Source organism: Pseudoxanthomonas helianthi (assembly GCF_017939625.1).
Taxonomy (GTDB): domain Bacteria; phylum Pseudomonadota; class Gammaproteobacteria; order Xanthomonadales; family Xanthomonadaceae; genus Pseudoxanthomonas_A; species Pseudoxanthomonas_A helianthi.
Genome location: NZ_JAGKTC010000001.1, coordinates 705,862 through 821,204, shown reverse-complemented (window position 1 = coordinate 821,204; position 115,343 = coordinate 705,862). Strand labels below are relative to the sequence as shown.

Genomic DNA, 115,343 nt, shown 5'->3' with positions numbered 1-115,343 from the left:
CGGTGTCGGCGATCTCGTCGTCGCGGGTCATGCGCTTGCCCAGCGGGATGTGGCGGACGATGTCGTCCAGCTTGGCCTGCGGATCGGGGAAGGTGGACAGCCACGACTGGTACAGCGGCGTCATCACTTCGGCGGGGATCACCGCGTTGACCCGCACGCCGTCGTCGGCCAACGCCGCAGCCCATTCGCGGGTCAGCGACAGCTGTGCGCCCTTCGATGCGCAATAGCCGCTGGTATTGCCCTGTCCGGTCAGCGCGGTCTTCGACGACACGTTGACGATGGCGCCCTTCGAGGCCTTCAGCGCGTCGACGCACAGGTGCGCCATCACGTAGTAGTGGACCAGGTTCTTTTCCAGCGAACCGACGAAGGCATCGCGGCCAGCGTCGAGGCCGACGCCGTCGTTGACGCCGGCGTTGTTGACCAGGCCATGCAGCGCGCCGAATTCGTCCAGCGTCGCCTGCACCGCCGCGCGGCAGGCGGCCTCGTCCTCCATGTGCAGCTGGCGGAAGCGCGCGCGCGGCTGCAGCGTGCGCAGCGCCTGCTCGAAGTCGGGGTGCAGCGCGCTGCGCCCGAATATCACCGGGACCGCCCCTTCGCGCGCCAGCGCCAGGGTGATGGCGCCACCGATGCCGGCGCCGCCGCCGGTCACGATCACCGTCTTGTCGCGCAGTTCCAGGTCCATCAGTCGTTCCTCGTGGTTTCTTCGCGCGGCAGACCATAGCAGCGCGCCGCGTTGCCGCCCCACAGGGCGGCGCGTTCGTCGGTGGACAGCGCCTGCGACCAGCCGGCGACGATGGCGGCGACTTCGGCGTAGTCCGCGCGCAGCAGGCATACCGGCCAGTCCGAGCCGAACAGCAGGCGTTGCGGGCCGAACAGTTCCAGTGCCGTGTCGAGATAACGGCGGATTGCATCGGCATCGACGCGATCGCCGGCCACTTCGGTCACCAGTCCCGACAGCTTGCAGGCGACGTGCGGCAGCGCCGCGACCTCAGCCAGCGCCTTGCGCCATGCAGCGTCGCCATCGCCGCCGATGGCGGGCTTGCCGAGATGATCCAGTACCAGCCAGTGGCGGTCGTGGCGAGCGCAGAAAACGGGTGCCAGCGCCAGCTGGTCCGCGCCACGCACCAGCACTTCGTAAACCTGGCCGCGCGCCTGCAACGCAGCCACGCCGCGGTTGAACGCCGGGTCGGCCAGCGTCGCGGCGACATCCGGATCGTCCTGCAGCAGGTGACGGAAGCCGGCGAGCTTCGCGCGACCGCTCCATTGCGCGAGCCGCGCATCGAGATCGTCGGCACGCAGGTCGACCCAGCCGATCACGGCCGCGATCCAGTCGTACTCGTCGGCGAGTTGCAGCAGGAAATCGGTTTCCGCTTCCTCCGCGCGCGCCTGTACGGCAATGCAGGTGTCGATGCCTTGCGCATCGAGCAGCGGGCGCAGGTCGGCGGGCAGCCAGTTGCGTTGCAGCACGCCCATGCCGGCGTCCATCCACGGATAAGCGTCCGCGTCGTAGCGCCAGAAATGCTGGTGCGCGTCGATGCGCATCATGGAGATGCCGCGCCCGCCGGCCGCAGTTCGGCGGCATCGAAGTCCAGGCCGAGGTCTTCGGCCGGATAGGCGGGGTCGGCGAGGCGGATTTCCAGCCTCGTCGCTGGCGACGCCGGCAGCTCGAACGGACCGATGGTTCCCGTCGCCAGCTCGGCGCCGGGCACTTCGACGGCATGGCCGCCGATGGCGACGCGATAGCGGCGATCGGCGCGCGCGCGGGCGCCGACCAGTTTCAGGACGACGCGTTGCGCCTGCGTCGAAGCGACATCGGCATCCAGTGACACCGTGGTCGTGGCCTGGGTCAGGTAGCCGCTGCCGAAGGCGAAGCTGTTGCCGGCGCGCCATTGCTCGAAAGCGATCTTCCAGCTTCCATCGTCTGCGGCCACGACCGGTTGCACTGGCACTGCCTGCAGCGGCCCGGACAGGGCGACGCGCAGCACCGGCAGTACCGTATCCGGCGCGTTCGCCGGCAGGTCGATCAGCAGATCGTTGCCGTCGCGATGCCACTTGAGGACATCGCCGCCGTCGATACGCACTTCCGACGGATCGCTGGCGAGCCCGGCGACACGCAACGGCCCCGCCTTCCAGTCGTGCACGTACAGGTACAGCGCGTCGCCGTCGCGCATCGTCGCGCCCCAGGGCTGCGGCGGCAAACCGCTGGGCTTCGCCTGCATCGTTTGCGGATGGCGTTGCAGCCAGGCGCCGATGCCATGCAGCACGTCGGCTTCGAACGGCACCACGCTGCCGTCGCCCATCGGGCCGATGTTGAGCAGGTAGTTGCCGCCGGCCGCACGCGCCTGGACCAGGCCGCGGGTCAGTTCGCGCACCTTGCCGGGCAGGTCGTCGCGCGCTTGCCAGCTGCGATAGCCCCAGGTGGCGTGGTAGATCGACGCCGGCACTTCGAACGGCGGCTGCATCGATGGCGGCGGCGCTTCGTTGTCGCCGAGGGTGACGAAGTCGCCGGCGTTGTTCCAGATGCGGCCGTTGATCGCGGCCTGCGGCTGCAGTTCGCGCATGATGGTGGCGAACTTGCGGCTCTGTTCGGGGGTAGGCGCCGACATGTCGAACCACACTTCGGTGATGGGGCCGTAATTCGTCATCAGTTCGCGCAGCTGCTGTTCGATCAGCGGCTCCATCGACGCCGGGATCGGATTGCTGTTGTGATCGGTTTCCGGCGTATGGCCGGCGTGCCAGTCGACCAGCGAGAAATACACGCCGAAGCCGAGGCCGGCCTTGCGGCACGCGGCCGACAGCAGTTTCAGCGGATCCTTGCCGAACGGCGTGCGCTTGACGATGTTGTAGTCGGTCGACTTCGTGTCGAACATGACGAAGCCGTCGTGGTGCTTGCTGGTGACCACGATGTAGCGCGCGCCGGCCTGCTTGGCCAGGCCGCAGATCGCGTCCGCGTCGAACTTCGGCGCGGCGAAGCGTTCGGCGACCTTGGCGTAGTCGGCTTCCGGGATCTTCGCCCAGCCCTGGATCTGTTCCGAGTAGCCGGTGGTCACCGGCTTGCCCTGCCAGACGCCGCCGAGTTCGGAATACAGGCCCCAGTGCACGAACATGCCGTAGCCGAGCCGCTGCCAGCGGGCGAGGCGTTCGGCTTCGTCGATCTTCGCGGCAGGCGCTGCCTGCATCGGAGCCGGTTGCGCGGGCGCTGGCGTTTGCGGCGCGGGCTTGCACGCGGCGGCCAGCAGGCACAGGGCCATCGCGGCGAGGCGGCGCGTCGGCGGGAAGGGGCGTTGCATGATCGTCACCGTCGTCATCGGGAGCCCCGCGCGATTATCCGCCGTGGCGATAGTCGCGCAGCGTATCCGGCTTCATCTCGATGGAGAAACCCGGCTGGGTCGGCGGCATGTACGCGGCGTCGCGGATCGTGCACGGGTCGAGGAAATGTTCGTGCAGGTGGTCGACGTATTCGATCACCCGGCCCTCGCGGGTTCCGGCGACGCACACGTAGTCGATCATCGACAGGTGCTGCACGTATTCGCACAGGCCCACGCCGCCGGCGTGCGGGCACACCGGCAGGCCGTGCTTGGCCGCAACCAGCAGCACGCCGAGGATCTCGTTGACCCCGCCGACGCGGCAGGAATCGATCTGCACCACGTCGACCGCGCCGCCGGTGATGAACTGCTTCCACATCACCCGGTTCTGGCACATCTCGCCGGTGGCGACCTTGACCCCGTCGGCGGCGATGGCCTCGCGGATCGTGCGGTGACCGGCGATGTCGTCGGGGCTGGTCGGTTCCTCGATGAACCACGGCTTGGCGAAGGCGAGCTGGCGCACCCATTCGATGGCTTGGCCGACTTCCCAGATCTGGTTGGCGTCGATCATCAGCTTGCGCTCCGGCCCGATCACTTCGCGGGCGATGCGCAGGCGGCGGATGTCGTCCTCGAGGTCGCGGCCGACCTTCAACTTGATGTGGTCGAAGCCGGCGTCGACGGCTTCCTGGCACAGGCGGCGCAGCTTTTCGTCGCTGTAGCCCAGCCAGCCGGCCGACGTGGTGTAGCAGCGATAGCCTTCGCGCTCGAGCGTGGCGATGCGCTCGGCCTTGCCGGCGGCCTGCTTGCGCAGCAGTTGCAGCGCTTCGTCCGGGGTGATCGCGTCGGTCAGGTAGCGGAAGTCGATGCAGCGCACCAGTTCTTCCGGCGTCATGTCGGCGACCAGCCGCCACACCGGCTTGCTAGCAGCCTTGGCCCACAGGTCCCATACCGCGTTGACCACCGCGCCGGTGGCCAGGTGCATCGCGCCCTTGTCGGGGCCGATCCAGCGCAGCTGGCTGTCGGAGGTGACGTGGCGCCAGAAGCGGCCCATGTCGGCGGCGACCCAGTCCAGTTCCAGCCCGACCACGAGGTGGCGCATCGCCTCGATCGCCGCGCAGCAGATCTCGTTGCCACGGCCGATGGTGAAGGTCAGGCCGTGGCCGCGCAGGGTGGGATGGTCGGTTTCGAGGATGACGTAGGCGGCCGAATAATCCGGATCCGGATTCATCGCGTCCGAACCGTCGAGCGACTTCGACGTGGGGAAGCGCAGGTCGTGGACCTGCATGCCGGTGATGCGGATGTCGTAAGGAGTCGTGCTCATGCGTCCACCGTGCGCTGGTTCTGTTCGCCGAGTCCGTCGATGCCCAGGCGCATCTTCTGCCCTGCGCGCAGGTAGACCGGCGGCTTCAGGCCCAGGCCGACGCCGGGCGGGGTGCCGGTGGAAATCACGTCGCCGGCCTGTAGGCTCATGAAGCGGCTCAGGTAACTGACCAGGTGCGGGATGCGGTACACCATCTGGTTGGTGTTGCTGTCTTGGTAGCGATGGCCGTCGACTTCCAGCCAGATGCGCAGCGCGTGCGGGTCGGCGATTTCGTCGGCGGTCACCAGCCATGGGCCGATCGGCCCGAAGGTGTCGCAGCCCTTGCCCTTGTCCCAGGTGCCGGTGCCTTCCAGCTGGAAGGCGCGTTCGGACACGTCGTTGACCACGAAGTAGCCGGCGACATGGTCCATCGCATCCGCTTCGTCGATGTAGCGGCCGGGCTTGCCGATCACCACGCCCAGCTCCACTTCCCAGTCGGTCTTCAGCGAGCCGCGCGGGATCTCGACGTCGTCGTCGGGCCCGCACACCGCGCTGGTCCACTTGTTGAAGATCACCGGCTCGGCCGGGATGGCCACGCCGGTTTCCGCGGCATGGTCGGCGTAGTTCAGGCCGATGCAGATGAACTTGCCGACATCGCCGACGCAGGCGCCGATCCGCGGCGTGCCCTCGACCAAGGGCAACGCGGCCGGATCGAGCTTGCGCAGCCGCGCCAGAGATTCGGGCGACAGCGCATCGCCGGCGAGGTCGGCGATCGCGCCCGACAGGTCGCGGATGCGGCCTTCGGCGTCGAGCATTCCGGGTTTTTCCTGGCCCTTGGGGCCATAGCGCAACAGCTTCATTTCGGTTCCTGCAAAGTCAGTTGATCCAGCCGCCGTCGATGATCTGGGTGGTGCCGGTGGTGAAGGTCGATTCGTCGCTGGCCAGGTACACCGCCATCGCGGCGATTTCCTCCGGCGTGCCCAGGCGTCCGCTCGGCTGGCGGGCGAGGAAGCTGGCGTAGGCGTCTTCGAAGGAAGTGCCGCGGCTCGCGGCCATGGTCGCCATGCGCTGGCGCAGCGACGGCGAATCCACGGTGCCCGGGCAGATCGCGTTGCAGCGGATGCCGCGGGCGACGAAGTCGGCGGCGACCGCCTTGGTCATGCCGATCACCGCGGCCTTGCTGGCGCCGTAGGCGAAGCGGTTGGGCACGCCCTTGATGCTGGAGGCGACCGAAGCGATGTTGACGATCGAGCCGCCGCCGCGTTCGAGCATGCCCGGCAGGAACGCGCGGATCAGCCGGTACATCGCGGTGACGTTGAGGTCGAAGGAGAAGCGCCAGGCGTCCTCGTCGCAATCGAGGATGCTGCCGTCGTGCACGAAACCGGCGCCGTTGACCAGCACGTCGATCGGACCGAGCTGCGTGGGCAGGGCGCGCACGGCCTCGGCGTCGGTCACGTCCAGGCGCAGCGGGCGCAGGCGTTCGCCGGCGTCTTCCTGCAGCTGGGCAAGCGCCGCCTCGTTGATGTCGGCGGCCACGACCTGGGCGCCTTCGCGGACGAAAGCCAGCGCGGTGGCGCGGCCGATGCCCTGCGCGGCCGCGGTGATCAGGGCTCGTTTTCCTTGCAGACGCACGATCTTGGCTCCTTCCGGCCACGATGCGGGGCCGGTACTTTCTCGCGAAACAATTGGTCCAGCGGTTGGACCAATGTTAGTGGGGTCGGGGGTAAATTGGAACGGCGCGCAGGCCTTCAGCGGCGGCGGGCGGCGCGATAGGCATGTCCCGCGAGGGCCTCGAACTCGATGCGCTGGCCTTCGCGGCGCAATTTCACCGGTCCGCCGCCGGAGGCATCGCGAAGCTCGAACGCGCCGTCCTCGAACAGGTCGCTGCGTACCGCCAGCGTGCCCGCACGGTTCGCCCGCAGCCTGATTTCTGCGGCACGGCCCGCTTGCCAGCGAATGTCCACGGTCACGTCGCCGCGCCCGCGCAGGCCGCGCACCTCGCCGTCGGGCCAGGCCGAGGGCAGGGCGGGCAGTACGTCGATCTCGCCGGCCTGGCTTTGCAGCAGCATTTCCGCCACGCCCGCGGTGGCGCCGAAGTTGCCGTCGATCTGGAACGGCGGGTGGCTGTCGAACAGGTTGGGCAGGGTGCTGTGCACCAGTTGCTCGCCCAGCATCTTGAACGCATGGTCGCCATCGCGCAGGCGCGCCCAGAAGTTGACCTTCCAGGCCTTGCTCCAGCCGGTGCCGGCATCGCCGCGGCCGCGCAGGCTGGTGCGCGCGGCGTCGGCCAGCGCGGCATTGCGCAGCGGGCGGATCGCCGCGCCCGGATGCAATGCGTACAGGTGCGAGACGTGGCGGTGGTCGTCCTTCGGGTCGTCGATGTCTTCCTTCCATTCCTGCAACTGGCCCCAGCGGCCGACGCGCAGGCCGGGGTCCAGCTTCGCCAGCGCCGCCTGCAGCCGGTGGCGGAACGCGTCGTCGACGTGCAGCGCGCCTGCCGCTTCCAGCGTGTTCGCGAACAGTTCGGCGACGATCTGCTGCGACATCGCCGCGCCGGCGGTGTACTCGCCGTGCTCGGGCGAATAGCTGGGCGAGGCGACCAGCTTGCCGTCGCGCGGATCGACGTGCAGCGTGGCCAGCCAGAATTCGCTGGCGCCTTTCAGTCGTGGATACAGGTTGTCGCGCAGCGATTTCGTATCCGGTGAAAAACGGTATTGGTCGTAGGCCTGGTTCATCAGCCATGCGCCGGCTTCCGGCAACCAGAACGACCACGCGTAGTCGATCACCCCGCTGTAGCCCCAGGGATTGGTGATGGTCTGCTGCACCCAGCCCGGCGCGCCGAACATCTCGCGCGCGGTGATTTCGCCCGGCGCGCGCATCGCTTCGACATAGCGGAGGAAAGGCTCGGCGGTTTCGGCCAGGTTCGTGGTCGGCGCCGGCCAGTAGTTCATCTGCAGGTTGATGTTGACGTGGTAGTCCGAATCCCACGGAGGCGTGGTGCTGTGGTTCCACACGCCCTGCAGGTTGGCCGGCAGCGATCCCGCGCGCGACGAGGCGATCAGCAGGTAGCGGCCATACTGGAAATACAGCGCTTCCAGCGCGCGGTCGGCGCCGGCATCGCCGCTGGGATACGCCCTCAGCAGCGCGTCGGTCGGCTTGTCCGGCATGCGCTGGCCGACCTGCAATGCGACGCGGTCGAACAACTTGCGGTAATCCGCTACATGCGCGGCGCGCAGGGCGTCGAAGCCCTTGCCCGCGGCACGGTCGATGTCCGCCGCGAGGCGTGCATGCGGGTCCTTGCCGCGATACTTCGGATAGGCGAGGGCGTAATCGGTGCCGGCGGCCAGCAGCACGACGACACTGTCCGCATTGCGCACGCGCAAGATCCCGTCTTCGCCGGCAACGACTTCACCGCCCTGCGCCAGCACGCGGACCTGCGCTTCGAACACCAGGCCGTTGTCGGCCAGCTTGCCGCGCACGGTCAGCCGGTCGCCGGTCGCATCGGCGCGATAGTCCTGGCGCGGCGAGGCATAGCGCAGTGCGAACGACACCTGCCGCGGCTGGTCCGCGGCGAAGCGCGCGACGATGACGTGGTCCGGATAACTGGCGAAGTACTCGCGGGCATGGTTCGCGCCACCGCTGCGGAACGCGACGCCGGCGATGGCATCCCCGATGTCCAGCGTGCGTCGATAGCTTTCGGGTTTGGCATCGACACCTTCGAAATCGAAATGCAGGTCGCCGAAGGTCTGGTAGGCGCCGAACGATACTGGCTTGTTGCCCAGCCGCTTGGCGACCCATTCGGGGTCGGCCTTGCCGTGGCTTTCGATTTCGCGGCGTACGTCGTCGATCGCACCCGGTCGCGCCGCCGTCCAGTTGCCGTAGGTGTAGCCCGGTGCGCCGGGGCCGCCGGTCCACAGGGTCTTTTCGTTGAATTGCAGGCGTTCGTGCGCCGGGTCGCCAAACACCATGCCGCCCATCGCGCCGTTGCCGATCGGCAACGCCTGCCTTTCCCAGTCCTGCGCGGGTGCGGCGTAGCGCAGCGTCAGGTTCTCGTCGGCGCGGGCCGCGGCGGATCCGAGCAGGGCGATGGCAAGCAGGACGCGAATGAACGGCGGCATCGTGACTCCGGTAATGGTCCAACCACTGGACCGAATGGTACGCTTCGGGCTTCCCGATCCGCCACCGCCGAGCATGACTCCATCATCGCGCGCCCTCGTCGCCCCCGTGATCGCCGGCCTGGTGCTTGTCCTGGGCACCGGTGCCGCCGACAGCGACGCCGCGCGTTCCGCCTTCCCGGCGATGCCGAAGATCTACCACGATGGCTGGATCGACCTGGACAAGAACGGCCGCAAGGACGTCTACGAAGACCGCAACGCGTCCGTCGATGCCCGCGTCGAGGATCTGCTGGCGCGGATGACCGCCGACGAGAAGACCGCGCAGATGGCCACGCTGTATGGCTATGGCCGCGTGCTGAAGGATCCGCTGCCGACCCGGCAATGGAAACGCGCGCTGTGGAAGGATGGCATCGGCAACATCGACGAGATGCACAACGGCTATGGCGACGGCAAGGGCAGCGTCTACGCCACCGATACCCGCAAGCACGTGTGGGCGATGAACGAAGTGCAGCGCTTCTTCGTCGAACAGACGCGGCTGGGCATTCCCGCCGACTTCACCGACGAAGGCATCCGCGGCGTCGAAGCGCACGGCGCGACCAGTTTCCCGACCCAACTGGGCATCGGCCATACCTGGAACAAGGCGCTGGTGCGGAAGATCGGCCGCATCACCGCACTGGAAGGCCGCGCGATGGGTTACACCAATATCTACGCGCCGATCCTCGACGTCGCCCGCGACCAGCGTTGGGGCCGCATGGAAGAGGTGTATGGCGAAGACCCGTACCTGGTCTCGCGGCTCGGCGTGGAAATGGTCAAGGGCATGCAGCAGGACTTTACCGTCGCCGCCACTGCCAAGCATTTCGTGGTCTACAGCGCCAACAGGGGCGCGCGCGAATTCATGGCCCGCACCGACCCGCAGGTCGCGCCGCGCGAGGTCGAAGACGTGCATGTCACGCCGTTCGCCGCGGCGATCCGCGAGGCCGGCCTGCTCGGGGTGATGAGTTCGTACAACGACTACGACGGCGTGCCGGTCAGCGGCAGCCATTACTGGTTGACCGAACGCCTGCGCAACGACCTCGGTTTCCGCGGCTACGTGGTGTCGGACAGCGAAGCGGTCGAATACCTGCACACCAAGCACGCGGTCGCCGCCGATGCGCAGGACGCGGTGCGCCAGGCGGTGGAAGCCGGATTGAACATCCGCACCAACTTCACCCCGCCCGAGGATTTCGTGCTCCCGCTGCGCGCCGCCTTGCGCGACGGCTCGTTGAAGATGTCCGTCGTCGACGACCGCGTGCGCGACATCCTGCGGGTCAAGTTCACCACCGGTCTGTTCGACCGCCCGTACGTCGAGGATGCCGAAGCGACCGTGCGCCTGCTTGATTCGCCGGAGCACCGCGCCGTCGCATTGCAGGCCGCGCGCGAAAGCCTGGTGTTGCTGAAGAATGCGGGTGACGCGTTGCCGTTGCGCAAGGACCTGAAGACGGTCGCGGTGATCGGACCCAATGCCGACGATGGTCGCTACTCGCGTCGCCACTATGGCCCGAGTGGCGGTCATGCGATCACCGTGCTTGAAGGCGTGCGGCGCAAGCTTGGCAATGCCGCCGAAGTGCGTTACGCCAAGGGGGTCGAAGTCGCCGGCGGCAACTGGCCGCGGATCGAAACGCTGCCCGAACCGCTGAGCGCGGAAGAGCGCGCCGGCATCGACGAAGCGGTGCGCGCGGCGACCGGCGCCGACGTGGCCGTCGTCGTGCTCGGCGACGGCGACCGCACCACCGGCGAAAGCCTCAGCCGCACCAGCCTGGACCTGCCGGGCCGCCAGCTCGAACTACTGCAGGCGGTGCAGGCGACCGGCACGCCGGTCGTGCTGGTGCTCATCAACGGGCGGCCGATGAGCATCAACTGGGCCGATGCGCACGTGCCGGCGATCCTCGAAGCCTGGTTCCCCGGCGACCAGGGCGGCACCGCCATCGCCGATGCCTTGTTCGGCGATTACAACCCCGGCGGCAAGCTGACCGTGACCTTCCCGAAGACCGCCGGGCAGATCCCGTTCAATTTCCCGAGCAAGCCCAATGCGCAATCGGAGCTGGAGAAATCGCGCAGCAACGGTGCGCTGTATTACTTCGGTCACGGGCTCAGCTATACGAAGTTCGATTACGGCGGCCTGCGCATCGCACCGCTGAAGCAGAAGGCCGACGGCAAGGTCACCGTCAGCGTCGACGTGCGCAACACCGGCGACCGCGCCGGCGATGAAGTCGTGCAGCTGTATACCCGCGACCTGGTCAGCTCGGTCACCACCTACGAGCAGAACCTGCGTGGATTCGAGCGCATCCACCTCGCCCCCGGCGAGACCCGCACCGTAAGCTTCACCCTGGCCCCGGCCGACCTGGCACTGCTGAATCGCGAAATGAAGCGGGTGGTCGAACCGGGCAAGTTCCGCGTCATGGTCGGTGGCGGTTCGCAGGATATCCGCCAGCAGGCCGAATTCGAGATCGTGCAATGAAAACGAAGCATGCCGACCCATCGCGTCGCCGTTTCCTCGCCGCGGGCGGCGGCGCCTTGGCCGTGGCCGCCACCGGCTTGCCTGCCGCACGCGTAGCCGCCGCCGTTGCGGACGACGGAACGCGCCCGCGGCCGACGCCGTCGCAATTGCGCTGGCAGCGCGAACAACTGGCGATGTTCGTCCACTTCACCGTGAACACCTTCACCGGCCGGGAATGGGGCGACGGCAGCGAGAGTCCGTCGATCTTCGATCCGAAGCGGCTCGACGCGAAGCAATGGGCGCGCACGGCGAAGCAAGCCGGCTTCCGCAGCATGATCCTGACCGCCAAGCACCACGACGGCTTCTGCCTGTGGCCGACGAAGACCACGAAGCATTCGGTCGCGTCCAGTCCGTGGCGCGACGGCAAGGGCGACCTGGTGCGCGAATTCACCGACGCCTGCCGCGCGGAAGGGCTGGACGTCGGCTTCTACCTGTCGCCATGGGACCGCAACGCCAAGGTCTATGGCGAAGGCAAGGTCTACGACGATTTCTACATCGCGCAGCTCACCGAGTTGCTGACCGGTTATGGGCCGGTGGTGGAAGTGTGGTTCGACGGCGCCAACGGCGAAGGTCCCAACGGCAAGCGCCAGGCCTACGACTGGGCGCGCATCCACCGCACCGTGCGCGAGCTGCAGCCCGGCGCGGTGATGTTCTCCGACGCCGGCCCCGACGTGCGTTGGATCGGCAACGAGACCGGCAGCGCCGGCAGCACCTGCTGGGCCAGCGTCGATCCGGCGCGGGTGCCGCGCGCCGGCGCCGACGATCCGTGGACTGGCGAAGCGCTGCAGCAGGGCGATCCTTACGGCAAGGTGTGGCGTCCCGGCGAAACCGACGTGTCGATCCGGCCCGGTTGGTTCTGGCACCCGGAACAGGACGAGAAGGTGCGCGGCGCGGACAATCTGCTGGGCCTGTACTTCACTTCGGTGGGGCGCAACAGCAAGCTGCTGCTGAACGTGCCGCCGACGCGTGAGGGTCTGTTCCACGAACGAGATGTGGAAAGCCTGATCGGTTTCGCCAGGTTGCGCGAGTCGATGCTGGCGACGGATCTCGCCGCGGGTGCCAAAGTCCGCGCCAGCGCGGCGCAGGGCGAGGCGGCGAACGTGCTGGACGACGACCATTCGCGCCATTGGAGCCCCGGCGCCGATGCGCGCAGCGGCTGGCTGGAGCTGGAATTCCCGCAAGGCGCCGAGTTCGATGTGATCCGGCTGGAAGAGGCGATCGAGCACGGCCAGCACATCGCCAACTACCGCGTCGATGTCGATGCCGGCGATGGCTGGAAGCCGCTGGCCTGGGGCACGACGATCGGCCACTGCAAGCTCGACCGGGTACCGCCGACCCGTGCGCGCAGGCTACGCGTGGCCATTGAATTCGCCTACGCCGCGCCGCGGCTCGCACGGGTGGCGTTGCATCGCTCGCCGACGGGTGCATGGAAACGTCCCGATTACCACGGCGAGTGATCGGCGGCAGGCATTGCAGGAATAGCCTTTGTGGGAGCGACCTTTGGTCGCGAATGCTTTTTGCTCTTTCCGATAGTGTTGCAGAGGCGCATTCGCGACCAAGGTCGCTCCCAAAGGTCGTTGCCGCGAACGCATCGCTTCTACAATGTGACCACCGATTCCACCGGAGCAGACCCATGACGACCCGCCGCACCTTCCTGCAAACCAGCCTGCTCGGTGCCGGTGCACTGGCGTTGCCGAAGGCCTTCTCGAGTGCGGCCGGCAAATCGTCGCGCGCGAAGGTCGTGTCGACCTGGGACTTCGGCGTCGGCGCCAACGGCGCGGCATGGAAGGTGCTGGCCGCCGGCGGCGCGGCACTGGACGCGGTCGAAGCCGGCGCGCGCTGGGCAGAGGCCGACCTGTGCAACCCCACCGTCGGCCATTGCGGCAATCCGGATCGCGACGGCGTGCTGACCCTGGATGCCAGCATCATGGCTGGCGATGGCCGCTGCGGCTCGGTGGCCGCGCTGGAAGACATCGATCATCCGATCTCGGTGGCGCGCGCGGTGATGGAAAAATCGCCACATGTGATGCTGGTCGGCGCCGGTGCGCAGCAGTTCGCGGTGCAGCAGGGCTTCGCCAAGAAGAAGCTGATCACGCCCGAGGCGGCACAGCGTTGGCGCGAATGGCTGAAGACCGCCGAATACAAGCCGCAGATCAATGCCGAGCGCGCCAAGCTGCCGGGCAACAAGGACAACCACGACACCCTGGGCATGCTCGCGCTGGACGCCAGCGGCAACCTCGCCGGCGCCTGCACCACCAGCGGCATGGCGTGGAAGCTGCATGGCCGGGTCGGCGACAGTCCGATCATCGGCGCGGGCCTGTACGTCGACAACGACGTCGGCGCGGCGACGGCCTCGGGCCAGGGCGAGGAGATGATCCGCAATGCGGCCAGCCACCTGGTCGTCGAACTGATGCGCCAGGGCCGTTCGCCGGCGCAGGCCTGCCGCGAGGCGATCGACCGCGTCGTGCACAAGCGCCCCGAAGCCAGCAAGACCCTGCAAGTGTGTTTCCTGGCGATGAACAAGGACGGCGAAGTCGGTGCGTTCGCCCTGCACAAGGGCTTCGTCTACGCGGTATGCGACGCGGCCAAGCAGGACGCGTTGCTGGATTCGCAATCCGTGTATACGACCGAGCAAACCTGACGCTGCAAGGTCAGACCGCCCCCGGTCTGGCAGCCACGGTGTGGGAGCGACGTCAGTCGCGATTGCTTTTCAGGCGACTCACGCGATCACGACGAAAGGCATCGCGACTGACGTCGCTCCCACACCGATTCATAGGTCGATTCACGTTGGGTGCGGGCACCGGGTTTTTCGTCGAGCTCGTCGGGGTCCCCGAGCGGGACGCTGACATCTCTCTCCGCGTTCCCAGATGATAGGCTGCGCTCCCCGATCAAGGAGTCGACCGTGATGAAGTCCGCAATTCTTCCGCTGGCAGTCGTTTTCTCCTTGAGCCTGCTGCCGGCATCGCGGTCGGAAGCGGCCATTCCGCTGTTCAACGGCACCTGCCCCGGCGGTCTTGAAATCCATGCCGACGAGGGCGGCCCGGTCTACGTCAACGGGCGCGAAACCAGGCTCAAGAAGTTCAACGACGATTACTTCGAGGCCAGCGACTCCAATAGTGGCGTGACCCTGTCGATCACCCGTTCCCCCGACGGCGGCGTGCAGATGTCGTACACCGGCAAGGGCGGCGCCAATGGCGTGTGCACGGTCGGCGGATCGTCTGCCGGCGCGGCGCGCGCGACCGGTGCCGCGCCCGCGACCGAGGTGACTTGCGAATCCGTGGGCAAGGCGCAGACCGAGTGCGACATGGACACGCATGGTGATGTCCAGGTGGTCCGGCAACTGAGCCGGACCGAATGCGTGCAGGGCCAGAACTGGGGCCTCTACCACCATTCCGTGTGGGTCAAGGACGGCTGCCGGGCGGTCTTCCGCAACGTTCCCGGCGGAAGCCGCGCGCCGAGCCGGCGTCCGGCAGGCGCGGGCAACGAATTGCTGGGCGCCTGCAACGTGCGGGCGAAGGCGGACGGCGCGCTGGTCACCCGCGTTCCGGTCAACGACCAGACCACCGAACTGATCGTCGATTACCCGGACGGCCGTTTCCTGTGCATGGTGCGCAACGATGGCCTGGTGGAATCCCTGACCCCGATCAGGAAAAGAGGGCAGTAACGGCAAGCCTCGCACGAGCGGTGCCGCTCGCCCGGTCTTTTCGCTGGCCTGAACGCATGGACGAACCGTGGACTTCCTGAAAATCCTCAAATCCTTCGAGGAATTCGTCTACGAAGCCCTGATCTGGGTGGTCCTGCTGCCGCGCACGCTGGTGCGGATCGTGCTGCATCCGCGCAGGATGACCGAATACGCGGCGTCGGAGCTGGGACGAAGCGACGAGAAGCAATTCAGCGCGGCGGTCAGTCCGCCGTTGTTGCTGATCCTGTGCGTGCTGATCGCCCATTTCATCGATCTGGGCATGCGCACGCAGACGCCCGACGCCTCCGGCTCGCTGGCCAGCGCGATCTTCGCCTCGGAACAGAACCTGCTGTTGTACCGGACGATCGCCTTCGGGGTGTGGGCGCTGGCGGGCGCGGTCTATTTCCTGCTCAGGAGCGGCGTTCCCATGGATCGGGAAAGCCTGCGCGGGCCGTTCTACGAGCAATGCTACCTGGTGTCTCCGTTCGCCCTGCTGCTGTCGATCAGCGGTTCGCTCTCGCTGATGCCGGAGAACGCTTACGCGGTCCGCGCGGCGCCATGGCTGGTGCTGGGCGCCTTCCTCTGGTTCTGGCTCGTGCAGATCGACTGGATCGGAAGAAAGACGGGCTTGCCGTTCTGGCGCCGCATCATCGCGGCGACGCTGATCCTGGTGAGCGGTTCACTGGTCAATGCGCTCGTGGGACATGCGCTTTCGCATCCCCGCGCGAGTACGGGTCAGAGTGCGTGCGCGAGCTGCGATCACGCGGAAGCGCGCACGCAGGAGAAGTGAAAGCCGGATGCGGGTCCGAAGGAGGCCCCGGGTTCAGCCGCTGCGCAAGGCCGCAGCCAGTCGCCGTACTTCCTCGCTGTCCGTACGGGTTTCGCCATCGCTCATGCCGAGCCGCGCGTCGGCGGCGTGGCGCATCGCCGAGGGCAGGGTGCGCTTGGCCGAGGCGTGGAACTCGCGCGCGCCGGTCGCGGCGCGCAGCGCGGCGAGGTTGCCGGCGTTGATGCCGGCGCCGGGCATCACCACGATGCGTTCGCCGGCGCGTTGCACCAGATCGCGCAGCAGGCCGACGCCTTGCGGCGCGCCGGGTTGCGCGCCGGAGCTGAGCACGCGTTCGCAGCCCAGTCCGATGGCGTCCTCGAGCGTCTGCAGCGGATCGCGACTGACGTCGATGGCACGGTGGAAGGTGACGCCGAGGTGCTTCGCCGCGGAAACCAATGCGCGGCAGCGGGGCAGGTCGACATTGCCTTCGGCATCCAGCGCGCCCAGCACCACGCCATCGCAGCCGACGGCGAGGCAGGCCTCGATGTCGAGCAGCATCGTTTCGGTTTCCTCGTCGGTGTAGACGAAGTCGCCGCCACGCGGGCGGATCAGCGCATACAGCGGGATGCGCAGGCGTTCGCGTACCAGCGCCAGCACGCCGGGCGAGGGCGTCAGCCCGCCCAGTTCCAGGCCCGAACAGAGTTCGACGCGATCGGCGCCGCCGTCCTGCGCCGCGACCGCGGAAGCAACGGAGTTGGCGGCGATTTCCAGCAAGGCTTGCGACATGCGTTTCAATGTTCCTGCGCGAGGGTCAGCCGGATCACGCTGGCATCGGCATCCGGCGCCTTCGGCGGCAGCTGCAGATGCAGTTCGCCGCCTGAGGTTTCGGCGCGCAGCGCGACGCCCGGTTCGGCCAGCAATACGGCTTCGGCCACTTTACCCGCCAGCGGCAGGCGCAGCACGCCATCGGTGGGCCAATCGAACACGTGCAGGTACAGGCGCTCGGGCTGGCCATCGCCCGCCGGCTTGCGGGTGATGCGCCCCCACGCCGGCGCCTGTGCGAGCGCGGTGGACTGCGTGCCGTAGATCGCCTCGCCGTTGACCTGCATCCAGCGGCCGATCGCATCGAGCCGTTGCAGCGCGGGCGCGGGCAGTTCGCCATCCGCGGTCGGCCCGATGTTGAGCAACAGGTTGCCGCCCTTGCTGGCCACGTCGACCAGCATGCGGATCAGTTCGCGGTCCGACTTCCAGGCCTGGTCGTGGCGGTTGTAGCCCCAGTGCCGGTTCATGGTGATGCACGATTCCCAGTACTCGCCCGCGCCCAGGCCCGCGGCCGGCACTTCCTGTTCGGGCGTGTGGAAATCGCCGGGCATGCCTTCGGCGCTGATGCCTCCCATGCCGCCGCGCGAATTGAACACGCGGTTGTTGATGATCAGGTCCGGCTTCAGTCCGCGCAGGTAAGCGACCATGTCCTCGGCGTCCTCGCGCGTCCACCAGTCGACCCATTCGCCGTCGAACCACAGGATCTCGGCGCCGGTCTGCTGCACCAGTTCCTTCAGCTCGGTCTTCATGTCGCGCACGTAGCGCGCCTTCTGCGCCGGGTCGATCAGGGTCGGGTTCAGCACGTTCGGCTTGTTCCCGCGCTGCGACGGGTCGTGCCAGTCCATGATCGAGTAGTACACGCCGAAGTGCAGGCCCTGGCGGCGCACGGCATCGGCCAGCGGCGCGAGCACACCCTTGCCGTAGGGCGTGCGCCGGGCGATGTTGTAGTCGGTGCCCTGCGTGTCCCACATCGCGAAGCCTTCGTGGTGCTTGCTGGTGATGACCACGTACTTCATTCCGGCGGCCCTGGCCGCGCGCGCCCACGCGTCGGGGTCGTACTTCTTCGGGTCGAAACGGCTGGCGAAGCGTTCGTATTCGGCCTTGGGAATGTCGGCCTCTTCCATGATCCATTCGCCGTAGTCGCGCTTGCCCTTCCATTCGCCGGCGGGAACCGCGTACAGGCCCCAATGCAGGAACAGGCCGAAGCGGGCGTCGGCCCACCATTGCATGCGTTCGGCCTTGGCGTCGGCGGTTTCGGCCGCGGGCGTGGCGGCATCGAGTCGCGGGACGGGCGATCCAAGCCAGGCCAGCGTGGCGATCAGCAGAAGCAGTGGGACGCGCATGGCGGATTCCTTCTGTGGCGAACGCGAGACTGCCGGCGTCGACAACCGCCGCCAACCGGGTCGGAACGTGGTGGCGGGGTCGCACGGCCGGAAGAAAATCGCAGGGCCGGGCAGGGAATGCCTGCCCGGTGGAATGACCGTCCTAGGAGGGGATAGCGGCCGTTCTTTAACCCTGCGGCGAATACAGGGTAGCATTGGTCCAACCACCAGACCATACCGGCGACAGGCCGGGCGTACAGATGACCCGACCCCGCAAGCCCATTGCCTCCCTTTTGCTGGTTCTTGCCGCCGCCTGCGGTCCGGCGCTGGCCGCCGACGGCCCCGCCGCCGGGCCGCCGGACGCCGTCGAAGCCGCGCGCATGCAATGGTTCGAGGACGCCAAGCTCGGCATCTTCATCCACTGGGGCATCTACGCCGCGCACGGCACCAGCGAGTCGTGGTCGTTCTTCAACGGCCAGATCACCTGGCCGGAGTACATGAGCCAGAAGCGGGACTTCACCGCCCGCCGTTACGATCCGCAGGCCTGGGCCGACCTGATCAAGCGCAGCGGTGCGCGCTACGCGGTGCTGACCAGCCGCCACCACGACGGCGTGGCGCTGTGGGACTCGAAGCAGGGCCTCAACGTGGTCAGGGACACGCCGGCCGGGCGCGACCTGGTCGCGCCGTTCGCCAAGGCGCTGCGCAAGGATGGGCTGAAGGTCGGCCTGTACTACTCGCTGCCCGACTGGTCGTATTCCGATTACGACGTGCATACGCGCAAGGAAAAGCGCTACGACATCCGCAAGGAACCCGCGCGCTGGCAGCGTTATCTCGACTACTACCAGGGCCAGGTCGACGATCTCGCCAAGCGCTACAACCCCGATCTGTGGTGGTTCGACGGCGACTGGGAACACAGTGCGCAGGAATGGCAGGCCGACAAGGTGCGCAAGGAAATCCTGGCCCGCAACCCGAAGGCCATCATCAATTCGCGCCTGCCGGGCAACGGCGACTACGGCACCCCGGAGCAGGGCGTGCCGATCCTGCGTCCCACCGATCGCTACTGGGAGCTGTGCCTGACCATGAACATGTCGTGGGGCTACCAGCCCACCGACAACGCCTACAAGACACCCGGGCAGCTGATCCGCATCTTCGCCGACACCATCGCGATGGGCGGCAACCTGCTGCTGGACATCGGGCCGAAGGAGGACGGCAGCATCGACGAGCGCCAGGTGCGCATCCTCGAGGAATTCGGCCGCTGGACCGGGAAGAACGCGCCGGCGATCTACGGCACGCGCGCCGGCATCGGCTTCGATTATTTCCATGGTCCGAGCACGCTGTCGGCCGACGGCCGCACGCTGTACCTGTTCGTCGACGGGCGTCCCAACGAAGACCTGATGGTCAAGGGCCTGGACAACAAGGTGCTGCGCGCCCGCGTGCTCGGCAGCGACGCCGCGGTCGAGGCCCGCGTGGTCGGCAAGCACGACTGGAGCAAGGTACCGGGCCTGCTGCACATCAAGGTGCCCGACGCCGCGCTCGACCCGGTGGTCACCGTGGTCGCGCTGGAACTGGACGGCCCTGCGTCGCTGTTCAAGGAACACGTCAAACCGATCGAGAGCAACTGAGATGAAGACCGCCGTACTGCTGCTGGCCCTGTTCGCCGCAACGCCCGCCCTGGCCCAGCACGAAGAAGAACATCCCTACGTGCCGGAAACCGACCCGCTGGTCGTGCGCAAGCTGGACCGATGGCAGGACTGGAAATTCGGTTTCATGATGCATTGGGGCCCGTACAGCCAGTGGGGCGTGGTCGAGTCGTGGTCGATCTGCTCCGAGGACGTGGACTGGTGCGGTCCGCCGAAGCGCAATCCGCACACCGGGAAGTACGCCAACGACTACGTCGGCTACAAGCAGGCTTACGAGCAGCTGCCGACCACCTTCAACCCGGTGAAGTTCGATCCGGCGAAGTGGGCCGATGTCGCCGCCGACGCCGGCACCAAGTACGTGGTGTTCACCACCAAGCACCATGACGGCTTCAGCATGTTCGACACGAAGCAGACCGATTACCGGATCACCGCATCGAACGTGCCGTTCCATTCCAACCCGCGCGCCAACATCGCCAGGGAAGTGTTCGATGCCTTCCGCGCACGCGGCTTCGGCATCGGCGCGTACTTCTCCAAGCCGGACTGGCACAGCGACAACTACTGGGCGCCGCGCTGGGCCACGCCGGATCGCAACGTCAACTACGACACGCGCAAGCACCCCGAGTTGTGGAAGGGTTTCGTCGATTTCACCCATGCGCAGCTCGGCGAGCTGACTTCGCAATACGGGCCGCTCGACATCCTGTGGCTCGACGGCGGTTGGGTGAACCCGCGCGAGCATCCCGACGCGAAGCCCGGCAGCGGTTCGGTGCCGTGGCCGCAGGATATCGACATGCCGGGACTGGCCGCACTGGCGCGCAGGAACCAGCCGGGCCTGATCGTGGTGGACCGCGCGGTTGGCGGACGCTACGAGAACTACCGCACGCCGGAACAGAAGATCCCGGACGAGCCGCTGCCGTATCCGTGGGAAACCTGCATGACCCTCGGCGATTCGTGGTCGTACGTGCCCAACGACAGGTACAAGCCCGCGCGCGACGTGGTGCACATGCTGGTCGACGTGGTCGCCAAGGGCGGCAACTACCTGCTCAACGTCGGTCCCGACGCCAACGGCGAACTGCCGGCCGAAGCCATCGAGCGCCTGCACCAGATCGGCCAGTGGATGAAGCTCAACGGCCAGGCGATCTATGCCAGCCGCGCGGTCGCGCCGTACCGCGCCGGCAAGTTCCGCTACACGCGGCTGAAGGACGGGACGGTGTATGCGATCTACCTGGCCGACGACAAGGAAAAGACCCTACCGGCGCAGCTGAAGATCCCGGGTCCGGCGCCGGAGGCTGGGGCAAGCGTGCGGGTGCTCGGCAGCGACGCGGCGCTGGCGTGGCGGCGTGAAGGCGACGCGACCGTGGTGGACGTTCCCGCCGCGGTGCGCAAGCAGACCGCGGGCGCGTACGCGTGGAGCATCGAATTGCCGGGAGCGGTGCTTACCCACTGACCGGAAGTTCAAAAAACACCGTCATTCCCGCGAAGGCGGGAATCGCTCTTCTATCGGACCCCGATGATCCGTCCGAAGAGCGACAGAGCGATTCCCGCCTTCGCGGGAATGACGACTTCGAGGATTTACGCGGGATTCGAGGTTGTTTCCGTTCATGAAAAACAGACTGTTGTCCTTCCCGCTGCTGGCCTTGCTGGCCGGTACAGCACACGCCGTCGAGCCGCCGAAGAACTTCGGCAACGACCACGACGACCCGCGTACCGCGCATCCGTCGCCGGTTCCCGCCGGCATGCCTGCTTGCACGGTCGACGTATTGCACCACGGCTTCGCCAGCTTCGATCCAGCCAAGGCGCGCATCGATGCGGCGAAGCAATGCCCCGGCCCGTGGCACAAGGTGGTGCTGCGGCTGGACGGCGCGGTGAAGGGCCGCCAGTACGACCGCATCGGCCAGTTCTCGGTCGGCGGCGTGACCATCTTCCGCACCAGTTCGCCGGAACCGTCGCGCGAAGGCATCGAATGGCGCGTGGAGAAGGACGTCAGCGCCTACGCGCCGCTGTTCGCGCAGCCGCAGGACGCGGAGATGTTCCTCGGCAACGTGGTCAACGAAACGTATACCGGCGTGTTCGACGTCAGGCTGAGCCTGCTGTTCTTCCGCGCCGACGACAAGCACCCGGCTGCGCAAACCGCCGATGTGGTGCTCCCGCTGGATGGCCTGCACGAAGACGGCGCGGATACCGTCGGCAAGATCGCGATTCCCGCCAACAGCGAGCGCCTGCTGGCCGAGGTCTACGCCACCGGTTCCGGCGGCGGCTGCGAGGAATTCTGGTACTACGCCGTGCCGCTGGATGGTTACTGGTGCCACAACCCGCAAGGCCCGTATCGCGAAGTGCGGGTGTTGCTGGACGGGCGCATCGCCGGCATCGCCGCGCCGTATCCGCACATCTACACCGGCGGCTGGTCGAACCCGCTGCTGTGGTACGCGATCCCCGCGCCACGCACGTTCGATATCCAGCCGATCCGCTATGACCTGACGCCCTTCATCGGCCTGCTCAACGACGGCAAGCCGCACGAAGTGCGCCTGCATGTCGCCGGCGTGCCGGAAGGCCGCGAAGGCTGGAAGCTGCTGCCGAACCTGCAGGTCTGGCGCGATGCCGGCGTGCAACGCACCAGGGCGAAGCTGCTCGATTACGACGCGGGCGAAGCCTCGCACGACATGCGCCTGGACGCTGCGGTCGCCGACGACCAGTCGCTGCATTTCCTCGGGGCACGCCATTTCCGCGCGCGCGGCGAGGTGCGCGGCTCGAAGGGCAAGGTCGAAACCACGGTCGAACGCGCGCTGCAGGCCGACGTGCACCATCGCTGGGGTTCGATGGACGACAACGACGACCGCATGCTCGCCGACTGGCGCGATCGCGCCGTGGTCACGCGCAGGGGCAAGGTCGGCGTGGAGGCGGAAACCATCGAGCAGAACTTCGGTTTCGACGGCGGCATCGGCCAGGTGCCGCTGCAAGGCGGCAGCGCCGGCAAGCCCGGCGAAAAGGGCGATGCGACCGAGAAGACCGACCCGAAGGTGCGCCTGACCACCGACATCCGCATCCACGACGATGTCGAAACCGTGCGTTCCCGCGACGGCAAGGCGCAGTCCAGCCGGCGCACGCGCGATCGTTTCATCGGCAACGCTTCGTACGACCGCGGCGTGCCGCGCGACAAGCGTCGCGCCGTGGCCGACACCCGCCAGAGTTATCGCATCGAGGAAGACGGGCGCTGCTGGCAACGCGACATCGCCACGCGCAATGGGCGTTTCATCCGCGACGCCACCGATTGCGGCAAGGCGGCGCCGGCCTCACAATCGACACCGGATCGCTGAAGTCGTCGCATGTCGAACCCCACCCAGACCCACGCCGAGGCGGATTCGCCGCTGAACGGCGCGCCCTTCCTCGCCGCCGACGTCGGCGGTACCCATGCACGACTGGCGCAGGTCCGGCGATTGCCCGATGGCGACATCGAAGTGCTCGCCCACCAGGTCTACCAGGGTGGTGCATTCGCCAGCTTCGAAGCGATCGTCGCCGATTTCGTCGCCAAGCACGCGCAACCCGCGCCGCGCGACATCGTCATCGCCACTACCGGCGTGGTGCGTGGCGACACGGTGATCAACAACAACCTGCCGTGGACACTGTCGGCCGCCGCGCTGCGCGCCCAGGGGTTCGCCGAAGTCGCGCTGGTCAACGATTTCGCCGCCGCCGCCAATGCCGGGCAGTGTCTGCGCAAGGAACGCTGCCGGCCGCTGAGCAGCTTCGACGGCGATGCCGAGCCGGGGCCCAGCCTGGTGGTCGGCCCGGGGACCGGCCTGGGCTCCGCGTTGCGGGTGCCCTGCCGCGACGGCGTGCTGGTGCTGCCGGGCGAAGCCGGGCAGATGTCGTTCGCGCCAGGCACACCGCGGGAAATCGCCCTGCTGCAGGCGTGGATGGCCGAGACTTCCTACGTTTCCTGCGAGCAGGTCGTCGCCGGCCCCGGCCTGCTGAAGACCTACGCGACGCTGTGCCGCATGGACGATGCGGATGCGCGGCAGACGACGTCGGCCGGTGTGATCGAAGCGGCACGGCGCGGCGACGACGCGCATGCGCTCGAAGCGGTGCGGATCTTTTGCGCTGCGCTAGGCAGCGTGCTCGCCGACCTGGCGATGGCGCACGGCGCGACCAGCGTGTTCGTCGCCGGCGGCATGGTCCCGCGCCTGCTGGAATTCTTCCCCGGCAGCGACTTCCAGGCGCGTTTCCTCGACAAGGGTGTGATGCGCGCGGTGCTGGAGCATGTGCCGGTGCGGCTGGTCGAAGATCCGCACCAGGGCGTGATCGGCGCCGCCAGCTGGCACCTGCAACGACTGGCGACGCGCTGATGTGGGAGAGGCCTTGGCCGCGAATGCTTTTTTGCGCTTTTTCGTAGAGCGGGGCTTGCCCCGCTGCCTTTCGATGAATCGCACGGCGGCGTAGAAGCAGCGGGGCAAGCCCCGCTCTACGGCTCACCCAACAAGGCATTCGCGGCCAAGGCCGCTCCCACAATTCGCTAGCGGTACACCACCTGCCGCCACAGGAAGAACGCCGGCAACGCCAGCGCGGCTTCCACCACCGGCTTGGCCAGCCAGGCGTAATGCAGGCCGAAGCGCGCGGCCAGCGTCGCCACCAGCCAGGTGCTGATCGCGGTCAGCGCCAGCCACACCAGCGCGAAACGGACGAAACGCCACCAGCCCAGCCGCGCCTCGCCATCGCGGGCGAAGGTCACCCGGCCGTTGAGCCAGAAGCCGAGCATCGCCCCCGACACGCGAGCGCCCAGGTTGGCCGGCGCCGCCGGCACGCCCAATGCGGTGGCGGCGACGAACACCGCCCAGTCCAGCAGCAGCTGCAGCAGGCCGACCAGCACGTAGCTGCCGCCCTGTCGGATCAGGCTCATCGCGTTCATGCCCGGGGAAAGGGCGCCATCGTAACCGCTGGCTTAGAATTCCCGCTTCATCGCAACGGAACGCCCGGATGTCCCAGCCCCTGCATGTCGTGATCCTCGCCGCCGGCGAAGGCAAGCGGATGAAGTCCGCCCTGCCCAAGGTGCTGCAGCCCATCGCCGGGCAACCGATGCTGGCCCAGGTCATCGCCGCCGCGCGCGCGTTGCGACCGGCGGCGCTGCACGTGGTGTTCGGCCATGGCGGCGACCAGGTGCAGGCCGCCTTCGCCGACCAGCCGGACCTGCAATGGGCGCAGCAGGCGCAGCAGCTCGGCACCGGCCACGCGGTCGCGCAGGCGATGCCGCAGGTGCCGGACGAGGCCAAGGTGCTGGTGCTGTACGGCGACGTGCCGTTGATCCGCACCGAAACGCTGCAACGCCTGCTGGAAGCACCGGGTCGCCTGGCGGTGCTGGTCGCCGAACCGGAGGATCCGACCGGTTACGGCCGCATCCTCCGCGACGAAGCCGGCAAGGTCGCCGCGATCGTCGAGCAGAAGGACGCCAGCGAAGAGCAGCGCCGCATCCGCACGATCAACACCGGCATCATCGCCGCCGACGCGGTCGCCCTGAAGCAGTGGTTGTCGAAGTTGTCCAACGATAATGCGCAGGGCGAGTACTACCTGACCGATGTATTCGCCACCGCCGCTTCCGAATTCACCCCGGCGGAACTGGTCCTGGTCGTCGATCCGATGGAGGCCGAAGGCGCCAACGATCCGTGGCAGCTCGCCCAGCTCGAGCGCGCGTTCCAGCTGCGCCAGGCGCGCGCGCTGTGCGTGGCCGGCGCGCGCCTCGCGGATCCGGCGCGCTTCGACCAGCGCGGCACGGTGACGGTGGGCCGCGACGTCAGCATCGACGTCGACGCGGTGTTCGAAGGCCACGTCGAATTGGGCGATGGCGTCAGTATCGGTCCGTTCGTGCGGATCAAGGACGCGAAGATCGGCGCGGGCAGCAAGGTACACGCGCATTGCGACATCGACGGCGTCGTCGCCGGCGCGGGCGCGCTGATCGGCCCGTATGCGCGCATCCGTCCCGGCACCGTGCTGGCCGACAATGTGCATGTCGGCAATTTCGTCGAAACCAAGAAGGCCACGCTTGGCTTGGGCAGCAAGGCCAATCACCTGACCTACCTCGGCGACGCGGTGGTCGGCAGCGGCGTCAACATCGGCGCCGGCACGATCACCTGCAACTACGACGGGGTGAACAAGTTCGTCACCACCATCGAGGACAACGCCTTCATCGGCTCCAACTCCGCGCTGGTCGCGCCGGTCACCATCGGCCAGGGCGCAACCATCGGCGCGGGTTCGGTGATCGGCAAGGATGCGCCGGGCGGCAAGCTGACCGTGTCGCGGGCACGGCAGGTGACGGTGGATGGGTGGCAGCGGCCGGTGAAGAAGTAGTTCTCTAGCGTGGGTACGTCGTTATCCCTCGATGATCCGCGATGGGCGAGCCTCAGGCATGCCTATGGCTCTGCATCGGACACGCCGGCTCTCTTGCGTCAACTTGCCGGCTTTCCGAACGAGTCTTCGTATCGCGATGAGCCGTGGTTCAGCTTGTGGAGTTCGCTTTGTCACCAAGGCGATGTCTATCCGGCTTCTTTTGCGGCAGTACCGCACATTGTTGATGCGCTCGCGTTGGCGCCAGCCAAGGCATCGATGAGCTATTTCCTGCTTCCGGCGAGCATTGAGATCGCCCGTGTTGCTTCAGGCCAAACAGTCCCGGACGAGCTTGGACTCTCGTACGACGAAGCCATGGCCCGAATTCCCGCGTTGGTTGCTTTGGCCGCGCGCCCGGGTTGGGAGACGTCCATCGGAACAGCAGCATTGGCCGCCATTGCGGCAGCAACCGGGAACTATCCTGTTGCCACCTTTTTGCTGGAAGCAGAAGAAAGCGACCTTTTGGAGGCCACGGAGCGGTTGCGTTCCCGTTGACCATTCAGACGGGCGGGATCGAAGAGCGTTGCGACTAACTTCTTGGAATTAGCGTGCTGGCGCGGCCGCATCCGCCGCAGTCCCGGTCGCCGCATCGGGATACAACGCCAGCAATTTCCGCAGCACGCCATTGGTCCAGCCGAAGCCGTCCTGCAGCGGGTATTCGCCACCGCCGCCCTCGGCGCTGCGGGTGACGTTGTACTTCTCCACCAGCTTGCCGCTCTGCCGGTAAACCGCGAGGTTGCCGGCGATCCAGCGCCTGGCGATGGTTGCTGCGAGATCGCGGTGGCCATAGGCGTCGAGACCGCGGATCGCGATCCATTGCAAGGGCGCCCAGCCATTGGGCAGGTCCCACTGTTGGCCGGTGCGCACGGTGGTCGTCGCCAGTCCATTGGGCTGCAGCAAGGTTTCCTGCACACGCTTGGCGGTGCGGTCGGCCTGGTCGCGCCCGGCAATGCCGAAGAACAGCGGATACAGCGTCGCGGCGGTGACGTGGCCGGTCGTGCGGCCTTCCTTCCACAGGTAGTCTTCGAACACCCCGTCCTTCGCGTTCCACAGGTGCTGCAGGATCGCCTTCTTCCGCGCGTCGGCGCGCTCGCGCATCCGCGTCGCCTCGTCCTTCTGTCCGGCGACGCCATACGCCTCGGCCAGCGTGGTTTCCAGATGGTAGAGCAGGCTGTTCAAATCGGGCGGCCCGATCTCGATAGTGCGGATGGTCGCCAGCGTCTTGCCGTCGGCGAACCAGCGCGAGCTGAAATCCCAGCCGCTTTCGGCGCCGGCGCGCAGGTTGCGATAGACCTCCGCCGCGGGGCGTTTGGATTCGGCGGCGGTGCGCACGTCGTTGCCGTAGCTTTCCTCGCGCGGCAGCGGGCAGTCGTCCCAGTAGCGGTTGAGCAGCGTGCCGTCCGCCAGCCGCACCGCGCGCCGGTGCGCTTCGCCCGGCTTGAGCGTGTCGGCGCCTTCCATCCAGAAATCGTATTCCTGCTGCAGCTGCGGCAGGTAGGTCTTCAGCGTGGAGGGCCCGTCGCGCTCGGCGATCAGGTTCACCATCGCGGCGAAGAACGGCGGTTGCGAACGGTTGAGGTAGTAGACCCGGTTGCCGTTGGGGATATGGCCGTAATGGTCGATCAGCCAGGCGAAGTTCTTCACCATGTCCACGGCGAGGTCGTGGCGGCCGCTTTCCTCCAGGCCCAGCATGGTGAAGTAGGAATCCCAGTAGTAGATTTCGTTGAAGCGACCGCCCGGAACCACGTACGGATGGGGCAGCGGCAGCAGCGAGCCGCGCGGATCGACTGGGCCGGGCTTGCGTTCCAGCACGCTCCACAGCGCGTCGATGTGCTTGCGTACATCCTGCCCCGGCTCGGTGCGGTAATCGCTGTTCGCCGCCGGCGCCGGTGCGAACTGGCTGGCGACGAATTTGGCCAGGTCGAACCCTGGCTGGCGCCGTTGGTGTTCGTACTCGGCCACGATGCCGGCCGGCGGTTGCCGGGGGACTGCGTCGACCAGCGACTTGCCTTCCGGGAGATCCTTCTGCGCGGTCTCGAACAGTTCGCCATAGAGCCGCGAATAGGCGGGCACGCAGTCCTGCGCCATCGAGGGCGCGGACGGCAGCAACAGGCAGGACAGCAGCACGAGCCAGGCGGTTTTTCTCATCGCGCGCTCCATCGATTCCAGCCGGCGAAGTAAAAACCAGCATAGCCGGGCTTTCGTTACGTGCGCGCGGAGCCGGACAGCCGCGTGGATGACGATGTTGCGATGCGAGGAGTCTTGTTGCAGCGCACACGTGCGGCGGCTTCCCCCATGTCCTGCGCTGTCATTTGTGCCGATTCACGAAGATGAAACCGTTGCATCCGTCGCATTCATGCATCGCCCAGCGGTTTCTTCACATTGCTTGCTCAACCGTGGCCGCACGCTCTCGGACCGCTGCGGAGCACGCGCGGCCAGGCGGGATCCGCGGTCCAACGACACCACTTTCGTGGAGGAAGCCCCATGAGCCGTTGCCATCTCACCCGTCGAGTGTTGACGATCGCCATCGTTTCGCTGCTGCCCGCCCTCGCCCAGGCGCAGGAACAGCAGGTGCAGCAACAGGCGTCGCCGCCACCGCAGTCGACGCAAACGCAACCGCCCGCGCAACAGGCGGCGCAGCCGGCAACGGCCCAGGTGTCTCCGGCGCAATCGTCCACCACCACGCTCGACACCCTGGTCGTGACCGGCAGCGTGACCGGCGGCGTGAAGAAGCTCGAGGCCAGCTACAACATCGTCACCGCCACCGAAGAGCAGATCAAGCAATCCAACCCGAAAAGCACCGCCGACCTGCTGAAGATCTCGCCTGGCATGTGGCCCGAATCCAGCGGCGGGCAGACCGGCGCCAACATCGAGATCGCCGGCTTCCCGGGCGGCGGCGATGCGCCGTACTTCACCACGATGCTGATGGGCTCGCCGCTGTACGGCATGCCGACCTTGTCGTTCTTCGAGACCACGACGATCTTCCGGCTCGACGACACCATCTCCACCGTCGAAATCCTGCAAGGCGGCCCGTCGGCGGTATTCGCCGGCGGACAAATGGGCGCGACCGCGAACTTCTTCCTGAAGACCGGCAGCGACACGCCCTACGGCAGCGTCGGCGTGACCTATGGCGACGAGGGCCTGTGGCGGCTGGATGCGTTCAGCGGCTTTCCGGTCGGGCAGAGCGGCTGGTACGGCAGCCTCGGCGGCTTCTGGCGCAGTTCCGACGGCGTGCGCGATCCGCAATTCAAGGCCGATGAAGGCGGACAAATCACCGGCACGCTGTCGCGCGAGTTCGGCGACCGCGGCAACCTGACCCTGTATGCGCGCTACCTCAACGACAAGAACCAGTTCATCACGCCGATCCCGGTGGTGCAGGAAGGCAGCGACCGCTTCCATGCCTATCCCGGCTTCGATCCGCTGACCGACACGTACTACAGCAAGGCGATGCAGCACGTGTTCTTGCCGACTTATCCGGGCGGCGGCAAGAACGCAGACCTCGCCGACGGACGCGGCGCCGATTTCGTCTTCGTCGGCGCGAACTTCGATTACGACCTCGGCAACGGCTGGTCGATCAGCGACAAGTTCCTGTTCGATGCGGGCGATGCCGACACCAATGCGTTGTTCTCGGGCAACAACCCGGCTTCGCTGATGGACATGCTGTACAACCCCGACACCCCCGGCGGCTTCAAGTTGCCGGCGGGCTCCGCTACCGCGACCTATGTCGGCGGCGGCGCGGTGCCGCTGGACCAGAGCGTGATCCAGCAGGGCTGGTGGTCGATCCACAAGCACCTGAAGAGCATCAGCAACGATTTCCGCCTGAGCAAGGAACTGTTCGAAGGCAATACCCTGACCGTCGGCTTGTACGTCAACCACTACACCATGGACGACAAGTGGTCGCTGGGCAACCAGATGCTGATGAGCAACACGCCCAACGCCACGCCGATCACCGTCAGCTACGTCGATCCCGCGGATGGGCAGGTGAAACAGCGCACCGACGCGCAGGGTTTCGCCGATTTCGGCGGCTTCCATATCGCCCAGCACGGCACCGCGACCAATACCGCGCTGTACATGTCGGATTCGTGGCGGATCGGCAAGTGGTTGCTGGACCTCTCCGGCCGCGTCGAGCAGCAGGATTCGACCAACAACGTCTGCAATTTCATGAGCGATGGCCGCGTGGACGCGGATGGGAACCCGGTCACGGGCGTGATCGACCTGGATGGCAATCCGAATACGCTCTACGACAACGCGGTACCGGTTTGCGACGGCACCTACCAGAAGATCGAGTACAAGAAGACCCATCCGACCTGGACCGCCGGCGCCAACTACGCCTTCACCGACCACATGTCGGCCTATGCCCGCGCCAACACCGGCGGGCACTTCCTCGACTTCGACAACGGCATCCGCGGCACCACCAACAACAACTTCCCGCCGATGCAGAAGATCCGCAACTACGAGGTCGGCTTCAAGTACCAGTCGAAACTGTTGTATGCCGACATCAGCGCCTACAAGCGCCGGTTCAAGGGCCTGCTGTACCAGCCGACCGACGGCCTCGGCACGCCGGTCGGCAGTCCGCTGACCTACGGATCGGATTCGTGGGGCGTCAACTTCATCGGCTGGGTCGAACCGGTCGAGCGCCTGCGCCTGCAACTGGTGGCGAACTACCTGGACGGCCAGTACAGCGATTTCGACGCCTGTTTCCCGTACACCGACATCAACGGCGAGGAGAAGTGCCAGCCGATCGAAGGCCAGCAACTGCAGCGGCAGCCGAAACTGCGCTGGATGTTCACTCCGAGCTACCAGTTCATGTACGGCTGGGGCGACGTCACGCCCTACCTGACCTACACTCACGTCGGTGCGCACACCCAGGACCAGTCGGGCTTGCAGCAGCTGGGTTCGTACCACACGCTCGATTTCGGCGTGACCGCCAACGTCGGCGACCATTGGCAATTCAACCTGCGCGGCACCAACATGACCAACGAGCTGGGCCTGACCGAAAGCAATTCGCGCATCTTCGGCACGGCCGTGTCGGGCAGCGAGAACGTGCTGCTGGCGCGTCCGCTGGAAGGCCGCGAGGTCAACCTGCAGGCGAAGTACATCTGGTGATGCCGGACAGGCGCGGGTTCGCAGAGTTGCGCTGGTGCGCGTTGGCGCTGGCGATGTGCATGGCGCCAGCGGCGAGCGCGCACGAGGGTTGCGCGGAACTGCAGTTCCGCATCGTCGAAGGCAACACGACCAACGCGTTCTGCCGGGAGGGGCCGTCCGCCGCGCACCTGCTGCTCAACGCCGGTGCGCAGCCGCGGGTGCTGGTGGCATTTCCCGCCGGCAACAGCGGTACCGGCTTGTGGTTCGAACGCGGCCCGGTCCCGGTGCATTGGGAGCTGCGAACGCTGGGCGCTACGCACGCGGCCGATGCCTCCGGTCGGCCCTTGCACGGCATCGTCGCCGAAGCCAGCGCCAGCGCATCGCGGCTGGTGGTGCGCGATGCGGTGCTGGGCAGCGTGCGCGTGCTGCGCGACTTCCAGCTCGGCGTCGCCTATCCACCGTCGGTCGCGACGCGCGCGCAGGTCGGGGCGCGGCGCGTCTCCTGGTCGCGGCCGCGACTGGATGGCGCCCCCGGCTACGAAATCGCGGTCGAATTGCTCAATGGCCACGCGAGCGCGGGCGCAGGCACCGCGGTCGCGCTCGCCGCCGACCGCGACGGCGAGCCGTTGCGCCTGCGCATCACCGCGCTGACAGGCGAGCGTCCGCTCACGCCGTTGCCCGCTGCGGCGCTGTTCGGCGAAGCGGCAGGCAGCGATCCGCGCAGCCGCGAAGCGCTCGGGTTCCTCAGTTACCGCGAGAAGTTCCTCGCCGGGTCGTGGCGCTTCGATACCTATTTCGGCCGCGACACGCTGATGTCGTTGCGCCTGCTGATGCCGGCTTTGCGGGCCGAACCCATCGAGGACGGGCTGGCTTCGGTGCTGGAGCGGCTGGATGCGCAGGGCGAGGTCGCGCACGAGGAAGACATCGGCGAATTCGCCGTCCTGCGCCGGCGCAAGGGCGATGTCCCGGCGGCGCAGTCCGAAGATGCGCCGATCTACGACTACAAGATGATCGACGACGACCTGATGCTGGCGCCGGTCGCCGCGGCCTGGCTGCTCGACCGGCCCGAAGGTCGCGAGCGCGCCGCAACCTTCCTCGCGCGCAAGACGACGACGGGAGAAACGCTGGGCGCCGCGCTGGCGCGCAACTTCGGCTTCGTGCTGCGCTCGGCGCAGGCCTTCGCCCGCGAGCCTGTCGCGCGCAACCTGGTGTCGCTGAAACCGGGTTTCAGCGTCGGCCAGTGGCGCGACAGCGAACGCGGACTGGCAGGCGGCCGTTATGCCTACGACGTCAATGCCGTGCTCATGCCGGCGGCGCTCGAGGCGATCGCGCGCTTCGAGCAAGCGGGGCTGTTGCAGCAGCATGCGACTGCCGCGCAACGTCGGTTTCTTTCAAGCGCTGGCGCCGTCGGCGCGATCTGGTCGCAGCGCGCCCCATTGCTTTTCCGGGTAGAACTGCCGGCTGCGACGGCGCGCGCGAACATCCAGCGCTACGCGACGAGCCTGGGCGCGGATCCGGCGGCGGCATTGGCCAGCCTGCCCAAGGAGGCATTGCGTTTCGATGCCCTGTCGCTGGACAAGGCGGGCAAGCCGATCCCGGTGCTGCATTCCGACGGCGGCTTCGCGCTGCTGTTCCGCGATCCGGAACCGAAAGCCTTGCAGGGCATGGTCGAAGCCACGCTGCGCCCGTTCCCTGCCGGGCTGATGACCGATGCCGGCATGCTGGTGGCCAATCCGGCATTCGCCGACGCCGGCGTAGTCGCGGACTTCGGCCGCAATGCCTATCACGGCACCGTGGTCTGGTCGTGGCAGCAGGCATTGATGGCCGCGGGGTTGGCACGCCAGCTGCAACGTCGCGATCTCCCCGATGAGGTCCGTGGCGAGTTGCAGGATGCGCAGAAGCGCTTGTGGAAGGCCATCGAAGCCACCGACGCGATGCGCACGTCCGAACTATGGTCTTGGACGTACGCCGATGGCCGTTACCGACCGGTGCCGTTCGGCCAAGGCCATGGCGATGCCGACGAATCCAACGCCGCGCAACTGTGGAGCACGGTGTACCTGGCGAATCCGGATCCTTATCGGCCCAGGCGCTGACTCACTCGTTCGAGAGGGGCAGCTGCATCGCCACGCACAAGCCGCCGCCCTCGCGGTTGTGCAGCGACAGGCGGCCGCCGTGCGCTTCGACGATCTCGCGGGTCAGGGCCAGGCCGAGGCCGGTGCCGTTGCGCTTGGTCGAATAGAACGGCACCAGCGCGTTCTGCAGCACCGCATCGTTCATGCCGCCGCCGCGGTCGAGCACTTCGATGCGCAACCAGTCGGGCAGGCGGGTCAGGCGCAGCGCGACCTCGTCGTGCGATGAGCCGGATTCGTGCGCGTTCTTCAGCAGGTTCAACAGGGCCTGTTCGATCTGCGCGGCGTCGATACGGCCGCTGAGGTCTTCGACCGGGGCTTCGAGGCGGAAGTCGATCTGCCGCTGCAGGCCGGCGAGGAACCCGCCCCAGTCGACCGTCTGCAACTGCGGTTGCGGCAGCTTGGCGAAGCGCGCATAGCCACGAATGAAACCCTCGAGGTGGCGCGCCCGGTCCTCGATGGTGGCGAACACGTCGTCGAGGCGTTCGTAGCGGCCGCGCCGCACCAGCTCGGCGCCCGAATGCGCCAGCGACGCGACCGGGGCCAGCGAGTTGTTCAACTCGTGGCTGATCACCCGGATCACCTTCTTCCAGGTCTGCACTTCCTGGCGGCGCAGCTCGCTGGTCAGCAGGCGCAGCAGCAACAATTCGTGCGGCTTGCCGTTGAGGCGGAACTGGCGGCGGGCGAGGTGGTAGACCTGCTCTTCGACCTGTGCGCCGCCCCCCGCCTCCGCGGGGGCAGGCTTCTGCTCAATGTCTTCGCCACCGATCACGAACAGGCTGTCGCCGCTGCGCGCCATCGCCTCGCGCATCTCCACCGGCGCGCGCGCGACCAGTTCGTCGAAGCGTTGTCCTTCCAGCTTCCAGCCGCCATGCAGCAGCTTGCGCGCAGCGAGGTTGGCGAATACCACGCGGCGCTCGCGGTCGCCGCCGGCGGCGACCAGCAGCATGGCCACCGGGGTGTTCTGCACCATCGTGTCGAGCAGCAGCTCGCGCTGCACCAGACTCTGGCGCTGGTCGCGCAGTACTTCGCCGAGATCGGCGTGGGCGCGGACCAGTTCGGCCAGTTCGTCGTTGCCGCGCCAGTGGATGCCGGAGTTGTATTCGCCGTCGCGCAGCGTGTTGACGCTGCCGGCCAACGCGCGGAACAGCGCGGCGAGCGGTTGCAGGGCGCGGTGGATGGCCCACGATGCCAGCGGCAACACCACCATCGCCGACAGCAGGGCGATCAGCCAGGCGTCGTCGAGCCATTGCGACAGCAGCAGCGGCAGGGCGACCGCCACGACGAACAGCGGCAACAGCCAGAACAGCAGACGGCCTGCGAGCGAGCGGCGGATCAAGATCCTTCACCCTTTGTGGGAGAAGGTGGCGCGCAGCGCCGGATGCGGGGATGCGAGCGTAACGAGCGTGCTTCCGGCTCAGCGGAAGCAAAGGTCGATCTCTCTCCCCCACGCACTGCGTACGCGTTTTCCCTTCCCGCGTAGAAGAGAGGGAGCAAGCGGCGCGTGCTCGCTTTTCGCTCGTCATTCCCGCGCAGGCGGGAATCGCTCTTGATTTTGGCTCTGCCATTCTCGCCATTACGGTTGGAAGAGCAGAAGCACAGAGCGATTCCCGCCTGCGCGGGAATGACGAGCAAACGCAAAGGCTCCGTCATCGCGGGTTGAATAGGCGCCTTCATGTCGGCCGAATGCCATGGCGCTCCATGCGCCGGTACAAGGCCTGGCGGCTGAGGCCGAGCTCGGCCGCGGCCTGCGCGATCACGCCGCCGGCACGGGCCAGCGCGGCTTCGATGCCGGCACGATCCGGTTCCTCGGCCGAGGCGCTGGATTTCTGCGCCGGCGGCTTCGGCAGGTTGAGGTCGGCCGCTTCGATGCGATCGCCCTGGGCCAGCAGGCCGGCGCGCTGCACCACGTTGCGCAGCTCGCGCACGTTGCCCGGCCACGGATGGCGCAACAGCGCATTGCGCGCAGATTCGCCCAACGGCTTGTCGTCGGGGCGGAAGCGTTCGGCCAGCGGCAGGATGTCGCCGGGACGCTCGGCCAGCGGCGGCAGCGCCAGCTCGATCGCGTTGAGCCGGTAGTACAGGTCTTCGCGGAAGCTGCCTTCGCGGATCATCGCCGGCAGGTCCGCATTGGTCGCGCTGATCACGCGCACGTCGACGTGGCGTTCGCGGTTGGAACCCAGGCGCTCGAACTTGCCGGTTTCCAGCACCCGCAACAGCTTCATCTGCCCGGCCAGCGGCAGGTTGCCGATTTCGTCGAGGAACAGGGTGCCGCCGTCGGCGGCCTCGAACTTGCCTTCGCGCGCCTTGTTCGCGCCGGTGTAGGCGCCTGCGTCGGCGCCGAACAGTTCGGCTTCGATCAGTTCGGAAGGCAGTGCGCCGCAGTTCAGGGTGACGAACGGGCCGTTCTTCACCGCCGAATTGGCCTGCACGATTTCGGCAAGCTTCTCCTTGCCGCTGCCGTTGGGCCCGGTGATCAGCACCGGCAGGTCGGAACGCGCGACCTGGCAGGCCAGGGCGATGACGCGTTCGCTGGCCGGATCGGCGAAGACCACTTCGCGCAGGTCGTATTTCGCCTGCAGTTGTTCGCGGCGCTGCTTCTCGCGCGCGCGGCGGCGATCCAGTTCGCGCCGCGCCTCGGCCAGTTCCAGCAGGTTGTTGACCGTGGCCAGCAGCTTGCCGTCGTCCCAGGGCTTGGCCAGGTAATCGGCGGCACCGGCCTTGACCAGCCCGACCGCGCTGCTCAGTTGCGTCCACGCGGTCAGCAGGATCACCGGCAGGTCGGGATGGTTCTCGCGGATCGCGGCGAACAAGGCCTCGCCCTCGGCGCCCGAGGTGGTATCGGCGGTGAAGTTCATGTCCTGGATGACCAGGTCGATGGCTTCTTCGCGCAGCATCGCCAGGCCGGCCTGCGGCGATTCGGCATGCAGCGTGGCGATGTCGTGCAATGAGAACAGCACGTCCAGCGCGGTGGCGACGGCGGGGTTGTCGTCGATGATCAGGACGGTCGGCATGGGGCAATCGTAAGGCTATTTCGGGTCGTGTCGAACGGTATCGGCGCTGGGCCGGTGGCCGTAACTCAATACGCGGGTGATCTGCCACTGGCCCTCGCGCAGGCGCCAGACCATGGCGAAGTCGGCTTCGCCGTCGCAACGGCCGCTGTCGACCTGGCAGAAGCGGTGCACACCCTGGGCGATGGCGCCGAAGTCCTTGATCGGCGACACCTGCAGGCTGACCCGCTCGCGGGTGTAGTGGCCGCAGGCGTACTTCGCGGTGTTGGCGATCATCGCTTCGCGCGTCCAGGTGACGCCGCCGGTGTCGTGGTAGAACTCGACGTCGGGCGCGAAGAATTCCGCATGCCTGCGCAACTGCGCCGGATCGCTGCAATGGTTGAAGGCGTCGAACACGGCGCCATCCAGCGCGGTGATGGTCGCCTCGAGCGATGCGCCCTTCGGGACATCGGCCTGTGCAGCGAACGCCGGTGCGGCGCATGCCAGGCAAAGCACCGCAAGCAACTTGTCCAATGCAATCTCCCCCGAGGTGGTGAGGCGCCGCGTCAGTCGCGGATGGCCTTGGTGTCGCGTCCGTCCTGGCGCAGGACCAGGTAACCCGGTTTGCCACTGGCGTCGAAGCCGAAGCTGATCCTGGCGTCGAGGCCGGGCACGGCGAACGAACTTTCCGATTCGGCCACCAGCGCCCACGCGGCCTGGCCTTCCGCCTGGACCTTCAGCGTGGTGCCTTCGCGCCACACTCTTAGCGGGATGCCTTGTGGCGTGCGATAGGTGCCGGCCAGTTCGTCCAGCGTGGCTTGCGATATCGCGACGCCGGCGGGCGTCGGTGCCGCGGCCTGGGCATGGCCGACGGCGGGAATGAAGGCGAGGGCAAGCAACAGGGCGGGCAGGCGCAGGGTCATGTTCGGTCTCCGGCAGTCGATGCGGCGACTATAGGCAGCGGCCGATGAACCTTCGCATCGACCGCTGCCGGGCACGACCTCACGCGCTGCGCGTGGCGATGGCCGGTGGCACCGCCGCGGCCTTGCGCGCCGGGCCGAACACCGCGACCTGTCCCAGCGCCCACAGCACCAGCGCGCCGATCGGCAGGTACCAGAACGGCAGGCGCGGCAGTTCGTACTTGCTCATCAGGACCTGGTTGATGCCGAAGGCCAGCAACATGCCCAGGACGATGCCCACCGCGGCCAGCAGGAAGTTCTCGACCTGGAAGTAGCGCAGGATCTGCGCCTTGGTCGCGCCCAGCGCGCGGCGCACGCCGATCTGCCGGGTGCGCTGCTGCACCCAGAAGCTGGCCAGGCCGACGATGCCCAGCGCGGTGACGATCAGCAGGGCGGCGATCACCGCCACCAGCATCCATGCCATCGCCCGGTCCTGCTCGAAGAACTTCCGCCGCAGTTCGCTGAATGTGTTCTGGTTCACCACCAGCACGTTGGGATCGGCGCGCTTCAGCGCGTCGACGGCCGACTTCAGCACTTCCGCGCGGCGCGAAGGCTCGGTGCGCAACACGTAGTCCATGCCGGCGTTGTACTGGCGGATCGGGAAGATCATCGAATACTGGCCCAGGCCCAAGTTGTTCGGGCGGATCAGTTCCTCGACCACGCCGATCACCCGAATCGGCTTGTTGCCCCAGCTGTAGAACGCCTTGCCGACCGCGTTCTGGCCGGGAAACAGCTTCTCTGCCATCGTTCGGTTGATGATCGCGCCGTTGATCTGGCCGTCGTCGCCGGATTTTTCCACCACCGACATTTCCTGGTATTCGTCGGCGTTGAAATCGCGGCCGGAGACCAGGCGCAGGCCGAAGGTTTCCAGCAGGGTCCCCCCATCCATATACACGGTCGCGTTGAGGGTGTTGTTCTGCTGCTCCTGAGCCAGGCGTACCCCGCTGTTGTTGCTGCCGTTGCCGAACGGGATCTGGCTGGAGCCGGCGACCTGGGTGACGCCCGGCACGTGGCGCAGGATGTCGAGGTACTCGTTGGTGACGGACTTGTTGATCGCATCGTCGTCGCCAAGCTGGCGCAGGCTCGCCGCCTGGATGCGCACCAGTTCGTTCTCGGCGATGCCGCTGGAGATGTTCATCTGGTCCAGGCGTTCGACGATCAGGAACAGCGCGTTGCAGATGATCGCGCAGGTCAGCGCGATCTCCAGCACGATCAATGCGGCGGCGGTCTTGTGCCGGCGCAGGGTGGAGAGGATGGGACGGATTTCCATGGCGTTCTCCTTATTGCGTCTTCAGTTGCACGGCGGGCGTGATCTGCATCGCGCGCCATGCCGGCAGCAGCCCGGCCAGCAGGCTGGCAACCAGGGCCAGGACGAAGGTCAGCAGCAGCATCGAGCCATCGAGGTGCGCCAGCTCGGCGTAGCTGGCCGGCTGTTGCCGCACCGCCCACAGGCCGAACAGGGCCAGGCCCAGGCCCAGCACGCCACCGGCCAATCCCACCGTGCCGGCTTCGACCAGGCATTGCTTGAAGATCTCCGCGCGCGACGCGCCCAGCGCGCGGCGCACGCCGATCTCACCGCTGCGGCGCAGGAATTTGGCCAGCAGCAGGCCGATGGTGTTGATCAGGCAGACCAGCAGGAAGCCGATCGCCAGCCACAGCTGCAGGCGCACGTCGCCCGGTACGAACTTGTTGAACTCCAGCAGCTCCATCACGTTGCGCAGGCGCACGTTGGTCGGCCGTTCGAAGCGACCCGCCTTGCGTTGCTGGTCCGAGTAATTGGTCAGGTAGTTGCGGTAGTCGCCGGCCTGCGAAGCCGACTGCAGCTCCACCCAGTACTGCACCCAGGCGCAGGGCGCGTTGAGCGAATGGCTGTCGCCCTGGGAGTCGCCCCAGCAGTTGGTGTTGCCCTGGGTGCCGAACTTCAGGTCGAGTGCGGTGGCGATGGGCAGGAACACACCCTCCGGCGAACCGTAGCGGCCGGTGTACAGGTCGTAGAACTTCGGCACCGGGCGCCAGGTGTCGATCACGCCGATCACCTGGAAATCGTACGGCGCGATGCGCAGGGTCTTGCCGGTGCTGTCGCCGCCGCCGAACACCTTTTCGTTGGTTTCGCGGTCGATCACCGCCACCCGCGCATGCGCGTCGTCCTCGGCCTTGGTCCAGCTGCGGCCGAACAGCAGGGGTACTTCGAACATCGGGAAGAAGTCGGCGCTGGCGTAGCGCGCATCGACTAGGTACGGCGTCTGCCCTTCGCGCTGCGGATCGACGACCACGTTGCCGCCGCTGGCCATGGTCTGGCGCAGGCCGCGCTTGTCGCGCAACAGCGCCTCGGCGTCGAAGCGGGTCAACTGGGTTTCCGGTTCGTCGCCGGGCTGGTAGCCCTGCATGCTCGCCGGATCCAGCTGCACGTAGAACAGGCGGTCGCTCTTGCCCGGGATCGGGTCGCCGGACAGCACGTGGAACACGGTCAGCGTGGTCATCGATGCGCCGATGCCCAGGGCGATGGCCAGCACCATCAGCGCGGTCAGCGCCTTGTTGCGCTTGAAGCTGCGCAGGGCCAGGTTGAAGTAGTAGCCAAGCATGGCTGGTTCCTCAGGCGGTGGTCGAGGTGGCGGGGTCGAGCTGCGCGGCGTGGGCGGCGCGGATCAGCGCCGGCTCCACCGACAGGTCGGTGGCCATGCCGTCGACGATGTGCACGTTGCGCTGCGCGCGAGCGGCCAGTTCCGGGTCGTGGGTGACCATCACGATGGTGGTGCCCTGCTGGTTGATTTCCTCAAGCAGTTCCATCACGCCGCGGGCCATCTGCGAGTCGAGGTTGCCGGTCGGTTCGTCGGCCAGCAGCAGCTTCGGGCCGCCGGCCAGGGCGCGGGCGATCGCGGCGCGCTGCTGCTGGCCGCCGGACAGCTCGGCCGGATAGTGCTTCATGCGCGAGCCCAGGCCGACCTTGGCCAGCGCATCCTCGATGCGCCGCTTGCGCTCGGCCGCCGGCATGCCGCGGTAGCGCAGCGGTACGTCGGCGTTGTCGAACAGGTTGAGGTCCGGGATCAGGTTGAAGCTCTGGAAAATGAAGCCGATCTTCTGGTTGCGCAGCCGGCTGCGCGCGTTGTCCGACAGTCCGCTGACGTCTTCGCCGTCCAGCCTGTAGGTGCCGCCGGTGAAGGTCTCCAGCAGGCCGGCGATGTTGAGGAAGGTGGTCTTGCCCGAGCCGGACGGCCCGGTGACCGCGACGAACTCGCCGTCGCGCACGTGCAGGTCGAGCGAGCGCAGGGCGTGGGTTTCGACCAGTTCGGTGCGGTAGACCTTGGTGACTTGGTGCATTTCCAGCATGGCGGGTTCCTCGGGTTGTCGGTCGTGATGCGAGAAGGGTTCGGTTAGCGGTCGTGGGACAGGGGAAGGCCGGGATCCGGAGCGTTTTTGCCATCGCGTGCGGAGAGAGGGGCAGGCAATGTCAAACGGATCCCGGCTTGATCGACCGTTCGGCGCCGGGCCGGAACGGTGGCGTGGGCGAATGGGCGGCGCATCAGTTGACCTTCACCTTTTCGGCGTCGCCGAACTGGTCGCTGCCGCCGATCACGACGCGGTCGCCCGGTTGCAGGCCGTCGAGCACTTCCACTTCGCTCAGGCTGCTGGCGCCCAGCCGGATCGGACGGCGTACCGCGGTGGAGCCGTCCATCACGTAGGCGTGGTGCCCACCGTCCTGTTCGACGAACGGGCCGCGCTCCACCTTCAGCACGTTGCGGCGCGTGTCCAGCAGGATCCGCGCGGACAGGCGCTGGCTCTGGCGCAGGCCGGGCGGCTGCTCTTTGCTGAAGCGGATGCGTGCGTTGACTTCGCCATTGACCACTTCCGGCGATACCGCGGAAATCTCGCCGGGGTAGGCCGTGTTGTTGCTGGTCAGCTGCGCCGGCATGCCGATCGCGAGGTCGCGGGCGAAGCTTTCCGGCACCTTGATCTCGACTTCGAACTTGCTCAGGTCGACCACGCCCAGCACCGGACCGTTGGCGACCACGCTGGTGCCCTGCGCGACCTGCACCTGGCCGACCTGGCCGTCGAACGGCGCGCGCAAGGTCAGCGCATCGACCTGGCGGCGCTGCTCGGCGACCACCGCGCGCTGGCGTTCGGCCAGCAACTGCTTGTTGCGTGCGTCCAGCCCCGCGCCTTCGCCCTGCAGGATGAAATCCTTGCGCGCGGTGGCCAGGCCGATCTCGGCCTTGCGCAGTTCGTCCTGCGCGCGGGTCAGGTCGTTGTGCGACACCGCGCCGCCGGCATAGGCACGCTGGTAGCGCTCCAGGTCGCGTTGCGCGGCGGTGTGGTCGATCTCGGCCTGGTCCAGCGACTTGCGTGCGTTGAGCCGCGCGACCTGCGCATCGAGCACCGCGCGGCTGGCCTCGGCTTCGAGGCTGGCCAGGGTGGATTCCTCCTGGACCAGCTTGCTGCGCAGCTCGGGGCTGTCGATCACCGCCAGCTCCTGGCCCTTCTTCACCACGTCGCCGGCGACGACCTTCAGCGCCACCGTGCCGGCGGAGATCGCGTACAGGGTCGGACTGTTGGCGGCGATGACCCGGCCGTCGGCACTGATGTCGCGGACCAGGTCGCCGCGCTTGACCTCGGCGATGCGCACGCGGTCGGCGTCGAAGGAACGGGCGCCCGACAGCCAGCTCCCGGCCACCCAGACGATCGCGGCCAGCAGCACCGCGCCTCCGGCGGCATAGGGCGCCCAGCGCGGCAGGCGGCGCGTGGCGGTGGCGGCGGGGCGGAGTACCTGGTCCTGGGCGGAAGTGTCCCGAATCATCGATGCGCGGCGTTTATGGATGGACAGGGACTTGTCAGCATCGTTCGTGCCAATCGCAAGTCTTTGATGGAAAAGGGGTAAGCGCCGCTTTCGCAGTGTCCGCGTGTCCGCCCGGACAGTCGGCGGACACCGCGTGACCGGTCCATGTCCGCCTCGACGCTACAATCGCCGGCCAGACCAGGGAGTTTTCGGAACATGTGTGGAATCGTGGGTGCGATCGCCGATCGCGATGTGGTGCCGGTCCTGATCGAAGGCCTGAAGCGGCTGGAATACCGCGGTTACGACTCCGCCGGCATCGCCGTCATCAACGACCGCGACGTGCGCCGCGTGCGCCGCACCGGCCGGGTTTCGGAGATGGCCGACGCGGCCGCGGCCGAGGGTTTCGACGCCAGCCTCGGCATCGGCCATACCCGCTGGGCGACCCATGGCGGCGTCACCGAAGCCAACGCGCACCCGCACATCAGCCACGGCGTCGCCCTGGTCCACAACGGCATCATCGAGAACCACGAAGAACAGCGTGAGCGCTTGCGCGCGCTGGGCTACGTGTTCGAGTCGCAGACCGACACCGAAGTCATCGCCCACCTGATGCACTACCACCTCAAGCAGGGCGGCGACGACCTGCTGGCCGCGCTGCAGCACGTGGTCAAGGAACTGACCGGCGCCTACGCGCTGGCGGTGATCAGCCGCGCCGAGCCCGAGCGCATGGTCTGTGCCCGCATGGGCTGCCCGCTGCTGGTCGGCATCGGCGAAGGCGAGAACTTCATCGCCTCGGACGTCTCGGCCATCGTGCAGGCCACGCGCAAGGTGATCTTCCTCGAAGAAGGCGACACCGCCGAAGTCACCCGCGAATCGGTGCGGGTGTTCGGCGCGGACGACCAGCCGGCGCAACGCGAAGTGCACGTCTCCGACGTGTCGCTGGCCTCGCTGGAACTGGGCCCGTACCGCCACTTCATGCAGAAGGAAATCCACGAGCAGCCGCGCGCCATCGCCGATACCATCGAAGCGGCGGTCGAAAACGGCTTTTCGCCGGCGCTGTTCGGCGACAAGGCCGGCAGCGTGTTCGAGGACATCGAAGGCGTGCAGATCCTCGCCTGCGGCACCAGTTACTACGCCGGCATGACGGCGCGTTACTGGATCGAAGCGATTTCCGGCTTGCCGTGCAACGTGGAGATCGCCAGCGAATACCGCTACCGCGCCGCCTACGCCAATCCGAAGCACCTGGTCGTCACCATTTCGCAGTCGGGCGAAACCCTCGACACGATGGAGGCGCTGAAGTACGCCAAGCTGCTGGGCCACGCGCACACGCTGTCGATCTGCAACGTGCCCGAAAGCGCGATCCCGCGCGCCAGCGAACTGGTCTGCTACACCCGCGCCGGCGCCGAGATCGGCGTGGCCTCGACCAAGGCGTTCACCACCCAGCTGGCCGCGCTGTTCCAGCTGGCGGTGGTGCTGGGCAAGATCCGCGGCATGGTCGATGCGGAAGAGGAAGCGACTTACCTGGAAGCGCTGCGCCACCTGCCCGGCAGCGTGCAGCACGCGCTGAACCTGGAGCCGCAGATCGTGGCCTGGGCGGAACGTTTCGCGCCGAAGCAGAACGCCCTGTTCCTCGGCCGCGGCGTGCATTACCCGATCGCGCTGGAAGGCGCGTTGAAGCTCAAGGAAATCTCCTACATCCACGCCGAGGCCTATCCGGCCGGCGAACTCAAGCACGGCCCGCTCGCCCTAGTCGATGCGGCGATGCCGGTGGTGGTGATCGCCCCGAACGACGCGTTGCTGGAGAAGGTCAAGTCGAACATGCAGGAAGTGCGGGCGCGCGGCGGCGAGCTGTTCGTGTTCGCCGACCAGGACAGCAACTTCAGCGAATCCGAAGGCGTGCACGTGATCCGCACCCCGCGCCACACCGGCGTGCTCAGCCCGATCGTGCACACCATCCCGGTGCAGATGCTGGCCTACCACACCGCCTTGGCGCGCGGCACCGACGTGGACAAGCCGAGGAATCTGGCCAAGTCCGTTACCGTCGAATAGCGCGGGATGGAACATGGGCGGCTGGAGTGCCGTGGGTGCCACTGCCCTCCGGGTCGCAGCCGGAAGCATCCGCTGTCCCGCCGCTGTCCTTGAGCCGGACCAGTTTCCGGCGCGTATCCTCGCTGGAGGGCGCCAGCGCCAGGGCACGCCTGTAGCAGGCCATGGCCCGGGAAGCCGCGCCGCTCTGGACATAGGCATCCCCCAGGCTGTCGAAAGCGTTCGCGGAGCCGGGGTAATTCGCGATGTTCATTCGGAAGAAGCCGAGCGCATCGGCGGCGCGGCCGCTGCGCAGGGCGGCATAACCGCGGCCGTTGACGATGCCTTCGGGCGGGACGATGCGATAGCCATAACGACGCGATTGCTCCGCATAGAACGCGTCGGTTTTTTGCGGCGTGTCGTCCGTCGTCGGGGACAGCCAAGCCGGGAAAAGAAACTTCCAGGCATCGTAATAGGCCGCCACCGGGCCGCTGGCATGGGTTTCGTCCGGGTATTCCCGGTAGCGGAATGCCAGGCCGGAAGACGCATGCGCTTTCAACAAGCCATCGAAGCGCGCCAGCCCGTCGTGGAACTTCCCGCCTTCGCCGGAAATGCTCAGGAACAGTCGCTTGCCCGCCAGCCGGCCCGATCCCAGATACGGGCCGGCGCCGAGGATCAGCGATTCGTCGTCCCACCACAGCGAAGGGCTGATCGCGACATACGCGTCGAACATCCGCGGCTGCCGGAGCAGGGCGTGCACGGTCAGCAGGCCGCCTAGCGAATGGCCCGCCAATACCTTGAAGGGTGCGGTCCGGTAGTGGCGATCCACGTAAGGGACCAGCTCTTCGCCGAGGAACCTCAGGAAGATTTCGCCGCCACCCGAAGTTCGGGTCGGGGAAGACGGACCGGTGACGATCGGACTGTCGGGATCGGCGCGATCGGAATGGGTGGGCGTGAGATCGTGGAGCCGGTCGTAGCCGTTGGTATCGATGCCCACCACGATCATCTGCGGCATCGACAGGTTGATCTTCGATAGATAGTCGATCTGCCCCGCGACCAGCGGCAACTGGCGTTCGCCATCCAGCAGGTAAAGCACGGGAAAGGGACCGTTCTCGTTCGAACCCGTGCCCATGCGCGGCAGATAGACGGAAATCCTCCGGTCCTGGCCCAGGATGGCGGAATGGACGACCCGCGTTTCGGCGATGATCAGCGGATCGGCCGGCGGCTCGGCTGCGGTCGCTGCAGGGACCAGGCCAGCGGCGATGAAGCCGGCGATTGTCGAGAGATGACGCAGGTGCCTGACGAAACGTCGGACCGCCGGAATCGAGCGGCGGCAAACCGGTCCTGCATTCATCGCGAAGTCCCCGTGGGTTGCGTGTAGACCGGTTGGATGCCGGAACGACCGCCAGGGTTGCGGTCTTTTCCCGGCATGCCGGGCGTGCGGAGTGCCGCACTGGCGCGCGGTACCGACCTGGACCGAGGAACCTGGCGAAGAGCGTGACCGCCGAGTGATGTGGGGCGCGCGATGTCTGTTGATATCGAGCTGGATGGATGAGGTGTTCGTGTCGACCATCGATACGCCTGCCGAGGTGCCAGCGCCAGGCAGTCCCGATTCATCCCGTCAGGTTAGAATGCGGCATCCACAAGGAGACATTCCCGGACATGTGATAACGGCTATTTCCTCGAACGCCCGACCGTGACCTGCCGCAGAGCGGTGTGATGCCGGTCGTAACCGCCACGCGGCGCTTTGCCGCACGGTGCGTCCCTCGATGGAGACTGCCTCATGTCCGATGCGCATATCCGCGCTTCCGATCTCTTTTTTTCGTGGCCAGACGGCACGCCGGTGCTGGCCGACCTGACCTTCGCTTTCGGGCCCTCGCGGATTGGCCTGATGGCACCCAACGGCGCGGGCAAAAGCACGCTGCTGCGATTGATCGCCGGAGAACTGAGGCCGACTTCCGGCCTGCTTGAAGTGCGCGGCGCGCTCGCCTATCTCCCGCAAGGAATCGCACTGGACATGCGGTCGCCGGTGGCCAGCGTACTGGGCATCGAATCGCGGTTGGCAGCACTCGACGCCGTCGCCGAAGGTCGCGGCGAGCCTGCCGATTTCGAGCTGCTCGATGGCGAGTGGGACCTGCGCGAGCGGGTCGCGATAACGCTCGAGCAGGTCGGCTTGGCCGATGTGCCGCTGCACCGCCGCCTGGCCAGTTTGAGCGGGGGTGAAGCCACATCGCTCGCCCTGGCGGCGAAGCTGCTCCAACGGCCGGACATCCTGTTGCTGGACGAACCCACCAACCATCTGGACAGGGCACGACGACAGCGATTGGGCGAAGTGCTGGCCACGTGGCCGGGTTGCGTGGTGGTGGCCAGTCACGATCGCGAACTGCTGGATGGCATGGACCGGATCGTGGAGCTGCGATCGTCCGGGATCGGAGTATTTGGCGGCGGATTCGAGGCCTACCAACGTGCCGTCGAGATCGAACGCCAGGCGACCGAACAACGTCTGCGCCGGCTGCAAGGCGAAGTAGAGCGCGAACGACGCGAACGGCAGCAGGCGCATGAGCGTGCGGAGCGTCGCATGGGCAATGCGGCGAAGAATCTCGCGAAGTCGGGGTTGCCCCGGATCGTGGCGGGCAACCGCATGCGTACCGCGCAGGCATCCGCAGGCAAGGCCAGGAACGTCCACGGCGCGAGGCTGGAGGATGCCGCCGCACGCCTGCGCGAAGCCGCGCGTTCATTCCACGACATCGATCCCGTGGATTTCAGCCTTCCCGCCACACGCGTAGCTTCCGATCAGTTGTTGTTCTCGGGCAACGGGATCCGGGTCCACCGGGGTCGCCGGCGCTTGTTTGGCGAACATGGCCTTTCGTTGGCGATTCGCGGTCCCGAACGCATCGCCCTGACGGGGTCCAACGGCGTAGGCAAGACCACGCTGCTGAAGATCATCGCAGGGGCGCTGCGACCCGACGAAGGCGTGATCGAGAAAGATTGCAGCCGGGCGGCTTATCTGTCGCAACGCCTGGAGGGACCGGATCCATCGCTGTCCGCGTTGGATAACCTCGCCAGGTCCATTCCCGACATGCCACGGTCAGAACGGAGCCAACTGGTTGCCAGGTTGCAGTTGCGAGGCGATCGCATGCACCTGCCCCTCGGCTCGCTATCGGGAGGCGAACGCGTGCGCGTGGTCCTCGCCTGCTTGCTTCACGCCCGTCCGGCTCCCCAGCTACTTTTGCTGGACGAGCCGACCAATCACCTGGATCTGGATGCGGTCAGGCAACTCGAGCATGCGCTGGCGGCATACGCGGGCGCGATGGTCGTCGTCAGCCACGACGAGGCGTTCCTCCAAGCCCTTGTGCCCACCCGCAGGCTCGAACTGACTGCTGGCGAAATCCTGCGTCGTGGACGGGCGTGAATTCACAGCGCAACGACCCCCATCTGCTGCAGCAAGGTGAGATTGTCTTCGATGTGCCAATTCTCCGCGATGCGGCCGTCGGCGATGCGATAGATGTCGGTGGCGATGAAATCGATGACTTGGCCGGTTCCCGGTTGTCCGTTGAACCTGCCGGTGAAGTGGCCATTGAAATGCAGGTGCACGACCACCCGATCGCCCGCCACCACCATCTGCGCGATGCGACAGTTCAGGTCCGGGACCGCGGCGCGGAATGTTCTGGATGCGGCCAATGGTCCCGGTCGGCCTTGTGCACGTCCAGGCGGCAGGGTGCGGTCGACAAAATCGGAAGCCAACGCCTGCAGCGCGAGTGTTTCGTCGCCCGTAGACCAGAACGTGCCGTAGCGACGCGCAGCCAGTATCTGTGCCTCCTGCTGCGCTGCAGGAAGTTGCGTGTCGACGATGAGTGTTTGGGGCGACAGCAATTCGGTCGCATGCGAGATCGAGGGCACTGCCAAGGCGATGCATGCGGCGAAGGGGGCGAAGCGAGGATGGAGCGACATGAGGGATCTCCGGGGTGGTGCGGCGTCAGATCGCCGCCTCTCGAGCATGCTATTTCCTCCATTTTTCGAATAAATAGGCTTATGCTGGAATTACTTTCCGCGAAATAACGAAAATGGTGCGGCTGGACGACCTGCAGATATTCGTGCGTGCGGCTGAAACCGGGAGCTTTTCGGCTGCCGCGCGCGAACTGGACATCGCTCCGGCTCAGGCCAGTGCAGCGCTGCAGCGGTTGGAGCGCGCTTTGGGTGTCCGTCTTTTCGTGCGATCGACCCGGCGCATGCGCTTGTCGGAAGACGGCGAGCGCTACCTGCCGCATGCGCGCGCCGCGTTGTCGGCACTTGCCAGCGGAGAACAGGTGTTGAGCGAGGGCCGCGAGGAGATCGCTGGTGTCCTGAAGATCTCCGCACCGTCCGATCTGGGACGCAACGTGCTGTTGCCCTGGCTCGATGCATTTCAGGCACGGCATCCGCGGTTGACGCTGCAACTGCGAATCAGCGATCGAATGGCCGATTTGTTCCGGCAACCAGTCGATGTCGCTATCCGCTACGGGGTTCTCGAGGATTCCAGCCTGGTGTCGCTGGCACTGGCACCCGACAATCGTCGGGTGGTATGCGCGGCTCCGGCCTATCTGGCTCGGATGGGCGCTCCGGGCGTGCCTGCGGATCTCGGCAAGCACAATTGTCTGTGCTACGTCATGGACGATCATGTCCACGATCGATGGAGCTTCGAGTTGCCGAGTGGCGCCTGCAGCGTACGCGTGGGCGGCGATCGCATCAGTGACGATGCCGATGTGGTTCGGCGTTGGGCGCTTGCCGGGGCCGGTCTGATCTACAAATCCCGGGTGGATGTAATCCGCGACTTGAACGCGGGACGACTGGTGGAAGTCTTTCCATCCACTTGGGGGCAGCGGGCGCCGTTGCAAATGGTTTTCGCCCATCGCGCTTCGCTGACTACCAGCGTTCAGCACCTGCGCGATTTTCTCGCGGCGCAGTTGCGGGAGCTGATCGCCATATCATGAAAGGGACGGCAAGCCGCTTGGGCATCGCACGGAACATGGGTTGGTGGGAGCGGAAGGTGGGGCCGGCAGCGCGCTGCGAGAGTCACGACTACCGACCCCATGCTTCAATTATCGTTGCAATACCGGAGCCCTCCGTGGCCACGATCATTGCTCCTTCGCGAGCTGTCCGGTTTCAGTAAGCGGATCCGCCGGGCTGGGTGGAACTCAGCACACCCGCCTCGGCCGTGACCGTGTAGGTCGTTCCGCCCGCCGGTGTCCAATTCACGAGATCGAAACCGTCGCCCGCGGCGATGCGCGCGACGCCTACGTTGCGATAGGTCAACGGTTGCTTGGCGGCGCAAACCTGCGGCAAGCCCGGCGCCTGCAGGAAGTACACCTTGCCCGTGCCGACCACGCTCGCGTAACCGCCGTTGGCCACCAGCAGCGCGGTCGCTTCGTCGACGGCGATGCCGCGCGGTGCCGTGCTCCAGCCGTTGGCCGCCACGCGGCACAGGAAGGCGAGGTCGCGGCCCATGCGGTCGCGCGCAGCGAAATGCGGATCACCGATGATGCCCTGCAACGTTGACACCGCGGCGAAGTCGCGGTCGAAGGTCAGGTAGCGGTTGAACGGATCGGCCAGCGCCTGGCTGCTGGTCGCCCCCTGGCTGGCGTTCGCGCTGTAGACGAACTGAGTCAGCACGTTGAGGCCGGCACTGGTGCCCCCCACCGGCACGCCTTGCGCGATGCGCGCATTGAGCGTGGACTGCACCGGCGTGCCTTTCCAGTAGTTGATGTAGTTGGACTGGTCGCCGCCGGCGATCCACACCACCTCCGCCTTGGCGATGATCGCCGCCACGTCCGCATGGTTCGCAGCCGTCGCGTCCGGAATGATCAGCGTGGCGACCGAATTCGCACTCGGACACAAGCCCTGCACGTACGGGTTGTAGGCATCGGTGCCGGTGGCGCGGATGATCAGGAAGTCTCCATTGCCGCCCAGGTTGCATAGCCATTGGAAGGCGGCGTCGACATCGGTGCCGCCGCCCATCAGGACCGTGCCCGGCGTGGTGGCGCGCACGACATCGTTTGCGCTGCCGATGCGGACGTAGGTGTAGGGCGGGGCCTTGCCGGCCAGGGCGGACGTGGCCAGCACGGAAGCGAACAGGAACACCAGCAGACTGCGCATGGAACACCTCATCGTTGGGTGACAACAACCCAGACGATCCAGCTGCCCCGATCCCCCATGCGGTACGGCTGGAGCCCAGACCCTGCGAGTGGCCCTTGCCGGAAATCTCACTTACGCCTTCCCCCGGAACCTCGCGCAGGGCGCTATCGGGACGACGGCAACGGCACCTCGACCCCGTTCTTGATCACCCCGCGCACCTGGCGCAGGCATTCGATGTCGGCCAGCGGATCGCAGGCCACGGCGACCAGATCGGCGAACTTGCCGGGCGAGATGGAACCGAGTTCCTTTTCCTTGCCCAGCAGCGTCGCGGCATCGATCGTCGCGGAGCGCAACGCCTGCAGCGGGGTCATCCCGTACTTCACCATGTAGGCGAATTGGCGTGCATTGTCGCCATGCGGGTAGACGCCGGCATCGGTGCCGTAGGCGATGTGCACGCCGGCCTTCACCGCCTTGCGGAAGCCTTCGCGTTGCGCGTCGGTGGTTTCCAGGTTCTTGCGCAGGACTTCCTCGGACCAGCCCTCGGCGCGGCCGACCGTGTCTATGTAGTCGCCGTCGTAGATGTCGGCGACCAGCCACGTGCCGTGTCGCTTCATCAGCGCGATGCCTTCGTCGTCGATCAGCGAACCGTGTTCTATCGAACGCACGCCGGCGCGTACCGCGCGCTTGATGCCTTCGGCGCCGTGCGCGTGCGCGGCGACGGACACGCCGCGTTTCTTCGCCTCCTCGACCGCGGCGCGGATCTCGGCCTCGCTGTATTCCGGCGAACCCGGTTCGGTGCCGGCGGCCAGCACCGCGCCGGTCGCGATCACCTTGATCCAGTCGGCGCCATGGTCGATCACCGCATCGACGTGCTTGCGCACGTCGGCCTCGCCCCGCGACACGCCGCGGCGGAATTCCTCGGGCACGGTCACGCCGGCGGGCAGGCCGGTGATTTCGCCGCCGCCGCCGGGCACGGTGATGTATGCGCCGGCGACGAACATGCGCGGGCCGGGCACGAAACCGGCTTCGATCGCATCGCGCAGCGCCACGTCGGCGAAGCTGCGGTAGGCGCCGACGTCGCGCACCGTGGTGAAGCCGGCGCGCAGGGTGTCGGCGGCGTGTTTCGCGCCGATGAAAGCATCTCGTGCCGGGGTGCTCTTCAGCGGCGCACCCGGATCCGCGCTCTGGCCTTCGTCGGCCAGGTGCGTATGCATGTCCATCAGGCCGGGAACGACGGTGAACGCGGACCAGTCCACCCGCGGCGTTTCCGCGGATGCCGGACAGGCATCGCGGCAGACCTGCAGGACGCGTCCATCCTCGATCAGGATCTGCGGAGCGACGAGCACGCGGCCGGTTTCGACATCGACCAGGTGGCCAGCCCGGACCAGGAGTTGTCCGGCCAGGGCCTGGGCGGCGGGCAGGCAGGCCAGCAGGGCGAGGGTCGTCAGGCGCGTGCCGGATGTGGGCCGGCGGGAGGGTCTGCGGGGAGGCGTGTTTGCGCGCATGGCGGGCTTCCGGACGGGCCTCGATCATGCCATGGCCCCGTTCGCCGGAACGCGGGCGTAATCGGGAATTCTTCTGTTCGAAACCTCGGGGAGGCGCCCCTTTCAATCGTTAGGAATTGGTTATAGTTGCTGGACATCTTCCGTCGCCGAGGCAACGCTGCATGCGGTTCGAGTCGGTCATGCACAGGGGCGCAATCTCCGTCGCGAACGGAGCGTCCGTGTCGGGGGACCTCCCGGCATGACCACGGCGGCGGCGCCATCCGCGGACCTGCAGACCGCACTGGCCCACGCCTCGCGACTGCTCGCCAGCGATCCCGCGCTCGCCGCCGAGCAGGCCCACGAAATCATCAAGGTCGTCGGCGACCATCCGCAGGCGGTGCTGCTGCTCGGGATGGCGCGGGCGCGACAGGGCGACACCCGGCAGGCGCTGGAAATCCTGGAGCCGCTGGCCCGTTCGCAGCCGCACGTGGCGCCGGTGCAACTGGAATTGGGCATTGCGCTGGGCCATGCGGGGCGGGGCGACGAGGCGCTGGGCGCCTTGCGCCGCGCGGTCGCGTTGAAGCCCGACCTGCCGCAGGCGTGGCTGGTGCTGGCGGACCACCTCGGGGCCGCGGGCGATGACGAGGGTGCCGATGCGGCCTACGCGCAGCACGTGCGCCATTCCACCCGCGATCCCGATTTGCTGGCGGCCGCATCGGCCCTGGTCGAAGACCGCATTCCCGAGGCCGAACAGCGCCTGCGCGAACACCTCAAGCGCGCGCCCACCGACGTCGCCGCGATCCGCATGCTGGCCGAACTGGCCGCGCGGCTGGGTCGCTACGAGGACGCGGAGCACCTGCTCGCTCGCTGCCTGGAACTGGCACCGAATTTCCACGCCGCGCGGCAGAACTACGCGCTGGTGCTGTACCGGAGCAACCAGCCCGAACGCGCGCTGGCCGAAGCCGAGCGCCTGTTGAAGCAGCAACCGGGCAACGCGGCCGCGCGCAACCTCAAGGCCGTGGTGCTGTGCCGGATCGGCGACTACGAACCCGCCATCGCGATCTACCGCGAACTGCTCGAACAGTATCCGCAGCAGTCCCGCGCATGGCTGAGCTACGGCCACGCGCTGAAAACCGCCGGCTACCAGGACCAGGCCATCGCCGCGTATCGCCGCTGCGTCGAGCTGGAGCCGGGTTTTGGCGAAGCCTGGTGGAGCCTGGCCAACCTGAAGACCTTCCGCTTCGCCGCCGCCGACCTGGCGGCGATGCGCGCGCAGTTGCAGCGCACGGAACTGTCCGACGACGATCGGCTGCAACTGGAGTTCGCCGTCGGCAAGGCGCTGGAAGACGCCGGCGAATACGCGGATTCGTTCGCCCATTACGCGCGCGGCAACGCCGTGCGCCGTGCGCAGCTGCGTTACTCGGCCGACAACACCCATGCGCGGGTGCAGCGGATCAAACGCACCTACACCCGCGAATTCTTCGCCGCCCGCGAAGGCGCCGGCAGCGATGCGCCGGATCCGATCTTCATCGTCGGCCTGCCGCGCGCCGGCTCGACCCTGCTCGAGCAGATCCTTTCCAGCCACTCGCAGGTCGAAGGCACGATGGAGCTGCCGGAGATCACCTCGATCAGCCGCGACCTGCGCCTGCGTGGCGGCGGCGACAGCGACATGCCGTACCACGATGTCGTCGAGCGGCTCGACCGCGCGGAACTGCGCGCGCTGGGCGAGCAATACCTCGCCAACACGCGCGTGCAGCGCAAGGCCGGCACGCCGTTGTTCATCGACAAGATGCCGAACAACTTCATGCACATCGGCCTGATCCAGCTGATCCTGCCGAAGGCGAAGATCATCGATGCGCGCCGGCATCCGCTGGCCTGCGGCTTCTCCGGCTTCAAGCAGCATTTCGCCCGCGGCCAGGGCTTCAGCTACAGCCTCGACGACCTCGGCCGCTACTACCGCGATTACGTCGAACTGATGGCGCATTTCGACGAGGTCCTGCCCGGTCGGATGCATCGGGTGATCTACGAAACCATGGTCGTGGACACCGAAGCCGAAGTGCGCCGGCTGCTCGACTACTGCGGCCTGCCGTTCGAGGACGCATGCCTGCGCTTCTTCGAGAACGCGCGCCCGGTGCGCACCGCCAGTTCCGAACAGGTGCGCCAGCCGATCTACCGCGAGGGCGTCGACCACTGGCGCCATTACGAACCCTGGCTGTCGCCACTGAAATCCGCGCTGGGCCCCGTGCTCGACGCCTATCCCGCCGTACCCGCGTTTCCGTAGTCCGTTGCATTGCCCATCGCTGCCGCGCCTTCCCTCAATAAAACCAGCCACAAGGGGAACGAGATGTCCAAACCGAAACATCGCAACCGCAAGCCCGGACAGTTCGTCCGGTTGCCGCTCGCCGCGGCGATCTGCCTCGCCTGTACCACGCCCGCCTTCGCCCAGGAGGCCGCGCCGGCGCCCACCACCGAACAGAAGGCGGCCACCCTCGACACGGTCACCGTGACCGCGCAGAAGCGCACCGAGAACCTGCAGGAAGTGCCGATCAGCATCCAGGTGCTGGGCCAGGAGAAACTCAGCGAACTCAACATCACCAATTTCAAGGACTACGCCAAGTTCCTGCCCGGCGTGTCCTACGACACCGGCGAGGGCGGTTCATCGGTGCCGTACTTCCGCGGCGTGGCCAGCGGCGAGAACCAGAACCACTCGGGACCGCAGCCCAGCGTCGGCGTGTACGTCGACGAGCAGCCGGTGACCACCATCGGCGGCGCGCTGGACGTGCACATCTACGACATCGCGCGCATCGAGGCGCTCGCCGGCCCGCAAGGCACCCTGTACGGCGCCAGCTCGCAGGCCGGTACGCTGCGCATCATCACCAACAAGCCCGACCCCAGCGGCGAAGCCTCGGGCTACGCGGTGGAGGCCAATTCGGTCAGCCATGGCGGCACCGGCTATGCCATCGATGCCTTCGTCAACGTCCCCCTGTCGAAGAACGCCGCGATCCGCCTGGTCGGCTGGAAGGAATACGACGCCGGCTACATCGACAACGTCTTCGGCACCCGCACCTATCCGTCGTGGGACGCCGACAGCGGCGGCCACGGCACCATCAACAATGCCGCGCTGGCGAAGAAGGATTTCAACGACGTCGAAACCACCGGCGTGCGCGCGGCGCTGAAGATCGACCTGAACGACAACTGGTCGATCATGCCCACGCTGATGACCCAGCAGAAGAACGAGGACGGCAACTTCGCCGAAAGCCCGGACGTGGGCAAGCTGCAGACGCGCAAGTTCATCCCCGAGTACTTCGACGACCACTGGACCCAGGCCGCGCTGACCGTGCAGGGCAAGATCGGCAACTTCGACCTGACCTATGCCTACGCGCACCTCGACCGCGACGTCGACAGCGCCTCGGACTACAGCGACTACTCGTTCTGGTACGACTCGCTGTACGGGTCGGGCGCGTACTTCTGCACCAACCTGGACCTGGACAGCTTCACCTGCGCGCCGGGCACGGTCGTCGATTCGTCGCAATACATCATCGGCAAGGACGGCTATACCAAGGACAGCCACGAGCTGCGCATCTCCTCGCCGCAGGACCGGCGCGTGCGCTTCATCGCCGGCCTGTTCTGGCAGAACCAGAAGCACAACATCCTGCAGGACTACAAGATCGTCGGCGACTTCAGCGGCTTCGAGGTGACCGGTTGGCCCGACACGATCTGGCTGACCCAGCAGGTGCGCAAGGACCACGACGAGGCGGCGTTCGGCGAAATCTCGTTCGACGCCACCGACAAGCTGACCGCCACCGCCGGCATCCGCTTCTTCCGCTACAAGAACAGCCTGAAGGGCTTCTACGGCTATAACGACAACTGGAGCAGCAAGTACGGCGAGGCGCGCTGCTTCTCGGACGAGAAGTTCCGCGGCGCGCCCTGCGTCAACCTCGACCGCACCGTCGAGAAGAACGACCACATCGGCCGCTTCAACCTGACCTACAAGTTCAGCGACAAGGCCATGGTGTACGCCACCTGGTCCGAGGGCTACCGTCCGGGCGGCGTCAACCGCAGCAACGACCCGTCCAACCCGATCGCGCTGACCTACTTGCCCGACACGCTGACCAACTACGAGTTGGGCTGGAAGACCAGCTGGGCCGACAACCGCCTGATCTTCAACGGCGCCGTGTTCCGCGAAGATTGGGAGGACATGCAGTTCTCGTTCATCCCGCCGGGCAACGCCGGCCTGTCGGTGATCCGCAATGCCGGCAGCGCGCGCATCAACGGCTTCGAGACCGACCTGCTGTGGGCCGCGACCTACAACCTGCGCATTTCCAGCGGCTTCGCCTGGTACGACGCCAAGCTGACCTCGAACTACTGCGGCACCAACGACGACAACGGCAACCCGACCACGGTCTGCGACGATCCGCAGGCGCCCAAGGGGTCGCAGTTGCCGGTCACCGCGAAGGTCAAGGGCAACCTGACCGCGCGCTACACCTTCGATGTCGGCGAGTCGGAGTTCTACCTGCAGGGCGCGGCGGTCTACGAGGGCGAGCGCAAGTCCGCGCTGATCAAGTCCGACCAGGAAATCTTCGGCAACCTGCCGTCGTACTCGGTGCTGGACCTTTCGGCGGGAATCCGCCGTGGCAACTGGTCGCTGGATTTCTACATCAAGAACGCGACCGACGAGCACGCCGAGTTCGCCCGCTATACGCAATGCGCGGTCTGCTCGACGACGGGCACGCTGCCGGAGTTCCCGAACGGGCAGATCTACTCGATCGCCAACCAGCCGCGCACCATCGGCCTGCGCTTCTCGCAGGAGTTCTGACCGCCCAGTCTTCGGCTCCAGAAAAGCCCCGGCCCAGGCCGGGGCTTTTTTTCTGGGTGAAATCGGCCGCGCTGCCGGTCCCCTGTGCGCTTCGGATCATAAAGATCGGCAGACCTCCGGCCACATCCGTGAACCGGAAAATGGAAGGTGATGCGAATCACATCCGTCGACCCGGGGCGCGCCGGAGAATCCATGCGGGTCGCAGGTTCGCGATTCGATACGTCCGGTCAAACCCACGACGCGAGGATCCAGAATGGTTCGGTCAAGTTCGTGTTTGCCAAAAGCCTTTCGGTCCGTGCCTGCATAGCCGCGACACACGGATCTCTGCCGGAAGTCCTGCATAACCGGTAGCGAAGTTCCCTCGCCATCGCCGTCCATTGCCGTTCCGGAACGTGTCGCCCGACAGGCGATCGCGCGGGGAAGGTGCGGCCCATGGTTTCCCGCGATCGCACGCGGGTAGCGCCGGCCCTTTGTCCGTGCTTCTCCATCGGGGCGAACGGTTCGCCCCACTTGCGTCACCACCCGCTCGATTCCAGGAGTAACGAAGATGAGAAAGTGGCTCGCGTTTGCGGCAGCGATGCTGCCGTTGCTGTTCTGCACCGCCCCGGCGTTCGCCGACCAGACCGGCTATTGTCCCAAGCCCACCGAGCAGTGGTGCCTGGCCAACGGCTATTCGAAGTACGGCCAATGCACCAGCGCGTGGGACCAGGGCAAGTTCTGCCTGGGCGCCGCGCGTACCCAGACCTTCGTGGAGACGATCAAGCGCGACGTCGATGGCGTGCGCCTGCAGGTCACCACGCCGCAGAACGAGATGCAGCCGACCGGTTACCACGTCGCGCCCGGTGCGCTGCTGCGGATCAAGGTCACGCTGAAAAAGGGCGCCGACCTGCCGATCCTGGTCGTCGGCACCCCGCACCGCGACACGGTCCGGCCTTCGCGCACCTTCTATCCGCTGGTCGAAGGCGAGAACCTCATCAACGCGCAGACCGACGGCGTCGACGTGGCCGGCAGCCCGTTCAACGACACCTGGGGCGGCACCGCGTACATCCAGTACACCTCGGCGACGCCGGACAGCGTGGCGGACATCGAGTTCTCCGACGGTTTCAAGCGGGTCCCGTACTTCGTGACGCGGAAGACGACCCACGCGCAATACCTGCAGATGTTCGACGTGTTCGACGACGTCGAAGACGTGATGATGGTCTGCGACCGCGCGATGTTCACCATGCGCCGGGTCGAAGACGTGCTTGCGCGCAACCTGCAGCAGTACGACCAGCAGCTGATGTGCGATGCGCTGGACCTGGTGGTGGAGGAATCCGAGGCCATCAGCGGGATCGACGGCTCCGCGCCCGAGCACATGCCGCGCGGCAACCGGCTGCTGATTTCGGTGCGCACTTCCGGAGGCAATCCTTCGTCATGGACAGGCGCCATCACCCTGCCGCCCAGTTACCTGGTGCGCGTGGCCGATCCGGCGATGCTGACCGGCGCCAACGGCTGGGGGCCGTGGCACGAAGTGGGCCACACCCACCAGCAGACGGCATGGAAGTGGTCCGCGGTGACCGAGAGCACCGTCAACATCTACTCGCTGGCGGTGGAGCGGGCCTTCGGCGTGAGTCCGCCGCGCCTGGTGCGCGACAACCAGTGGCCCGGCATCTGGGCGTTCCTGGCCTTGCCCGACGGCCAGCGCAACTACAACGCTTCGACCACCTCGAACTACGTGCGCCTCGGCATGTTCCAGCAGCTGTGGCTGGCCTTCGGCGACCGGTTCTATCGCGACCTGCACAAGCTGACGCGTGTCGAACGACCGGTCGCCGGCGGCGATGCGGAGCGGATGCGCTACTTCATGCTGAAGTCGTGCGAGGTATCGGGCAAGGACCTGAGCGGTTTCTTCCGCAAGTGGGGCCTGCCGGTATCGCAGAGCGTGTACGACGAAATCGCCGCGCTCGGCCTGCCGGCGCCGACGGTCGATCCGGCCACGCTGCACGATTGATCCATGGCGTCGCCACGAGGGCCCGGAGCTGCCGGGCCCTCGTGTTCCTGTTTCGGACCCGAGCCTTCAGTCGCCGGTACGGGAAGCCGCGATCACGGACCGGATCGCGTCCGCCACCGCCTTCGGGTCTTCACGATGGATGTTGTGCCCGGTGGCGAAGTATTGGTGGGTGCCGCGGGAAAAACCGGCGAACAATGCCGCGTGCTGCCGTTTCCACAACGCCTTGCCTTGTGGCGTTTCCTCGAAGACGAAGGGCTCGGCCGCCACTTGCGTCGAAGTGAGCAGGGCTACCGGCACGTCCGGCAGGGGCCGCGGCGCCGCGGTCGCCGCGCTGTCCAGCTGGGCGATCAGCAGTTTGTAGTCTTCCGCCATGTTGGGGGGCAGCATCGACAGCAGCGCTTTGTCGTCGGCCAGCACGCGTTCGCCATCCGCTTGCTTGAAGGCATGGCGCTGGTCCATGGTCGCCGGGTCGACGAGTACGAGACCCTGGACACGCTCGGGATGCGCACGCGCGAACTCGGTAGCCAGCAGGCCGCCGTACGAGTGCCCCACCAGGATCACCTTCCGGTCCGGCGCAAGCGTATCCATCACGGCGGCCAGGTCCTGCAGGTGCTGCTCGATGGTCTTCGGCTTTCCGTCCGTTCCCGATTTGCCCAATCCCGCACGTGCGTAAGCGATGCACCGGCATTCGTTGCCAAGGTCGGCGACGACGTCCTTCCACGTGCCCGCAGCCTGGCCGAAACCGGATTCGAAAACGACGGCGACCGCCCCCTGGCCCTGCCGCTCCGCCTGCAGGCTGTAACCCTTGCGGTTCACCTGCACTTCGTCCGCGTGGACCATCGAAGCCAAGATCAAACCCATCGACAACATCCAGCCCTTCAGCAACGACGACTTGAGCACGCGTGTTTCCCCATCGAATAGATGCATGGACTGTAATCGAGCGGCTAGATCGGGAGAAGGACACCGACGGCCCTTTACCGACACCGCCTTGCGGTGATAGCGCTTGCCGGGCGCGAAGCACGGGCAGCGTTTCAGGGCGAGGGTCAATCCGGCGCCGAGGAACGATCCGGACGTTCCGCCTGTCGCGAGGCCTGCCATGCAGCGCATGTCGCAGCCCTCGAGGGTGCTGCCCCTCCGGACGAGGCGAGAGCGTCCGGTTGCAACACGCAGCGGTAGTGGCACCATAAGCGCATGTCAGAGGCCCCTGTCCTTGATCTTGCGAGCCTTCGCCGGGGTTGCGCATTCTGCTCGCTGCAGCAGCTATGCCTGCCGGCGGGCATCAATGCGCAGGAACTGCAACGGCTGGACGAGATCGTGCGCCGGAGCCGGCCGGTGGAGCGCGGCGAACGGCTGTATCGCCTGGGCGATCCTTTGACCGCGGTCTACGTGGCCCGCGACGGGGCGTTCAAGACCATCAGCATCAGCGAGGAGGGCGAGGAACAGGTCCTCGGCTTCCACCTGCCGGGCGAACTGATCGGACTGGATGCGCTGGGCGCGGGAGCGCATCGCTGCGAAGCGGTCGCGCTGGCCACGTCGAACGTGTGCGAAGTGCCGTTCAACCAGCTCGCCAGCGTCGCCGCGCAATTGCCGTCGCTGCAACAACAGCTTTTGAAGGTCATCGGCAAGAGCGTCGACCGCGACCAGGACCATCTCGGCATGCTGGTGCGCCGGCAGGCGGGCGAACGCATCGCGCTGTTCCTGCACGGCTTGTCCGAGCGTTACCGCAACATCGGCCATTCGCCGACCCAGTTCAAGCTGCCGATGAGCCGCGAGGATATCGCGCGCTACCTCGGCTTGGCGCTGGAAACGGTCAGTCGCGGGTTCACCCGCCTGCAGGAGGATGGCGTCATCGAGGTGGTCGGCCGGCGCATCGACATCCGCGACATCGCCGAACTCGACCGGCTCGCGCACAGCGCCGAAAACGACGAACCGCGCCGTCGCGGCCGCGCCTGAGCGGATTCGCCCGGATTCGAAAAGCTTCCGTCGTGGGAGCGACGTCAGTCGCGATGCTTTTACTCATTCGATGCGAAGAGCATCGCGACTGACGTCGCTCCCACAACGAGTTCCGTCCCGCCTCGGATTCCATCACGCCGGCAAGCTACGGCAGCCCAGCGCCGCGAGCACGCCGTGCAAGGCGGGGGCGTGCATCAGCCACGGCGCTGTCAGGGTCAGCACTCCGGCGAGCAATACGCACAGGCCCATCGCGGTACGCCAGCCGCCGCGTTGCAGGCGCTGGCCGAAACGCGCGCCGGCCCAGGTCAGCGGCAGCATCACCGGCAAGGTGCCCAGCCCGAATGCGGCCATGGTCAACGCGCCATGCGCTGCGCTGGCCTGCAGCCAGGCCGCGGCCAGCAGAGTGGTGCTGAGGCCGCACGGCATCCAGCCCCACAGCATGCCCAGGGCGATGCGCTTGCCCGCGCTGTCCGCGGGCAGCAGGCGCTGTTGCAAGGGGCGCAGCCAGCGCCACAGGCCCGCGCCGGGCATGCCGAGGAAGGCGAAACGGCCGCGCCGGTCCAGCAGGCGCAGTGCGGCGACGATCAGCACCAGCCCGACGGCGGCGCGCAACGCCACGGCGAGATGAGGCAGCCGCGCGATGTCGAGCAGGCCATGGCCCACGCCGCCGACGATGGCGCCGGCCAGTGCGTAGCCGCCCATCCGGCCCAGGTTGGGTTGCAACGCAACCCACCAGCCGCCGCGTTGCCGCGTCGAGAATCCGGTCGCGATGCCGCCGCACATCGCCGCGCAGTGCGCGCCGCCGAGCAGGCCGCTGAGCAATGCGCCGCCGAGCACCAGTCCGTCAAGCGGCATCGCCGGACCCCGTGCGTCCCGGCGTTGCGGATTCCTCGTCGTCGACCAGGATGTCGAGCGCGGGCGTATCCAGGTCGTCGAACTGGCCGCGTTTCACCGCCCAGGCGAACGCGCCGATGGCCAGCGCCAGCAGCAGCAGGCTCAACGGCACCAGCAGCAACAGGATGCTCATGCGCGATCCTCCGTTCGGTCCATGGCGTCGTGCCCATCCGCGGGCATGCGCGCCAGCCGCAGCGCATTCAAGGTCACCACGAGCGACGACAGGGTCATGCCCAACGCCGCCAGCCAGGGCGTCACCAAGCCCATCGCCGCCAGCGGCAGCGCCAGCAGGTTGTAGCCGATCGCCCAGGCGAAATTCTGCCGGACCACGCGGCGCGTGCGCCGGGCCAGGGCGATCGCCGCGGGAATGCGCGCCAGCGATGGCGCGGTCAGCACCAGGTCGGCCGCGCGTTGCGCCAGCGCGGCGCCTTCGCCCAACGCGATCGATACGTCCGCGCCGGCCAGCACCGGCGCATCGTTGATGCCGTCGCCGACCATCGCCACGTGGCGGCCCTCGCGCTGCAGCTCGCGAACGAAGGCCAGCTTGTCTTCCGGCGCCTGCCGCGCGCGTGCGCCGGCGATGCCCAGCCGTGCGGCGAACCGCTGCACTGCGCCGGCCGCATCGCCGCTCGACAGGTGTACGGCGACTCCGGTTTCGCGCAGGGCCTGCAAGGCCGCACCGGCGCCGGTGCGTTCGCTTTCGCGGACTTCGAAGCGAGCGAACGCGCGCAGCCCATTGCCGAGCCACAGCGCGCCGTCATCGACGCCCACGCAGGCGAAATCGGCGCGCCCCAGCCGCCATTCGCGTCCGTCCACGCGCCCGGCGATGCCTTGTCCGGGATGCGCGACGACGTCTTCGGCCACGCTCGTGGGCGTCGCCTGGGCGATGCCGGGGCGGAACGCCTGCGCCAGCGGATGCCCGCTGTCGCGCTCCAGCGCGCGGGCGATGCGCAAGGCCTCGGCTTCGCGGAAATCGCCGAAAACCTGCATGCGCTCGAGCCGCGGCCGGCCGTCGCCCAGCGTGCCGGTCTTGTCGAACACGATGTCGTCGATGCGTGCCAGTCGCTCCAGTGCATCGGCGCGCAGCGGCAACACGCCCAGCTTCGCCAGGCTGCCATTGGCCGCGGCCAGCGCCGCCGGTATCGCCAGCGACAGTGCGCAGGGGCAGCTGACGACCAGCAATGCCAGCGTCACCTCGAATGCCCGCGATGGCTCATGGGCGCGCCAGCCGAAATACACCAGCACCGCCGCGGCCAGCAACGCCATCACGAACCCCGTCGCGACCCGGTCGGCGCTGCGCGCCAGCGCGGGACGGTGCGCCTGCGCGCGTTCGACCAGTTGCGCCAACTGCGCCAGCCGCGTCGCGGTGCCGGTGGCCACCACTCGCAGCCGCGCGGGCCGCTCGCGGCAGACCGTCCCGGCGAACACCGCGTCGCCGGAAGTCTTGCGCACCGCCTGCGATTCGCCGGTCAGCAGCGCTTCCTCGAAGCGGCCTTCGGCATCGAGCAGCACGCCGTCGGCCGGCACTGCTTCGCCGATGGCGACGCAGGCGATGTCGCCGGCGGCGAGCATCGCCGCGGCCACCTGTTCGCGCGTGCCGTCCTCGAGTTCGCGCAGCGCGAAGGCCGGACGCGCCCGCGCCAGCGCGTCGACCCGCGCGACGGACAGGCTGCGCGCGCGCTGTTCCAGCATGCGCGCGACCAACAGCAGGAACACGAACATTACCGCGGCGTCGTACCAGACCTGCGGACCGCCGCGCACGGTTTCCACCACGCTGGCGAACCAGGCCAGCAGGGTCGAAGTGGCGACCAAGGTGTCCATGCCGAGCCGGCCGTGGCGCAGCTCGCGCGCGCAACCGGCGAGGAACGGCCAGCCCGCGTAGAACACCACCGGCGTGGACACGAGGAAGGCGATCCAGCGCAGGAAGTCGCGCATCGCATGCGACATCGTGGCATTGGTATCGAGGTACAGCGCTTCGGCGAACATCATCGCCTGCATCGCGCCCAGCCCGGCCACGCCCAGGCGCAGCAGCCAGCGGTTGCGTTCGGCGCGGCGTTCGCGTTCGCTGGCGTCGCCGGTAGCCAGGTAGGGGCGATAGCCGAGCGCGAGCAGGCGCCGCAGCGGCGCCGACAGCGCGGTGCGCGCAGGATCCCAGGCGATGCGCACGCGCCCGGTGACCGCATTGGCGGCGACTTCCAGTACACCCGGTTCGCGGCTCAGCGCGCGGTCGATCAACCAGGCGCAGGCCGCGCAGCGCATGCCATCGGCGAGCAGGGTCAGCTCGCGTCCACCGGGCACCGCACGTGCGTGCCCGGCCAGCGTTTCTTCGCGGTCCCACAACGCCAGGTCGGCGTCGTCCCCGGTCACGCGCGTCGAGGGACCGTTGCGCAGGCGATAGTAGTCGTCGAGTTTCGCGTCGCGCAGCCATTGCGCGGCGGCCGCGCAGCCGTCGCAACAGAAAACCCGTTCGGCGCCGTCCACGCGCAGGCGCGCCGGCGCGGCGGGCAGGGCTTCGCCGCAATGGAAGCAGCCGGATTCGACGGCCTGCGGCGAATCCACTGGGGCGACGGCGAACGTGGCGTCCATCGCGCCTACTCGCCGAGCGCCGGATGCAGGTAGACGGCTTGCCGCCGCGCGGTCCAGCGACCCTGCAGGCGCCAAGCGCCGTCGAGCGGTTGCAGTTGCACGTTCCAGTCGTGGTCCAGCGCGAACGCGTCGTCGCTGCGCCAGCCGGTTGCGCTCGGCGCCAGCCGAAGCGTGCGGTCGAGGTCGGCGCGCGCAGGATGGCGCAACGAGAGCTGCAGCGCGGCCGTGCGGTCGAACTCGCCCTCCACCGGCAGCACGTCGATGCCGCTGCCGTCGCTGCGGACCACCGCGCTGAGCCGCAGCGCACGCGCTTGCGCATCCGGACCGAGATCGGCGACCTGCACCTGCGCGGTGCGTTGCACGCGGTCGGCGACGCTGTCGTTGTTGCCCGACGAACGCGCAGCCACCGCCAGCAGGGCGAAGGTGGCGAAGACCGCGGCGGCGGGAATCGCCGCCACCAGCCAGACCATCGGCTCGCGCCACGCGCTGCGCTTCGTCGTTTCGCGTTCGCCGGCATTCATGGCATCGGTCCGAAGAAGCTGCTTTCGACTTCCTTGCGCACGCTGCCGTCGGCGTCTGCGACGACGAACTCGATCTTGCGCCGGCCATGGGTGCCGGCCGGCGCGAGCACGGTGACCGGCACCGAAGCCACGTCCCCGGCGGCCACGGCGACGCTGCGCGGCGCGCGCAGGACCAGGCGGTTATCGTCGTCCCGCTCCAGGTCGATGCTGTAACGCTGCGCACGCTCGGTCTTGTTGACCAGCTTCAGCGTGTAGCCGTTCTCGACGCCCTCGGCGGTTTCCCGGTACAGCGCGTTGCGATCGCGCAAGGCCTCGGCGATCAGCGGCGTGCGCGTGGATACGCCCCAGGCGAATGCGCACAGCAGCGCCAGCAGCAACGTGCCATAGACCAGGATGCGCGGGCGCAGCACGCGGGTGGGCTTGCCGTCCAGCGCGTTCTGCGTGGTGTAGCGGATCAGCCCCTTCGGGTAGCCGACCTTGGCCATGACCTCGTCGCAGGCGTCGATGCAGGCGCCGCAGGCGATGCATTCGTACTGCAGGCCATTGCGGATGTCGATGCCGACCGGGCAGACCTGCACGCAGATCGTGCAGTCGATGCAGTCGCCCAGCTGTTCCGGCGCGAACTTCGGCAACGGCTCGGCCGCGTCGCGGTCGAAGGTGATGGTGCCCTTGGCGTGCACGCGGTTGTCGGCGGCGGAGGGATGCCGGCTGGCGCGGAACACGTAGTCGTAGGCGGCGAACTGTTCGAGCAGGCCGCGTCCGCGCTCGAGCACGCTGCCCAGCCCGCGCTTGCGCGGGCCGCGCGGCTCGCCGCGCATCGGGTCGTAGGCGATCAGCAGGGTATTGCGGTCGAACATCGCGCTCTGGAAGCGCGCGTACGGACACATGTACTTGCACACCTGCTCGCGCAGAAACCCGGCGTTGCCCCAGGTCGCGAACGCGTAGAACAGGATCCAGAACGTTTCCCATCCGCCCAGCGAGAACGGCAATCGCGTGGCCAATTCGCGGATCGGGGTGAAGAATCCGACGAAGGTGAAGCCGGTCCACAGCGCGAACCCGAGCCACAGCGCGTGCTTGCCGCCCTTGCGCAGCAGCTTGTTCGCGGACCATGGCGCCGCGTCCAGCTTGATCCGCGCGTTGCGGTCGCCTTCGGTCCAGCGCTCCATCCACAGGAAGGTCTCGGTCCACACCGTCTGCGGGCAGGCGTAGCCGCACCACAGGCGGCCGGCCAGCGCGGTGAAGAAGAACAGCGACACCCCGGCGATGATCAGCAGCAGGGCCAGCAGCGGGAAATCCTGCGGCCAGAAGGTCAGGCCGAACACGTGGAACTTGCGCGCCGGCAGGTCGAACAGCACCGCCTGGCGACCGTCCCAGCGCAGCCAGGGGAAGGCGTAGAACATGCCCAGCAGCCAGACCACCGCCGCGATGCGCAGGCGGTCGTAGCGGCCGCTGACGTCGCGTGGGTAGACCTTGCGTTCGCTGACGTAGAACGAACCTTCGTCCCCCGTCAGCGCGATATCGATGGATCTGTTCTTCACCGTCCCGTCCTCGCGTCGCGCTTCAGCGCAGTCCGCGGTTGAAGCGGCTGCCCGGGCGCAGCAGCCACCAGGTGAACAGGCTGGAAGACGCGGTGGCCAGCCAGAACATGAAGAAACCCAGGGTGTAGCCCAGCCCGCGCGTCATCGGCAGCGAGGGGAAGGTCAGGTCGCGCAGTTCCAGCGGATCGACGAAGGCGAAGAACACCATCGTCGCCACGCCCGCGGCGAAGAAGCTGGGCCAGGCGATCGCGCCGATGCGCTGCGCCAGCGGGCGCGGCGGATGATCGAAATCGGACGCCGGCGAACCCATCGTTCAATCGCCCTTGTTCGGCGCCGCCGGCTTGTGCGACAGCGACCACACGTACGCCGCGGCCAGGCGCGCACGGGTTTCGCCCAGCAAGGCGCGGTGCGCCGGCATCGAACCGTGGCGGCCCTTGGCGATGGTCTGGCGGATCGCGTCGTTGCTGTCCCCGTACAGCCAGTAGCCGTCGGTCAGGTCGGGCGCGCCCATCGCGGGATCGCCCTTGCCCGCGGGACCATGGCAGGCGACGCAGGTGCCGTCGTACAGCGCCTTGCCTTGCGCGGCCATGTAGTCGTTGCGCAGCGCATCCGGTTGCGACAGCGTGCGCACATAGGCGGCGACGTAATCGACCGCGTTCTCGCCGGCCATGCCGGTCAGGGTCGGGCCCCACGCGGGCATCACGCCTTCGCGGCCGTCGAGCACGGTCTCCAGGATGCGGTCCGGACTGCCGCCCCAGTGCCAGATATCGTCGGTCAGGTTCGGATAGCCGGTCGCGCCCTGCGCCGACGAACCATGGCAGGTGGCGCAGGTGTTGCCGAAGATCGAGCGGCCCAGTTTCAGTGCGGCCGGGTCCGCAGCCAGCGCGTCGATCGGGCGGTTGCGGTACGGCGCGAAGGTCTCGTCGAGCCGGGCGTCGTAGGCCGCCTTCTGCTTGGCGTGTTCGCCTTGCGAGGTCCAGCCCGCGTAGCCATGCAGGTTGCCCAGGCCCGGGTACCAGATCAGGTAGCCGATGCCGAACACGATGGTGATCCAGAACAGGTTGATCCACCACTTCGGCAGCGGCTTGTTGTATTCGGTCAGGTTGCCGTCCCAGACATGGCTGGTGTCTTCCGGCTTCGGATCGCCGGGACGGCGCTTGGCCGTCCACCACAGCAGCCAGGCGCAACCGCCGATGTTCAGCGCGACCAGCGCGATGACGTACCACGACCAGCCGTTGCCCATCATCGCGCGTTCTCCCCGTCGCGCATCGGCGCGTCGTCCAGCGGCAGGCGCGCCGCTTCCTCGAAATCCTGGCGCCGGCGCGGGCTCCACGCCCACGCCCAGCCGCCCAGGAACACCACCAGCAACAATGCCGTGACGATGCCGGAAACCATTTCAACCTCCCCGCGGAGCGTGCTTGCCGAGGCCTTGCAGGTAGGCGACCACGGCGTCGAGTTCGGTCTTGCCGGCGACATCGTCGGCTGCGCGCTGGATCTGCGCGTCGGTGTACGGGTCGCCCAGCTTCTTCAGCGCGCGCATGTGCGCGGCGACCTGCTGGCCGTCGATTTCGTTCTTCTCCAGCCATGGGAAGCTGGGCATGTTCGACTCGGGCACCACCGCGCGCGGATCGGTCAGGTGCACGCGGTGCCAATCGTCGGAGTAGCGTCCGCCGACGCGGGCCAGGTCCGGACCGGTGCGCTTGCTGCCCCACTGGAACGGGCGGTCGTACACCGATTCGCCGGCCAGCGAATAGTGGCCGTAGCGTTCGGTCTCGAAGCGCAGCGTGCGCACCATCTGCGAATGGCAGTTGTAGCAACCTTCGCGCACGTACACGTCGCGCCCGGCCAGCTGCAGCGCGGGGTAGGGCTTGACCCCCGGCAGCGGCTTGATCGCCTCGGCCTGGAACATCAGCGGCACGATCTCGGCCAGTCCGCCGAACGACACCGCCACCGCGATCAGCACGGCCATCAGGCCGACGTTCTTCTCGATCTTCTCGTGGGAGTTGCTGCTTTTGTGCGGAATGTTGCTCTCGCTCATCTCGGTTCCTCAGGCGCGCGCGTCGGCGGCATCGGGAGGCAGCAGCGGCTGCGGTTCGCGGACCTTCGCCATCGCGAAGGTCTTCCAGGTGTTCGCCGCCATCAGACCCATGCCGGCCAGCACCAGCACGCCGCCGCCGAAGCGCACCAGGTAGTAGGGATAGGTCGCGTTGAGCGATTCGACGAAGCTGTAGGTCAGCGTCCCGTCGGCGTTGGTCGCGCGCCACATCAGGCCCTGCATCACCCCGGCGATCCACATCGAGGCGATGTAGAACACGACGCCCAGCGTGTGGATCCAGAAGTGCAGGTCGATCCACCTGGTCGAGTACATCGACTTCAGGCCCAGCAGGCGCGGCATCAATGCGTACAGGGAACCGATCGAGATCATCGCCACCCAGCCCAGCGCGCCGGCATGCACGTGGCCGATGGTCCAGTCGGTGTAGTGCGACAGCGAGTTGACCGTCTTGATCGACATCATCGGCCCCTCGAAGGTCGCGATCATGTAGAAGCTGATCGCGACGATCAGGAACTTCAGGATCGGATCGGTGCGCAGCTTGTGCCACACGCCCGACAGCGTGAGGATGCCGTTCATCGCGCCGCCCCAGGACGGCGCCAGCAGGATCAGCGAGAACACCATGCCCACCGACTGCGCCCAGTCGGGCAGCGCGGTGTACTGCAGGTGGTGCGGGCCGGCCCACATGTACACGGCGATCAGCGCCCAGAAATGCACGATCGACAGGCGGTAGGAATAGATCGGGCGTTCGGCCTGCTTGGGCACGAAGTAGTACATCATCCCGAGGAAGCCCGCGGTCAGGAAGAAGCCGACGGCGTTGTGTCCGTACCACCACTGCACCATCGCATCGACGGCGCCGCTGTAGGCGGAGTAGGACTTCATCAGCCCGGCGGGCATCGAGATGTTGTTGACGATGTGCAGCAGCGCTACGGCGAGGATGAAGCCGCCGTAGAACCAGTTGGCCACGTAGATGTGCTTGACCTTGCGCCTGGCGATGGTGCCGAAGAACAGCACCGCGTAGGACACCCAGACCACCGCGATCAGCAGGTCGATCGGCCATTCGAGCTCGGCGTATTCCTTGCCCTGGGTCAGCCCCATCGGCAGGGTGACCGCGGCGGCGACGATCACCGCCTGCCAGCCCCAGAACACGAATGCGGCCAGCCTGTCGTTGAGCAGGCGCACGTGGCAGGTGCGCTGGACCACGTGCAGCGAGGTGGCGAACAGGGCGCTGCCGCCGAAGGCGAAGATCACCGCATTGGTATGCAGCGGGCGCAGGCGGCCGTAGCTGAGCCACGGGATGCCTTCGAACAGCGTCGGCCAGTACAGCTGCGCCGCGATCAGCACGCCCACGGCCATGCCGACGATGCCCCAGACCACGGTGGCCACCGAGAACTGCAGCACCACCTTGTCGTTGTAATACCGGTCGCGCGCCGGCAGGTCGCCGCCGTTCGGGCCTGGCAAGGCATCGGTCGAGGTCATGGGGATCGCCTGCTGGGATGACGGGCGAAATTTTCCGGATATGCCGGTCGGGCGACTTGATCCGGATCAAGTCCCCCGGCGATCAGCGCGCGGTATAGCCGCCGTCGATCACCAGCTCGGCGCCGGTCACGAATTTGGATTCATCCGATGCCAGGTAGACCACCCCCCAGGCGATGTCGTCCGCCTCGCCCATGTGGCCCAGCGGGTGCAGCCGGCCGACCTCGGCCACGGCCGCCTCCAGGTCCTGCGCGCCGCTGTCGCGCAGGTGGGCCTCGACCATCGGCGTGCGGATGAAGCCGGGGTGCACCGAATTCACCCGGATGCGGTCGCCGGCGTAGATCAGCGCATCGTTCTTGCTCATCAGCCGCACCGCGCCCTTCGAGGCGTGGTAGGGCGGCACGTCGGCGGCGCCGACCAGGCCGTAGATGGACGACAGGTTGACGATGCTGCCTTGCCCGGCCCGGCGCATGTGCGCGATCGCGTGCTTGGTGCACAGGAACACGCCCTTCACGTTGACCGCCTGCACCCGATCCCATTCCGCTTCGCTGAGCTCGTGGGTCGGCTTGTTGGCCCCGGCGATGCCGGCGTTGTTGACCAGCACGTGCACGCCGCCGAACCGCGCGGCCACGGCGACCATCGCGGCCGAGACCTCGGTTTCACGGGAGACATCGACGGTCCAGTAGGTCGCTTCATGGCCCCGCGCGCGCAGCTCGGCGGCCAACGCTTCGCCTTCGGCATCGCGCATGTCGAACAGCGCGACCTTCGCACCTTCTTCGGCCAACCGCAGCGCGCAGGCCCGGCCGATCCCGAGCGCAGCGCCGGTAACGATGCAGACCTTGCCGTGCACGCGGTTCATGGCGTTTCTCCGGAAAGCGCGGTGCGCGCGAACGGCGCCACTTTGCGCCGGCCGCGCGCATCGCGCTTGCTCCGGATCAAATTGTCGGCCGCACCAGCGGCCGCGATGGACTACTTGGTCACCACCAGCTTGCCCTTCATCAGGGCCGAATGGCCGGGGAAGGAACAGAAGAAGCTGTAATCGCCGCCCGCCTTGAGCTTGCTGCCGGCGAAACTCGCCTTCGTGCTGGCGCCACCGCCGACCAGCGGCGTGGCCGCGATCACCTTCGCGCCGCCCTTGGGCACGTAGCCCGCGGCGGCGCCGGCCTTGATCGCGGCGGCGGTGATCGCGTTCATGTCCGCGGTCTGGCTGATCACCACGTTGTGGCCCATCGCCTGCGCGGGCAGCTTGCCGGTGTGGACCAGCTCGATGTTGATCTTCGGGCACGACGCCGAGACCGTCGCGGTCTTCAGGTCGAACTGCATCGCGTCGTTGGCCTTCAGCTTGATCGTGCAGTTGGGCGAAGCCTGCGCCGCGGAAGCGGCTCCCAGCAGGGCGAGGGCGGCCAGGATCTTGGACGTGGTTTTCATGGCATTACTCCGGTGAGGAAAGGAAGCGGGTGGCCTCGCGGTGGCGATGGCGCGGTGGTCATGGCCCCAGCGCGCGGCGGACCGCGGCGACGAATTCGGGGTCGGGGCGGCTGCCGACCTGCTCGCTGCGGGCGAGGATGCGTCCGTCTGCATCGAGCAGCACCAGCGCGCTGGTATGGTTGAACTCGCCGTCGGCCAGCGGCCGGTAACGGATGCCGAGCACGCCGGCGACCGCGCGCACCTCGCCCAAGGGCGGCGAAGCCAGGGTCCAGCGCGCGGTGTCCAGCCTACGCTTGTCGACGATGGATTGCAGGGCGGCGGGCGTATCGCGGGCCGGATCCAGGCTGACCAGCAGGATGCCCAGCCGTTGCTGTTGCGCAGGCGTGAGGCTCTTTTCGACCGCCTTGCCCGAATCCACGATCAGCGGGCAGATGTAATGGCACGAGGTGTAGAACATCGATACCAGCTGCGGCTTGCCGCGCCGCGTGCGCCAGTCCGCGCTGCGGCCGGCCTGGTCGGTCAGCCGCAGCGGCAGCTGGTAGACCGAGTCGCGCGGCAAGGGCGCGGTTTGCGCAGCCGACGCATTGCCGCCGGCCAGCGCCAACGCAACGGTCATCGAAGCCAGCAAGGCGAACAGTCGTTTCATCGTGCGCTCCTCGCGCAGCGGAAGCCGAGGTTGGCGGTGGCGTCGGCGCCTTGCAGAGAAGACAGCATCGCCACCCGCATCAGCACGGCGTAATTGTCGCGGTCGTCCATCGACAGCGCGCCGGCGCCGCAGAACTTGGCCTTGTCGGCGTCGCCCTGGTTGCGGTTGTCGCCGGATACCAGCAGCGACGAATAGTCGGCGGTCCATTCCCATGCCAGCCCGTGCAGGTCCTGCACGCCCCAGGCGTTGGGCGCCTGCAACCCCACGCGCGGCAGCGCGGCGCGGGAGGGGCGCGAATACCAGGCGAGGATGCGCTCGCGCCAGGCCGGATCCTGGCGCGCGTCGCGACGGGTTTCGTCGGCCGCCGCCGCGTATTCCCATTCGTTCCAGTCCGGCAGGCGCGCGCCCTGCGCCTCGCAGTACGCGGACGCGGCGAACCAGCTGACCCAGGTCACCGGTTGCTCGGGCAAGGCCTGCGGTCCCAGTTCGGTCGGACCCCGCCAGTGCGAGAGGTAGCGGGATTCGGCCAGCACGCCGGCGACACGGTCGCGCCGCCATTGCGGATTCGTTTTCACGAAGGCGAGGAACTGGGCGTTGGTCACCGGCTTGCGCATCAACGCGAACGGCGCGATGCGCACGCCGTTCTTGGCGTCCTCGTAGCGCAGCGCGCTGCGGAACGTGCCGCCGGGCAGCGGCGCGTAATCCTGCGCGGTCGCCGCGAATGCGGCGGCGACCGGCAGCAGCAGTGCGAACAGGACGGCACGGCGCATGTCAGTGCCCCGGGCCGGTTTCGACCGGGGCCGCGGCGCGCGCCTTCTTCGCATCGTCGCGGGTGATCTCGCCGCCCGGGTTGCCCCAGCTGTTGAGCACGTAGGTGCCGATGTTGGCGACCTCATCATCGGTCAGCTGCGACATCGGCGGCATCACCGAATCGTAGTCCTTGCCGTTGACCGTGACCTTGCCGTGCAGGCCGTGCAGCATGATGTTGGCTACGCGCTTCGGTTCCGCGGCGATGAAGTCGGACTTGGCCAGCGGCGGGAACACGCCCGGCAGGCCTTCGCCATTGGGCTGGTGGCAGGTGGAGCAGGTGCCCGCGAACAGCAACTTGCCGGCGGCGATGCGTTCTTCGCGGGTGACCTTGCCGCTGGCCGTGGCGGCCGCGGCCGCGCCGATCGCGGCGATCGACGGCGTACCCACCGCCTTGTCGCCCAGGTAGACCTCGTCCACTTCCTTGCCGGAATAGACCGTCTTGTCCTCGGCGCCGTCGGTCTTGAGGATCGCCAGCGCCCCCTTGTTGAAGGCGCGGAAGATCGAATGGTCGACCAGCACGTAGCTGCCCGGCACTTCCGTGTGGAATTCCATCATCGCCGCGCCGCCGGCGGGGATCAGCGTGGTCTGCACGTTCTCCTGGTAGTGGCGGCCGCCTTCGTACCAGACCTTGTCGAAGATCTCGCCGATGACGTGGAAGCTGGACACCAGGTTGGGGCCGCCGTTGCCGACGTACAGGCGCACCTTCTCGCCGACCTTGGCCTGCAGCGCCTTCTCGTTGGTCAGCGCGCCTTCGCGGCCGTTGAACAGCACGTAGGTCGGATGCTCGTCGATGGCCTTGTCCATGGCGAAGGCCTGGTGGCCCTTGTCGTGGTACTTGCCGCTCGTATAGAAGTCGCCCTGCATTACGTAGTACTCGCGGTCGACCTTGGGCAGGCCTTCCGGCGGCTCGACCAGGATCAGGCCGTACATGCCGTTGGCGATGTGCATGCCCACCGGTGCGGTGGCGCAGTGGTAGACGTACAGGCCGGCGTTGAGCGCCTTGAAGGTGAATTGCGACTGGTGGCCGGGCGCGGTGAAGCTGGACGCCGCGCCGCCGCCGGGGCCGGTCACGCCGTGCAGGTCGATGTTGTGCGGCATCTTGCTGTCCGGCATGTTGCGCAGGTGGAACTCGACCGTGTCGCCCTGGCGCACGCGGATGAAACTGCCCGGCACGGTGCCGCCGAAGGTCCAGAAGGTGTAGGTCACGCCTTCGGAGATCTCCATCTCCTTCTCGACCACGTCCAGTTCGACGATGACCTTGGCCGGTGCGGTGCGCCCGGTCGCGGGCGGCACCAGCGGCGGGCTGGTCAGCACGGCCTTGACCGGCTCGCCCTGCGGCGGGCCGAAATCGCCCTTGGCGGAACCGCCGGAATCCTCGGCGGCATCGGAGGCCCGCTGCGCGGAATCGTTCCGGCAGGCGGACAGGCCCAGCGAGACCGCGAGGGCCAGGATCAGGGTGGCGAACCGGACGGCGGGTTTCATCGTGAAGTTCCCTGTTGAGTTGAGGGTCTGGCTTGGCCGCAAGCATCGTGGGCAGCCGGGGCAACCGCGTTGATCCAGATCAAATGGAGAGGGCGGCAGGCCCGCACGGCGCGATTCGCTTGACCTGCATCAAGACATCGAGCCCGCGGTGAGCAGAGTCTTGCAGTTGCCTTGTTTGCCAGGAAGATTCCATGTCGTCGAGAGTCGTCGTTCCCGTTTCCGCGCTGATCGCCATCCTGCTGCTGTCCGTGACGCCGCCGATCGTCCGCGAAGCCCATGGCGCGCAAGCCCATGCCTCGCACGCGCGTCCCGCGCCAGCAGGGGTTCCCGCGCATCGCTGGCCGACGGATGCTTCATTGCGCGATGGCATGCGGCGCGTCCGTACCGCGGTCGTCGTGCTCGGCCATTACCGGCATGGTCATATGGACGCCGCGCAGGCCGCGAGTGCCGTCGATCTGATCGACGCCGCCGTCGGGGACATCGTGGCGAACTGCCGCCTGGCGCCGGACGCCGACATCGCGCTGCACGGCCTGTTGGCGAAGTTCCTTGCGGGAGCCAGCGCGCTGCGCGAAGCGCGGGAGCCGCCGACGGCAGCGATCGCTGGAATGCGCGAGGCGCTGGCGCGCTATCCGCAGTTGTTCGACGACCCGCAGTGGGATGCGTCCGCGGACTGAGGCTGCACCAGGATGCCTGTCGTCAGCGCATCGGACAGAGCCTGCTGCCATGGCGCGATGTCTACGCCATGCGTCGCGCGCCAGTCGGGATCGAACAGGGTCTGCCGGTAGCGCTGCCCGCGATCGCACAGCAGGCTGACGATGCTGCCGCGCTCGCCGCGCCTGCGCATGTCGGCGGCCAGCCGCAGGCAGGCGACGAAATTGGTCCCCGACGAACCGCCGTAGCCGCTTCCCAGCAGCGCTTCCAGTTGCAGCGCGGCGGCGATGGATGCGGCATCCTCGACTTCGATCACCTCGTCGACCACGTCGAAGATGAAGCCCGGCTCCACCTTCGGCCGACCGATGCCCTCGATCAACGTGGGTCGGCTGGCCACCGCATCGCGGTCGCGGTACTGCCAGCCGTACGCGTAGCTGCTGCCGACGGGTTCGGCCACGCACAGCCGCGTGGGCAGTCGCCGATAGCGCAGGTAGCGGCCGATGGTGGCCGAGGTGCCGCCGGTGCCCACGCCGCAGACGATCCAGCTCGGTTCCGGCCGGGGTTCGCGACGCAGCTGGCCGAGGATCGATTCGGCGATGTTGTTGTTGCCGCGCCAGTCGGTGGCGCGCTCGGCCAGTCCGAACTGGTCGAGGTGGCAGGCGCCGTTGGCGGCATGCGCAGCGGCGCGTGCGTGCACCTGCGCCGGGTCTTCGACCAGGTCGCACTGGCCGCCCAGCGCCTGCACGTCGCGGATCTTCTGCGGCGCGGTGCAAGACGGCATCACCGCGATGAAGGGCAGGCCGAGTAGGCGCGCGAACCAGGCTTCGGAAATGGCAGTGCTGCCCGAGGACGCATCCACCACCGTCTGCCCCGGATGCAGGCGACCGTTGCACAACGCATACAGGTACAGCGAACGCGCCAGCCGGTGCTTCAGGCTGCCGGTGGGATGGCTGGCCTCGTCCTTGAAATAGAACGCGATGTGCGGGAAGCCGGGAAAGTCCAGGCGCAGCAGAGGGGTGTCGGCCGAACGCGTGGCCTCCTGTTCCAGCAGGGCCAATGCGTCGTGCGCCCATGCACGGCTGGCGTTCGGATCGTGGACGACAGGGACATTGCGCATGCGAATCAGCCCAACAGCGGCAACAGCCAGCCCAGCGGATGATGGAAGCGTGCGATGCCGAACATGTAGAGGAACACGGCCAGCGCCGCCACGTAGCAACCTGCGCGCCCGACCTGCGTGCGCCTGGGACGCATCGCCATCACGCCCAGCAACACGTACAACACCAGCAGGCTCAGTTTGGCGACCAGCCAGCCGTTGGCGAAGATCGCCTTCGGCAACATCGTGAACAGCATAGTGGCGGAAGTGAGCAGGATCGTGTCGAGGGCGTAGCTGCCGTAACGCGGCAACCAGTGCCGCGGCCAACGCGCACCCAGCAGCTTCGCGCCGCCGCGCAGCGCGAACAGCGCCCCGCTGCACATCACCGCGTGCACGTGCGTCCATTTGATCTGCGGGTAGAACTCCATCATCGGCGACATGGGCGCGCGTCTCAGCCGGGGCGGCCGTCCGCGCGCGGACGCAGGTAGATCGACAGCGAGCGCAACACCCACGGCAGGAACGCCAGCAGCCAGCCGGCCGCGGCAAGCGCCTGCCAGGCGTAGCCGTCGGGTGCGACTTCGGCGGCGATGCGCACGACCGCGACCGCCTGCAGTGCGATGAATGCGAACCAACCTGCAACCGGCATGTGCATCGGGCGTCCCGAATGCCCCTGGGTGACGCGGGTCACCATCGCCACCAGCAGACTGCCGAAGAAACCGATGAACAACGCATGCGCCGGGCCGCGACCGAGCACGAAGGCACCGGAGACCGCGTAGACCGCGCTCTGCACGGCATACAGCGCGAAAGGGACGGGCAGCCAGGCGAAACCGGCGAACAACACTCGCAGGATGCCCGGCGCCGGCGCGCGCGGCCACCAGCGCCACAACACGCTGGCCGTGCCCGCGGCGAACGCCGCATCCACCGGCCACAACCACGCGTAGCCGTGGACCAGTTCGAGCCCGAGATGGGCCAGCAGCAAAGCCCACATCGCGGCCAGCAGCCACATGGGCCGCCAGGCGCGATAGCCGGGCACCACGTTGCCGGCGAAGAACGGGAACATGCGGTGCGCCACCGTCAGGTAAGCCGGCAGAAGCAATCCGAAAGTGCCCAGCTTGATCGAGATGAAGACGGCCCATGGATTGTCGCCGTGCAGGAACACGGCCATCGACAGCAAACCCGCCAGGCCGAAGCCCAGCGCCGCGAAGCACGACCAGGCATGCCAGGTCGGCCCGCGGCCGGCGCGGCGTTCGGCCAACAGCACGCGCAACAGTTGCGCCAACCCGTAGCTCCATCCGGCCAGCGACATGATCGCGCCGACGTGCACCATCGCCGCTTGTCCACACAGCATGCCGCCGATCACCGACAACTGCCCGCCCAGCAGCCCCAGGCCCACTGGTACGTAATGCCAGCGCGACAGGTCGGGCATGCCGGTCCAGCGCGGGAAGGTGGTCATCAGGAAGCCGAACATGAAAGGCGGCAACAGCTGGTACTGCATCACGAACGCATGGATCCAGCCGCCGAACGGCGTTGCGGAAGGCAGGCCGATCAGTTGCCACCGCGCGTCCACCAGCCACAGCAACCACCAACCCATCGCCAGCAGCACGTTGAGCGCGCCGACGAAGAACAGCAGCCGGTGCGGCGCGTGCGCCAGCAGCCGCGGCGAAAGGGCGGCTTGCTCAGCCACCGCAACCTCCGCAACACACCGAAGGCAATCGCGTGATGTCGTCGATCGTGGCATCCACGCCCGCGGCGCGCAGGCAATCGAGCAGTTCCTGTTCTGTCGCCATCGCGGAAATACGCACGGCCTGCCCGCTGGCGGCCAGGTCGAACAGGACGGAGGGATCGACGGCGGCCAGTTCGCGACCGACCGCCACGAGGTCGGGTACCCGACCGGCGATGCGCAGGGAGAATTCCATGGAAGGCGTTCCTGTGATGGGCGTCGGAAGCGGCCCGGCGTGCGCCGGGCCGCGAAGTGCCGTCAGCGACGGTTTTCCTCGAGCTGGCCAATCGGCGCGGAAGCACGTCGCTGCGCGAGCCACAGCCTCAGCACGAACCAGGCCAGCGCCAGCGCACCGACGCTGAAGATCGTGTCGCCCGGCATGCGCATCCACACCAGCATGTCGATGATCGGGCGGTTCATGAACTCGGCCGAACGCGCGAACCAGTAGCCGTGCTCCAGCGCGGCGTTGAGCTGCAGCACGCCCATCGGCAACAGGGTCAGCACCGCCATCAGGCCCAGGCCGATGTTGAGCGTCCAGAATGCCGCGCGCAGCGCGCCCTCGGGCCATTGCGCCTGCGGGCGCAGGCCGCGCAGGCAGAACAGCATCAGCCCGATGCCGAGCATGCCGTACACGCCGAACAACGCGGTGTGGCCGTGCAACGGGGTCAGGTTCAGGCCCTGCATGTAGTACAGCGCCAGCGGCGTGTTGATCAGGAAGCCGAACAGGCCGGCGCCGACCAGGTTCCAGAAGCTGACCGCGAGGAAGAACATGATCGGCCACTTGTAGCGCGCCATCCACGGCGTGGCCCGGCTGTGGCTCCAGGTTTCGTGCGCCTCCAGTCCGATCAGCGCCAGCGGCACCACTTCCAGCGCGGAGAAGCTCGCGCCCAACGCCACCGCCGCGGTCGTAGTGCCGGCGAAATACAGGTGGTGGAACATGCCCAGCACGCCGCCGGCCAGGTAGACGATGGTGGCGAACAGCACGTTGGCGGTGGCCGACTTGCCGCGCAGCAGGCCCAGCTTCACGAACAGGAAGCTGATCACCGCCACCGCGAACACTTCGAAGAAGCCTTCCACCCACAGATGCACCACCCACCAGCGCCAGTATTCGACCACCGAGATGTGGCTGTGCTCGCCCCACATCAGGCCCGCGCCGTAGAACAGGCCGATCGCGATCGTCGAAAGGAACAGCAGGCCGACGATCGAGGACATCTCGTCCTTGCGCTTGAGCGCCGGCCACAGCGCGCGGCCCACCAGGCCCAGCCACAGCAGCAGGCCGACGAACAGGAAGGCCTGCCAGAAGCGGCCGATGTCCACGTATTCCCAGCCCTGGTGGCCGAACCAGAAGTTGTGCTTCAGACCGAGCTTCTGCATCACCGCGAACCACTGGCCGGCGAACGAGCCGACCACGATGATCAACAGGCAGACGAACAGGAAGTTGACGCCGACGCGCTGGAACTTCGGTTCGTGCCCGGAAATCGCCGGCGCGATGTACAGGCCGGTACCCAGCCACGCGGTGGCGATCCACAGCACCGCCAGCTGGGTATGCCAGCTTCGCGTCAACGCATAGGGCAGGAACTCGGCGATCTTCAGGCCATAGGCTTCCTGCCCTTCCACCTGATAGTGCGCGGTGGTCGCGCCCAGCAGGATCTGCACCAGGAACAGCGCGACGACGACCCAGAAATACTTGGCGGTGGCCCGCATCGACGGCGTGATGGTCAGGCCCAGCAGGGGGTCCTGCGAAGGCGGGGTCGGCAGCGCTTCCTTGCCGTGGTAAGCCGCGTAGTGCCAGGCCAGCAGGCCGATGCCGCCGATCAGGAACAGCAGCGAGAACATCGACCAGACGAAGGTGCCGGAAGTCGGTCGATTGCCGATCAGCGGCTCGTAAGGCCAGTTGTTGGTATAGGTGCGGTTGCTCTCGCCGGGCCGGTCGGTGCCGGCCGCCCATGCGGTCCAGTAGAAGAAGCCGGTCATCGCACGGCGGTTGTCCGCATCGGGCACCGTGTTCTCGCGCATCGCATAGGCTTCGCGCAGCGCATGCGTGGCCGGATCGTTGGAAAACAGGCTTTCATAGTGGGCGGCGACCTGGCTGATCGCCTGCGCGCGCAGGTCGCTGACCACGATCTGGTTCTTCGCCGCGTCGTAGGTGTTGCCGCGCATCTGCGGCTGGACCTGGGCCTGGATCCTCGCCCGTTCGCCCTCCGGCAGCAGAGCGTAAGGTTGCCCGGTTTCCGTGCGTGCGTTCAGTTCGAGCATCGCTTCGGTTTCCCGATGCAACCAGTCGGTCGACCAGTCGGGGGCGACTAGGGCGCCGTGGCCCCAGATCGAACCCAGCTGTTGCCCGCCGATGCTTTGCCAGACCTGGCGGCCGCGCTCGATGTCGGCGCGCGTGTACAGCACCTGCCCGTTGGCGGCGACCACGCGGTCGGGAACGGGCGGCGCGGTGTGGACCAGGTCCGCACCCAGCCAGAGCATGGCGGCGAAGCTGGCGGCCAGCAGGGCCCCCAAGCCGAGCCACAGCCGTTTCGTGATGGACATGCGCCTCTCCTTTGTTTGATCGCGCACATCATTGGCCGTGGGGATCGTGCCCCGCCATGATCTGGATCAAATGCGCGCGGTTCGGGCGAGAGGCGATCGCCGCGTGCAACGGCGACGGCATGGAGGCGCGATGCGCTTCAGTCGCGCAGCACCGGGCCGGCGAGCTTCTCGAGCACGTCGCGGCCGGTCAGCTCCAGCTCGCGCCGGTCGACCGCCAGCAGCCCCTCCTGCTGGAAACGCTTGAGTACGCGGCTCACCGTTTCCGGCGCCAGGCGCAGGTAGTTGGCGATGTCGGTGCGGGCCATGGTCAGCTGGAAGCGGTTGGGCGAAAAACCGCGCGCCGCCAACCGCCGCGACAGGCCGACGATGAAGGCCGCCATGCGTTGGTCCGCGCTCCAGTCGCCGGCCAGCAGCGCCGCACGGCCGATGTCGCGGCTGAGCAGGCGGAACAGCTGCCGCTGCAGGCCCGGCAGCCGCGCCGCCAGCACCGCGATCTTCGGGAACGAGAACCGGCACAGCATCACGGTGTCCAGCGCGACCGCATTGCACGGATAGTGGTCGCCATCGATGGCGTTGAGGCCGATCACCTCGCCGGGCAGGTGGAAGCCCAGCACGTGTTCGCGGCCATCCTGGTCGATCACGTAGGTCTTGACCGTGCCGGCGCGCACCGCGGCGATGGCTTCGAACGGATCGCCTTCGCGGAAAATGTGCTCGCCGGCATGGAATGGCCCGACGTGTTCGACCAGCACGTGCAGGTCGAGCAGCGCGGACTTGTCCATGCCCTGGTCCAGGCAGGCTTGCGAGAACGCGCAGGTGGAACAGAAGCGCAACGCGTCGCCATCGTCCGCCATGGTGCGGACGTCGAGGCGCGGGAACGCCGCCAGGCTCACGGAAGACTCCATGCGCGGTTCAGACCGCGCGGGAAAACCGCGGTGCGAGCGTGGTGGCGGGCTGGTCGAGGTAGCGGTCGAAACACATCGCGATGTTACGCAACAGCAGGCGCCCGCGCGAGGTCACCGTGATGCGTTCGGAGCCGATCCCCACCAGGCCGTCGCGCAGCAGCGGTTCCAGCCGCTGCAGCGACTCGGCGAAGTAGTCGGCGAAGGAAATCGCGTAGCGGCGCTCCAGCATCCGCACCGGAATCTCGCCCTGGCACATCAGGGCCTGGATCAGGTCGGCGCGCATCTGGTCGTCCTCGTCCAGGCGCATGCCGCGGAACACCGGCAGCCGGCCCTCGTCCAGTGCAGCCTGCCAGCTGGGCAGGTCGCGCGGGTTCTGGCTGAAACTGGCCCCGATATGGCTGATCGCGCTGACCCCCAGTCCGACCAGGTCGCTGTCCGCGTGCGTGGTGTAACCCATGAAATTGCGGTGCAGGCCGCCGCGCGCCTGGGCCATGGCCAGGTCGTCGTCGGGCAGCGCGAAATGGTCCATGCCGATGTAGACGTAGCCGGCGTCCGTGAGCTTCGATATGGCCAATTGCAGCAGGGTCAGCCGGGTTTCCGCGTCCGGCAGGTCGGTCGCGTCGATCTGCCGCTGCGGCTTGAACAGGTGCGGCAGGTGCGCGTAGCCGTACACCGCGATGCGGTCGGGGCGCATCGCCGCCACCGTGTCGAGGGTGGCGGAAAAACCTTCCATGCGTTGCTTTGGCAACCCGTAGATCAGGTCGATGTTGACCGAGCGGAATCCGCTGGCCCGACATGCATCGATCACCGCGCGGGTTTCTTCCACGCTCTGCACGCGGTTCACTGCCGCTTGTACCGCCGGGTCGAAATCCTGCACGCCAAAACTGGCGCGGTTGAAGCCTACGCGCGCCAATTGGGCGATGTCTTCGGGCGAAACGAAACGCGGATCCAGCTCGATGGAGATGTCGCGTTCGGCCGAATCCGAGAAGTGAAAATGACGACGCAGCACGTCCATGGCCTCGCCCAGCTGCGCCGGCGCCAGGAAGTTCGGCGTGCCGCCGCCGAAGTGCAGTTGCACCACCTCGCGGTCGCGATCGAACAGCTCGGCCGTCAACGCGATCTCGCGGTACAGCCGCGCCAGGTAGGCCTCGCCGCGCGCCTTGTCGCGGGTGATGATGCGGTTGCAGCCGCAGTAGAAGCACGGGCTTTCGCAGAACGGCACATGCACGTACAACGACAGGCGCCGCGGGATCGGGTCGCCATTGCTCGCCGCGGCCGCATCGCGCAGCTCGGCTTCGCCGAAACCGGGGTGGAACTGCGGCGCAGTCGGATACGACGTGTAACGCGGCCCCGGCCGGTCGTAGCGGCGCAGCAGATCGGGATCGAAGGTCAATGTGCCCATGCTGCCAAGCTAGTCGCGCCTGAGCGTTCCTGCCTTGATCTGGGTCAAAACGCGCCGGCGGCCTTCATCCCGGGCGGTAGCGCGCCGCATGCACGATGCGTCAGGACTGCGGGCTCGAGGCTTGTAGCGCGCGGTAATCGCGCGGACTGATGCCGACGGTCGCCTTGAACTGGCGCGAGAACGCGCTCTGGTCGGCGAAGCCGCAGCTCTGCCCGATGTTGGCGATCGTGTTGTTGCCTTGCAGCAAGCGCATCGCTGCCTCGATCCGCAGCTTGGTCAGCAGTTGCTGCGGCGTGATCTGGAACACGCGGCGGAAGTGCCGCTCCAGCTGCGCCACGGAAAGACCCGCGAGTTCGGCGAGCATCTGCACGCGCAGGGTTTCGCCGAAGTGCTCCTGCATGTAATCGACCACCCGCTGCACGCGCTTGTACGCGGAATGGCGGTTGTCCGGCTGGCCCAGGTCGCGGGAAATCCCGATCAGGCCGCTGATCCGCCCGTCGTTGCGCAACGGACGCTTGACGGTCAGGCACCAGCCCGGCAACTGGTTCGGATAGAGGTGGATCTCGAGCACGTTGTCGATCAACTCGCCGGCCAGCACGCGGCGATCCTGCGCCTGGTAGGTTCCGCCGAGGAGCACCGGGAACAATTCCGAGACCGTCCTGCCGATCACCTCGTCGCGTTCCTTCCGCCCCAGGCGCCGCACCAGGGTGAGATTGCAGTGCGTGTAGCGTCCCTCGCAGTCCTTTATGAAAAAAACCGCATCCGGAACGGTATCGAACAGCGCCTGGATTTCAAGGGCCGGCAGGATGATGTCCATTGCAGGGACCTCGGAAAAAACGAATGTCCTTCAAGGGGACGATGGCAATGATGCTACCCGAAAAGGCACAGCATCTTCGCCCGAGTTGTGCGAAGTTCGGCATCCGGAAGGACTATTGGTTGCTATTCGCTGTGGCCGGCCGGTGGAAAGATTCCTTCCGTCATGCATACCATCGAAGTCATTGATTCCCATACCGCCGGCGAACCGACCCGCGTGGTCCTGTCCGGCTTCCCTGACCTGGGCGGCGGCAGCCTGGCCGCGCGCCTGCAGCGCTTCCGCCACGAATTCGACCACTGGCGCAGCGCCATCGCCTGCGAACCGCGCGGTTCGGACACCATGGTCGGTGCCTTGCTGTTGCCGCCGGTGGAGCCCGCCGCCTGTACCGGGGTGATCTTCTTCAACAACGTCGGTTACCTGGGCATGTGCGGCCATGGCACGATCGGCGTGGTGCGCACGCTCGCCCACCTGGGCCGGCTGCAGCCCGGCCGGCACCTGATCGAGACCCCGGTCGGTATGGTCGGTGTCGAATTGCACGCCGATGGCCGCGTGTCGGTGGACAACGTCGAGTCCTATCGCCACGCCACCGGTGTCGAAGTGCAGGTGCAAGGCCACGGGGTCGTCCGCGGCGACGTGGCCTGGGGCGGCAACTGGTTCTACATCACCGCGCAAGCCCCGTGCCCGATCGATCTGGAACACCAGCGCGAACTGACCGCCTATACCGAAGCGATCCGCCAGGGTCTGGAAGCCGCGGGAATCACCGGCGCGGAAGGCGGCGAAATCGACCACATCGAGGTCAACGGACCCGCGCCCGACGGAAGCGGGCAGGCCCGCAATTTCGTGCTGTGCCCCGGCTTGGCCTACGACCGTTCTCCGTGTGGAACCGGAACCAGCGCCAAGCTGGCCTGCCTGGCGGCGGACGGCAAGCTGGCCGAAGGCGAACGCTGGGTGCAGCAAGGCGTGCTGGGCAGTGTTTTCGAAGGCGCGTACCGCAACGGCGCCAAAGGCATCCTGCCGCGGATTACCGGCGAAGCCCACGTCACCGCGCGCTCGCAACTGCTGATCGATCCGGTCGATCCGTTCGCATGGGGCATCGGCACCACGCCGCCCGCGGGAACGTGAGTACTTACGACCTCATCGTGATCGGCGCCGGCATCGTCGGCGCGGCATGCGCCGAGGCAACCGCGGCCGAAGGGCTGCGCGTGGCGATGGTCGAACCCGGGCCTGTCGGTGGCGCGTCGACCGCCGCGGCCATGGGCCATCTGGTGGCGATGGACGACGACCCGGCAGAATTGGCGCTGTCGGCGTACTCGCTGCGGCTGTGGGAACGTTTCGCGGAATTGCCGGAAGCCGAATTCAGCCGCTGCGGCACCCTGTGGGTGGCGCGCGAGCAAGCCGAGCTGGATTCCGTCGACGCGAAGATAGGACGACTGGCCGCCGCAGGCGTGCATGCCGAGAAACTGGATGCGGGCGCGCTCTATCGCGCCGAACCGGCGCTGGCGCCGGGCCTGGCCGGGGGAATGCGCGTGGCCCGCGAAGCGGTGGTGTATCCGCCGAACGTGGCGCGGCATCTGGTCCGGGAAGCCGTGGATCGCGGCGCACGCTTCCATGCCGGGCGGGTCCGTGTTCTGGAAGACAACGGCGTGACGCTGGAGGATGGACAGCGCCTCGCAGGTCGCGTGCTGGTGGCCAGCGGTTGTGCCTTGCCCGAACTGTTGCCGGAGCTTCCGTTGCGCCCGCGCAAGGGACAACTGGCGATCACCGATCGCTACCCGGGCCTGGTACGCCACCAACTGCTGGCGCTGGACTACGCTACTTCCGCGCACGGCCAGGCGGAGAGCAGCGTTGCCTTCAATGTGCAGCCGCGCCCGACCGGGCAAATCCTGATCGGCTCGTCGCGCGAATTCGGCAGCACCGACCGCGAGGTGTCGCTGCCGTTGCTGCAACAGATGCTGCAACGCGCGTTCGAATACCTGCCGGGGCTCGCGGCCTTGCAAGCGATCCGCGTCTGGACCGGATTCCGTCCGGCCACGCCGGACGGTCGTCCTTATCTGGGTGCGGTGCCGGGCCGCGACGGCGTCTATGTTGCCGGTGGCCATGAAGGCCTGGGCGTGACCACCGCGCTGGGCAGTGCGCGTTTGCTGGTCGACCTGCTGGTTGGTCGCCAGCCGGCACTGGACCTGTCGCCCTATTCGCCTTCCCGCATCCAGGCCAGCGCGGGGGTGGCCGCATGAGTGACATCGTGCGCCTGACCGTCGATGTGCAGCTGGTGGAAGTGCCGGCCGATGCCAGCGTGGCCGCCGCGATCGCCGTGCTGGGTCGTCCGTTCCGTCGCTCGCGCAACGGCATGCCGCGCGAGCCGCTATGCGGCATGGGCGTGTGTTTCGAATGCCGGGTCCGCATCGATGGCGTGGCCCAGATGCGCGCGTGCATGACGCCCGTGCGGGACGGCATGGAGGTGCGTACGGATGACTGAATCGGTCCGCCACTTCGACGTGCTGGTGGTCGGCGCCGGCCCGGCCGGATTGAATGCCGCCGCCGCGGCCGCTTCGCATGGCGTACGCGTCGGCCTGATCGATGCGCAGCCGCGGCCGGGCGGGCAGGTGTGGCGCCACGATGTCGCCGCGCCGCAGCCATCGCCGGCAGTCGGCGTACTGGCGACGATTTCGCAACACGGCGTCGAGTGGATCGCGCAGGCGCAGGTGGTGCAGGCCGGACCCGAATGCCTGCTGGCGGAAACCGCGCAAGGCACCTTGCGATTGCATTACCGCGCGTTGGTGCTGGCCACGGGCGCGCGCGAGTTGCTGCTGCCGTTCCCCGGTTGGACCTTGCCTGGTGTTACTGGCGCCGGTGGCGCGCAGGCACTGGTCAAGCAGGGTTGGCCGATGATCGGCAAGCGCGCGGTCGTCGCAGGCAGCGGTCCGCTGCTGCTGGCAGCGGCGCTCACCCTGAAACGTCATGGCGCGCAGGTGCTGGGCATTCATGAACAGGCTTCATCCGCGGCCGTGCGCGGTTTTGCCCTGCGTTTGCCGCGCTGGCCGGGCAAGGCGGCGCAGGCGCTGGGCATGAAACTGCAACTCGCCGGCATCCCGTATCGCGGCGGAAGCGTGGTGGTGGCCGCGCACGGCGATGCGCGCCTGCGCGAGGTAGAGATCGATGGCCCGCGCGGTCGCGAACGCATCGCCTGCGACCATCTCGCCGTCGGCTACGGATTGGTGCCGAATACCGAACTGGCCGAGTCGCTCGGTTGCCGCCTGGAGCTTGCGGGTGCGCATCCGGCCGTCGCCGTGGACGCCGAATTGCGGACCAGCGTCGAGCACGTATTCGCCGCCGGCGAAGCATTGGGCATCGGTGGCCGCGACTGCGCCCAGGTCGAAGGCGCGATCGCCGGACACCTTGCCGCCGGCCATTCCGGTCCGGCCCGCGCCGTGCAGCGCAAACGCCGGCATGCTCGCGCGTTCGCCGGGTTGCTGGCGCGCAGCTTCGTGCTCGATCCGCGTATTCGCAGCCTGGCCGACGCCGACACGGTGGTCTGTCGCTGCGAAGACGTCACCCTGCGGCAATTGCAGGGCTTCGCCAGCGCCCGCGATGCACGCCTGGCCACCCGCTGCGGCATGGGCGCCTGTCAAGGCCGCATCTGCGGAGCCGCGCTGGCGGAACTCGATCCTGCCTGCGTCGAAAGTCCCGGCGCCGGTCGTCGTCCCCCGTTGTTCCCGGCGCGCCTGGCGACGCTGGCCGAATCCTTTTCCAACCACTCCCAAGGTGCAACCCCATGAGCAATGCTTCCTTCTGGAAGGGCGTCCTGCCCGCCATCACCACGCCGTTCAGCGAAGACGGCAACGTCGACCACGCCTTCCTGGCCCGCCATGCCCGCATACTGGTCGAAGCCGGTTGCACCGGCATCGTTCCGCTCGGCTCGCTCGGCGAAGCGGCCACGCTGGCCTTCGACGAGAAGGTCGCGATCGTCAAGACGCTGGTGGAAGCCGTCGGCGACCAGGTGCCGGTGGTTCCCGGCATCGCCTCGCTGTCGACCGACGAAGCAGTGCGCCTGGCCCGGGCGGTGAAGTCGGTGGGCGCGCGCGGCCTGATGGTGCTGCCGGTGTACGTGTACTCGACCGACTGGCACGAGGTGGCCGCGCATGCGCGCGCCGTGATCGGCGCCACCGACCTGCCGGTGCTGCTGTACAACAACCCGGTCGCCTACAAGACCGACATCCTGCCGGCGCAGATGGCCGAACTGGCCGCGGAATTCCCCAACCTGCAGGCGGTCAAGGAGTCCTCGGGCGATGTGCGCCGCTTCGCCGCGATCAAGGAAGTGCTGGGCGAACGCCTGGTGCTGCTGGTCGGCATGGACGACGCCATCGTCGAAGGCCTGTGCATGGGCGCGGAAGGCTGGATCGCCGGCCTGGTCAACGCGTATCCGGTGGAGTCGGTGAAGCTGTTCGAACAGGCCCGCGATGGCGGTTACGCCGCGGCGCGCGCGCTGTACGATTGGTTCCTGCCGCTGCTGCGCCTGGACACCGTGCCCAAGTTCGTCCAGCTGATCAAGCTGGTGCAGTCGAAGGTCGACCTGGGCAACGAACGCGTGCGCGCGCCGCGTCTGCCGGTGTTCGGCGCCGAGCGCGAAGCCGCATTGAAGGTGATCGACCACGCCATCGCCAACCGGCCGAAGCTCTGAGTGCCGGATCGCCCGCGCGAGTGGTCGCGGGCCGCCGGCGCCGACCCTGCGAATCGATGGAAGTACGGACGCAAGCAACGAGAAGAGAAACGAGATGAGCGTGCAAATCGAACCCGTGTTGATCGCCGGTCGCTGGCAACCGAGCCAGGAAACCGTGAAAACCTTCCGCGCGGTGGATCCGGCGCTGGGCGAAGCCTTTGGTCCGGAATTTCCCACCAGTGGCGCGGCGGACATCGAAGCGGCGCTGGCCGCGGCCAGCGCCGCGGCCGAAGCCCTCGCCGCGACCGAACCCGAGCGCATCGCCGCGTTCCTCGACGCCTATGCGGCGCGGATCGATGCCAACGCCCAGGCATTGGCCGAACTGGCCCAGCGCGAGACCGGGCTTTCCGCGCAGGGTCGCTTCCTGCCGGCGGAAATCCCGCGCACCAGCGGGCAGCTGAGGCAGGCGGCCACGGCGGTGCGCGAACGCAGCTGGACCGTGCCGGTGATCGACACCGCGGCCGGCCTGCGCGCGCACCTCGCACCGCTGGGCAAACCGGTGCTGGTGTTCGGGCCGAACAACTTCCCGTTCGCCTTCAACGGCATCGCCGGCAGCGATTTCGCTTCGGCGATCGCCGCGCGCAATCCGGTCATCGCCAAGGCGCATCCCTCGCATCCGGGCACCAGCAAGCGCCTCGCGGAACTGGCGCATGAAGCGCTGCAGGAAGCGGGATTGCCGACGCAGTCCGTGCAGATGCTGTACCAGTTCCCGCGCGAGCTGGGCCTGAAGCTGGCGGCCGATGCGCGCCTTGGCGCGATCGGCTTCACCGGCAGCCGCAGCGCCGGCCTCGGCTTGAAAGCGGCCGCGGACACGGCGGGCGTGCTGTTCTACGGCGAGTTGTCCAGCATCAATCCCGTGTTCCTGCTGCCCGGCATCCTGGCCACGCAGGCCGAAGCTTTGGCCAAGGAGTTCTTCGCCTCGTGCACGATGGGCGCGGGCCAGTTCTGCACCAATCCCGGCGTGGTCGTGGCGATCGACGGCCACGGCAGCGATGCCTTCGTCGCGGCCGCGCAACGGCATTTCGCCGAGGGTGCAGCCGGCGTGTTGCTGTCCGAAGGCGGCTTGCAGCATTTGCAGGAAGCCGTGGCCGGACTGATCGGCGCCGGTGCGGAAGTGCTGGCCGGCGGCAAGCGAGGTGCGGAGGACGGGTTCCGCTTCCAGCCGACGTTGCTGGCGGTGACCGGCCGTCATTTCCTCGAAAACGCCCATGCGCTGCAGGCCGAAGCCTTCGGTCCGGTCAGCCTGCTGGTGCGCGTGTCCGACCTCGAGCAGGCCAAGACCGTGGCGGGCGCATTCGAAGGCAACCTGACCGGCACCTTGTACCGTGCCCCTGACGGCAGCGACGACGCGGCCTGGCAGGCGCTGGCGCCGGTGATGCGCGCGCGCGTGGGCCGCTTGATCGCCAACAAGATGCCGACCGGCGTCGCGGTCAGCCCCGCGCAGAACCACGGCGGTCCGTTCCCGAGCACCACGCATCCGGGTTTTTCGGCCGTGGGCATGCCCGGCACGATCCGCCGCTTTACCGCGCTGCACAGCTACGACCAGGTACCCGATGCGTTGCTGCCGCCGGAATTGCGCGACCGCAACGTCGACGGCATCTGGCGCCAGATCGACGGGCAGTGGAGCCGGGGTGACGTCGAGGCGAAGGCATGAGTGCGCAGATCGGCGGGCTGACCCGTGAGCAGGCCCGGGCGCAACTGGCGCCCTGGCGCGACCGGGCTCCGCCGATCGGTGCGCACGAATACCAGCAACGGCTGGAACGGGCGCGCGCGCTGATGCGCGCGCATGGCATGGACGCGTTGTTGATCGGCGCGGGCGCATCGCTGCGCTATTTCACCGGCGTGCCGTGGGGCGCCAGCGAGCGCCTGGTGGCGCTGTTGCTGACGGCCAGCGGCTCGCCGCTGCTGGTGTGCCCGGCGTTCGAGGAGGGCTCGCTCGATGCGGTGCTGTCGATTCCGGCGGAAAAGCGCCTGTGGGGAGAACATGAAGACCCGCATGCGCTAGTCGCGCAGGCGATGCGCGAGCGCGGTGCGAAAACGTTGGGGTTGGATCCGGCTGCGGGTTTCTGGGTCCACACCGGCCTGGGTCGCCATCTCGATACGCGCGCCATCGCCGATGCCGCTCCGGTCGTCGACGGCTGCCGCGCATGCAAGTCGCCGGCGGAACTGGCCTTGATGCAGCAGGCCTGCGACATGACCCTGCATGTGCATCGCCTCGCCGCGGGCCTGGCCGAGGAAGGCCTGCGCACCGACGAGCTGGTGCGTTTCATCGACGAGGCTCATCGCACGCTCGGCGCCGACAACGGCTCCACCTTCTGCATCGTCCAGTACGGCCACGCCACCGCTTATCCGCACGGCATTCCCGGCGTGCAATCGCTGCGCGAGAACGACCTGGTGCTGATCGACACCGGCTGTTCGGTACAGGGTTACCAGTCCGACATTACGCGGACCTGGATCTTCGGTCGCGCCAGCGACGCGCAGTGCCGCATCTGGGACCTGGAACGCGCCGCGCAGCAGGCTGCTTTCGACGCAGTCCGCCCGGGAACGCCTTGCGAAGCGGTGGATGCGGCCGCGCGCAAGGTGCTGGAAGCCGCGGGCCTGGGGCCCGATTACCGCTTGCCCGGCCTGCCGCACCGCACCGGGCATGGCTGCGGCATGAGCGTGCATGAGGCACCGTACTTGGTACGCGGCAATCACACCGCGCTGGCGCCGGGCATGTGTTGCAGCGACGAGCCGATGATCGTGGTGCCGGAAGCGTTCGGCGTTCGCCTGGAAGACCATTTCCACGTCAGCGAAAGCGGCGCGCAGTGGTTCACCCCGCCATCGCCGGGCATCGACCGGCCGTTCGCGTGAGCGTGCGAGTGCTGGTCGCCCGCTTTCACCGCGCCGCATGCGCCGTGTGCCTTTAATCTGATCCGGAGGGAATGAGATGCAGCTGCTGTCGCGCGTGTTGCTGCTGGTGTTCGTGGCGTTCGTACCGGCGTCCGCCGCATGGGCCGGGGACGAGATCGGCCCAGGCCAGCAGTTCCGCGAGATCTACCAGAGCGAGTGGAAGTGGCGTGGCCAGGAGCTGGCTGGCGCCAGCGACGAGAACGGTTTCAACGACAGCGCCGACCGCTTGCCACAGGTCGATCCGGCCAGCCAGCAGCGCCGCACCGCCTACTGGCAGGACGTGCTGGGCCGGTTGGACAAGATAGCGCCCGACCGGCTGCAAGGTCGCGATCGGATCGACTACCTGGTGTATCGCCAGCAGGTCGAGACCCTGCTGGACCGGCAGAAATTCCGCGCATGGGAAATGCCGTTCAACAGCGACACCGCGTTCTGGACCGACTTGGGCTATACCGCGCGTGCGCCGATCCGCGATGCCGAGGGCTACCGGCGCTACCTGCACCTTGTCGCCGAGATTCCGCGTTATTTCGACCAGCAGATCGCCAACATGCGCGCAGGCCTGGCGCGGGGCTTCAGCCAGCCAGCGATAACGCTGGCCGGACGCGACCAGACTATCGCCGAAGTGGCCGCGGCCAGGGGCGAGGACAACCTGTTCTATACCCCGTTCAGGGCAATGCCGCCGGGCATTCCTTCCGCCGAACAGGCGCAGCTGCGCGACCAGGCGCTGAAGCTGATCGCGGAGCGGGTCAGGCCGGCCTACGCGGGGCTGTTGAAGTTCATGCGCGAGGAATACGCGCCGAAGGCGCGCACCACGCTGGCGGCCGAACTGTTGCCCGACGGAAGGGACTACTACCGCGCGCAGATCCGCGAATACGTCACCGCCGACATGGACCCCGAACAGATCCACCAGACCGGCCTGCGCGAGATCGCGCGCCTCCGCGGCGAGATGGAACGGGTCATGGACGAAGTCGGTTTCAAGGGTCGCGGTCCCCGAACCCGCTTCGCCGATTTCCTGCAGTTCCTGCGCACCGACCCGCAGTTCTACGCGAAGACGCCATCGCAATTGCTGCAGCAGGCGGCATGGATCGCCAAGGTGGTGGATGGCAACCTCGGCAACTATTTCGGCCGCGCGCCCCGCCAACGGTTCACCATCAAGCCGGTGCCGGACGACATCGCTCCGTTCTACACCGGTGGCCGCGGGGGCATCGACACCTATTGGCTCAACACCTACAACCTGCCTTCGCGACCGCTGTACGTGCTGCCGGCGCTGACCCTGCACGAATCCTCGCCCGGGCATTCGCTGCAGATGTCGCTGGCCGCCGAGGACACGGGCCTGCCGGATTTCCGCCGTTATTCGTACCTGTCGGCCTATGGCGAAGGTTGGGCGCTGTACTGCGAATACCTGGGCCAGGAGATGGGCATCTACACCACGCCGTACGAACGCTTCGGCTACCTGACCTACCAGGCCTGGCGCGCGGCGCGCCTGGTGATCGATACCGGCATCCACCACAAGGGCTGGACCCGCGAACAGGCGTTGGCCTACCTGCGCGACAACACCGCGCTGAGCGAACACGAGATCGGCACCGAGGTCGATCGCTATATCGGTTGGCCGGGGCAGGCGCTGAGCTACTACCTGGGTGAACTGAAGATCCTGGAACTGCGTGCCAAGGCCGAACGCGCGCTGGGCGCGAAGTTCGACATCCGCGCCTTCCACGACGAAGTGCTTTCCCTGGGCGCGGTGCCGCTGCCGGTGCTGGAACAACGCATGGACGAATTCATTGCCGACGGCGGCAAGTCGCCATGGGCCGACAAGGTCAATTGACCGCCGTATCGCAAACACCAGCCAGCCACCGGGGGCATCCATGGCCACGCAAGGAAAATTCCACAAGCAACTCGGCCTGGTCGACCTGACCTTCATCGGCCTGGGGGCGATCTTCGGGTCGGGCTGGCTGTTCTCGGCCAGCCACGTTTCGGCCATCGCGGGACCGGCAGGCATCGTGTCCTGGGTGATCGGCGGCATCGCGGTATTCCTGCTGGGACTGGTCTATTGCGAACTGGGCGCGGCGCTGCCGCGCGCAGGCGGCGCGGTGCGCTACCCCGAGTATTCGCACGGCCCGCTGCTCGGTTCGCTGGTGGGATTCGTCACCCTCATCGCGTTCTCCAGCTTGATCGCGATCGAGGCCGAGGCCAGCCGGCAGTACGCCGCCGCCTGGTTCCCGTCGCTCAACCAAGCCGATGGCAACCACCCCAGCCTGCTCGGCTGGTTGTTCCAGTTCGCCTTGCTTGTGCTGTTCTTCCTGCTCAACTACTTCAGCGTGAAGACGTTCGCCGCCGCCAACAACATCGTCAGCGTGTTCAAGTTCCTGGTACCGCTGCTGGTGATTGCGATGCTGATGGCGCACTTCGATACCGACAACCTGCACGTGCAGGGTTTCGCACCCGCCGGCGCGGCCGGCGTGCAGGCGGCGATCTCGGCCGGCGGCATCATCTTCGCCTACCTCGGCCTGACCCCGATCGTCTCGGTGGCCAGCGAAGTGCGCGATCCGCAGCGCACCATCCCGTTCGCGCTTATCCTCTCGGTGGCGTTGTCCACGGTGATCTACGTGCTGTTGCAGCTGGCGTTCCTTGGCGGCATCCCGACCGCGCAGCTCGCGGGCGGCTGGGCCGGCATCGACAAGCTGTATTCGTTGCCCTATCGCGACATCGCGCTGGCACTGGGCATGGGTTGGCTGGCCGTGCTGGTGGTCTGCGACGCGGTGGTCTCGCCCAGCGGGACGGGCAACATCTACATGAACGCGACGCCGCGCGTGGTCTATGGCTGGGCGCGCAGCGGCGGCTTCCTGGGCGTGCTGACGCGAGTGGACGCCAAGTCCGGCATTCCGCGCCCGGCGCTGTGGCTGAGTTTCGCGCTATCGGTGTTCTGGACCTTGCCGTTCCCGTCGTGGGAAGCGTTGATCCAAGTGGTATCTGCGGCCTTGGTGCTGAGTTATGCGGTGGCGCCGGTGACCGTGGCGGCGCTGCGCCGCAGCGCGCCAGAATTGCCGCGACCGTTCCGCGTGCGCTGGATCGGCGTCCTGGGGCCGCTGTCGTTCATCGTGGCGGCGTTGATCGTGTACTGGTCCGGCTGGAAGACCCTGTGCTGGTTGCTCGGCGTGCAGCTGGCGATGTTCCTGGCCTACGTGGCGTACCGCTTGCCCACGACCGAAGGCAGATCGCGGCTGCTGCGTCAGGTGGGCTGCTCGCTGTGGCTGATCGCCTTCTATGCGCTGACCATGCTGGTGTCGTGGCTGGGCACTTTCGGCGGCAACGGCAGCATCGTGCATCCCTGGGACACGCTGTTGATGGCCGTGATCGCGCTCTTCATCTACGAATGGGGCGCGCGCACCGGTTTGCGTAGCGACGAGCTTGCGCTGGAAGAAGACGATGGCGAGTAGGGCAGGAGACAGCCGCGTCGGCGCCCGGCGTCGGCGCCGCGATTTCCCCGCGACGAAGCGAATGACTGCGTGGATACTGCTGGCCGGCCTGTGGCTGGTCGCGGCCGGTCTGGGCGCTGCGCCGCAGGCGGCGGACTACCAGCGTTCGCTGGGACTGCGCGAGCGATGGATGATGCTGACTCGCGACGTGGCATTCCCTGTGCAATGGCGCGGAGACGGCCGCTTCTACTATCGCAAGACCGTCGAAGGCGGCTTCGCCTTCGTGCTGGGCGAGCCGGGCGCCGATGCGATGCGCCCGGCGTTCGATGCGGCGAGGTTGGCGCAGGCGCTGGGCAAGGCCGATGGGCGGACCTACGCCCCGCTGCGACTGCCGTTCGAGCGCTTCGCCTACGACGCCGAGGGCGGCGACCCTTACGGCGCGATCCGTTTCGACGTCGATTACGTGTCCTGGCGTTGCACGCTCGGCGAATACGCTTGCGCGATGGTGGTGGAGAAAGGCAGGCCGCGAGGGTTCGGCGTGGTCAGGGACCTGCGCGTTGCGGCGGACAATACGCCGCGACGTTCGCCGGACGGGCAGTGGGAAGCATTCGTCGAGGGCTATGACGTGATGCTGCGCCGGCGCACCGACGGCAAACTCGTTCGATTGAGCCGGGACGGCCGGGCCGATGCCTTCTACGATCCCGAAACCATCGCCTGGTCGCCGGATTCGCGGCGCCTGGCGCTTTATCGGGTCCAGCCCGGATTCGCGCGCATCGTGACCCGGGTGGAATCTTCCCCGGTGGGGCAACTGCAGCCGCTCGTGCGCACGCAGCTGTACCCCAAGCCCGGCGATGCGGTGGACGTCGAACGGCCGGTGCTGTTCGGCGTGGACGGTACGCGCACCGACATCGACGATGCCTTGTTCGCCAATCCGTATTCGCTGTCGCCGATCCGCTGGCGGCGCGACGGCGGCAGCCTTGCTTTCGACTTCGTCCAGCGCGGCTTCCAGCGCATGCGCGTGGTCGCGGTGGATGCGGCGAACGGCCGTGCGCATGCGGCGGTGGAAGAGACGGCGAAGACCTTCGTCTACGCCGACCGCAGCTTCGCTCACGAAGTCGACGGCCTGGGCAAGGAACTGCTCTGGATTTCCGAGCGCGACGGCTGGCGCCATCTGTACCTGATCGATGGCGCGAACGGCCGGGTGAAGCGGCAGATCACCCGTGGCGACTGGGTCGTGCGCGATGTGCTGAGGGTGGACGACGAGAAGCGCCGCATCTGGTTCAGCGCCAGCGGCATGGACCGGGGCAAGGACCCGTATTACCGGCACGTCTTCGCCGTCGGTTTCGACGGCACGGGACTGACGCGGCTCACCGAAGCCGATGCCGACCACGACGTGGCCATCTCCGGCGATGGGCAGTGGTACGTCGACGTGTATTCGCGTCCCGACCGTGCGCCGGTCGCCGAGCTGCGCCGCATCGGCGGCAGCCTGGTGCGCACGCTGGAACGCGGCGACATTTCGCGCCTGCTCGCGGCCGGCTGGAAGGCGCCGCAGAGTTTCGTCGCCAAAGGGCGCGATGGCCGCACCGACATCTGGGGCATGCTAGTGCGGCCGCGCGACTACGATCCGTCGAAGAAATATCCGGTGGTCGAGAACATCTACGCCGGCCCCCACGACTCGTTCGTGCCCAAGACTTTCTGGCCGTTCGGCTACCACGCCGGCGGCGACAAGCAGATTGGCATGCAGGCGCTGGCCGACCTGGGCTTCATGGTGGTGATGATCGACGGCATGGGAACCGCCAACCGTTCCAAGGCCTTCCACGACGTGGCCTGGAAGAACCTCGGCGATTCGGGTTTTCCCGACCGCATCGCCTGGCATCGCGCGCTGGCGGCGCGCGACCCGTCCTACGACATCAGCCGGGTCGGCATCTATGGCGCCTCGGCCGGCGGGCAGAGCGCGCTCGGCGCGCTGGAGCGGCACCCGGACTTCTATCGCGTGGCCGTCGCGTATGCGGGCTGTTACGACAACCGCATGGACAAGATCAGCTGGAACGAACAATGGATGGGCTGGCCGGTGGACGAGTCCTACGTGCGCGCGTCCGGCGCAGCCAACGTCGCGGCGGTGCGCGGCGATCTGCTGCTGATCGTCGGCGAGCAGGACAGCAACGTCGATCCCGCTTCGACGGCCCAGGTGGTCAACGCGCTGATCGCGGCCGGCAAGGACTTCGATCTGCTGAACGTGCCGGGTGGCGAGCACTCGGTCGGCCGCTCCACCGGGCCGATCGACTACGTGCAGCGCCGCCAGTTCGATTTCTTCGTGCGCCATCTGCAGGAAGCGGCGACACCACGCTGGAACGCGGACGCTCCTGTCTCGCAGCAAGCCGTGCGTTGATTCGCCGACCGCGCGTGCTCAGCCGGCAAAGGGGATGCCCGCTTCGCCCTGCACGTGCAGATCGACGGCGAACAGGCCGCCGGCCAGGGGCTGCAGTGCGCGTTGCGTTTCGTTCAACCCGGTACGCGCGGTGGTGATGTACAACGTATCCAGGTCCTTGCCGCCAAAGGCGCAACTGGTGACGTTGGAAGTCGGCAGACGTACCAATGCGCGTACATCGCCGTCTGCTTCGTGACAGGCGACGGCGGCACCGCCCCAGCGGGCAATCCACAGGCGGCCGTTGCGGTCGGTGGTCATTCCGTCGGGAGCGCCGCTCCAGCCGGGGTGCTGCAACCATAGGCGACGCGGGCCCAGCGAGCCCTGTTGCGGATCGAAGTCGTAGGCCCAGGTACGGCCGAGTCCGGTTTCGTTGACGAACATGGTTCGGCCATCGCTCGACCAGGTCGGTCCGTTGACGATGCGCAAGCCCTGCGCGTGCACGCTGCAGCTACCGTCGGCGTCGAAGCGGTAAAGCGAACCGGCTGGGCGTTCGCAGGCCATATCGGTGGTGCCGGCCCAGAAACGGCCACGGGCATCGCACTTGCCGTCGTTGAAACGATTGTCCGCGGGTTCCTGCGCTGGGGCGTGCAACCGCGTCAACGAAGCATCGGAGGGATCGAAAACGGCGAAGCCGCTGCGCAGGGTCACCAGCAGGCCCGGTTTCCCGGCGCGCTCGGCCACGGCGCTGACGGGTTCGTCGAAATCCCAGCTGCGGCGCACGCCGCTGTCCGGGTCGAACCGATGCAGGCGCTGGCCGAGGATGTCGACGAAGAACAGCGCTTGTTTGCGCGCCGACCAGTAAGCGCCTTCGCCGAGTTCGGCGGCCAGCGGCCAAACGCAACGGACGGGGCCGCGTGCCAGTAATTCCTTCATTCCCGCGTCGGGCTCAATGCGAGTCGCGGCCGACCGTGTCGCCGCTGCCGCCGACCAGAATGTCGAGGTCGGCGCCCAGATGCGCCTGCTGCACATGGTCGACATACAACTTGGCCCAGCCGCGCGTTGGGCGGGGCGGCTCGCGCCATTCGGCCCGGCGTCGCGCCAGTTCGGCTTCGTCCACGTCCAGATGCAAGCGCCGGCCGGGGACATCCAGTTCGATGAAGTCGCCATCGCGCACGAGGGCGAGCGGGCCGCCGGCGGCGGCTTCGGGCGAGACGTGCAACACCACGGTGCCGTACGCGGTGCCGCTCATGCGGGCGTCGGAAATGCGCACGACATCGGTGATGCCGCGACGGAGCAGTTTCGGCGGCAGCGGCATGTTGCCGACTTCGGCCATGCCCGGATAACCGCGGGGACCGCAATTCTTCAGCACCATCACGCAGGTCTCGTCGATGTCCAGCGCTTCGTCGTCGATGCGCGCCTTCATGTCCTCGATGTCCTCGAAAACCACGGCGCGGCCGCGGTGCCGCAGCAGGTTCGGCGATGCGGCCGACGGCTTGATCACCGCGCCGTCGGGCGCCAGGTTGCCGCGCAGCACGGCGATGCCGGCTTCTGGCTTGAACGGTTCTTCCGCCGTGCGGATGACTTCGCGGTTCCAGCACGGGGCGTTGGCGATGTCCTCGCCCAACGTGCGGCCGCCGGCGGTCATCGCATCCAGGTGCAGATGCGGGGCGATCTCGCGCAACACCGCCGGGAGGCCGCCGGCGTAGTAGAAGTCTTCCATCAGATAGCGACCGGAGGGCTTCAGGTCGACCAGGCAGGGCAGGCGCGAACCGATCCGGTCCCAGTCGTCCAGGCTGAGCTGCACGCCGATACGCCCGGCCAAGGCCTGCAGGTGGATCACCGCATTGGTCGAACCCCCGATCGCGGCATTGGCCATGATGGCGTTCTCGAACGCCGCTCGGGTGAGGATCCGGGACATGCGCAGGTCTTCATGGACCATCTGTACGATGCGGCGGCCACTCAGCTGCGCCAGGCGGAAGCGTCGCGAATCGACCGCGGGAATGGCGGCGTTCTCGGGCAGGGACAGCCCCAGCGCCTCGACCATGCTGGCCATCGTCGACGCCGTACCCATGGTCATGCAGCTGCCCTTGGAGCGCTGCATGCAGGCTTCGGCCTCGACGAATTCCTCCTGCTTCAATCCGCCCGCACGAACCATTTCCGACATCTGGATGACCCCGGTGCCCGAGCCGACCGGCTGGCCGCGCCAGTTGCCGGACAGTGAAGGCCCGGCGGAGAGGCCGAGGGTGGGCAGGTCGACGCTGGCCGCGCCCATCAGCAGCGAGGGCGTGGTCTTGTCGCAGCCCATCAACAGCACCACGCCGTCGATCGGGTTGGCGCGGATCGACTCTTCCACGTCCATGCTGGCCAGGTTGCGGAACAGCATCGCGGTGGGTCGCATCTGGGTTTCGCCCAGCGACATCACCGGGAACTCCAATGGGAATCCGCCGGCCTCGTAGACGCCGCGCTTGACGTGTTCGGCCAGCTCGCGCAGCGAACTGTTGCACGGGGTCAGCTCCGACCAGGTGTTGCAGATGCCGATCACCGGCCGCCCGTCGAACATGTCGTGCGGAGTCCCGAGTTCCTTCAGCCAGCTGCGATAGTAGAAACCCTGTTTTCCGTCGCGGCCGAACCATTCCTGACTGCGCCGGCGGGGTTTCTTGGGGGAGTCCATAGAGGGGCGAATCCTGTGGCCGGCGGGCGAAAGGCGATTGATCGTGCCTAGGCATTGGGTGCTTTACGCCGGCGATGCTACAGGGCATATTGATACTGTAAAAATAACAATTTACGCGTTATCGATATAAATATATTCATCGATTCGCGAACCATTCGGAGGCCCTCAAATGCAGCATCCAGACACCGCGGAGCTACCGGCGGAGACCCTGTCCATCGGACGGGCCCGCTATCCCGAGCTGTCGGGGCGACGGGTGTTCATCACTGGCGGAGGCAGTGGCATCGGCGCGGCGCTGGTCGAGGCTTTCGCCCGCCAGGGCGCGCAGGTGGCGTTCGTCGACGTGGCCACGGAGGCCGGCGCGGCGCTCGCGGATCGCATCGCCGCGGAAGGACATCCGAAACCCTGGCAGCGACGCTGCGATGTGGTCGATGTGGCCGCGCTGCAGCAGGCCATCGCCGACGCCGCGTCCGAACTGGGCGACTTCCACGTCCTGGTCAACAACGTCGGCAGCGACGATCGCCATGCGCTGGCCGAGGTCACCCCGGAATACTGGGACCGGCGCGTCGCGATCAATCAGCGTCCCGCGTTCTTCGCGATCCAGTCGGTGGTGCCTGGCATGCAGCGGCTGGGCGGCGGTTCCATCGTCAACCTGGGATCCACCGGCTGGCAGACCAAGACCGGCGGCTATCCGGTCTACGCCACGGCCAAGTCGTCGGTGAACGGCTTGACCCGCGGCCTCGCGCGCGAGCTGGGAGCGTCCCGCATTCGCGTCAACGTGGTCACGCCGGGCTGGGTGATGACCCAGCGCCAGATCGAACTATGGCTGGACGAAGAGGGCGAGCGCGAACTGAAGCGCAACCAGTGCCTGCCGGACAAGGTGTTGCCGGAGGACATCGCCGCGATGGTGCTGTTCCTGGCCTCGGATCAGTCGCGCGCGTGCACCGCGCAGGAGTTCGTCGTCGACGCCGGTTGGTCCTGACGCCGGCGGTGGTCCGGTGGGCTAGAGCGGGGCGTAGGTTTCGCTGGCCGCATCGCGCAATGCCTGCAGCGCGATCTGCGCGCCCGGCGAAAGCAGCCAATCGGTGCGGGTGACGATCCCGAACGAATCCATCTTGCAGGACAGTTCCACCGGCACGATCCCGACCATGCCGAAGTCGGCGTAGTGCCGGGCCACATCCAGCGGCACCACCGCCAGGTAATCGCTTTCCTGCAGCATCTTGGTCAGGAACAGCAGTGCGGCGGTGCCGATGACCCGCTGCGGGGCCTGCAGGCCGGCGCTCTGGAACATCAGTTCGAAGCGATGGCGCAGCACGCTGCCTTCCGGCGGCACGATCCACATGGCCCTGGCCAGATCGTCGAGTCCGGGACGGGACAGGGAGAAAATCGGATGCTCCGGCCGCGCGATGACGCAGATGTCCTCCTCGGCCAGCGCTTCGTATTGCAGGTTGCGCTTGTCGTGGCGCGCGAACAGGCGGCCTACCATCAGGTCCAGGCGGTTCTGTTCCAGCCGTTCCAGCAGCACGTCGCTGCTCTCCACCAGCAGGGAGACCTGCAGGTCGGGATTGGCCTGGGAGATCCGGGCCAGCGCGATGGGCAGCAGGCTGATCGCAGGGCCAGCGATCGATCCGATCGACACGGTACCGGCGCGACCGGCCTTCAACGCCTCGATCTCCGCCCCGGCCGCGCCCAGGCTGGACAGGGCGATGCGGGCGTAGCGGATCATGCTCTCGCCGTACCATGAGGGTCGCATGCCGCGCGGCAGGCGTTCGAACAAGGACACACCCAGCATGTCCTCCAGGTCCTTGAGCAACTTGGAAGCGGCCGGCTGGGACATGTTCAGCACTTCGGCGGCGCGATGGATGTTGCCCTCTTCCTCGATCGCGATCAGCAGCATCAGCTGGCGGGTCTTGAGGCGCGCGCGTATGAACCAGGGGGCGGAATGCATTTGGGCGGCTTCGTATAATTGGATATATATAGATTACGACGAAATATGTATTTGTCGCATATCGATTTCCAGCCCACTATCGCAGGGTCGCCGCTACCGCCCTGCCATGCCCCGGGCAGGCAGGCCGGGCTGACTTTTCAATGGCAGGGTGGAACCCGATGCGTTTGATCCAGTTTCTCGACGACACCGGCGGTACGCGAGTTGGCGTCGTCGATCCGCAAGGCCAAAGGGTGCAGGCCCTGGATGGCGTGGATTCCACCTACGACTTGGCCACGCTTGCCATCCGCAACGGTCGTGGCCTGCAGCAGCAGGCTGCGCTGCATGGCACGGGCGGCGGCTACGACTACCCGCAGCTGCTTGCGGAAAGCCGCGTGCTGACCCCGTTGCACCACGCCGATCCGGCGCATTGCCGGGTCACCGGTACCGGCCTGACCCACCTGGGCAGCGCTTCGGCCCGCGACGCGATGCACCAGAACCTCAAGCAGCAATCCGACGCCGGCACGCTGACCGACTCGATGCGGATGTTCCAGTGGGGGGTGGAAGGAGGCATTCCGCAAGGCGATGCGCCGGGCGCGCAGCCGGAATGGTTCTACAAGGGCGACGGCGGCATCGTCGCGGCCCCGGGCGCAGCGCTGTCGTCGCCGGATTTCGCCCTGGACGGCAGTGAGGAGCCGGAGCTGGTCGGCCTGTACCTGATCGGCCCGGATCGCGTGCCGCACCGGCTGGGTTTCGCCGTCGGCAACGAGTTTTCCGATCACGTCACCGAACGCCAGAATTACCTGTACCTCGCGCATTCCAAGTTGCGCGCCTGCGCGATCGGGCCGGAATTGCGCGTCGGCGAACTCCCGCGCGACCTGCGCGGCACCAGCCGCGTGCTGCGCGACAACCGCGTGCTGTGGGAAAAACCGTTCCTGACCGGCGAGGCCAACATGTGCCATTCGATCGCCAACCTGGAATACCACCATTTCAAGTATGCCGAGCACCGTCGCCCGGGCGACGTCCATCTGCATTTCTTCGGCACGGCCACGCTGAGCTTCGCCGACGGCGTGCGCACCGAGCCGGGCGATGTGTTCGAAGTGGAGTTGCCCGATCTCGGCGCGCCACTGCGCAACACCTTGAGCACGATAGGCTCGGGCTTCGCGCTGCATGGCGTCCGTGCGCTGTAGCCAACGGCGGCGATACTGGGTGGCCGTAAAGGGAGGAGGATCATGGGAAAATCGTTCTTGCTGGGAATGATGTCGTTGCTGGTCCTGTGCGGCTGCTCGCCGAGCGGCGCCGACCGACAGGCAGACAGGATCACCGTCGGGTTCAGCCAGGTCGGGGCGGAAAGCGAATGGCGTACCGCCAATACCGCGTCGGTGCGCGCGGCGCTGGAAGCGCCCGGTTTCAACCTGAAGTTTTCCGATGCGCAGCAGAAACAGGAAAACCAGATCAAGGCGCTACGCTCGTTCATCGCCCAGCGCGTGGACGTGATCGCGTTCTCCCCCGTGGTCGAATCGGGTTGGGAAACCGTGTTGCGCGAAGCCAAGGCGGCGCGGATCCCGGTGGTGCTGACCGATCGTGCGGTGAAGGTGTCCGATGACTCGCTGTACGCGACCTTCATCGGTTCGGATTTCGTCGAGGAAGGACGCAAGGCCGCGCGTTGGCTGCTGCAGGACAGCGAAGGCAAGCCGGGACCGATGCGGGTGGTCGAGCTGCAAGGCACGGTAGGCTCCGCGCCCGCCATCGATCGCATGAAAGGCTTCCATGAAATTATCGACGCGGACCCGCGCTTCCGGATCGTTCGCTCGCAGAGCGGCGACTTCACCCGGGCCAAGGGCAAGGAGGTCATGGAGGCCTTCCTCAAGGCGGAGGATGGCAAGATCGACGTGCTGTTCGCGCACAACGACGATATGGCCATCGGCGCGATCCAGGCGATCGAGGAAGCGGGGCTGAAGCCGGGACAGGACATCCGCATCGTTTCCATCGACGGCGTGCGGGGCGCATTCGAGGCGATGAAGGCGGGCAAATTGAACGCCACCGTCGAATGCAACCCGCTGTTCGGCCCGCGCCTCGCCGAGCTGGTGCGCGACGTGCATGCCGGCAAGCCCGTGCCCAAGCGCGTGGTGGTCGAGGAAGGCGTGTTCGTCGCCAGCCAGGCCGCGGCCGAATTGCCGAAGCGAAAGTACTGAGGCACGGCATGCCGTCGACTTCGCCGGTGGTGCTGGAGGCGCGCGGGTTGGGCAAGCGCTTCGGCGCGACGAAGGCGCTGGACCGCGTCGATCTGGTCTTGCGTCCCGGTGAGGTGCACGCGCTGATGGGCCAGAACGGGGCCGGCAAGTCGACCCTGATCAAGTTGTTGACCGGCGTGGAGCGCCCCGACCAGGGCGAGCTGCGCATCGATGGCCGCCCAATCGCCCCGGAAAGCCCGCTGCAGGCGCAACGGGCGGGCATCAGCACGGTGTACCAGGAAGTGAACCTGTGCCCGAATCTTTCGGTCGCGGAGAACCTGTACGCTGGTCGTTATCCGCGCCGCCGCCTGCTCGGCACGATCGACTGGGCCTTGGTGCGGCGCGGAGCCCGCGAACTGTTGCGGCAATTGCACCTGGACATCGACGTCGACGCGCCGCTGGGAAGTTTCCCGGTGGCGATCCAGCAGATGGTGGCCATCGCGCGCGCGCTGGGCGTCTCGGCGCGCGTGCTGATCCTCGACGAGCCCACGTCGAGCCTGGACGAGAGCGAAGTCAGGGAGCTGTTCCGCATCCTCGCGCAGCTGCGCGAGCGTGGCATGGCCATCCTGTTCGTCACCCATTTCCTCGACCAGGTCTATGCGGTCAGCGATCGCATTACCGTTCTGCGCAACGGACGCCTCGTCGGCGAATACGTCGCGGCGGAATTGCCGCAACCCGCGCTGGTGTCGGCGATGGTCGGCCGGGAGGTGCGGCTGGCCGAGCCCGTTGAGGCAGCCGGGCCGGCCCGGGCGGATGTCCCGCTCGTCCTGGACGCGCAAGGCCTCGGCCTGCGCGGAAAACTTCATCCGACCGACCTGCAGATCCATCGCGGCGAAATGCTGGGGCTGGGCGGCCTGTTGGGCTCCGGTCGCACCGAACTGGCCCGGTTGCTGTTCGGCCTGGACCGCGCGAAACAAGGGCGCCTGCGCATCGAGAGCGAAGAAGTGGCGCTGCACCATCCGGCCGATGCCGTGCGGCTTGGTCTGGCGATGTGCCCTGAAGAGCGCAAGACCGAAGGCATCGTCGCCGACCTGTCGGTGCGCGAGAACATCGTGCTCGCGCTGCAGGCGCGGCTGGGATGGCAGCGCTTCCTGTCGCGCGCGAAGCAGGACGAACTGGCGCGACGACTGATCGAGGCGCTGGACATCAAGGCGGCGGATATCGAAACGCCGGTCGGGCTGCTTTCGGGCGGCAACCAGCAGAAGGTCGTGCTGGCGCGTTGGCTGGCGACCGATCCGAAGCTGCTGATCCTCGACGAGCCGACGCGCGGCATCGACATCGCCGCCAAGCAGAACCTGATGGCCGAAGTGGTGCGCCGCGCACGCGAGGGCATGGCGGTGCTGTTCATTTCGGCCGAGGTGGAAGAACTGGCGCGCCTGTGCGACCGCATCGCCGTCATGCGTGGACGCGGCAAGGCCGGCGAACTGCCGGGTGGTTGCGGCGAACCGCGGGTGCTGGCAATGATCGCGGGCGATTGACGGCCATGGAAACGACTCGCCCGCACACCAGTCCGCCGCCATCCAGGTGGGAACGGGTACGCGCCTGGCTGGCTTGGCCCTTGTTCTGGCCCCTGCTGACGTTGGCGCTGTTGCTGCTGGGCAACGGATTGTTGAATCCCGGGTTCCTGTCCTTGCAATGGCGCGACGGACATCTGTACGGCAATCTGGTCGATATCGCCAACCGCGCCGCGCCGTTGGCGCTGGTGTCGCTGGGCATGACCCTAGTCATTGCGATACGCGGCCTGGACATTTCGGTGGGCGCCGTGCTGGCGATATCGGCCACGGCCGCGGCTTGGACCATTGGCCCACAACAGGGCGATGGCTTGGTGCCGCTGTTCCTGGCGATTGCCGCCGCGCTCGCGATCGGGGCGCTGTGCGGATTGTGGAATGGGGTATTGGTGGCCACGGTCGGCATGCAGCCGATCGTGGCGACATTGATATTGATGGTCGCGGGCCGGGGCATCGCGCAGTTGCTCAGCGGCGGCCAGGTATTGACCATCTACTACCCGCCTTACGCCTTCCTCGGCAAGGGCTTCCTGCTCGGCGTGCCGTTCTCGTTGTTCGTCGTGGCATGCGCGTTCGTGTCGCTGCAAGGGCTGCTGCGGCGCACGGCACTGGGTCTGTTCGTGCGATCCATCGGTCACAACCCCCTGGCGGCCCACGTCGCAGGCGTGCGCGCTCGTGCGATCACGATCGCGGCCTACGTGACCTGCGCGCTCACCGCATCGGTGGCCGGCCTGCTGGTCAGCTCCAACGTCAGCAGCGCCGACGCCAACAACGCCGGACTGTTGCTGGAACTGGACGCGATTCTCGCCGTGGCTCTGGGAGGAACGGCGCTCGGCGGCGGGCGTTTCCACCTTGCCGGCAGTCTGGTCGGCGCGTTGATCATCCAGACCCTGACCACGACGATTTATGCGGTCGGTGTGCCCCCGCAGGTCAACATGGTGGTGAAGGCCTTGCTGGTGTTCGCGGTGATGCTGCTGCAATCGCCCGAGTTTCGCGCCTGGGTCAGGACGCTGACGGCTTTCCACGGACGGGAACGACAGTCGTGAATGCGCTCGCTCGATCCGACACGACCCCATCTGCGCGCGCGCAGGGCAGGTGGCGACGCAACTCCGCCTACGCTCCGCTGTTGACCACGCTGGCGCTGTTCGCCGCCATGGTCGGGGCCGGCGGCATCCTGTATGACGGGTTCCTGTCGCCGCAGGTTTTCCTGAACCTGCTGGTCGACAACGCCTTCCTGTGCATCGTCGCGGTTGGCATGACCTTCGTGATCCTGAGCGGCGGCATCGATCTCTCGGTCGGCGCCGTGGTCGCCTTCAGTACGGTACTGCTGGCGCAATTGGTCCAGCGCCACGGCTGGCATCCGCTCGTGGCCATCGCGCTGGTATTGGCGTTGGGCGCCGGCTTCGGTGCACTGATGGGCGTGTTGATCCGGCGTTTCCGCCTGCAGCCGTTCGTGGTCACCCTGGCCGGAATGTTCATGGCCCGCGGTCTGGCTACCTTGATCAGCGTGGATTCGATCGACATCGACCACCCCTTCATGACATCGGTCGCCTACCTGCGCATACCGGTCGGCGGAGGCAACACCCTGTCGGTGGGCGCGGTGATCGCGTTGCTGGCGGTGGCGGCAGGGGCGTTGCTGGCCGCCACGACCCGTTTTGGTCGCACGGTCTATGCGATCGGCGGCAACGAAACCGCCGCTCGCCTGATGGGCTTGCCGGTGGACGCCGCTGCGATCAAGGTCTACGCGTTGAGCGGGTTCTGTGCTGCACTGGCGGGCGTGGTCTATACGTTCTACATGCTCTCGGGTTACAGCCAGCATGCGGCCGGACTGGAGCTCGATGCGATTGCCGCGGTGGTGATCGGCGGAACCCTGTTGAGCGGCGGCAGCGGCTACGTGGCCGGCACGCTTGCCGGGGTGCTGGTGCTCGGGGTGATCCAGACCCTGATTTCGTTCGACGGCGAACTGAGTTCCTGGTGGACGCGGATCGCCATCGGCGCGTTGCTGCTGGTGTTCTGCCTGTTGCAGCAACTGTTCTGGAGAAAGCGATGACGCCGCGCGCGCAGATGGCCTGCTTGTCGAGCAGCGCGCAAGCCGCTGGATCCGTAGGAGAAGGCCCGTGACCGTGGAAACAGCCGCAAGCCCACCCGTGGCCAGCGCAAGGGTGGGCTCCATGCAGCGCCTGGCCCTGCGCGAGAAGATCGGATACGGCCTGGGCGACGCCGGCGGCAACGTCATCATCGTGCTCACGATGAACTTCCTGAACTTCTTCTACACCGACGTATACGGCATTTCGCCGGCGACGGTCGGCTTGATGTTCCTGGTGGTCCGGGTGTTCGACGCGCTGGTCGATCCGGTCATGGGGATGATCGCGGACCATACGCGCAGTCGCTGGGGACGCTACCGGCCCTGGCAGTTGTGGGTATCGGTGCCGCTGGGCGTCGTCGTGGTGCTGGCCTTCACGGTGCCGCCATGGCATGGGGACGCGCGGATCGTCTGGGCCTGCGCCACGTACCTGTTGCTGTCGCTGGGCTACACCGCGATCAACGTGCCGTACTGCGCGCTGATCAATGCGATGACGGTGTCTCGGCAGGAAGTGGTGTCGTGCCAGTCGTGGCGGTTCGCCCTGTGCGGCGCGGCCGCGCTGCTGGTGTCGATGTCGCTGCCCTGGCTGGTCAAGGCCTGGGACGGTGGACAGGGCCCCGCGCGTGGCTACCAATTGTCGGTGATGGCGATGTGCGCGGTCGCCGTCGCGATGCTGCTGTGCTGCTTCTTCTGGGTCCGCGAACGCATTGCGCCCCAGGTGGAGGCGTTCTCGCCGCGGCGGCTGCTGGAGGCGGTGCGCCGCAACGACCAGTTGCAGCTGATGCTGGTGATGTCGTTCCTGCTGATTACCATCCTCAACCTGCGCGGCGGCGGGTACATGTATTTCATCACCTACGTGCTGCAGGGCGGGGCCGGATACTCTTCGCTGTTCTTCGGCGTCATCGCCGTCGCGGCCATACTCGGTGCGGTGCTGGTCAATCCCTTGGCCCGGCGCATGGACACCGTGCGCTTGTACCGCAACGTGAACCTGGTGATGGCCGGGTTGTCGGTGCTGATGTGGTTCATTCCGGGCGGCACGCAATGGCAGGCCGCATGGCTGCTGGTCATGCTGTGCAGCGGCGTGGTGCTGGGACTATGCCTGCCGCTGCACTTCTCGGTGATGGCCTTCGCCGACGACTACGGCCAATGGAAGACCGGCGTGCGCTCGTCGGGCATGAACTTCGCGTTCAACCTGGTGTTCATCAAACTGGCGTGGGCCGCCGGCGCCGGCATCATCGCGCTGGTGCTCTACCTGGTCCGCTACCGGGCCGGCGTGGCGCAGACCGCCACTTCGATCGCCGGCATCACCGCGATGCAGACCTTGATTCCGGCGGCGATCCACCTGCTGCTGGCGTTCGTGCTGGGCTATTGCCGGCTCGACGACGCCACGATGCGCCGCATCGAACGCGATCTGGAACAACGTAGCGCCTGAACTTCTCCCCTGGACCGATCCGCAATGTCCGACACGCAAGACCTCGACCTCCACCGCATCCGCATCACCTCGCCGTTCTGGGCGCAGTACCAGGCGCTGGTCCGCGACGTGGTGGTGCCCTATCAGTGGCAGGCCCTGAACGACCGCATCCCCGATGCCGAACCCAGCCACGCCATCGCCAACTTCCGCATCGCCGCGGGACTGGAGCAGGGCGATTTCTTCGGGATGATCTTCCAGGACAGCGACGTGGCCAAATGGCTGGAGGCCGTCGCCTACCTGCTGTGCCAGCAGGCCGATACCGAACTGGAACGCGCCGCGGACGAAGTGATCGAGGTGCTTGCCGCCGCGCAACAACCGGACGGTTACCTCAATACCTATTTCGCCCTCAAGGCGCCGCAGGAACGCTGGAGCAACCTGGCCGAGTGCCACGAGCTGTATTGCGCCGGCCATCTGTTCGAAGCCGGCGTGGCCTACTTCCAGGCGACGGGGAAGCGCCGATTACTGGATGTGTGCTGCCGTTTCGCCGACCACATCGATGGCGTGTTCGGCCCGGGGCCCGGCCAGTTGCGCGGCTATCCGGGGCATCCAGAGGTCGAACTGGCCCTGTTGCGTCTGCATGAAGCCACCGGCGAGTCGCGTTATCTCGAACTGGCGCGCTTCTTCGTCGAGCAGCGCGGCACCCAGCCGCATTATTACGACGTCGAGTTCGAGAAGCGCGGGCGCACCTCGTACTGGGACAGCCACGGTCGCGACTGGATGGTGCGCGACAAGGCCTACAGCCAGGCGCATGCGCCGATCGTCGAACAGCGCACGGCGACCGGGCATGCGGTGCGCTTCGTCTACCTGATGGCTGGCGTCGCCCACCTGGCCCGCCTCAGCGGCGACGAAACCAAGCGCCAAGCCTGCCTGCGCCTGTGGGACGACATGGTCGAACGGCAGATGTACATCACCGGCGGCATCGGCGCGCAAGGCTGGGGCGAGTCTTTCACCAGCGCCTACGATCTTCCCAACGACAGCGCCTATGCGGAAAGCTGCGCCTCCATCGGCCTGATGATGTACGCCAGCCGCATGCTGCAGTTGGAAGGCGATGCCCGCTTCGCCGACGTGATGGAGCGCGCACTGTACAACACGGTCCTGGCCGGCATGTCGCTGGATGGAACCCGTTTCTTCTACGTCAACCCGCTGCAGACGGTACCCTCGATCATGGGCGGCAACCACGTGTACGACCACGTCAAGCCGGTACGCCAGCGCTGGTTCACCTGCGCCTGCTGTCCGCCGAACATTGCCCGCCTCCTGGCCTCGCTGGGCGCGTACGTATACACGCAGCGCGACGATGCGCTGTACGTGAACCTCTATGTCGGCAGCGACGCCGAAATCCGGCGCGACGGCGCGCGCTTCACGCTGCGCCAGCATGGCGACTATCCGTGGCAGGAGCGGGTCGAACTGGAAATCCTCGCGGATGCGCCGTTCGCCACGACGCTGGCCGTGCGCATTCCCGACTGGTGCGCACGACCGCGACTGGCCATCAATGGCGAAAGCGTGGAAGCGGTGCCGAGGAAGGGCTACGTCCACCTGCAACGCGAATGGCGACCGGGCGACCGGATCGCGCTGGATTTGCCGATGCCGGTGCTCCGGATTGGCGCGCACCCTTCGTTGCGCCATGCGGCAGGCAAGGTGGCCCTGCAGCGCGGCCCACTGGTCTATTGCCTGGAGCAGGCCGACAACGGCACCGACCTGCACCAGCTCGCGTTGCCGGCGAATGCCGGGTTCGAATTGCAGGAAGGCAACGGCGTATTGGCGGGGAAGACATTGATCCGCAGCGAAGGCCTGCGCGTCGCGCCGGATACGGCGGGCGGTCTGTATCGCTACGATGCGCCCGAGGCGGCCGTGCAGCGCCAGCCGCTGCTGTTCGTGCCGTATTTCTGCTGGGCCAATCGCGGCGAAGGCGAGATGCGGGTCTGGGTGGATGCCGCAGGCTCCGGCGCACGCCATGTTGCGTGAGTTCGGCCGCCTGGACGACGGACGCAGCGTCCACGCCATCGCGCTGGGCGGCGCGTCGGGCCTGCAAGCCGAGATATTGAGCTACGGCGGCGTCTTGCGCCAACTCAGCGTGCCGGGCCCTACGGGACGCGTGTCGGTCGTGCTGGGCCATGCCGACCTTGCGGCGTACCAGCCGAACGAGGACTACCTGGGCATCCTGGTCGGCCGCTTCGGCAACCGCATCGCCCGCTCGCGTTTCGCCTTGGATGGGCGCGAGCATCTGCTCAGTGCGAACGAAGGTCGCAACCACCTGCATGGCGGGCATCTGGGTTTCGGCCGGCACCTCTGGCGTATTTCGGAAAGTGCGGCGGACCGGCTGGTGCTGGAGCACCGTTCTCCCGCGGGCGACGAAGGTTATCCGGGAACGCTGGACGTCGCCGCCAGCTTTCGCCTCGATGGCGATTGCCTCGAGCTTGCGTATACGGCGACCACCGACGCACCCACGCCGGTCAACCTGACCCATCACCCGTACTTCAATCTCGCCGGCGATGCCGCGGTGCCCGCGGCGCGGCAATGGTTGCGCGTGCCGGCCGACCGTTATCTGCCGGTGGATCGTGAGCTGATACCGACCGGCGAGATCGCTTCCGTTGCCGCGACGCCTTTCGATTTCCGCCAACCCGCGATGATCGAACGGAACGCCCGCCCGCCGCATGAGCAGATCGTGCGCGGGCGAGGCTACGACCATTGCCTGGTCCTGGCCAACGATGCCGACTGCGTGGCCGAACTGTACTCGCCGCACAGCGGCGTGGCGATGCGGATCGTTTCCGACGCGCCGGCCGTCCAGTTCTACGAAGGGCAGGGCTTGGATGCGCGCCACCCCCATCTCGGGCGTGGAGTCTGCCTGGAGCCGCAGGGTTTTCCCGATGCCCCGAACCGACTGGAATTTCCCGGCGCGATCCTGCAGCCGGGCGAAACCTATCGCCGACGCATCCGTTACTGCTTCGCTGCGGTTCCGCCGCATTCGGATTGGAACGACGCGATCGCCGCGCTGAATCGCTGCGCACCGGAAGGGCTCGCGCCATGACCCACGCATGCCGGTACGTCGCCCGTCGCCATCCCCACGCCGTTGGATAACCCCCATGGACAGAAGAAACTTCCTGCGCAACAGCCTTGCGGCGACCGCCGTCGCCGCCACTGCCCCGGGCATACACGCCGGGGCGAGAGCGGCAAACGGCACGGCTGACAGCATCGCGCGGATACCGGTCATGCCGCGCTTGCAACCCGCAAGCGCTGCCAAGGCGCCGGACATGGTCCCGATGGGTGCATTCACCCATGCGGGGCGGCAATGGACCGTCCACGAAGACCTCGACCGCATCGACGGTGACCTGCAACTGAGATGCGACCAGGGCGTCCTGGTCCTGGGCAAACGGACCGAAGCGGCGTGGGGCAGCGATTCGCCGCCGTATTTCGGCATGGCGCTGCGCGATGTCGCGATGGCCGAAGCCGATCTGTTGGCCGATCGCCTGCTGCGCGACGGCGATCCAGACGAGGCGGAAGTGCGCGACGTGGCGCCGCCGCCGGCCTCGCGGCTGGACGCCAAGGACTACAACGGCCGTCTGCCATGGACGACCTTCGTCGGCACCGCGGAGGGCAACGACACCATGCAGGTGTTTCCCGACGGACGCACGCGCACATATCGTGCCATCCAGTATTTCCCCGAACTGGCCAGGAACGAATGGGTCGCCCGGCGCAGCGAAGGATTGCTGGGCGGATGGATGCCGGCCGTGCACAAGGCGATTCCGGCGGGCGAAGGCCGCTGGTACGACATCCTGGTATTCGCTGACGTCAACGCCGGCGACAAGTTCGTGGTGCAGACCTGGCACCGGGCGATGCTGGTGGAAGGCGGCAAGGCCACCCAGGTGGTGTATGGCCACAGCTATCCGGAGTTCCCGCCCGCAAGGCGCAGCGCCAGTGCGGAACAGTTCTATGCCGGCCTGGTCGATTTCGCCGGCTACTGGGAACAGAAGTTGGCGGATTTCCCGGCGTTGCGCTTGCCCGACCCGAGTTGGGCCGACATGGCGCGCCACGCCTTCGCGCGCGAGCTGGTGGTACGGCCTGGCGGCGTCGAGCCGAAATACGGCGCGGTCGACCGCGACTACTACGGCAACGAATACGACGGCTTCCAGGACACTTTCACCAGCTCGCTGTATGCCAACCTGGAATGGGGACGGTTCGACCAGGCTGCCGCCGTGCTGGACAACTACTTCGTCTCGTTCATGGATGCCGGCGGCATGGTGAACATGCGCGGCCCCGAAGTAGGCCAGTTCGGACTGACCTTGTCGCTGCTGGCGCGTTACCTGCGCTGCACCGGCGATGTCGCGTTGCTGCGCAAGCACCTCGGCAAGATCGAGGGTACCGCACGCATCCTGACCGACCTGCACGACGCCAGCCTCGCCTTGCCGAAGAGCGACCGCGGCCACGGCCTGCTGCATGGCTGGAACGAATCGGACGCGTGCCTGTATCCCGATCCCTCGCTGTGGTGGAAACCGTATTACGCCAACAGCGCCATGGCGATACGCGGATGGGAGGACATAGCCGCGGTGTGGTCCATGCTGTCCTCGCAGGCTGCGCTGCCGCAACGGTGGCTGCAAAGGGCCGGGCAGTTGCGCGAACGCCTGTTGCAGAGCATCCGCGCCAACGTGCGCCGCGACCTGACCCCGGCCTATCTCGGTCCGTTGCCCGGTACCCGCGAAACCTTTCGCCAGGCGATGTCGCAGGAGGATCCCAGCAAGAGCGAGCAGCTGTGGTCGCATCGCGTCTACGTCGAGCTGCTGCAGGCCGATGTACTGCCTGCGGATCTGGCCAACCTGATGATCGATTGCCTGCGCGGGCACGGAGGCACCACGCTCGGCATCGTTTCCAACATCTGGAAACCTTCGCCGGAAGCGCGCGACATCCTCGGTTTCATCTCCTACGGCCATGCGCAGCAGTTGCTGCGGCTGGACAGGATCGAGGAATACCTGCTGTTCCTGTATGCGCATCGCTACCAGGCGCACACGCGCGGCAGTTGGACGGCGGGCGAAGTGGCCGGCATCACCGGCGGCATGCCGCTGTTCTGCATGCCGGCGCAAATGACCGTGCCGTTGCTGTTGCGCTGGATGCTCGTCTTCGATCAGGGCGACGAATTGTTCATCGCGCGCGCAGTGCCGCGCGATTGGCTCGCCCGCGGAACGCCGATCGCCGCCGAAGGCCTGCCCACGCCCTGGGGTCGCGTCAGCCTGGAATTGCAGTGCAAGCCTGACGAACAGCGGATCGATGGCCATCTGACGCTGCCGACGCGTGCTCCCGGGCACACGTGGTTGACGCTGCGCGTGCCGGCGGGAAAGGCGTTGCGCAAAGTGGTCGTCGACGGTCGGGAAGCGGGAATCGAAGGTCCGCATGAGGATCGCGTCCGCGTCGATGCCGCGCCCGGATCGCGCGTACGTATACAAGCTTTCTATGGCTGACTTATTCGAATCGATATCGATGCGATAGCGCGGCATCGCGCCTTTTGTAAATTGCTCAGCATATTGCGGATATCTGCATTCCGCCTCGTCAATTGCGTCTAGACGGCATGCGACGTAGATCAAGAAGATGACGCCGTCAAGATGATTTCGTGACGCAAGGTGGAAGCGTCCGATTCTCGACCTAGCGCGCCGACAGGGCGATCGCCGTCGCTACGACACTCCAATTGCCAGCCAGAAAATCCAAGAGGATTCCCGATGCAAGCCAGCCTCACCTGCCGTGCCCCTGCCGTCGCGGCGCGTTACGCGAAAACCACGCTGCGGCCACTGGCCCTGGCCATTTCCCTGGCGGTTGCGAGCGTGCCGGCGCTGGCACAGGAGACTGCTTCTGGCGCCGACGAAAGCGACAAGCAAGCGACCACGCTCAATGCCGTCACCGTGACCGGCTCCCACATCCGCCGCGTCGATGCCGAAACCGCCAGCCCGGTGATCACGATCGACCGGCAGCAGATCGAAGACAGCGGCAAGTCCACCATCGGCGATCTGTTGCAGGACCTGCCCGCGATGGCGGGTTTCATGCCCAACGTCGCGATGAACTCCGGCTTCAGCCATGGCCGCGCGCTGGTTTCGCTGCGCAACCTCGGTCCGCAACGCACCCTGGTGCTGGTCAACGGTCATCGCATGGCCGGCCCGGCCAGCAGCGTCAGTGCTGCGCCTGGCGTCGACGTGAACGCGTTGCCGGCGGCAATGGTGGAGCGGATCGACGTGCTTACAGACGGTGCGTCGTCCGTCTACGGTTCGGACGCGATCGCGGGCGTGGTCAACATCATCCTCAAGGACAAGTACGACGGCTTCGCGGTGACCGCCGACTACGGCGCCAGCAGTCACGGCGACGGCAACCGCCGCACCATGGGCGTGGAGTGGGGCAAGAGCTGGGACCGCGGAAGCTTGATCCTAGGCCTGACCCACAGTTCCATGAACGCGCTGTACGACTCCGATCGCAGCTACGCCAGGAAGCGCCTGCAATACGTGAATGGCCAGGTCGCGGAAATGCGCGGCACCGGTACCACCGCCAGGCTCTCCGATGGCAGCGTCTGGGCGCCGAACGCCGACATGGCGCCCGGCGCGGTCACGGCCGACGATTTCCACGAGTTCGTCTCCGGCGTCGACGGCTACAACAGCTATTACGGCCAGTACCTGATCACCCCGGTCGAGCGCACCAATTTCGCCGCGCATGCGACCTTCGACTTCACCCCGAACGTGCAGGGCTACCTGGACGCCTTCTGGGCCAGCAGCAAGACCACCTCGCAGCTGACCGCGTATGGCCTGTACATCCCCAACGCCGCACAGAACTACTACAACCCGTTCGGCGACGACCTGGTCAGCTACAACATGCGCTCGATCGGCGCCAATACCCGTGTCTACAAGTCGGAGATGTACCAGACCAACATCGTCGGCGGCCTGCGCGGCATGGTGCCGGACACGTCGTGGCAATGGGAGGCCAGCGCCGGTTATGCCAAGTACAAGGACACCCTCGTGCGCACGGGCTTCTCGGTGACTTCCGCGCTCAACAACGCCGCGGGTGCCTCCTTCATGGACGAAACCGGGACGCTCCGCTGCGGCACGCCCGGCAACGTCATCGCCAACTGCACGCCGATCAACGTGTTCAATCCGGAAGATCCGGCGACGATCGCCGCGATCCGGGCCACGCAGATGCCGGTGGACCTGCTGGACAACAGCACGATGAAGTTCGCCGAGGCGAGCGTCAACGGCAATCTCTTCGCCTTGCCCGCGGGCGACGTGCAAGCCGCCTTCGGCCTGGTGTACCGCAGGAACGACTTCAGCCAGGGCACGACCAGCACGGTCGCGGCCGCGGACGAGTTCGGCAGTTGCGATTACAACGACGGCTGCA

Annotated in this window: 92 protein-coding genes (2 of these 92 only partly in view); 42 read left to right on the top strand and 50 right to left on the bottom strand. The window is 67.2% G+C overall.

What is annotated here, in order from left to right:
• From J5837_RS03745 to J5837_RS16330, 7 genes are all read right to left on the bottom strand, one after another.
• Positions 1-682, bottom strand: partial view of an SDR family oxidoreductase gene (locus J5837_RS03745; RefSeq protein WP_210535369.1) — the 5' portion only. The gene continues 95 nt to the left of window position 1, outside the view; only the first 682 of its 777 coding nucleotides appear in the window; the start codon lies at positions 680-682; the stop codon falls past the left edge of the window.
• Positions 682-1,545, bottom strand: coding sequence for an L-fucono-1,5-lactonase (locus J5837_RS03740; protein WP_210535368.1), 864 nt, complete (start codon positions 1,543-1,545; stop codon positions 682-684). The genes J5837_RS03745 and J5837_RS03740 overlap by 1 nt, the downstream gene beginning before the upstream one ends.
• On the bottom strand, positions 1,542-3,290 hold the full coding sequence (locus J5837_RS03735) for an alpha-L-fucosidase (protein ID WP_210535367.1): 1,749 nt from the start codon (positions 3,288-3,290) through the stop codon (positions 1,542-1,544). Before J5837_RS03735 ends, J5837_RS03740 begins: the two co-directional genes overlap by 4 nt.
• 34 nt (positions 3,291-3,324) lie before the next feature.
• Positions 3,325-4,626 carry an L-fuconate dehydratase gene (locus tag J5837_RS03730; RefSeq protein ID WP_210535366.1) on the bottom strand — a complete coding sequence of 434 codons (1,302 nt, stop codon included), beginning with the start codon at positions 4,624-4,626 and terminating at the stop codon, positions 3,325-3,327.
• Positions 4,623-5,465: a fumarylacetoacetate hydrolase family protein gene (locus J5837_RS03725; protein WP_210535365.1), complete on the bottom strand. Its 843-nt coding sequence runs from the start codon at positions 5,463-5,465 to the stop codon at positions 4,623-4,625. Before J5837_RS03725 ends, J5837_RS03730 begins: the two co-directional genes overlap by 4 nt.
• A gap of 16 nt (positions 5,466-5,481) precedes the next feature.
• Positions 5,482-6,237 carry an SDR family oxidoreductase gene (locus J5837_RS16335; protein WP_342345498.1) on the bottom strand — a complete coding sequence of 252 codons (756 nt, stop codon included), beginning with the start codon at positions 6,235-6,237 and terminating at the stop codon, positions 5,482-5,484.
• A 116-nt stretch (positions 6,238-6,353) separates the two neighbouring features.
• Positions 6,354-8,723 carry a glycoside hydrolase family 95 protein gene (locus J5837_RS16330; protein ID WP_244755598.1) on the bottom strand — a complete coding sequence of 790 codons (2,370 nt, stop codon included), beginning with the start codon at positions 8,721-8,723 and terminating at the stop codon, positions 6,354-6,356.
• A gap of 73 nt (positions 8,724-8,796) precedes the next feature.
• Here J5837_RS16330 and J5837_RS03715 point away from each other — a divergent pair, with 73 nt between their 5' ends.
• The 5 genes from J5837_RS03715 to J5837_RS03695 all read left to right on the top strand — a co-directional run bounded on the left by J5837_RS03715 (position 8,797) and on the right by J5837_RS03695 (position 15,728).
• Positions 8,797-11,217 carry a glycoside hydrolase family 3 N-terminal domain-containing protein gene (locus tag J5837_RS03715; RefSeq protein ID WP_210535364.1) on the top strand — a complete coding sequence of 807 codons (2,421 nt, stop codon included), beginning with the start codon at positions 8,797-8,799 and terminating at the stop codon, positions 11,215-11,217.
• Positions 11,214-12,713 carry an alpha-L-fucosidase gene (locus J5837_RS03710; protein WP_210535363.1) on the top strand — a complete coding sequence of 500 codons (1,500 nt, stop codon included), beginning with the start codon at positions 11,214-11,216 and terminating at the stop codon, positions 12,711-12,713. The genes J5837_RS03715 and J5837_RS03710 overlap by 4 nt, the downstream gene beginning before the upstream one ends.
• A 176-nt stretch (positions 12,714-12,889) precedes the next feature.
• Positions 12,890-13,897 carry a glycosylasparaginase gene (locus tag J5837_RS03705; RefSeq protein ID WP_210535362.1) on the top strand — a complete coding sequence of 336 codons (1,008 nt, stop codon included), beginning with the start codon at positions 12,890-12,892 and terminating at the stop codon, positions 13,895-13,897.
• Between the two features lie 264 nt (positions 13,898-14,161).
• Entirely contained in the window at positions 14,162-14,920 is a 759-nt protein-coding gene (locus tag J5837_RS03700; protein WP_210535361.1) for a DUF3011 domain-containing protein, read from the top strand.
• Between the two features lie 67 nt (positions 14,921-14,987).
• Complete coding sequence (locus J5837_RS03695; protein ID WP_210535360.1) at positions 14,988-15,728, top strand: hypothetical protein; 741 nt, start codon at positions 14,988-14,990, stop codon at positions 15,726-15,728.
• Between the two features lie 33 nt (positions 15,729-15,761).
• Here the strand turns inward: J5837_RS03695 and J5837_RS03690 are convergent, their stop codons facing one another.
• Entirely contained in the window at positions 15,762-16,493 is a 732-nt protein-coding gene (locus J5837_RS03690; protein WP_210535359.1) for a copper homeostasis protein CutC, read from the bottom strand.
• A 5-nt stretch (positions 16,494-16,498) separates the two neighbouring features.
• On the bottom strand, positions 16,499-17,872 hold the full coding sequence (locus J5837_RS03685; RefSeq protein ID WP_210535358.1) for an alpha-L-fucosidase: 1,374 nt from the start codon (positions 17,870-17,872) through the stop codon (positions 16,499-16,501).
• A 239-nt stretch (positions 17,873-18,111) separates the two neighbouring features.
• Between J5837_RS03685 and J5837_RS03680 the strand changes: the two genes are divergently transcribed.
• From J5837_RS03680 to J5837_RS03665, 4 genes are all read left to right on the top strand, one after another.
• Complete coding sequence (locus J5837_RS03680) at positions 18,112-19,473, top strand: alpha-L-fucosidase (RefSeq protein ID WP_210535357.1); 1,362 nt, start codon at positions 18,112-18,114, stop codon at positions 19,471-19,473.
• A 1-nt stretch (position 19,474) separates the two neighbouring features.
• The gene (locus tag J5837_RS03675) at positions 19,475-20,935 is read left to right on the top strand and encodes an alpha-L-fucosidase (protein WP_210535356.1); all 1,461 of its coding nucleotides are present in this window, start codon (positions 19,475-19,477) and stop codon (positions 20,933-20,935) included.
• Positions 20,936-21,089: 154 nt separating this feature from the next.
• Positions 21,090-22,802 (top strand): peptide-N4-asparagine amidase, encoded by a 1,713-nt coding sequence (locus J5837_RS03670; protein WP_210535355.1) that lies wholly within the window; start codon positions 21,090-21,092, stop codon positions 22,800-22,802.
• Positions 22,803-22,811: 9 nt separating this feature from the next.
• On the top strand, positions 22,812-23,828 hold the full coding sequence (locus tag J5837_RS03665) for a glucokinase (protein WP_210535354.1): 1,017 nt from the start codon (positions 22,812-22,814) through the stop codon (positions 23,826-23,828).
• 167 nt (positions 23,829-23,995) lie between these two features.
• Here the strand turns inward: J5837_RS03665 and J5837_RS03660 are convergent, their stop codons facing one another.
• Positions 23,996-24,379, bottom strand: coding sequence for a GtrA family protein (locus J5837_RS03660; RefSeq protein WP_210535353.1), 384 nt, complete (start codon positions 24,377-24,379; stop codon positions 23,996-23,998).
• A 77-nt stretch (positions 24,380-24,456) separates the two neighbouring features.
• Here J5837_RS03660 and glmU point away from each other — a divergent pair, with 77 nt between their 5' ends.
• A complete protein-coding gene (glmU, locus tag J5837_RS03655; RefSeq protein WP_210535352.1) occupies positions 24,457-25,821 on the top strand; it encodes a bifunctional UDP-N-acetylglucosamine diphosphorylase/glucosamine-1-phosphate N-acetyltransferase GlmU in 1,365 nt (454 codons plus the stop codon).
• Between the two features lie 93 nt (positions 25,822-25,914).
• A complete protein-coding gene (locus J5837_RS03650) occupies positions 25,915-26,352 on the top strand; it encodes a hypothetical protein (RefSeq protein ID WP_210535351.1) in 438 nt (145 codons plus the stop codon).
• A gap of 48 nt (positions 26,353-26,400) precedes the next feature.
• Here the strand turns inward: J5837_RS03650 and treF are convergent, their stop codons facing one another.
• Positions 26,401-28,005 (bottom strand): alpha,alpha-trehalase TreF, encoded by a 1,605-nt coding sequence (gene treF / locus J5837_RS03645; RefSeq protein ID WP_244755596.1) that lies wholly within the window; start codon positions 28,003-28,005, stop codon positions 26,401-26,403.
• 336 nt (positions 28,006-28,341) lie between these two features.
• Here treF and J5837_RS03640 point away from each other — a divergent pair, with 336 nt between their 5' ends.
• Together J5837_RS03640 and J5837_RS03635 are read left to right on the top strand one after the other, a co-directional pair.
• Entirely contained in the window at positions 28,342-30,963 is a 2,622-nt protein-coding gene (locus J5837_RS03640; RefSeq protein WP_210535349.1) for a TonB-dependent receptor, read from the top strand.
• Positions 30,963-33,035: a hypothetical protein gene (locus J5837_RS03635; protein ID WP_210535348.1), complete on the top strand. Its 2,073-nt coding sequence runs from the start codon at positions 30,963-30,965 to the stop codon at positions 33,033-33,035. Before J5837_RS03640 ends, J5837_RS03635 begins: the two co-directional genes overlap by 1 nt.
• A 1-nt stretch (position 33,036) precedes the next feature.
• Here J5837_RS03635 and J5837_RS03630 read toward each other — a convergent pair whose 3' ends face one another.
• The 8 genes from J5837_RS03630 to J5837_RS03595 all read right to left on the bottom strand — a co-directional run bounded on the left by J5837_RS03630 (position 33,037) and on the right by J5837_RS03595 (position 41,812).
• A complete protein-coding gene (locus J5837_RS03630; protein ID WP_244755594.1) occupies positions 33,037-34,410 on the bottom strand; it encodes a sensor histidine kinase in 1,374 nt (457 codons plus the stop codon).
• Positions 34,411-34,744: 334 nt separating this feature from the next.
• Positions 34,745-36,085 carry a sigma-54-dependent transcriptional regulator gene (locus J5837_RS03625; RefSeq protein WP_210535347.1) on the bottom strand — a complete coding sequence of 447 codons (1,341 nt, stop codon included), beginning with the start codon at positions 36,083-36,085 and terminating at the stop codon, positions 34,745-34,747.
• Positions 36,086-36,100: 15 nt separating this feature from the next.
• Complete coding sequence (locus tag J5837_RS03620; protein WP_244755591.1) at positions 36,101-36,595, bottom strand: nuclear transport factor 2 family protein; 495 nt, start codon at positions 36,593-36,595, stop codon at positions 36,101-36,103.
• A gap of 32 nt (positions 36,596-36,627) precedes the next feature.
• Positions 36,628-36,984 carry a hypothetical protein gene (locus J5837_RS03615; RefSeq protein ID WP_210535346.1) on the bottom strand — a complete coding sequence of 119 codons (357 nt, stop codon included), beginning with the start codon at positions 36,982-36,984 and terminating at the stop codon, positions 36,628-36,630.
• Between the two features lie 79 nt (positions 36,985-37,063).
• Positions 37,064-38,290 (bottom strand): ABC transporter permease, encoded by a 1,227-nt coding sequence (locus J5837_RS03610; RefSeq protein ID WP_210535345.1) that lies wholly within the window; start codon positions 38,288-38,290, stop codon positions 37,064-37,066.
• 10 nt (positions 38,291-38,300) lie between these two features.
• A complete protein-coding gene (locus tag J5837_RS03605) occupies positions 38,301-39,602 on the bottom strand; it encodes an ABC transporter permease (protein WP_210535344.1) in 1,302 nt (433 codons plus the stop codon).
• Between the two features lie 10 nt (positions 39,603-39,612).
• Positions 39,613-40,347 (bottom strand): ABC transporter ATP-binding protein, encoded by a 735-nt coding sequence (locus tag J5837_RS03600; protein WP_210535343.1) that lies wholly within the window; start codon positions 40,345-40,347, stop codon positions 39,613-39,615.
• Between the two features lie 193 nt (positions 40,348-40,540).
• Complete coding sequence (locus J5837_RS03595; RefSeq protein WP_210535342.1) at positions 40,541-41,812, bottom strand: efflux RND transporter periplasmic adaptor subunit; 1,272 nt, start codon at positions 41,810-41,812, stop codon at positions 40,541-40,543.
• Between the two features lie 195 nt (positions 41,813-42,007).
• Between J5837_RS03595 and glmS the strand changes: the two genes are divergently transcribed.
• On the top strand, positions 42,008-43,837 hold the full coding sequence (gene glmS, locus J5837_RS03590; protein WP_210535341.1) for a glutamine--fructose-6-phosphate transaminase (isomerizing): 1,830 nt from the start codon (positions 42,008-42,010) through the stop codon (positions 43,835-43,837).
• Here glmS and J5837_RS03585 read toward each other — a convergent pair.
• Positions 43,824-45,386 (bottom strand): alpha/beta hydrolase-fold protein, encoded by a 1,563-nt coding sequence (locus J5837_RS03585; protein ID WP_210535340.1) that lies wholly within the window; start codon positions 45,384-45,386, stop codon positions 43,824-43,826. The two genes, glmS and J5837_RS03585, sit on opposite strands and share 14 nt — an antisense overlap.
• Before the next feature lie 210 nt (positions 45,387-45,596).
• Between J5837_RS03585 and J5837_RS03580 the strand changes: the two genes are divergently transcribed.
• The gene (locus J5837_RS03580) at positions 45,597-47,225 is read left to right on the top strand and encodes an ABC-F family ATP-binding cassette domain-containing protein (RefSeq protein WP_210535339.1); all 1,629 of its coding nucleotides are present in this window, start codon (positions 45,597-45,599) and stop codon (positions 47,223-47,225) included.
• Positions 47,226-47,227: 2 nt separating this feature from the next.
• Here J5837_RS03580 and J5837_RS03575 read toward each other — a convergent pair whose 3' ends face one another.
• Positions 47,228-47,713, bottom strand: coding sequence for an ester cyclase (locus J5837_RS03575; protein WP_342345516.1), 486 nt, complete (start codon positions 47,711-47,713; stop codon positions 47,228-47,230).
• A gap of 164 nt (positions 47,714-47,877) precedes the next feature.
• On the opposite strand from J5837_RS03575, the gene J5837_RS03570 reads away from it, so the two are divergent.
• Positions 47,878-48,783, top strand: coding sequence for a LysR family transcriptional regulator (locus tag J5837_RS03570; protein WP_210535338.1), 906 nt, complete (start codon positions 47,878-47,880; stop codon positions 48,781-48,783).
• Positions 48,784-48,955: 172 nt separating this feature from the next.
• Here the strand turns inward: J5837_RS03570 and J5837_RS03565 are convergent, their stop codons facing one another.
• Together J5837_RS03565 and J5837_RS03560 are read right to left on the bottom strand one after the other, a co-directional pair.
• A complete protein-coding gene (locus tag J5837_RS03565; protein WP_210535337.1) occupies positions 48,956-49,945 on the bottom strand; it encodes a cyanophycinase in 990 nt (329 codons plus the stop codon).
• Between the two features lie 143 nt (positions 49,946-50,088).
• Positions 50,089-51,429: a Xaa-Pro dipeptidase gene (locus tag J5837_RS03560; protein WP_210535336.1), complete on the bottom strand. Its 1,341-nt coding sequence runs from the start codon at positions 51,427-51,429 to the stop codon at positions 50,089-50,091.
• A 238-nt stretch (positions 51,430-51,667) separates the two neighbouring features.
• On the opposite strand from J5837_RS03560, the gene J5837_RS03555 reads away from it, so the two are divergent.
• From J5837_RS03555 to J5837_RS03545, 3 genes are all read left to right on the top strand, one after another.
• The gene (locus J5837_RS03555; protein ID WP_210535335.1) at positions 51,668-53,689 is read left to right on the top strand and encodes a tetratricopeptide repeat-containing sulfotransferase family protein; all 2,022 of its coding nucleotides are present in this window, start codon (positions 51,668-51,670) and stop codon (positions 53,687-53,689) included.
• A gap of 63 nt (positions 53,690-53,752) precedes the next feature.
• On the top strand, positions 53,753-56,224 hold the full coding sequence (locus J5837_RS03550) for a TonB-dependent receptor (RefSeq protein WP_210535334.1): 2,472 nt from the start codon (positions 53,753-53,755) through the stop codon (positions 56,222-56,224).
• Positions 56,225-56,771: 547 nt separating this feature from the next.
• Positions 56,772-58,211: a M60 family metallopeptidase gene (locus J5837_RS03545; protein ID WP_210535333.1), complete on the top strand. Its 1,440-nt coding sequence runs from the start codon at positions 56,772-56,774 to the stop codon at positions 58,209-58,211.
• Positions 58,212-58,277: 66 nt separating this feature from the next.
• On the opposite strand, the gene J5837_RS03540 is transcribed toward J5837_RS03545, so the two are convergent.
• Positions 58,278-59,396, bottom strand: coding sequence for an alpha/beta fold hydrolase (locus tag J5837_RS03540; RefSeq protein WP_342345497.1), 1,119 nt, complete (start codon positions 59,394-59,396; stop codon positions 58,278-58,280).
• Between the two features lie 6 nt (positions 59,397-59,402).
• Between J5837_RS03540 and fnr the strand changes: the two genes are divergently transcribed.
• Positions 59,403-60,164, top strand: coding sequence for a fumarate/nitrate reduction transcriptional regulator Fnr (gene fnr / locus J5837_RS03535; RefSeq protein ID WP_210535332.1), 762 nt, complete (start codon positions 59,403-59,405; stop codon positions 60,162-60,164).
• 132 nt (positions 60,165-60,296) lie between these two features.
• Here fnr and J5837_RS03530 read toward each other — a convergent pair whose 3' ends face one another.
• The 15 genes from J5837_RS03530 to nirK all read right to left on the bottom strand — a co-directional run bounded on the left by J5837_RS03530 (position 60,297) and on the right by nirK (position 73,595).
• Positions 60,297-61,019, bottom strand: coding sequence for a sulfite exporter TauE/SafE family protein (locus J5837_RS03530; RefSeq protein WP_210535331.1), 723 nt, complete (start codon positions 61,017-61,019; stop codon positions 60,297-60,299).
• Positions 61,009-61,191 carry a cbb3-type cytochrome oxidase assembly protein CcoS gene (gene ccoS, locus J5837_RS03525; protein WP_210535330.1) on the bottom strand — a complete coding sequence of 61 codons (183 nt, stop codon included), beginning with the start codon at positions 61,189-61,191 and terminating at the stop codon, positions 61,009-61,011. Before ccoS ends, J5837_RS03530 begins: the two co-directional genes overlap by 11 nt.
• Positions 61,188-63,644 carry a heavy metal translocating P-type ATPase gene (locus J5837_RS03520; RefSeq protein WP_210535329.1) on the bottom strand — a complete coding sequence of 819 codons (2,457 nt, stop codon included), beginning with the start codon at positions 63,642-63,644 and terminating at the stop codon, positions 61,188-61,190. The genes ccoS and J5837_RS03520 overlap by 4 nt, the downstream gene beginning before the upstream one ends.
• A gap of 5 nt (positions 63,645-63,649) precedes the next feature.
• Positions 63,650-64,165, bottom strand: a complete 516-nt coding sequence (locus tag J5837_RS03515; RefSeq protein ID WP_210535328.1) for a FixH family protein — start codon at positions 64,163-64,165, stop codon at positions 63,650-63,652.
• On the bottom strand, positions 64,162-65,703 hold the full coding sequence (locus J5837_RS03510) for a 4Fe-4S dicluster domain-containing protein (protein WP_342345496.1): 1,542 nt from the start codon (positions 65,701-65,703) through the stop codon (positions 64,162-64,164). Before J5837_RS03510 ends, J5837_RS03515 begins: the two co-directional genes overlap by 4 nt.
• 22 nt (positions 65,704-65,725) lie before the next feature.
• Positions 65,726-66,013: a hypothetical protein gene (locus J5837_RS03505; RefSeq protein WP_210535327.1), complete on the bottom strand. Its 288-nt coding sequence runs from the start codon at positions 66,011-66,013 to the stop codon at positions 65,726-65,728.
• Between the two features lie 3 nt (positions 66,014-66,016).
• Entirely contained in the window at positions 66,017-66,949 is a 933-nt protein-coding gene (gene ccoP / locus J5837_RS03500) for a cytochrome-c oxidase, cbb3-type subunit III (RefSeq protein WP_244755587.1), read from the bottom strand.
• Positions 66,946-67,098, bottom strand: a complete 153-nt coding sequence (locus J5837_RS03495; RefSeq protein WP_210535326.1) for a cbb3-type cytochrome oxidase subunit 3 — start codon at positions 67,096-67,098, stop codon at positions 66,946-66,948. Before J5837_RS03495 ends, ccoP begins: the two co-directional genes overlap by 4 nt.
• A gap of 1 nt (position 67,099) precedes the next feature.
• Positions 67,100-67,741 carry a cytochrome-c oxidase, cbb3-type subunit II gene (gene ccoO, locus J5837_RS03490; protein WP_210535325.1) on the bottom strand — a complete coding sequence of 214 codons (642 nt, stop codon included), beginning with the start codon at positions 67,739-67,741 and terminating at the stop codon, positions 67,100-67,102.
• Between the two features lie 9 nt (positions 67,742-67,750).
• Positions 67,751-69,232 (bottom strand): cytochrome-c oxidase, cbb3-type subunit I, encoded by a 1,482-nt coding sequence (gene ccoN / locus J5837_RS03485; protein WP_210535324.1) that lies wholly within the window; start codon positions 69,230-69,232, stop codon positions 67,751-67,753.
• A gap of 82 nt (positions 69,233-69,314) precedes the next feature.
• The gene (locus J5837_RS03480) at positions 69,315-70,088 is read right to left on the bottom strand and encodes an SDR family NAD(P)-dependent oxidoreductase (RefSeq protein ID WP_210535323.1); all 774 of its coding nucleotides are present in this window, start codon (positions 70,086-70,088) and stop codon (positions 69,315-69,317) included.
• 110 nt (positions 70,089-70,198) lie between these two features.
• Entirely contained in the window at positions 70,199-70,657 is a 459-nt protein-coding gene (gene azu / locus J5837_RS03475) for an azurin (protein WP_210535322.1), read from the bottom strand.
• A gap of 58 nt (positions 70,658-70,715) precedes the next feature.
• Positions 70,716-71,303, bottom strand: coding sequence for an SCO family protein (locus tag J5837_RS03470; protein ID WP_210535321.1), 588 nt, complete (start codon positions 71,301-71,303; stop codon positions 70,716-70,718).
• The gene (locus J5837_RS03465; protein ID WP_210535320.1) at positions 71,300-72,073 is read right to left on the bottom strand and encodes a formylglycine-generating enzyme family protein; all 774 of its coding nucleotides are present in this window, start codon (positions 72,071-72,073) and stop codon (positions 71,300-71,302) included. The genes J5837_RS03470 and J5837_RS03465 overlap by 4 nt, the downstream gene beginning before the upstream one ends.
• Position 72,074: 1 nt before the next feature.
• Positions 72,075-73,595, bottom strand: coding sequence for a copper-containing nitrite reductase (gene nirK, locus J5837_RS03460; RefSeq protein WP_210535319.1), 1,521 nt, complete (start codon positions 73,593-73,595; stop codon positions 72,075-72,077).
• A gap of 191 nt (positions 73,596-73,786) precedes the next feature.
• On the opposite strand from nirK, the gene J5837_RS03455 reads away from it, so the two are divergent.
• Positions 73,787-74,269, top strand: coding sequence for a DnrO protein (locus J5837_RS03455; protein WP_210535318.1), 483 nt, complete (start codon positions 73,787-73,789; stop codon positions 74,267-74,269).
• Here the strand turns inward: J5837_RS03455 and J5837_RS03450 are convergent.
• From J5837_RS03450 to J5837_RS03415, 8 genes are all read right to left on the bottom strand, one after another.
• Positions 74,221-75,363 carry a PLP-dependent cysteine synthase family protein gene (locus J5837_RS03450; RefSeq protein ID WP_210535317.1) on the bottom strand — a complete coding sequence of 381 codons (1,143 nt, stop codon included), beginning with the start codon at positions 75,361-75,363 and terminating at the stop codon, positions 74,221-74,223. The genes J5837_RS03455 and J5837_RS03450 overlap by 49 nt on opposite strands.
• A 5-nt stretch (positions 75,364-75,368) precedes the next feature.
• Positions 75,369-75,779, bottom strand: a complete 411-nt coding sequence (locus J5837_RS03445; protein WP_342345495.1) for a SirB2 family protein — start codon at positions 75,777-75,779, stop codon at positions 75,369-75,371.
• Between the two features lie 11 nt (positions 75,780-75,790).
• Positions 75,791-77,023 carry an NnrS family protein gene (locus J5837_RS03440; RefSeq protein WP_342345494.1) on the bottom strand — a complete coding sequence of 411 codons (1,233 nt, stop codon included), beginning with the start codon at positions 77,021-77,023 and terminating at the stop codon, positions 75,791-75,793.
• Positions 77,016-77,255 (bottom strand): alpha/beta hydrolase family protein, encoded by a 240-nt coding sequence (locus J5837_RS03435; protein WP_210535315.1) that lies wholly within the window; start codon positions 77,253-77,255, stop codon positions 77,016-77,018. Before J5837_RS03435 ends, J5837_RS03440 begins: the two co-directional genes overlap by 8 nt.
• A 62-nt stretch (positions 77,256-77,317) precedes the next feature.
• Positions 77,318-79,597 carry a nitric-oxide reductase large subunit gene (locus tag J5837_RS03430; RefSeq protein WP_210535314.1) on the bottom strand — a complete coding sequence of 760 codons (2,280 nt, stop codon included), beginning with the start codon at positions 79,595-79,597 and terminating at the stop codon, positions 77,318-77,320.
• Between the two features lie 137 nt (positions 79,598-79,734).
• Entirely contained in the window at positions 79,735-80,499 is a 765-nt protein-coding gene (locus J5837_RS03425; RefSeq protein WP_210535313.1) for a cyclic nucleotide-binding domain-containing protein, read from the bottom strand.
• Positions 80,500-80,506: 7 nt separating this feature from the next.
• Positions 80,507-81,901: an oxygen-independent coproporphyrinogen III oxidase gene (gene hemN / locus J5837_RS03420; protein ID WP_210535312.1), complete on the bottom strand. Its 1,395-nt coding sequence runs from the start codon at positions 81,899-81,901 to the stop codon at positions 80,507-80,509.
• Between the two features lie 100 nt (positions 81,902-82,001).
• A complete protein-coding gene (locus J5837_RS03415) occupies positions 82,002-82,718 on the bottom strand; it encodes an AraC family transcriptional regulator (protein ID WP_210535311.1) in 717 nt (238 codons plus the stop codon).
• A 162-nt stretch (positions 82,719-82,880) separates the two neighbouring features.
• Between J5837_RS03415 and J5837_RS03410 the strand changes: the two genes are divergently transcribed.
• The 10 genes from J5837_RS03410 to J5837_RS03365 all read left to right on the top strand — a co-directional run bounded on the left by J5837_RS03410 (position 82,881) and on the right by J5837_RS03365 (position 96,123).
• A complete protein-coding gene (locus tag J5837_RS03410; RefSeq protein ID WP_210535310.1) occupies positions 82,881-83,837 on the top strand; it encodes a proline racemase family protein in 957 nt (318 codons plus the stop codon).
• A complete protein-coding gene (locus J5837_RS03405) occupies positions 83,801-84,949 on the top strand; it encodes an NAD(P)/FAD-dependent oxidoreductase (protein WP_210535309.1) in 1,149 nt (382 codons plus the stop codon). The genes J5837_RS03410 and J5837_RS03405 overlap by 37 nt, the downstream gene beginning before the upstream one ends.
• On the top strand, positions 84,946-85,191 hold the full coding sequence (locus J5837_RS03400) for a 2Fe-2S iron-sulfur cluster-binding protein (RefSeq protein WP_210535308.1): 246 nt from the start codon (positions 84,946-84,948) through the stop codon (positions 85,189-85,191). Before J5837_RS03405 ends, J5837_RS03400 begins: the two co-directional genes overlap by 4 nt.
• Positions 85,184-86,491 (top strand): NAD(P)/FAD-dependent oxidoreductase, encoded by a 1,308-nt coding sequence (locus tag J5837_RS03395; protein ID WP_210535307.1) that lies wholly within the window; start codon positions 85,184-85,186, stop codon positions 86,489-86,491. Before J5837_RS03400 ends, J5837_RS03395 begins: the two co-directional genes overlap by 8 nt.
• Positions 86,488-87,393 carry a dihydrodipicolinate synthase family protein gene (locus J5837_RS03390; RefSeq protein ID WP_210535306.1) on the top strand — a complete coding sequence of 302 codons (906 nt, stop codon included), beginning with the start codon at positions 86,488-86,490 and terminating at the stop codon, positions 87,391-87,393. Before J5837_RS03395 ends, J5837_RS03390 begins: the two co-directional genes overlap by 4 nt.
• A 94-nt stretch (positions 87,394-87,487) precedes the next feature.
• Positions 87,488-89,086 carry an aldehyde dehydrogenase (NADP(+)) gene (locus J5837_RS03385; protein ID WP_210535305.1) on the top strand — a complete coding sequence of 533 codons (1,599 nt, stop codon included), beginning with the start codon at positions 87,488-87,490 and terminating at the stop codon, positions 89,084-89,086.
• On the top strand, positions 89,083-90,285 hold the full coding sequence (locus tag J5837_RS03380) for a M24 family metallopeptidase (protein WP_210535304.1): 1,203 nt from the start codon (positions 89,083-89,085) through the stop codon (positions 90,283-90,285). The genes J5837_RS03385 and J5837_RS03380 overlap by 4 nt, the downstream gene beginning before the upstream one ends.
• A 76-nt stretch (positions 90,286-90,361) precedes the next feature.
• Positions 90,362-92,143: a DUF885 domain-containing protein gene (locus tag J5837_RS03375; protein ID WP_210535303.1), complete on the top strand. Its 1,782-nt coding sequence runs from the start codon at positions 90,362-90,364 to the stop codon at positions 92,141-92,143.
• 40 nt (positions 92,144-92,183) lie between these two features.
• Positions 92,184-93,755 (top strand): APC family permease, encoded by a 1,572-nt coding sequence (locus tag J5837_RS03370; protein WP_210535302.1) that lies wholly within the window; start codon positions 92,184-92,186, stop codon positions 93,753-93,755.
• On the top strand, positions 93,745-96,123 hold the full coding sequence (locus J5837_RS03365; RefSeq protein WP_210535301.1) for a S9 family peptidase: 2,379 nt from the start codon (positions 93,745-93,747) through the stop codon (positions 96,121-96,123). The genes J5837_RS03370 and J5837_RS03365 overlap by 11 nt, the downstream gene beginning before the upstream one ends.
• Before the next feature lie 18 nt (positions 96,124-96,141).
• Here J5837_RS03365 and J5837_RS03360 read toward each other — a convergent pair whose 3' ends face one another.
• Both J5837_RS03360 and J5837_RS03355 read right to left on the bottom strand, forming a co-directional pair.
• Positions 96,142-97,035 carry an SMP-30/gluconolactonase/LRE family protein gene (locus J5837_RS03360; RefSeq protein WP_210535300.1) on the bottom strand — a complete coding sequence of 298 codons (894 nt, stop codon included), beginning with the start codon at positions 97,033-97,035 and terminating at the stop codon, positions 96,142-96,144.
• A 13-nt stretch (positions 97,036-97,048) separates the two neighbouring features.
• Positions 97,049-98,773, bottom strand: a complete 1,725-nt coding sequence (locus tag J5837_RS03355) for an IlvD/Edd family dehydratase (RefSeq protein WP_210535299.1) — start codon at positions 98,771-98,773, stop codon at positions 97,049-97,051.
• A 169-nt stretch (positions 98,774-98,942) separates the two neighbouring features.
• On the opposite strand from J5837_RS03355, the gene J5837_RS03350 reads away from it, so the two are divergent.
• Complete coding sequence (locus tag J5837_RS03350) at positions 98,943-99,752, top strand: SDR family NAD(P)-dependent oxidoreductase (RefSeq protein ID WP_244755575.1); 810 nt, start codon at positions 98,943-98,945, stop codon at positions 99,750-99,752.
• A gap of 21 nt (positions 99,753-99,773) precedes the next feature.
• On the opposite strand, the gene J5837_RS03345 is transcribed toward J5837_RS03350, so the two are convergent.
• Positions 99,774-100,718 (bottom strand): LysR family transcriptional regulator, encoded by a 945-nt coding sequence (locus tag J5837_RS03345; RefSeq protein ID WP_210535298.1) that lies wholly within the window; start codon positions 100,716-100,718, stop codon positions 99,774-99,776.
• Positions 100,719-100,876: 158 nt separating this feature from the next.
• Between J5837_RS03345 and araD1 the strand changes: the two genes are divergently transcribed.
• From araD1 to J5837_RS03295, 10 genes are all read left to right on the top strand, one after another.
• Positions 100,877-101,884 carry an AraD1 family protein gene (gene araD1 / locus J5837_RS03340; RefSeq protein WP_210535297.1) on the top strand — a complete coding sequence of 336 codons (1,008 nt, stop codon included), beginning with the start codon at positions 100,877-100,879 and terminating at the stop codon, positions 101,882-101,884.
• A gap of 42 nt (positions 101,885-101,926) precedes the next feature.
• Positions 101,927-102,889 (top strand): ABC transporter substrate-binding protein, encoded by a 963-nt coding sequence (locus tag J5837_RS03335; protein WP_210535296.1) that lies wholly within the window; start codon positions 101,927-101,929, stop codon positions 102,887-102,889.
• 8 nt (positions 102,890-102,897) lie between these two features.
• A complete protein-coding gene (locus J5837_RS03330; RefSeq protein WP_210535295.1) occupies positions 102,898-104,406 on the top strand; it encodes a sugar ABC transporter ATP-binding protein in 1,509 nt (502 codons plus the stop codon).
• A gap of 80 nt (positions 104,407-104,486) precedes the next feature.
• The gene (locus J5837_RS03325; protein WP_244755572.1) at positions 104,487-105,479 is read left to right on the top strand and encodes an ABC transporter permease; all 993 of its coding nucleotides are present in this window, start codon (positions 104,487-104,489) and stop codon (positions 105,477-105,479) included.
• A gap of 77 nt (positions 105,480-105,556) precedes the next feature.
• Entirely contained in the window at positions 105,557-106,483 is a 927-nt protein-coding gene (yjfF, locus tag J5837_RS03320) for a galactofuranose ABC transporter, permease protein YjfF (RefSeq protein WP_280518214.1), read from the top strand.
• A 67-nt stretch (positions 106,484-106,550) separates the two neighbouring features.
• Positions 106,551-107,948, top strand: coding sequence for an MFS transporter (locus tag J5837_RS03315; protein WP_343227626.1), 1,398 nt, complete (start codon positions 106,551-106,553; stop codon positions 107,946-107,948).
• A 24-nt stretch (positions 107,949-107,972) separates the two neighbouring features.
• Positions 107,973-109,949 carry a glycoside hydrolase family 127 protein gene (locus J5837_RS03310; RefSeq protein WP_210535293.1) on the top strand — a complete coding sequence of 659 codons (1,977 nt, stop codon included), beginning with the start codon at positions 107,973-107,975 and terminating at the stop codon, positions 109,947-109,949.
• Positions 109,939-111,012, top strand: a complete 1,074-nt coding sequence (locus tag J5837_RS03305; protein WP_210535292.1) for an aldose epimerase family protein — start codon at positions 109,939-109,941, stop codon at positions 111,010-111,012. The genes J5837_RS03310 and J5837_RS03305 overlap by 11 nt, the downstream gene beginning before the upstream one ends.
• A gap of 55 nt (positions 111,013-111,067) precedes the next feature.
• Complete coding sequence (locus tag J5837_RS03300; RefSeq protein WP_210535291.1) at positions 111,068-113,434, top strand: Tat pathway signal protein; 2,367 nt, start codon at positions 111,068-111,070, stop codon at positions 113,432-113,434.
• A gap of 255 nt (positions 113,435-113,689) precedes the next feature.
• Positions 113,690-115,343, top strand: partial view of a TonB-dependent receptor plug domain-containing protein gene (locus J5837_RS03295; protein ID WP_210535290.1) — the 5' portion only. It continues 1,181 nt past the right edge of the window; only the first 1,654 of its 2,835 coding nucleotides appear in the window; it begins with the start codon at positions 113,690-113,692; its stop codon lies beyond the right edge, outside the window.

Coding starts and splice junctions, on each gene's coding strand:
- J5837_RS03740 (WP_210535368.1), bottom strand. CDS start 1,545: ATGATGCGCATCGACGCGCACCAGCATTTCTGGCGCTACGACGCGGAC.
- J5837_RS03735 (WP_210535367.1), bottom strand. CDS start 3,290: ATGCAACGCCCCTTCCCGCCGACGCGCCGCCTCGCCGCGATGGCCCTG.
- J5837_RS03730 (WP_210535366.1), bottom strand. CDS start 4,626: ATGAGCACGACTCCTTACGACATCCGCATCACCGGCATGCAGGTCCAC.
- J5837_RS03725 (WP_210535365.1), bottom strand. CDS start 5,465: ATGAAGCTGTTGCGCTATGGCCCCAAGGGCCAGGAAAAACCCGGAATG.
- J5837_RS16330 (WP_244755598.1), bottom strand. CDS start 8,723: ATGCCGCCGTTCATTCGCGTCCTGCTTGCCATCGCCCTGCTCGGATCC.
- J5837_RS03715 (WP_210535364.1), top strand. CDS start 8,797: ATGACTCCATCATCGCGCGCCCTCGTCGCCCCCGTGATCGCCGGCCTG.
- J5837_RS03710 (WP_210535363.1), top strand. CDS start 11,214: ATGAAAACGAAGCATGCCGACCCATCGCGTCGCCGTTTCCTCGCCGCG.
- J5837_RS03705 (WP_210535362.1), top strand. CDS start 12,890: ATGACGACCCGCCGCACCTTCCTGCAAACCAGCCTGCTCGGTGCCGGT.
- J5837_RS03700 (WP_210535361.1), top strand. CDS start 14,162: ATGAAGTCCGCAATTCTTCCGCTGGCAGTCGTTTTCTCCTTGAGCCTG.
- J5837_RS03690 (WP_210535359.1), bottom strand. CDS start 16,493: ATGTCGCAAGCCTTGCTGGAAATCGCCGCCAACTCCGTTGCTTCCGCG.
- J5837_RS03685 (WP_210535358.1), bottom strand. CDS start 17,872: ATGCGCGTCCCACTGCTTCTGCTGATCGCCACGCTGGCCTGGCTTGGA.
- J5837_RS03680 (WP_210535357.1), top strand. CDS start 18,112: ATGACCCGACCCCGCAAGCCCATTGCCTCCCTTTTGCTGGTTCTTGCC.
- J5837_RS03675 (WP_210535356.1), top strand. CDS start 19,475: ATGAAGACCGCCGTACTGCTGCTGGCCCTGTTCGCCGCAACGCCCGCC.
- J5837_RS03670 (WP_210535355.1), top strand. CDS start 21,090: ATGAAAAACAGACTGTTGTCCTTCCCGCTGCTGGCCTTGCTGGCCGGT.
- J5837_RS03665 (WP_210535354.1), top strand. CDS start 22,812: ATGTCGAACCCCACCCAGACCCACGCCGAGGCGGATTCGCCGCTGAAC.
- J5837_RS03660 (WP_210535353.1), bottom strand. CDS start 24,379: ATGAGCCTGATCCGACAGGGCGGCAGCTACGTGCTGGTCGGCCTGCTG.
- glmU (WP_210535352.1), top strand. CDS start 24,457: ATGTCCCAGCCCCTGCATGTCGTGATCCTCGCCGCCGGCGAAGGCAAG.
- treF (WP_244755596.1), bottom strand. CDS start 28,005: ATGAGAAAAACCGCCTGGCTCGTGCTGCTGTCCTGCCTGTTGCTGCCG.
- J5837_RS03640 (WP_210535349.1), top strand. CDS start 28,342: ATGAGCCGTTGCCATCTCACCCGTCGAGTGTTGACGATCGCCATCGTT.
- J5837_RS03635 (WP_210535348.1), top strand. CDS start 30,963: ATGCCGGACAGGCGCGGGTTCGCAGAGTTGCGCTGGTGCGCGTTGGCG.
- J5837_RS03625 (WP_210535347.1), bottom strand. CDS start 36,085: ATGCCGACCGTCCTGATCATCGACGACAACCCCGCCGTCGCCACCGCG.
- J5837_RS03615 (WP_210535346.1), bottom strand. CDS start 36,984: ATGACCCTGCGCCTGCCCGCCCTGTTGCTTGCCCTCGCCTTCATTCCC.
- J5837_RS03610 (WP_210535345.1), bottom strand. CDS start 38,290: ATGGAAATCCGTCCCATCCTCTCCACCCTGCGCCGGCACAAGACCGCC.
- J5837_RS03605 (WP_210535344.1), bottom strand. CDS start 39,602: ATGCTTGGCTACTACTTCAACCTGGCCCTGCGCAGCTTCAAGCGCAAC.
- J5837_RS03600 (WP_210535343.1), bottom strand. CDS start 40,347: ATGCTGGAAATGCACCAAGTCACCAAGGTCTACCGCACCGAACTGGTC.
- J5837_RS03595 (WP_210535342.1), bottom strand. CDS start 41,812: ATGATTCGGGACACTTCCGCCCAGGACCAGGTACTCCGCCCCGCCGCC.
- glmS (WP_210535341.1), top strand. CDS start 42,008: ATGTGTGGAATCGTGGGTGCGATCGCCGATCGCGATGTGGTGCCGGTC.
- J5837_RS03585 (WP_210535340.1), bottom strand. CDS start 45,386: ATGGTCGACACGAACACCTCATCCATCCAGCTCGATATCAACAGACAT.
- J5837_RS03580 (WP_210535339.1), top strand. CDS start 45,597: ATGTCCGATGCGCATATCCGCGCTTCCGATCTCTTTTTTTCGTGGCCA.
- J5837_RS03570 (WP_210535338.1), top strand. CDS start 47,878: ATGGTGCGGCTGGACGACCTGCAGATATTCGTGCGTGCGGCTGAAACC.
- J5837_RS03565 (WP_210535337.1), bottom strand. CDS start 49,945: ATGCGCAGTCTGCTGGTGTTCCTGTTCGCTTCCGTGCTGGCCACGTCC.
- J5837_RS03560 (WP_210535336.1), bottom strand. CDS start 51,429: ATGCGCGCAAACACGCCTCCCCGCAGACCCTCCCGCCGGCCCACATCC.
- J5837_RS03555 (WP_210535335.1), top strand. CDS start 51,668: ATGACCACGGCGGCGGCGCCATCCGCGGACCTGCAGACCGCACTGGCC.
- J5837_RS03550 (WP_210535334.1), top strand. CDS start 53,753: ATGTCCAAACCGAAACATCGCAACCGCAAGCCCGGACAGTTCGTCCGG.
- J5837_RS03545 (WP_210535333.1), top strand. CDS start 56,772: ATGAGAAAGTGGCTCGCGTTTGCGGCAGCGATGCTGCCGTTGCTGTTC.
- J5837_RS03540 (WP_342345497.1), bottom strand. CDS start 59,396: ATGGTGCCACTACCGCTGCGTGTTGCAACCGGACGCTCTCGCCTCGTC.
- fnr (WP_210535332.1), top strand. CDS start 59,403: ATGTCAGAGGCCCCTGTCCTTGATCTTGCGAGCCTTCGCCGGGGTTGC.
- J5837_RS03530 (WP_210535331.1), bottom strand. CDS start 61,019: ATGCCGCTTGACGGACTGGTGCTCGGCGGCGCATTGCTCAGCGGCCTG.
- ccoS (WP_210535330.1), bottom strand. CDS start 61,191: ATGAGCATCCTGTTGCTGCTGGTGCCGTTGAGCCTGCTGCTGCTGGCG.
- J5837_RS03520 (WP_210535329.1), bottom strand. CDS start 63,644: ATGGACGCCACGTTCGCCGTCGCCCCAGTGGATTCGCCGCAGGCCGTC.
- J5837_RS03515 (WP_210535328.1), bottom strand. CDS start 64,165: ATGAATGCCGGCGAACGCGAAACGACGAAGCGCAGCGCGTGGCGCGAG.
- J5837_RS03505 (WP_210535327.1), bottom strand. CDS start 66,013: ATGGGTTCGCCGGCGTCCGATTTCGATCATCCGCCGCGCCCGCTGGCG.
- ccoP (WP_244755587.1), bottom strand. CDS start 66,949: ATGATGGGCAACGGCTGGTCGTGGTACGTCATCGCGCTGGTCGCGCTG.
- J5837_RS03495 (WP_210535326.1), bottom strand. CDS start 67,098: ATGGTTTCCGGCATCGTCACGGCATTGTTGCTGGTGGTGTTCCTGGGC.
- ccoO (WP_210535325.1), bottom strand. CDS start 67,741: ATGAGCGAGAGCAACATTCCGCACAAAAGCAGCAACTCCCACGAGAAG.
- ccoN (WP_210535324.1), bottom strand. CDS start 69,232: ATGACCTCGACCGATGCCTTGCCAGGCCCGAACGGCGGCGACCTGCCG.
- J5837_RS03480 (WP_210535323.1), bottom strand. CDS start 70,088: ATGAACCGCGTGCACGGCAAGGTCTGCATCGTTACCGGCGCTGCGCTC.
- azu (WP_210535322.1), bottom strand. CDS start 70,657: ATGAAAACCACGTCCAAGATCCTGGCCGCCCTCGCCCTGCTGGGAGCC.
- J5837_RS03470 (WP_210535321.1), bottom strand. CDS start 71,303: ATGAAACGACTGTTCGCCTTGCTGGCTTCGATGACCGTTGCGTTGGCG.
- J5837_RS03465 (WP_210535320.1), bottom strand. CDS start 72,073: ATGCGCCGTGCCGTCCTGTTCGCACTGCTGCTGCCGGTCGCCGCCGCA.
- nirK (WP_210535319.1), bottom strand. CDS start 73,595: ATGAAACCCGCCGTCCGGTTCGCCACCCTGATCCTGGCCCTCGCGGTC.
- J5837_RS03455 (WP_210535318.1), top strand. CDS start 73,787: ATGTCGTCGAGAGTCGTCGTTCCCGTTTCCGCGCTGATCGCCATCCTG.
- J5837_RS03450 (WP_210535317.1), bottom strand. CDS start 75,363: ATGCGCAATGTCCCTGTCGTCCACGATCCGAACGCCAGCCGTGCATGG.
- J5837_RS03445 (WP_342345495.1), bottom strand. CDS start 75,779: ATGTCGCCGATGATGGAGTTCTACCCGCAGATCAAATGGACGCACGTG.
- J5837_RS03435 (WP_210535315.1), bottom strand. CDS start 77,255: ATGGAATTCTCCCTGCGCATCGCCGGTCGGGTACCCGACCTCGTGGCG.
- J5837_RS03430 (WP_210535314.1), bottom strand. CDS start 79,597: ATGTCCATCACGAAACGGCTGTGGCTCGGCTTGGGGGCCCTGCTGGCC.
- J5837_RS03425 (WP_210535313.1), bottom strand. CDS start 80,499: ATGGAGTCTTCCGTGAGCCTGGCGGCGTTCCCGCGCCTCGACGTCCGC.
- hemN (WP_210535312.1), bottom strand. CDS start 81,901: ATGGGCACATTGACCTTCGATCCCGATCTGCTGCGCCGCTACGACCGG.
- J5837_RS03415 (WP_210535311.1), bottom strand. CDS start 82,718: ATGGACATCATCCTGCCGGCCCTTGAAATCCAGGCGCTGTTCGATACC.
- J5837_RS03410 (WP_210535310.1), top strand. CDS start 82,881: ATGCATACCATCGAAGTCATTGATTCCCATACCGCCGGCGAACCGACC.
- J5837_RS03405 (WP_210535309.1), top strand. CDS start 83,801: ATGGGGCATCGGCACCACGCCGCCCGCGGGAACGTGAGTACTTACGAC.
- J5837_RS03400 (WP_210535308.1), top strand. CDS start 84,946: ATGAGTGACATCGTGCGCCTGACCGTCGATGTGCAGCTGGTGGAAGTG.
- J5837_RS03395 (WP_210535307.1), top strand. CDS start 85,184: ATGACTGAATCGGTCCGCCACTTCGACGTGCTGGTGGTCGGCGCCGGC.
- J5837_RS03390 (WP_210535306.1), top strand. CDS start 86,488: ATGAGCAATGCTTCCTTCTGGAAGGGCGTCCTGCCCGCCATCACCACG.
- J5837_RS03385 (WP_210535305.1), top strand. CDS start 87,488: ATGAGCGTGCAAATCGAACCCGTGTTGATCGCCGGTCGCTGGCAACCG.
- J5837_RS03380 (WP_210535304.1), top strand. CDS start 89,083: ATGAGTGCGCAGATCGGCGGGCTGACCCGTGAGCAGGCCCGGGCGCAA.
- J5837_RS03375 (WP_210535303.1), top strand. CDS start 90,362: ATGCAGCTGCTGTCGCGCGTGTTGCTGCTGGTGTTCGTGGCGTTCGTA.
- J5837_RS03370 (WP_210535302.1), top strand. CDS start 92,184: ATGGCCACGCAAGGAAAATTCCACAAGCAACTCGGCCTGGTCGACCTG.
- J5837_RS03365 (WP_210535301.1), top strand. CDS start 93,745: ATGGCGAGTAGGGCAGGAGACAGCCGCGTCGGCGCCCGGCGTCGGCGC.
- J5837_RS03360 (WP_210535300.1), bottom strand. CDS start 97,035: ATGAAGGAATTACTGGCACGCGGCCCCGTCCGTTGCGTTTGGCCGCTG.
- J5837_RS03355 (WP_210535299.1), bottom strand. CDS start 98,773: ATGGACTCCCCCAAGAAACCCCGCCGGCGCAGTCAGGAATGGTTCGGC.
- J5837_RS03350 (WP_244755575.1), top strand. CDS start 98,943: ATGCAGCATCCAGACACCGCGGAGCTACCGGCGGAGACCCTGTCCATC.
- J5837_RS03345 (WP_210535298.1), bottom strand. CDS start 100,718: ATGCATTCCGCCCCCTGGTTCATACGCGCGCGCCTCAAGACCCGCCAG.
- araD1 (WP_210535297.1), top strand. CDS start 100,877: ATGCGTTTGATCCAGTTTCTCGACGACACCGGCGGTACGCGAGTTGGC.
- J5837_RS03335 (WP_210535296.1), top strand. CDS start 101,927: ATGGGAAAATCGTTCTTGCTGGGAATGATGTCGTTGCTGGTCCTGTGC.
- J5837_RS03330 (WP_210535295.1), top strand. CDS start 102,898: ATGCCGTCGACTTCGCCGGTGGTGCTGGAGGCGCGCGGGTTGGGCAAG.
- J5837_RS03310 (WP_210535293.1), top strand. CDS start 107,973: ATGTCCGACACGCAAGACCTCGACCTCCACCGCATCCGCATCACCTCG.
- J5837_RS03305 (WP_210535292.1), top strand. CDS start 109,939: ATGTTGCGTGAGTTCGGCCGCCTGGACGACGGACGCAGCGTCCACGCC.
- J5837_RS03300 (WP_210535291.1), top strand. CDS start 111,068: ATGGACAGAAGAAACTTCCTGCGCAACAGCCTTGCGGCGACCGCCGTC.